This is a genomic window from Variovorax sp. OAS795, from assembly GCF_040546685.1.
In the GTDB taxonomy this organism is placed as follows: Bacteria; Pseudomonadota; Gammaproteobacteria; order Burkholderiales; family Burkholderiaceae_C; genus Variovorax.
This window is the reverse complement of sequence record NZ_JBEPOH010000001.1, coordinates 777,392-888,288: the sequence shown is the minus strand read 5'-3', so window position 1 is coordinate 888,288 and position 110,897 is coordinate 777,392. Positions and strand designations below refer to the sequence as shown.

Below are 110,897 nucleotides of genomic sequence, written 5' to 3'. Positions count from 1 at the left end.
CGTGCTCGGTGTGTTCAGCGGCGCGGTATGGCTCGGCGAGGTGGTGCACTGGCAGGACTGGGTGGCGGTGGCGCTGATGATGGTCGCCATCGCCTCGGTGCTCTGGCCCTCGCGCAGCGCCGCGAAGGCCTGAAAGCGGCCAGGCCGCCCTCTGCGGCGGTAGGCTTGATCGCGCCAGCCATGACCTCCCACGTCATGGACCGCATGCACCCGCTCTGGGAAAGTACCTCCATCGATTGACAACCACCAGGAGAAAACACCATGACCGGCTTCAACATCCTTCCCCTCGCAGTCGCCCTGCTGATCGGCGTGGCCGCGCTCGGCTCCTGCCTCGGCATCGGGCTGGTCGGCCAGAAGTTCCTCGAGAGCACCGCGCGCCAGCCCGAACTCGTCGACACGCTGCAGACCAAGTTCTTCCTGGTGGCGGGCGTGACCGACGGCGCATTCATCATCGCGACCGGCATCGGCCTCTGGTTCGCCACCGCGAATCCCTTCGGCTGAGGCGAAGAAAGCCCGCGCAAGCGGGCCCCCCGCGCACCAGGAAGCGACACGGCGATTGGCACCATTCGTGCTAGTACCGTTGACACCGAATTGTTTATGGTTAAAGTATTTAGCTATCAACGGTTTGTTGTCCCGGGTGCTGCATGGCGCGGCGCCCGGGCCTCGTTCCACCCTTCCCTCTGCCCGGAGAATCCATGAGCCACCCGTCCCCGAAGTCGCCCGCGCTGCCGCGCACCCTGCTTTCGCTGCTGCTCTGCGGCGCGGCCCTCGGCGGTGCGGCGTCGGCCCTGGCCGCTCCCGTGAAGGTGGGGTTGGCGCTCGACATCTCGGGCCCGTTCGCGGCACTGGGCGCCGAGGCGCGCGACGGCTTTGCGCTCGGCATCAAGCAGTTGGGCGGCAAGCTCGGCGGGCAGGACGTGGAGTTCGTGCAGGCCGACATGGCCGGCAGCCCCGACCAGGCCAAGCAGCTGGTCGACCGCATGATCCAGCGCGACAAGATCGACATCTTCAGCGGCCCCATCGGCTCCAACGTGGCGCTCGCCGTGGGCCCGACGCTGTTCAACGCCAAGGTGCCGTACCTGTCGGCCAATGCCGGGCCGAGCCAGTTCGCCGGTGCCCAGTGCAATGCGTTCTTCTTCGGCACCGCCTACCAGAACGACCAGTTCCACGAGGCGGCCGGCAAGTTCGCGCAGGACCGCGGCTTCAAGAAGACCGTGCTGATCGCGCCGAACTATCCCGCCGGCAAGGACGCGCTGGGCGGCTTCAAGCGCCAGTTCAAGGGCCAGGTGGCGGACGAGCTCTACACCAAGCTCGGCCAGATCGACTACGCGGCCGAACTCGCGCAGCTGCGCGCGGCCAAGCCCGACTCGATCTACTTCTTCCTGCCCGGCGCCATGGGCATCAACTTCATCAAGCAGTTCGTGGGCGCGGGCCTGTCCAAGGACATCACGCTCGTGACCAGCGGCTTCTCGGCCGACGAGGACGTGATCGGCGCCGTGGGCGAGCCGATGCTCGGCCTGTTCAACACCTCGCATTGGGCGCACGACCTGGACAACGCGGCCAACAAGGCGTTCGTGGCCGCGTTCCGCAAGGAATACAACGGCCGCTATCCGTCGGTCTATGCGGCGCAGGCCTATGACGCGATCCTTGCGATGGACGCGGCGGTGAAGCAGGCCGGCGGCAATGCGCAGAACCGCGAAGCCGTGGTGGCCGCGCTGAAGAAGGCCAACTACGCCTCGACGCGAGGCAGCTTCAAGTATGCGAACAACCATTATCCCATCGAGAACTTCTACCTGCGCGTGATCGGCAAGGATGCGCAGGGCAAGGTCACCAACAAGCTGATCAACACGGTGCTGACCAGCTACGGCGATTCGTACGCCGACAAGTGTCCACTCAAGTGAGCGGCATCCTCGTTCTCGAGCAGCTGCTCAACGGCCTCGGCTACGGCCTGATGCTGTTCCTGCTGGCTGCGGGGCTCACGCTGGTGTTCGGCATCATGGACGTGTTGAACCTCGCGCATGGCTCGCTCTTCATGTCGGGCGCCTACGTGGCGGCCGAGGCGCACACGCGCACCGGCTCGTTCACCGCGGCCATCGTGATCGCGGTGGCCGTCACCGTGGTGGTCGCGCTGCTGCTCGAAGTGCTGCTGATGCGCCGCCTCTACACCCGCGACCATCTGGCGCAGGTGCTCGCCACCTTCGGCGTGATCCTGGTGGCGGACGACATCGTGACGATGGCCTGGGGCCCTTCGCCGGTCATGGCCCCGACGCCCGCGGCGCTCTCGGGCCCGGTGAACCTGATGGACGGCCTGCCTTACCCGGCCTACCGGCTGGTCATCCTGGTGGGCGGGCTGCTGGTGGCGCTCGCGCTGTACCTGCTGGTCAACCACACGCGCATCGGCATGCGGGTGCGTGCGGGCGCCTCCGACCGCCCCATGGCCGAGCTGATGGGCGTGCGCGTCGGCCGCATCTTCAACGGCGTGTTCCTGCTCGGCGCGGCGCTGGCCGCGCTGGCCGGCGCGCTCATGGGGCCCATCGTCGCGGTGCAGGTGGGCATGGGCGAAGCCATCCTGATCCCGGCGCTGGTGGTGCTGGTGATCGGCGGCATCGGTTCGGTGCGCGGCGCCTTCGTGGCCGCACTGCTGGTGGGCGTGGTCGACACCATCGGGCGCGCGTTCGTGCCGATGCTGCTGCGCGCCACGCTGCCGCCCGCCAACGCCGCCGACCTGGGGCCGCTGTTCGCCGAAGTCGCGATGTACGCGCTGATGGTGATCGTCCTGATCTTCCGGCCCTCCGGGCTGTTCTCGGCACGCGCATGAACTCTTCTTCCCCACGCTACATCGGCCTCGGGCTGCTCCTCCTGGTGCTTGCGGCGTTCCCGCTGGTCGCGCCGCTGTTCGGGCTCGAGTTCTACATCGGCTTCGTACGGCGCGTGCTCGTGGTGGCGCTGGCCGCGGCCAGCCTCAACTTCATCCTCGGCTTCGGCGGCATGGTGGCGCTCGGGCATGCGGGCTTCATCGGCATGGGCGCCTACACGGTGGTGGCGCTCAGCGACGCGGGCGTGACGTCGGCGTGGGTGCTGTGGCCGGCGGCCGTGCTGGTTGCCAGCGTGGTCGCGGCGCTGATCGGCATGGTGGCGCTGCGCACGCGCGGCGTGTACTTCATCATGACCACGCTGGCTTTCGCGCAGATGCTGTACTTCGTGGTGGTGTCGCTGCGGCGCTACGGCGGCGACGACGGCTACACGCTGACGGGCCGGCCCGTGTTGCTGCCCGGGCTCGACCTCGGCAACGAGTCGAACTTCTACTGGGTGGTGCTGGCGCTGGTGGCGCTCGCGCTCTGGTGGCTGCACCGCGCGACGCGATCGCGCTTCGGCCATGCGCTGATGGGCATCCGCGACAACGAGACGCGCATGCGCGCGCTCGGCTATCCGGTGTTCAAGCTGCAGCTCGTGGCCTTTGCCCTCGCGGGCGCCATCGCGGGGCTGGCCGGTGCGCTGCTCGCGGGCGGCAACGGTTTCGTGAGCCCTGCGACGATGCACTGGACGCAGTCGGCCACGCTGCTGGTGATGGTGGTCATCGGTGGGCTGGGGCGCAGCTGGGGCGGGCCTGTGGGCGCCGTCGTGTGGCTGGTGCTGGAAGAGACCTTGAAGCAGCACACCGAGCATTGGCACATGCCGCTGGGGTTGCTGCTGATTGCTGTTGCGTTGTGGGCGCCCAAGGGGCTCGCCGCCTTGTACAAGCGCCGCTTGCCTCTCACCCCGATCCTCTCCCCAGAGGGGCGAGGGAGTAAAGCATGAGCCTCTTCAGAATCGAAGGGTTGGTCAAGCGCTTCGGCGGCCTGCTCGCAACCGACCATGTGAACCTCACCGTGGAGCGCGGCGAAGTGCATGCGCTCATCGGACCGAACGGTGCGGGCAAGACCACGCTGGTGAACCTGATCACCGGGCTCCTCAAGGCCGATGCCGGGCGCATCCTGCTGGACGAGAAGGACATCACTGCCTTCAAGGACCACCAGCGCGTGGCGGCGGGCATGTCGCGCTGCTTCCAGGTGACGCGCGTATTCGCCAGGGAGACCGTGCACGACAACCTCATGCTCGCAGCGCAGGCCCATGCGGGCAGCAGCCTGCGCTTCATCTCGCCGCGCGCCGGGGAACACGGCCTGGTGGAGCGCGCCACCGCGCTGGCCGACCGCGTCGGCCTCGGCAGCGAACGCCACCGCATCGCGGGCACGCTGCCGCACGGCGCACAGCGCGCACTCGACGTGGCGCTGGCGCTCGCCGCCGAGCCCAAGCTGCTGCTGCTGGACGAGCCGATGGCCGGCATGGGGCCGGACGAATCGGCGCGCATGGTCGAGCTGATCGAATCGCTGCGCGAATCGATGGCCATCCTGCTGATCGAGCACGACATGGACGCGGTGTTCCGCCTGGCCGACCGGCTGACGGTGCTGGTGCAGGGCCGCGTGCTGATGAGCGGCACGGCGGACGAGGTGCGCGGCCACCCGGACGTGCAGGCGGTGTACCTCGGTACCGAAGCAGAAGGACACGCATGAGCACGACGACCACCATGAACTTGCTCGAAGCGGCATCCATCGAGGCCGGCTACGGCGCGAGCCAGGTGCTGTTCGGCATCGACCTTCGCATCGGCGCAGGTGAAGTGCTCGCGCTGCTCGGACGCAACGGCATGGGCAAGAGCACGCTGCTGAAGGTGCTCACCGGCACGCTGGCGCCGATGCGCGGCAGCGTGCATTTCGGCGGCGTTGCCATCGGCGGACACAAGCCCGACGCCATCGCGCGGCGCGGCGTGGCCATCGTGCCCGAGGGGCGGCACGTGTTCCCGAATCTCAGCGTCGACGAGCACCTGCGCGCCTTCGCACGCCCTCGCCCCGGCAGCGCGCCGCGCTGGACGGTCGAGGCGCTCTACGGCCTCTTCCCGCGCCTCGCGGAACGCAAGGCCAATGCAGGCAACCAGCTCTCGGGCGGCGAGCAGCAGATGCTGGCCATTGCGCGCGCGCTCTCGACGCATCCGCGCCTCCTGATCCTCGACGAGGCCACCGAGGGCCTGGCCCCGGTGATCCGCGAGGAGATCTGGCATTGCATCGCCACGCTCAAGTCGGAAGGCGAGGCGATCCTGGTGGTCGACAAGTACGTGCAGCGCCTGCTGCCGCTGGCCGACCGCCATGTGATCCTCGAACGCGGACGCGCCGTGTGGCAGGGCGACTCGGCCGCGCTCGATGCGGATCGCTCGCTATGGACGCGCTACCTGGGCGTGTGAACGGCCGCCCACTCAGACCGAGCGCGTGATGCCGCCGTCCACGCGCAGGTTCTGGCCCGTGATGTAGCCCGCGCCTTCCGAGGCGAGAAAGCCGATCACCGCCGCGATCTCGCTGCTCTTGCCGTAGCGCCCCATGGGAATGCGCGAACGGAACTCGGGCTTCTCGGGCAGGCTGTCGATGAAGCCCGGCAGCACGTTGTTCATGCGCACGTTCTCGGCGGCGTACTTGTCGGCAAAGAGCTTGGTGAAGGCCGCCAGGCCGGCGCGGAACACGCCCGAGGTCGGAAACACCGGGTCGGGCTCGAAGGCCGCGAAAGTCGAGATGTTGATGATGGTGCCACCACCCTGCTTCACCATCAGCGGTGCCACCAGGCGGCTCGGACGCACGGCGCTCAGCAGGTACACGTCCATGCCGCGGTGCCAGTCTTCGTCAGTGATGTCGAGAATGGGCGCGCGGGGCCCGTGGCCCGCGCTGTTGACCAGCACGTCGACGCGGCCCCATTCGGCCACGACCTTGTCGACCAGCCGCTGCAGGTCGTCGTTCGACTGGTTGGAGCCGGTCACGCCAATGCCGCCGAGTTCAGAGGCCAGTGCCTCGCCTTTGCCCGACGAGGAAAGGATGGCGACGCGAAAGCCGTCGTCCGCAAGCTTGCGGGCCGCAGCGGCGCCCATGCCGCTGCCACCGGCGGTGACGATGGCTACTTTTTTTTGTGCTTCGGAGGGCATGCTGGGTCCTTGGTTCGTTTGATGCGAGAGCCACATTTAGCCAAGGATTCGGGGCGTGTGCACAGGCCACCGGGTACTCCCCTCCGCGAATGTCCCCCGTCGGCGGGAGCGCGCCCTGAATAGACAGGCCAACCTCAAACCGCAGGCAAGGTAGCCTGCATCGAAGCCCGCTGGTTGAACCCTTCGAACCACTTCGCAGTATTCGGCGCCTCGCCGCGCCAGTCGACCGACGGAAAGCGGAAGTCCATGTACCCCAGCGCACAGCCGAAGGCGATGGTGCCGATGTCGACACGGCTGCCGAACGAAGTCGACGCCGTTTCGAGCCATTCGAGCCCGCTACGCACCTTGGCGAGTTGCCCCTCGGTCCACTCGCTCCAGCGCAGCGCCTCCGGGCGCAGCATCGTTTCATAGCGCGCGAGCAGCGCGGCGGCCGTCATGCCGTCGGCCAATGAGAGTTCCGTCAGCCGCGCCCAGCGCTCGGTGCCTCCGGCCGGGAACAGCGCGCCCGACTGCATGGCATTGAGGTATTCGCAGATCACGCGGCTGTCGAACAACACCTGCCCGTCGTCGCACACGAAGGTCGGCACCTGGCCGAGCGGGTTCTCCGCAAGGATGGTGGCGTCGCGCTTCACCGGGCTCGCGGCGCTCGGCAGTTTCTCGATGCGGTCGGCAATGCCGAGTTCGTGCGCCACGACCATGCATTTGCGCACGAAGGGGGACGCCGGTGAATGGAAGATCTTCATGACGATGCAGGTCCTTGAATAGGTTTTTTTTCAGCGCTTCACGCGCAGCATGCCCTCTTGCGCCGTCGAGGCCACCAGGCGTCCGTCGCGCGTGAACAGGCTGCCGCGGCACAGGCCGCGCGCGCCGCTGGCGCTCGGCGAGTCGAGCACGTAGAGCAGCCAGTCGTCCATGCGGAAATCGCGGTGGAACCACATCGCGTGGTCGAGGCTCGCGGGGCGCACCTGGCCGCTCATGAAGCTCAGCCCGTGCGGCAGCATCGCGGCGCGCAGCAGGCCGTGGTCGGAAGCGTAGGCCAGCAGTGCCCGATGCACCACCGGGTCGTCGGGCAGCGGCGCGATCGCGCGCATCCAGATCGCGCTTTCGGACGGGCGCACCTCCGGCGTCAGCAGGTCGTCGGCTTCGACGCGGCGGTATTCGATGCCGTGCGGCTCCAGGCCCTTGATGCGCCAGCGCTCGGGCAGGCGTTCACCGAGCGCCAGGCGCTGGTCGAGTTCGCTCGCGAGGCCCTCGGGACCATCGACGGTAGGCATGGCGGACTGGTGCTCGACGCCGTCGTCCACGGTCTGGAACGAGGCCGACATCTCGAAGATGATGCGCTCCTGCTGGCGCGCCACCACGTGCCGCGTGGTGAAGCTGCGCCCGTCGCGCACGCGGTCCACGCTGTATTCGATCGGTGCGTGCTCGCCCGGCAGCAGGAAGTAGGCGTGCATCGAATGCACCGGCCGGTCGGCGCCGACCGTGAGGCTCGCGGCCGCGAGCGACTGGCCGAGCACCTGGCCGCCGAACACGGCGGGCGTGCCGATGTCCTCGCTCTGGGCCAGGAACCTGTCGCCCCCGAGCGGCTCGAGCTGCATGAGTGCGACGAGTTCGTCGACGAGGCGGGCGGCGGTGGCGGGATCGGTGGTCATCGGAAATGGCGGTCGGGTGTCGGCAGGAAGAATCAACCCTCCACCATAGCAAAGCCCGGGCCCAGGGGCTGTCGCGGGCCGGTCAACCGCCGCCCCCGGAAGGCTCAGCGATCGAGATCGGCGCCGTCGGCGGCCAGCTTCTCTTGCAGCGCCGGCACATCGACGTCCGCGAACCGCGACCCATCGCCCAGCGAAGCCGCCGCCGTGCCTGCGGCCTGCCCCATGACAAAGCAGCCGCCGCTCGCGCGCGCGGCCGACTGGCCTTCGTGCGTCATGGCGGCGCAGCGCCCGGCCACCAGCAGGTTGTCGATCGTGCGCGGCACCAGCATGCGCCAGGGCAGCTGGTTGTAGGTGCGCTCGTCGTCACGCGGAAAAGCCCATTCGATACGGCCGTCGGCATGCATTTCCATCGGCCAGGCGTTGATGCCGATGCTGTCGTCGAAGCTCGCCGACGAGAGGATGTCCTCGCCCGTGAGCGCATAGAGGCCCTCGATGCGGCGGGTTTCGCGGATGCCCACCTGCGGCGCGATCTCGACGATGGCCGAGTGCGCGAAGCCCGGCACCTCGGCCTTCATGAACCTGAAGTATTCGGCGATCTGGCGCCGGCCTTCGAGCTCGCCTTCGGTGAGTTCGCGCGCATCGATGCCGTTCATCGCGCGGCCCGCGGCATTACGGATCTGTGTGACGTTGGCGCGCCATTCGCGCGGATCGATGTTGGGCCGCAGGATCGCGCCTTCGCGCGGAAACGCGTAGGTGCCGGGCTTTTGCGCCTGGACACGCTCCATCAGGTCGTTGATGGCCTTGAACTCGCCCACGGCCGCGAGCGCCGCCGGTGCATCGACCTGTCCGACGCGGAACATGGTGGTCGGGAACAGGCCGCTGCCATGGCCGTCGCCCACCTCGAAGGGCACGCCCGCAAAGGCGGCCACGTCGGCATCGCCGCTGGCATCGACGAAGGCGTTGGCGCGGATCGCCTGCCGGCCCGACTTGGTCTCGACCACCAGCGCCGCGATGCGCTCGCCATCGCGGATCACCGCGGCGGCCCAGGCATGGAACAACAGGTGCACGCCGGCATCGAGCAGCAAGCGGTCGGCCGCGATCTTGTAGGCCGAGGTGTCGTAGGAGCGCACGCGGATGCGGCCCTGCATGCCGTCCTGCGGCTTGTTGAGGCCGCCCAGGGCGTCGATGCGCGCAAGCAGGTCGTCGGCCACGCCGCGCACCAGCAGCGTCATCTCGCCGTTGCGCTTGCCGTACAGGCCTGCGAAGTTGGTCACGCCGCCCGCCGTGCCCATGCCGCCGAGGAAGCCGTAGCGCTCCACCAGCAGCGTGCGCGCGCCGTGGCGCGCGGCGCTCACGGCGGCGGCAATGCCCGCCGGGCCGCCGCCGACCACCACGACGTCGTATTCGCCGAACACCGGCAGCTCGCGCGCCGGCTCGGAGAGGGTCTCGTTGTGCTGACGGGTGGTGGCCATCACTGGATCTTGATGCCGCGGGCCGAGATGATGCGGGTCATGATCGCGGCTTCTTCCTTGACGCGCAGGCGCATGCCGTCGGGCGAGGTGCCCACCGCCTGCCAGCCCTGCTCGAACAGCTTCTGGCGCACTTCGGGCTGCTTCATGATGACTTCGAGCTCGCGGCTGATGCGCGCCTGCGCGGTCTTCGAGAGGTTGGCCGGGCCGAGCAGCGCCACCCACACTTCGAGCGAGAAATCGCGCACGCCGGCATCGGCCAGCGGCGGCAGCTCGGGCACCAGCGCGCTGCGGCCACCCGTGAGCCCGATGGCCTTGAGCTTGCCGGCACGCACCTGCGGCATCGCCACGCCGGGGGGGATCAATGCCATCTGCACCTGGTCGCCCAGCATCGCGGTCACGACCTGCGGATTGCCCTGGTAGGGCACGTGCTCGGGACTGAAGCCGGTCACGCGGCTCTTGAGAAGCTCCATGCCCAGGTGGCCGACCGATCCGACGCCGACCGAGCCGTAGTTCCACTTGTCGCCGCCCTTGCGCGCCGCATCGAAGAAGCCGGCGCCCGAAGGCAGGTTGTTCTGCGCCACAAGCACCAGCGGAGCGGTGGCAATCAGCGAGAGGTAGGTGAAGTCCTTTGCCGGGTCATAGGGCAGGCGCGGATACAGCATCTTCGACGAGGTGAGATTGCCGTTGATCACGATGCCCAACGTATGGTCGTCGGTGGCCTTGGCGACCATATCGGCCGCGATGTTGCCCGAGGCGCCGGGCTTGTTGTCGACCACCACCGGCTGGCCGAGCGCCTTGGACAGCGGCTCGGCGAGGGTGCGGGCCGCGATGTCGGGCGTGGAGCCGCCCGGAAAACCCACGAGCAGGCGGATCGGCCTGGTCGGCCAGGCGTCGGTCTGCGCCTGGGCCGCGAGCGGAAGCGCGGCGGCGGCTGCCAGGCCGCAGGCGATCAGGAGGGCTCTCTTGGTTGCGTGCATGGAGATGAAAAACGAAATGTGAAAAAACGTAATGGTACCGACCGCAGCTGCTATTCGAGGCTGATGTTGCCGCGGCGCACCAGTTCGCCGTACACCTTGGACTTGGCCTCGGCATTGCGCTCGATCTCCTCGGGCGACCAGGCCAGCGGCTCGAACGCGAAGGTGTCGAAGCGGGCGCGGATCTCGGGATCGGCAATGACCTTGGCCACGTCGGCGTTGATCTTGGCCTTGACCGCCGCCGGCACGCCCTTGGGCGCGAGCAGCGAGACGAAGGAGTTCACCTCGAGGGACGCCGGGCCGCCGGCTTCGGCCATGGTCGGCACGTCGGGCAGCTGCGGAATGCGCTTGGGCGCGGCAATGGCCAGGTAGCGCAGCTTGCCGGCCTTGTAGATGCCCTGGCTCGACGGGATGCTGGCAAAGCTCCAGGGCACGTCGCCCGTGCCCACGTTGGAGAACAGCTGCGACACCTCGCGGTACGGCGCATGCCGCATGCGGATGCCCGTGAGCGCCTCGAGCTGCTGCGCGCCCAGGTGGCCCGGGCTGCCCACGCCCCAGGAGCCGTAGACGATGGCTTCGGGGTTCGCCTTGGCGTCGGCGATCAGGTCGCCCATGGTCTTCCACTTCGACTCGCTCGACACGGCCACGAAGAACGGCGTGCGGAACAGCGAGGCCACGGGGTCGAAGTGCTGCAGCGTCACGAAGTTGCGCGACTTGTACAGGTGCGGCAGCGCGGCGATGTGCTCGCTGTCGAGTTGCAGCAGCGTGTAGCCGTCGGGTGCGGCGCGGCGCGCCTGGTCGATGGCGATGAAGCCGCCGCCGCCGGGCTTGTTGTCGATCACCACGCGCTGGTTCCACAGGCGAGAGAGCTTGTCGGACACCAGCCGCAGCACCGCGTCGGGCCCGCTGCCGGCGGCAAAAGGCGTGACCAGCGTCACGGGCTTGCTGGGAAAGTCGCTGGCCTGCGCCAGCGCGCCGGTGCTGGCCGACAAGGCGACGAGCCCCGTCCACAGTGCGCGCGAGATGTTGTTGTACATGGTGCCTTGTCTCCTGAGCCTGCGGCCTCGAATGGTGATGATGGAAGAAATCGTTCAGCGTTCGGTTCAGTGCGCCGGCATCGCGGCGACCGGGCCGCCCCGCCGCGCATCGTCCAGGCAATGCTCGGGCCGCCAGGCGTAGAGCCATTCGACCGCATCGTAGAACCGTTCGGGCGTGCGGCCCACCCAGAGGCTGTTGCGCACCAGCCGCTCCACGCCCTTGGTGTGATAGAGCCGCCCCATTTCGCGCACCGACAGCACCACGCGGGCGGTGCGCGGAATGCGCGCGGCCTCGTAGAGCTTGAACGCGGCCGGCATGTCGAAGTCGCAGGCCCGCACCGCGGCGCCCAGCGTCACTGCATCCTCGAGCGCCATGCAGGCGCCCTGCGCAAGGTACTGCATCATGGGATGCGCGGCGTCGCCCAGGAGCGTGGCCGGCCCGTCGCTCCAGCGCTCCACCGGATCGCGGTCGGCCGTGCTCCAGCGGCGCCACGACGTCGGGCGCTCGAGCAACTGGCGCGGGCGCGCATGCACGCCCTCGAAGTACGACATCACTTCTTCCTTGCTGCCTTCGGACACGCCCCACTCTTCCTTGCCGCGGCTGTGGAAGGTGACGACGAGGTTGTATTGCTCGCCATGGCGCAGCGGATAGTGCACCAGGTGGCAGTTTGGGCCGGCCCACACCACGGGCGCGTTCCAGCGCAGGTCGGCCGGCATGTCGGCCACCGGCACCACGGCGCGGTACACCACGTGGCCCGAGACACGCGCCTCGTCGCCGACGAGCCGCGCGCGCACCACCGACTTGACGCCGTCGCAGCCCACGATGGCGTCGGCCTCGAAGCGCCGGCCGTCGCGCGTGATGGCGACCACGCCGCGTGCGCCGCCCGCGCCGGTGTCGATGGACTCGACCTGCGCCGAGGTGTGGAAGCGGATCAGCGGATGCTGTTTCACCGCGTCGTGGATGGCGCCGTGCAGGTCGGCGCGGTGGCTCACCGCGTAGGGGTTCTCGAAGCGTGCGCGAAAGGCCTCGCCCACGGGCACCGAAGCCACCTCGCCGCAGTCGACTGCGTCCATCATCACGAGCCGGTCGGTGAAGACCGCATTGCGGCGCACCGCTTCGCCCACGCCGAGCGCGTCCAGAGCCGCGAAGGCGTTGGGACCGAGCTGCAGGCCGGCGCCGATCTCGCCGATGGTGGCGCTCTGCTCGAGCAGGTCGATGGAGACGCCGAGGCGCGCGAGCGCCAGCGCAGCGGCCATGCCGCCGATGCCGCCGCCCACGAGCAGCACGGTGGGAGGATTCTTCGGGGACGATGTGCTCATTGCGGGACCTCGGCGCGGCGGCTCATCCGTCGATTCGAACGGAAAGCGAAGGAAGCTTGTCGATGCTCACCTTGATCGTCTGTCCGGGCTTCACCGCGCCCACGCCTTCGGGCGTGCCGGTGAAGATCAGGTCGCCCGGCTGCAGCGTGAAGAGCGTCGAGAGATTGGCGATCACTTCGTTGACGGACCAGATCAGGTGCGTGATGTCGCTGTTCTGGCGCACCTGGCCGTCGACCTCGAGCGTGATGGCGCCCGCATTGATCTCGCCCACGTCGGCCAGCGTGCGCAGCGGCGCGATGGGCGCCGAGAAGTCGAAGGCCTTGCCGATTTCCCAGGGGCGGCCGGCTTCGCGCATCTTCATCTGCAGGTCGCGGCGGGTCATGTCCAGCCCCACGCCGTAGCTGTGGATGTGGCCCGCCGCCTGGTCCACCGCGATGTCCTTGCCGCCCTTGCCGATGGCCACCACGAGCTCGGCTTCGTAGTGGTAGTTGCTGGTGAGCGGCGGGTACGGGATCGCGCCGGTTCCGCCTTCGGCCACGGGCACCACCGAGGCATCGTCGTTCGGCTTGCAGAAGAAGAACGGCGGCTCGCGGTCGGGATCGAACCCCATCTCACGCGCATGCGCCGCGTAGTTGCGCCCCACGCAGTAGACGCGGCGCACCGGGAACAGGTCGCCCGAACCCACGATGGGCAGGCCGACGATGGAAGGAGGCGTGAAGGCAAAGGACATGAGGGCTCCTGCCGCGCGCGGCGGCTCAGGGTCAGGACAGAAAAGAGAACGAGAAAATGAAGCGGCGGCGCTCAGGCGTCTTCGAGGAAGGATTCGCGCAGGATGCCCATGGCCTGCTGCACGGGACGGTCGGAGAAGCTGAAGAGAACCACGTCTTCACCGGGCGCCGACAGGCAGAGCGGCGCCCACGAAGGCACGACGAAGGTGTCGCGCGGCCCGAACTCGAATCGCTGGCCCGCGATGTCCGCGGTGCCGCGGCCTTCGACCACGCTGTAGACGGTGCCGTCGGTGGCGCGGTGCGTCTTGCCCGCGAACCCCTTGGGCAGCAGCTGCAGCTGGGTGCCGATGGTGGGCATCGGGGCGCCGCCGGTCAGCGGGTTGATGTAGCGCAGCTTGTGGCCGAGCCAGGCATCGGGCGCCTCCTGCTTCTGCAGCAGGGCCAGCGCTTCGCGGCTGCGGGCGTAGGGGTAGTTGAAGATCGGCGAGGTGGGCGACACGTGGTCGTGGCGCACCGGCACCATGTTGTGGCCGAAGCGCGCCAGGCTGTTGCCTTCGGGGCGCGCCACGTGCTGCACCTTGGCGTCGTCGTTCTCGGCAAAGCCGGCATCGAAGAAGCGCAGCATCGGAATGTCGAGCCCGTCGAGCCAGACCACCGGCTCGCTCACGCCGCCGATGCCTTCGTTGCCGTGGTCGTGCCAGGCCCATGATGGCGTGATGATGAAGTCGCCGGGGTACATGGTGGTGCGCTCGCCGCCCACGGTGGTGTAGGCGCCCTTGCCATCGACGATGAAGCGCAGCGCCGACTGCACGTGGCGGTGCGAGGGCGCGACCTCGCCCGGCATGATGAGTTGCAGGCCGGCGTAGATCGACTGCGTGATCGACGAGTTGCCAGGCAGCGCGGGGTTCTCGAGCACGAGCACGCGGCGCACCGCTTCCTCGGCCGTGATGAGGTGTGCCGACTCCATCAGCAGCGGGCGGATCTCGTCGTAGCGCCAGAGCGCCGGCACGCAGGGCGTGGCGGGTTCGCGCGGCACCAGCGCATGCAGCGACTCCCACAGGGGCGTGAGGTGGAGCGGACGAATGCGCTCGTAATAGCCGCGGCGCTCCGCAGCATTGGCGGGGGCGGCAGGCTTCTGGGCGGTGGGATTCATGGGGCAGCGGCTCCGGCCGTCGTGCGGCGGTTGTCTCCGGAAAACGGCGATCATCCTTCCGTACTACTATTGGCGCAATGGGTCCGCTTCAATAGAGGCAATCTCGTTTCTCGATAATGGTGGCGGCACAAGGAGTCGATTCATGGCCCAGCTCGATCTGGAATGGCTGCTGGTCTTCGATGAGGTCTACAAGACATCCAACGTGTCGAGTGCGGCCGAGCGGCTCGGCGTCTCGCAGTCGGCGGCCAGCACCGCGCTGGCGCGGCTGCGCACGCATTTCGGCGACAAGCTGTTCGTGCGCACCTCGCGCGGCATGGAGCCCACGCCCTATGCGCGGCAGATCCAGCCGCTGGTGCTGGACATACTCGACCGGCTGAACCGCGCCAAGGGCGGGCGCGCGAGCTTCGACCCCGCCACCGCGGCGCGCAGCTTTCGCATCTGCATGACCGACATCAGCGAGGTGGTGCTGCTGCCCGCGCTGCTCGACCACCTGCGGCACGCGGCGCCGGGCGTGCGCATCGAGACCGAGATCATCTCGACCGAGAGCGGGCGCCGACTCGAGGACGGCGCGGTCGACCTGGCCGTGGGGTTCATGCCGCAGCTGGACGCGGGCTTCTACCAGCAGACGCTCTTCATGCAGAACTTCGTCTGCCTCGCGGCGCGCAACCATCCGCGCATCGGCGAACGGCTCACGCGCAAGCGCTTCGAGGCCGAGGCGCATGCGGTGGTGGCGTCTTCGGGCACGGGCCATGCCATCGTCGACAAGACCATCGCCCGGCTCGGGCTGAGGCGCGATGTGGTGGCCAGCCTGTCGAGCTTCCTCAGCGTGGCGCGCATCGTGGCGCACACGGAACTGATCGTGATCGTGCCCGGCATCCTCGGCAAGGTGCTGGCCACGCAGGAGCCCGTCAAGATGCTGGAGCCGCCCTTCGAGCTGCCGGCCTATGCCGTCAAGCAGCATTGGCACGAGCGCTTTCATGCCGACGCCGGCAATGCCTGGCTCCGGCGCACGCTGGCGGAGCTGTTCGGCGGGAGCTGAGCGTGCGTGCCGCACCGACCGGCGGCGCGCGGGCTGGGCGCCGGGCGCTCGCATAATCGGGGTTTTCACCCATCAGCCCACGAAAAAGGCGGCGCATGTCCTCCATCACCCTCCGTTTCCTGGCAGAGCCCAGCACCGTCAACTTCGGCGGAAAGGTCCATGGCGGCACCGTCATGAAGTGGATCGACGAGGCCGGCTACGCCTGCGCGACCAGTTGGGCCAAGCGCTATTGCGTGACGGCGTTCATCGGCAGCATCCGCTTTCACCACCCGATCATGATCGGCGACCTGGTCGAGGTGGAGGCCCGCCTGGCCTATACCGGCACCACCAGCATGAACATCTCGGTCGAGGTGCGCAGCGGCGACATGAAGGGCGGCACGATGGACAAGACCACCGAATGCCTGATCGTCTTCGTCTCGGTCGATTCGCATGGCCGCCCGCTGCCGGTGCAGCCCTTCGTGCCCGGCACGCCGGGCGAAATGGCGCTGGCCGAGCGGGCGAAAACGCATCTCGAAGCCAGCCGGGCCGCGGGCAAATAGCCTCGCCCCCGGTGCCGCGAAACAGCCGTCCGTAGACGCCAAGCTCTAACTGGGAAGCGGCCGAGCGGCTAGAGTAGCCCGATTGTTTTTTCAGGAACACGGCATGGCTACCCAGGACGACGAACAAGGCAACAAGGGCGCGGACCGCATCAAGGATTCCGCGCAGCAGATCTGGCTGGCGGGGCTCGGCGCCTTTGCCAAGATGCAGCAGGAAGGCAGCAAGGCCTTCGAGGCGCTGGTGAAGGACGGCGCCGGCATGCAGAAGAAGACCCAGGCCGCCGCCGAAGAAACGCTGGCCCAGGCACAAACGCGCATGGCCGGCTTCGCGAGCGAATTCGGCACCAAGGCCGCGGGCCAATGGGGCAAGCTCGAGAACATCTTCGAGGAACGCGTGGCGCGCGCGCTCGAGAAGCTCGGCATGCCTTCGGCCGCCGACCACGCCGCGCTGCAGGCGCGCGTGTCGGCGCTCGAGGCCGAACTGCAGCGCATGCAGGGCAAGCCCGCCGCCGCGCCCGCACGCAGCGCGAGCCGCAAGACAGCCGGACGCAGCGCAACGCCGGCCGCGGCAGCCGCCAAGAAAACCGTTCGGCGCGGCCCCAAGTCGGCCTGACCCCGCCGCAGCCTGCTTTTTGCGGCAGTGCACAACACGTGCCGCCGCAAAAGTTGGCCCTGCCCGGTATGTGGTGCAGTGCACATACGCTAGAGTGTCCCCAAGAAGATAAAGAACGGGGACTGACATGGCCAAGAAGGCGCCACGCCGAACAGCGCAACGCATCCTCGAAGCCGCACTGGAGCTGTTCAACCGCTTCGGGGAGCCGAACGTCTCCACCACGCTGGTGGCAGGCGAGCTCAACATCAGTCCCGGCAACCTCTACTACCACTACCCCGCCAAGGAAGAGCTGATCAACAAGCTCTACGAAGGCTACGAGGCCGAGCTCAACGAGCTCCTGCATGCCAGCGAGGGCGTGCACGACGTGGAAGACGCGTGGTTCTTCATGCACAGCCTGTTCGAGCTGATCTGGCGCTACCGCTTTCTCTACCGCGACCTGAACGACCTGCTGAGCAAGAACCGGCACCTGGAGACGCAGTTCCAGCTCGTGCTCAAGAACAAGGCGCGCGCCATCCGCGTGCTCATCGCGGGGCTGAGCCGGGCCGGGCATCTCGAGATCGATGCCCACGAGGTCGACACGCTGGCCCAGAGCATGGTGGTGGTGCTGACCTACTGGCTCAGCTATGAATACGTGCGCAACCCGCGCGAGGCGCTGGAACCCGCCCACGCCCAGGGCGCGCTGCTGCGCGGCGGCCAGCACACGCTGCACCTGCTCGCGCCCTACCTCGGACCTGCGCAGCGGCGGCATTTGCTGACACTCAGCCACGCCTACAGCGGCGATGATTCTGCAAGTGCGCCGTCATCGGCTGCGCCCGTCGACCTGGCAGCCCAGTCCTAGACCATGCCCCATCCAGACTTCAAGCCGCTCTCGCTGATGTCCGCCAGCCCGGTCGCCGCCGCAGGGGATCCCTGGACGCCGCTGCCCTATGCCGACGTGCCGCGCTACGACGCGCGCAGCGTGCTGCCTCATTGGCCCCGGCTGCACGCCGGCCACCCGGTGACGCCGCCGGACGAGGGCCACCCGCTGGCCGAGGGCTGGGCGCGCTATCACAACGGCGAATTCGAGCGTGCGGCCACCATCGGGCTCCTGCACGGCGCGCAGGGCCTGGTGCTGGCCAACCAGGCCACCGCCATCTATGCCAACTACCTGGAGCCGCGCGAATCGATGCGGCTTTCGATGTTCCGCCAGGTCATCGAGCGTGCCGGGGCCCAGGCCGCCGCCGAGCCCGACAACTGCCATGCGCTGTACTGGCAGGCCTACGCGCTGGGCCGCTACAGCCAGGGCATCAGCGTGGCGCGCGCACTGGCGCAGGGCCTCGGCAGCAAGCTCAAGGGCGCGCTCGAACGCGTGATCGAACTGCAGCCCAACCATGCCGACGCGCACATCGCGCTGGCCGCCTTCCATGCCGAGGTGATCGACAAGGTGGGCGCGCTGGTCGGCCGCATGACCTACGGTGTGCGCGCCGAAACCTCGGTCGAGCTGTTCGAGCGCGGGCTCGAGCTGCACCCCCACGCGCCCGGCGCGCTGATGGAATACGGCCGCGCGCTGCTCATGCTGCACGGCGACGCGCGCATGGGCGAGGCCACGCGGCTGTATGAAAAAGCCGCCTCGATGCAGCCGGCGGACGCGAAGGAACGGCTCGACGTGGAACTGGCGCGCGCAGGGTTGTCGGACTGATTCGGGTGGCGTCACAACGCCCTGAAGGTCGCGTACAGGAGTGCGATGGCGGCGACGATGGAACTCACGGCGCCCACCATGTTGCCGGCGTACACCCACTTTCCGAGGCCGGAGCCGCTGGCGTCGAGCCCGCGCTGTCCGGTGATGGCGGCCAATGGCGTGGCAACGCAGAAACCGTAGGCCGAGACGATCAGCGCCACCGCGATGACCCACTGCACCAGCAGGGAGGTGGCCAGGGCGGGAAGCAGCGCTGCCACCGAGAGCATCAGCACGGCACCGATCGGCAGGCTCAGATGCGCCACGCGCCATGAATTGACGACATGGGCGGCATCGCCGCGCTTGATGGCCCGCGCGTACGGGGCGCCAAGCAGCAGGCCGAACAGCAGGACGATGGCGCCGTGAAAGGCGAGGTGGCGAGACGAAGGGTCCATGCGGATGCGATCGGAGGTGAAAAGCCGGCCATGGTACGTGCGCCCGCCCGACGTCCTGTCTTCAGGCCCGGCATAAGCCATAAGATCGACGGCTTTTCTTCCTCTTGCCGCCATGTCCGACCTCAATGCCCGATTCGAAACCGCCCAGGCCAACTCCAAGCTGCTGGCCGAGCGCCCCGACAACCCGACGCTTCTGAAGATCTATGGCCTCTTCAAGCAGGCGACCGAAGGCGACAACACCGCCAAGAAGCCGAGCTTCAGCGACATCGTCGCGCGCGCCAAGTGGGACGCCTGGACCGCGCAGAAGGGCCTCGGCGCCGACGAGGCCAAGCAGAAGTACATCGACCTGATCGAATCGCTGCGCGCCTGACCCCGCCCATCCGGTCTGTCAGCCGACGATGCCGCGCTCACGCAGCGCGGCGATCTGCCCGGCGTCGAGGCCGATCTCCTTCAACACGGCATCGGTGTCCGCCCCGAGCGCCGGCGCGTTGCGCCGGTGGCTGGCCGGCGTGAGCGACAGCTTGGGCACGAAGCCGGGCACCGCGAGCGCGCTGCCGTCGGCCATGCGCACCTGCTGCAGCATGCCGCGCGCCGCGTAGTGCGGGTCGGCGGCAATGTCGGCGACGGTGTAGATGCGGCCGGCCGGTACCTGGGCGGCGTCGAGGGCGGCGAGCACCTCGTCCACCGTAAGCCGGGCGGTCCAGTCGCCGATCGCCGCATCGAGCATCCCGACCTGCGCCACCCTGCCCGTGTTGCCGGCCAGCGCCGGGTCAGCGGCCAGGTCGGGCCGGCCGATGCATGCCATGAGCCGGCGAAAGATGCTGTCGCCATTGCCCGCCACGATGGCATAGCCGCCGTCGGCGCAGCGGTAGGCGTTGGTGGGCGCGATGCCGGGCAGCGCGCTGCCCGCGGCCTCGCGCACCGCGCCGAACGCGCTGTACTCGGGCAGCAGGCTTTCCATGCAGTTGAAGACGGCCTCGTAGAGCGCCACGTCCACGACTTGCCCCCTGCCCTTCGGACAGCCGGGCCCCACTGTTGCGTGGCGGTGCTGCATCGCCATCAGCACGCCGATCACGCCGTGCAGCGACGCCAGCGTGTCGCCGATGGACACGCCCACCCGCACCGGCACGCGGCCGGGCTCGCCCGTGAGGTGGCGCAGGCCGCCCATGGCCTCGGCCACCACGCCGAATCCCGGGCGGTCGCGGTAGGGCCCGGTCTGGCCATAGCCGCTGATGCGCAGCATCACGAGCGAGGGGTTGGCGGCCAGCAGTTCGTCGGGACCGAGGCCCCATCCCTCCATGGCGCCGGGGCGGAAGTTCTCGACCAGCACGTCGGCCTCGGCCGCCAGCTGCCGCACGATGGCCTGCGCATCGGGCTGGCGCAGGTCGAGCGCGAGCGAGCGCTTGTTGCGCGACTGCACCTGCCACCAGACCGAGGTGCCGTCCTTGAGCAGGCGCCAGGTGCGCAGCGGATCGCCCGCGCCGGGCGGCTCGATCTTGATCACCTCGGCGCCGAAGTCGGCCAGCGTGCGCGCCGCAAACGGCCCCGCGATCAGTTGCCCGAGCTCCACGACCTTGAGGCCTGCGAGCGGGCCCGCGGCAGGCGGCGCGGCGGGCAAGGAAGAGGTGTTCGTCATGGCGCGAGAGTGTGCCGCACGGCGGCCCCGCGCATCGCCCGGCGACGGCGCTCAGGCGAAGCGCGTGCCGCCCTTGGGCGACTGGAGCAGCGCATCGAGGTTGCGCGAGATCTTCTGCTCGATCTGCTCGCTGAAGCTGCTGAACAGGAAGCCCAGCGTGGCCTCGAGCTTGAAGCTGTGCGCCGTGACCTCGAAGGTGCCGTCGATGCCGGCGCGGCTGAACTGCGCGAGGTCGCGGTCCTTGCCTTCGGTGTAGGTGCATTCCAGGCCGTAGTCCTGCTCCACCTGCTGGATCCACTGGCGTGCGACCTCCCGGGCGCTGGCAATGCCCAGGGCGTGGTTTCGTTCGATGAGGATGTCAGGCACCGTGTTCTCCCTTGTGGCCTTGGCTGGAATTGGTCTGCTGGATGCCGGTGGCGGCCTGCAATGCGTGGCGCCGCTCGTCCGTCGTCGGCAAGGCGGCAATGCGGCGGACTTCCTTGTAGAAGCGCGGCCAGTTGCTGCTCTCGCGTTCGAACAGCGCCTCGAAGGCCGGGACCAGGTCGTCGTAGGCCCCCTGGGCGCCGAAGGCCGCATTGTTCGCGCGGGCCACCCAGCCGTCGTAGGCGCCCTGGCGCGGTCCCTGCCATTCTGCGCGAAGCCTGGCGTACCGCGCGCGGAAATCGTCCATGGCGGCTTTCTTCATGGCGTCCACGGCGGCCCACTCGCCCGCCTTGGCCTCGCCGGATTCGTAGGCCCGATTGAGCGCGCGCCGCGTGTCCAGCGCCAGCGCGCGAAACTGGCGGCGCTGTGCGTCGAAGCGCACGTACTCGTTGCGCGCAGCCTCGCTGGCCTCGTTCTGCAGCCACATCGCACCGCCGATGCGCTCCACCGCGGTGGCATACGACTCGTTGAAGACCGTGTCGCCCGGCACGTAGAGCACCTGGTGCGCGAGCTCGTGGAACACGATGCGCGCCAGCTCGCCCTCGGGGTAGCCGATGAAAGTGGACAGCAGCGGATCGCCGCCGGCCCAGTTCATCCAGCCCAGCGTGGAGTACGCGGGCACCGGGTACACGGCGGTTTCCATGCCCTTGCCGCGCTCTGCCTCGGCTTCGGACCGGGCCGCGGCCTCGTCGTAGTAGCCGCGGTAGCCCACGCAGCCCGCCACCGGGAAGCACCAGTTCTTGAGCGTGAGCGAATACGGCGGCGCAGCCACCACGTTCCACACCGCCGCGGGGCGATGCAGGTCGGCGTACGACTTGTAGCTGGGGTTGTCGGGCAGGGCCAGCTCGGTCACTGCGAAGCGGCGGATGCGCTGCGCGAGTTCGAGCTTGGCCTTGAGCGGTTCGGCCACCGCCGGGTCCGCCAGCCATTCGGGCACCGGCTTGGCGGCCCGCATGATGCCCAGGTGGCCGCTGGCCGATTGCCAGTAGTAGCCCAGGTCCGCGCAGCCGGCGAGCAACACCGCACCGGCCACGGCGAAAGCGGGGGCAGCCCTCACCCCAACCCTTTCCCGGCGGGAAGGGGGCGCAATGCGCTCCACTTCGACCAGGCAATCGTAGAAAGTGGGCCCGCGGCCGATGTCGGTCAGGCGCTGGCTCGTGAGCTGGTTGACGTTGGTGCCGTCCATGCCGAGCTTGCGCCACCAGATGCCCATGCCATGCACCACGCCGGGCCGCGCACGGCGCGACACCTCGGCGCGGCAGCGGTGCTCGCCGCGGCCGTTGAAGACGCGCACGGTGGCGCCGTTCTCGATGCCGCGCGCGGCCGCGTCGGCCTCGTGGATCTCGAGCAGCGGCTCGCCTTCGATCGCGCGCAGGCTGGTCACGTTCACGAAGGTCGAGTTGAGGAAGTTGCGCGCCGGCGGCGAGATCATGGCCAGCGGAAACTCGGCGGAACTGCCCGCCGCTTCGTAGTTGGGCACATGGTCGGGCAGCCCGTCCATGCCTTGGGCCTGCAGCCGTTCGCTGAAGAATTCGCAGCGGCCCGAGGGGGTGGGAAAGCGTCCCTCGGCAAAGGGGGCTTCCGGCAGCTTCAGGCTGGTGAAGCCCTGCGCCAGCAGCTGTTCGTAGTCGATGGCGCCGGCCGCGAAGGCGGTGCGGCACAGCGTCTCGTCGTCGTCCGAGAAGCAGGGCTCGTCGAAGCCCATGCGGTGCGCGAGTTCGCGAAACACCCAGGCATTGCTGCGGGCCTCGCCGCGCGGCGCCACCGCGGGGCGGTTCAGCAGCACATCGGTATGGCCGTAGCTGCAGTGGATGTCCCAATGCTCCAGCTGGGTGGTGGCGGGCAGCAGGTAGTCGGCGTAGTCGGCCGTGTCGGTGCGGAACTGCTCCAGCACCACGGTGAAGAGGTCTTCGCGCGCGAAGCCCGCCACCACCTTGCCGGATTCGGGCGCCACCGCGACCGGGTTGCTGTTGTAGACCACGATGGCCTTCACCGGCCGGGCCTCGTCCAGCAGCGCATCGCCGATGGTGCTCATGTTGACGGTGCGCGGCGTTCGGCCCGCGAGCAGGTCGGGCCGCTGCAGCGCGGCGCGGTCGGCCGGAAAGTGGCCCGAGCTGCTCAACAGGAGCCCGCCCGCGCGGTCGCGCCAGGCGCCCACCAGCGCGGGCAGGCAGGCAATGGCGCGCGCCGCGTTGCCGCCGCCGCGCACGCGCTGCATGCCGTAGTTCAGGCGGATCGCGGCCGGTTGGGCGGTGCCGTAGGCTTGGGCCAGCGCCACGATCTGCGCTTCGGGCACGCCGCACACGGCCGCGGCGCGCGCGGGAGGCCATTGCAGGGCGCGCTCGCGCAACTGCTCCCAGCCCAGCGTGTGGTCGGCGATGTAGCCGTGGTCGAGCCAGTCGTGCACGATCAGCTCGTGCATCAGCGCCAGCGCCAGCGCGGCGTCGGTGCCGGGCAGCAGGGCGATGTGCTCGTCGCACTTGTCGGCGGTTTCGGTCTTGCGGGGATCGATGCACACGAGCCGCGCACCGGCGCGCCGGGCGGCCTGCGCATGGCGCCAGAAGTGCAGGTTGCTGGCGATGGAGTTGCTGCCCCAGATCAGGATCAGCTTCGCCTCGGCGAAAAACTCGATCCGCATGCCGACCTTGGCGCCCAGCGTGTGGACCATGGCCTCGCCGCCCGCCATCGAGCAGATCGTGCGATCCAGCAACGAAGCGCCGAGCTTGTGAAAAAAACGACGGTCCATCGACTCGCCTTGGACCAAACCCATCGTGCCAGCGTAACTATAAGGCACAATTGTGTCAGGATTTATCTGCAAAGCGCGAAGTTGCGCGGCGATGTCGTCAAGCGCGGCCTCCCAGCTCACCGGCTCGAACTGGCCGCTGCCCTTGGGACCGGTCCGCTTCAGTGGCTGGACCAGCCGCTCGGCGTGATCGTTGCGCTCGATGTAGCGCGAGACCTTGGTGCAGAGAACGCCTGCCGTGTGCGAATGGGCCGGATTGCCCTGCAGCTTCACGGCCACGCCGTCCCGGACGGTGGTGACAAGGGCGCAGGTGTCGGGACAGTCGTGCGGACACGCGCCGAGGACGGTGGACATGGGGGTGGGGAGAACAGTTGTTGCAGGGACCGGGGCATCGACCATCCGGCAAGTCTAAAGTTTTCCAGGTTTGGCGCGCCAGCGCGCAAGAAGAGGTTTTCACCATGATGAATCGCAGACATTTTTCGGTTGCCGCAGGCGCAGCGGCCCTGGGCGGCTTCCAGTTGGCACGGGCGCAGGGCGAAGCACCGCTCGTGCTGGGCCAGTCGGCACCTTTCACGGGTCCGGCCGCGCAGCTGGGCATCCAGTTCCACCAGGGCGCCAAGCTGTTCCTGGACCAGTACAACGCGCAGTCCGGCCGGCGCGCCGTGGTGATCAAGAACCTGGACGACGGCTATGAGCCCGACCGCTGCGCCGCCAACACGCAGAAGCTGATCGAAGAGGACGTGTTCGCGCTCTTCGGCTACATCGGCACGCCCACCAGCCTCGCGGCGTTGCCGCTCGCGGTGAAGGACAAGGTGCCCTTCATTGCACCGTTCACCGGCGCGATGTCGCTGCGCGAACCGTTCCACAAGAACGTGTTCCACCTGCGCGCCTCGTACAACGACGAGACTGCGCTCATCGTGAAGCAGCTCACCCACCTGCACCTCAAGAAGATCGCGGTCTTCTACCAGAACGACGCCTACGGCAAGGCCGGGCTCGACGGCGTGACGCTGGCGCTCTCGCAACAGGACCTGAAGCCGTTGGCGCTGGCCACGGTGGAGCGCAATTCGGTCGACGTGGCGGCGGCGGTGAAGACCATCGTGGCGGCCAAGCCCGACGCGGTGGTCCAGGTGGGCGCCTACAAGGCGTGCGCGGCCTTCATTCGCCAGGCGCGCAAGGCAGGCTACGGCGGCACGTTCTTCAACGTGTCGTTCGTGGGCACCCAGGCACTGGCCGACGAGCTCGGCAAGGACGGCGCGGGCGTCATGGTGACGCAGGTGGTGCCCTCGCCCTACAACCCGGCCAACGCGATCACGCGCGAGTTCAGCGACGCGGTCAAAAAGGCCGGTGCCGCCTCGAGCGCCAATTTCTCGAGCCTGGAAGGCTACCTGGCCGCCAAGGTCCTGACCGAGGGCCTGCGCCGCGCGCCGGGCAAGCTCTCGCGCGACAGCCTGATCGCCGGCCTCGAAAGCATCGACCGGCAGCAGTTCGGCGGCTTCGAGGTGTCGTTCTCGCCCAAGAACCACGTGGCGTCGAAGTTCGTCGAACTGTCGATGATCACGGCCGACGGCCGGGTCCGGACCTGACCGGCCCGCGGCGCATCAGCCGCTGAGCCCGTCCACCGCCTGGAACATCGCCTGGCGGGCCTGGCTCACGACCTGGCCGCGCCAGGCATCGGTGTCGGTGTAGAAAGCTTCGCGCATGCGCGCGCGGATGCCGTCGGCCAGGTCGGCCGGCGCCTCGGGGTGCTTGTGCAGCCAGTGGTCGGCGCGCAGCGCGTTCATCACATCCAGCATGGGCAGCGTGCCGTACTCGAGCGCAATGCCGGTGTACTCGGCCTGCGGGCACTCCTGGTACACCGCCTCGCACATCAGGCCGCCCAACCGGGCCGAGGTGGAGGAACCGTCGTACATCGACGTGACCGGCGCCGCGGGCGTGCCCCACCAGTCGTTGGCACGCGCCCAGGCCGCCTTGTCGTCCCTGCCGGCGAAGATGCGCTCCCCGATGCCGTTCGGGCCGAGCCCCGTGTGAAGGTCGATCCAGCCCAGCCGGCGCGCGCCGCCGGCGTGGCGGCGCAGCACGTTGCGAAGCGTCTTGTTGCTCCAGGTCTCGGCCTTGCCGCCAAAGAAGATGCCGTCGGCGAACTGGTATTGCCCGCCGCTCACGGCGGCCTGGAACGCCGCGGCGCCATGCTTGCCGATCCACTTGTCCAGCGCGGCCTGGTTCTCGGGCGTGGGCGGCCAGGTGTCGGGCAGGAGCAGCGGGTGCAACTTGGCGTAGGCCTCGTTGACCGGCGGCGGCTTCGAGAAATCGAGGAAATTGCGGTTCAGGTCGACGTTCTCGTGCGTGACGCGCCGGCCGTATGAAAAGCCGTGCGGGTTGAGCGCGTGCACGTACAGCACCGCGACACCCTGCGCCCTGGCCTTCTCGCGCCATTCGGCATCGTGCAGCGCAAACACCTGCACGCCGCTGCCGCAATGGCCTTCCACGCCGTGGCAGGCGCTGGTGACGATCAGCAGGCGCTCGGCGTTGGCGGCGCCGTCGAGCGCCACGTCCATCGAGAGCTCCTCGCCGCCCTGCCCCTTGCCCGGATGCGCATGCGGCTCGACCGTGAGGCCCGCGCCCACGCAGCCCTGCAGGAACTTCTGGCGCGCCTGCGCGTAGCGGGGCGAAAACGCCTCGCCGATTCCGATCAAGGCGCGCCTCCCCCGGGCTTCAGGAATTCCTCGGCCAGCTGCACCCAGCAGGTGGCGCCCAGGGGAATCAGGTCGTCGTTGAAGTCGTAGCTCGCGTTGTGCAGCGTGCACGGCCCTTCGCCGTGGTGCACGTCGCGGTGCGAGCCGTCGCCGTTGCCGATGAAGGCGTAGGCGCCGGGCTTGGCCTGCAGCATGAAGGCGAAGTCTTCCGAGGTCATGGCGGCTTCCTGCCGCAGCACGTTCTCCGGCCCGACGATGCCGCCCATCACGCGCCGCGCGAAGTTGGCTTCCGCCTCGGTGTTGATGGTCGGCGGGTAGTAGCGCTCGAAGCGGAAGTCGCAGGTCGCGTCATGCGCGGCGCAGATGTGCTCGGCGATCTTCTTCATGCGCGATTCGATCAGGTCGAGCACTTCGATGGAGAAGGTGCGCACCGTGCCCGTCAGCTCGCAGTTGTCGGGGATCACGTTGTTGGCCTCCCCCGCGTGGATGGTGGTGACCGAGATCACGGCCGAGTCGGTCGGCTTCATCTTGCGCGTGACGATGGTCTGGAACGCCTGCACGATCTCGCAGGCGATCGGCACCGGGTCGATGCCGGTCTGCGGCAGCGCGGCATGGCCGCCCTTGCCGATGATGTTGATGTTGAACTTGTTGCCCGAGGCCATCACCGGACCCGGGCTCACGGCGAACTGGCCGGCCTTCATGCCGGGCCAGTTGTGCATGCCGAACACGGCGTCCATGGGGAACTGCTCGAACAGCCCTTCCTTGATCATCTCGCGCGCGCCGCCACCGCCTTCTTCGGCCGGCTGGAAGATCAGGTACACGGTGCCGTCGAAATTGCGGTGCTTCGCCAGGTGCTGCGCAGCGGCCAGCAGCATGGCGGTGTGGCCGTCGTGGCCGCAGGCGTGCATCTTGCCCTGGTGCTTGCTGGCATGGGCGAAGGTGTTGAGCTCGGTGACCGGCAGCGCGTCCATGTCGGCGCGCAGGCCGACCGCGCGGCTGCTGGTTCCGTTCTTGACGATGCCCACCACGCCGGTGGTGCCCAGGCCGCGGTGGATGGGAATGCCCCACTCGGTGAGCTTGCCTGCCACCACGTCGGCGGTGCGGACTTCCTGGAAGCAGAGTTCGGGATGGGCATGGAGGTCACGCCGGACGGCGGCGATGCCGGCCGCCTGCGTGACGAGCGAATCGATGAGTTTCATGGGGCACAGTCTAGGCTTTGCAGAATCCTCCGCAAAGACCGTGCCGGGCAAACCCTCAGGCTGCGTTCGGGAACCCGGTCAGCGGCCGATGCGCTTCAGGTAGTCCGTCCGCGCGGCCAGCGCCGTGTCGGTGAAGTCGGTGAACACGCCGTCCACGCCCAGCTGGTAATACATCGCGTACTCGTTCCTGCCCTGGCCGCCGTAGTCGGCCGCGAGGCGGCGCGACTCGTTGCGGAAGGTGAACGGGTGCACGAAGAGCCCCGCCTTGTGCGCATCGGCCACAAGGGTGGTGGGCGCGGTCGAGGTCGCGTCGGCGTCGTTGATCTTGCCGTCCTTGTTGACGTCCACCGGCTTGCCGTCAGCGCCGATCGTGCCCTTGATGCTCACGATGTAGCGTTTCCACGGGCCGATGCCGTCGGCGTAGGTCTTGATCTCGGCAAGGCCGCGCGGGCGTGACCATGGCGTCGAAGTTGCGCTTGTCGCCGGCCCTGGTCCAGTCGTAGGGGCGGTCGCTCGGCACGGCGAAGGTCACGGCGCCGGTCTTCAGGTCGACGCTGTCGCCGTCGATCAGCTGGATGAGCCGGGTATTGAGGCCCTTGCTCTTCATGTACTTGAGGCTGCCGGGCTCGAAGGACTGCACGTAGATGGGCGCGGTCTTGCTGTTCCAGCCCGCGGCGGTGACGGCCGCGATCACCTTGTCTTCCATCGGCAGGCCGAGCTCGCGGAAGTAGGTCGGGTTCTTGGTCTCGGGATAGATCGCGATGGTGCGGCCGGTCTCCTTCGACCTGGCCTTGGCGAAATCGATGATCTCCTGGAAGGTCACGACCTTGAACCTGCCGTTGAATTCCTGCGGACGCTCGGCATCGGTCGAGATGCCGCCGAGCGTCTTGATCTCGGCCAGCGTGAAATCGTTGCTGAACCAGCCGGTCTGGGTCTCGCCGTCCACCTGGATGGTCTTCTTGCGCGAAGCAAAAGCGGGGTGCCTGGCCACGTCGGTGCTGATGGCCAGGTTGGGGTCGTGGCGGGCGATGAGCACGCCGTCCTTGGTGGAGACCAGGTCCATCTCGATCACGTCGGCGCCCAGTTCGACGGCGCGCGCATAGGCTTCGAGCGTCTGCTCGGGCAGGTAGCCCGAAGCGCCGCGATGCGCGATGACCAGCGGCGGCCGGCCGTCCAGTGTCAGCAGCTTCCCGGGCAATCCGGGGCCGGTGCTGCCGCAGGCCGCAAGGCAGAGGACGGCGGTGGCGGCAAGGGCGTAATGTGAGGTGCGCATCGTCTTTTTCTCCATCCAAAAGAGGCGCAGGGTACCCGCTTCGCATGACAGCCAGGGCGCCCGTTCGGCGCGGGGCGCCGACTTCTTGGACAATCTGTTGCATGCCCCACACGCTTTCCCCCCGAAGCCTCGAACTCGCCCAGGCCCTGGTGCGCATGAACACCGTCAGCGCCAACAGCAACCTCCAGCTCATCGACCTTGCGCAAAGCCACCTGGCGGCGCTGGGCGTGAAGAGCCGCATCACCTACAACGCCGAACGCACCAAGGCCAACCTGTTTGCCACGCTCGGCGAAGGCAAGCCGGCCGGCGTCATCATCTCGGGCCACACCGACACGGTGCCCTGGGACGGGCAGGCATGGAGCGTCGATCCGCTGTCCGCCACGGTGAAGGACGGTCGCCTGTACGGCCGCGGCTCGGCCGACATGAAGAGCTTCATCGCGATCGCGCTGTCCAATGCGGGCCGCTTTCTCGAAAGCGACTCGCCGTTCGCGGTGCATTTCGCGTTCAGCTACGAGGAAGAGATCGGCTGCTTCGGCGTGAAGGAACTCATTGCCGACATGCGCGACGCCGGCATCCGGCCCGTGGCCTGCATCGTGGGCGAGCCCACCAGCATGGTGCCGGCCATTGCGCACAAGGGCGTGTACCGCTACCGCTGCTGCGTGCGCGGCAAGGAGGCGCATTCGTCGCTCACGCCGCATTCGGTCAACGCCATCGAGATGGCCGCGCGCGTGGTCGGCAAGGTGCGCGACATGGCCGAGGGCTTCGAGCGCAGCGAGCCGCGCTACGAGGGCTTCGACGTGCCCTTCAGCACCGCGAGCGTGGGCCAGTTCCACGGCGGCATTGCCGATAACGTGGTGCCGCGCGACGCCGAGTTCCGCTACGAGTTCCGCGACCTGCCGACCGCCGATGCCCGCAAGATGCAGGACGAAGTCGTCGCCTATGCCGGCAGCCTCGAGGCGTCGATGAAGAAGGTGGCGCCCGATGCGGGCTTCCGCTTCGAGACCATCTGCGAGATTCCGAGCTTCCTGGGCGCGGCGGGCGATGCGGTCACGCAGCTGGCGCAGCGGCTGTCGGGCGAGGAGCGCACCACGCAGGTGGCCTTCGGCACCGAAGCGGGCCTTTTCAAGAACGCCGGCATCTCCACCGTGGTGTGTGGGCCGGGCAGCATCAACCAGGCGCACCAGCCCGACGAGTTCGTGAGCCTCGAGCAGCTGGCGCGCTGCGAGCTGTTCATGGAGCGCCTTGCCTCCACCCCCAAGATCGGCTGATGCCGGCGCCGACGGGCTCGCCTTGGACCGCATGAAGCGCGTGGCGCTGGGCCTGCTGTGCGGCGCCGCGCTGCTGTATGCGCTGGCCAGCACGCTGCATGGGCAGCATCCGGCCTGGGGCTACGTGGCCGCGTTCGCGGAAGCCGCGATGGTCGGGGCCATTGCCGACTGGTTTGCGGTGGTGGCGCTGTTCCGCCATCCGCTGGGCCTGCCGATTCCGCACACCGCGATCATCCCGAGCAACAAGGACCGCATCGGTGCCAAGCTGGCCGGCTTCATCTGCAACAACTTCCTGAGCACCGCGCAGGTGCTGGCCAAGCTGCGGCAGTTCGATGCGGCCGGACGGCTGGCCGACTGGCTCGCGCGCCCGGCCAGCGGCGAGAAGCTCGGCGAATGGGGCGTGGCCGCGGCGCGCTACGGGCTCTCGGCATTCGACGACGAGCGCGTGCGCGCCTTCATGGGGCGCGCTGCCGCCCGCGGCCTCGAGAAGATCGATCTCGCGCGGCTGATGGGGCAGGCGCTGGACGCCCTCACCGCGGGCGGGCGCCACCAGGCGCTGCTCGACGACGTGTTGCAGCAGGTGGCGGGGCTGCTCGACGGCGAGGAGGTGCAGGCGCACATCACCGAGGCGATTGCGCGCGAGATCAAGACGCTGCGCTACGTGGGGCTGGACCAGGTCGCGGCCAAGCTCGCGACGCGCAAGATCGTGGCGGCCGTGGCACGCACCATTGCCGAACTGGCGGCCGAGCCCGCGCACCCCATGCGCAGGCGCTTCGATCATTTCGTCGACGACTTCGTGGTGCGGCTCAAGCTCGATCCCGAGTTCCAGCAGCGCGGCGAACAGATCCGCGGCGAGCTCATGGCGCACCCTGCCCTGGGCGACTACCTGCACGGCATCTGGGGCGAGCTGCTGGCCTGGCTGCATGACGACCTGGGCCGCGGCGACTCGACGATCCGCCGCCGCATCGCCTCGATGGCCGGCGCCCTGGGCCAGCGCCTGCAGGCCGACGAGGCGATCCGCCACTGGATCAACGAGCAGATCGAAGCCGCCGCGCCGCTGGCCATCGAGCGCTACCGCGAAGACATCCGCCGCTACATCGAGGAGCGCGTCGGCGAATGGAACGCCAGCGAGATGACCGACGAGCTGGAACGCCACATCGGTCGCGACCTCCAGTTCATCCGGATCAATGGCACGCTGGTGGGCGGCCTCGTGGGGCTCGCGATCCACACGGTGACGCAGCTGCTGCGCGGCTGAGCCGCCCGCGCCCCGCGGGTAATCCTGGGCGCACGAAAGTGCGCATGTCGCGAGCGGGATTGCGCCAGCTCCCCCTGCTGCTTCTAGACTGGCGGACGCAACCACGAGAAGGAGAGAAGACATGCCCCGTCGCCCGTTCTTTCACGCCGCCGCACTCGCCGCCATGCTGGCCCTGCTGGGCGCTTGCGCCAGCCTCGCACCGCCGCCCGCGCGGCCCCCCGTCCGGCCCGCCGCCTGGTCCGAACCCGAGGTGCTGGTGCCGCCGTCATCGTTCTCGGGCGTCCACGGCCTGGCCATCGACGCGAAGGGCCGGCTGCTCGCGGGCTCGGTGCTGGGCAATACGCTGTGGGAGGTCGACCGCACCACGGGCGCGGCCAAGGTCCTGGTCGATGCGCCCGAGGGCCAGGCCGACGACATCGCGGTCGGCCCCAAGGGCGAGCTGGCGTGGACCAACTACCTGATGGGCATGCTGCGCTACCGCGAGGGCGAGGGCGCGCCGATGCGCGTGCTCGCGAAGGACCTGCCCGGCCTGAACTCGCTCGACTTCGACCGCCGCAATAACAAGCTCTACGCCTCGCAGGTGTTCCTGGGCGATGCGCTGTGGGAGATCGACCGCGCGGGCCAGAAACTGCCCCGGCTCATCAAGAAGGACATGGGCGGCTTCAACGGTTTCGAGGTCGGGCCCGACGGCATGCTCTACGGGCCGCTGTGGTTCAAGGGGCAGGTGGTGAAGATCGACCCGGCCAACGGCAACATGACCGTCATCGCCGACGGCTTCAAGATTCCCGCCGCCGCCAACCTCGACGGCAAGGGCAACCTCTGGGTGGTCGATGCGCGCAGCGGCGAGCTGGTGCGGGTCGACCTGGCCACCGGCCGCAAGACCGTGGCCAGGCAGCTGCGCCCATCGCTGGACAACCTCGCCATTGCGCCGGACGGGACGATCTACGTCTCGAACATGGCGAACAACGAGATCCAGGCCTTCGACCCCGCGACCGGCACGCTGCGCACGCTCACCAGCGGCAAGCTGGCGGCCCCGGCCGGGCTCAAGATCGACGGCCAGACCCTCTGGGTGGCCGACGTGTTCGGCTTCCGCCAGGTGAATGTGCGCACGGGGGAAGTGCGCGATGTGTTCCGCATGCAGCGCGATCCCGATCTCGACTATCCGTTCGCGGTCGGTGTCTCGGGCACGCTGTTCGCGCTGACCTCGTGGTTCACCGGCACGGTGCAGCTGGTGGACCGCCAGACGCTGCGGACCGTCGAGACCATTCACGGATTGAAGGCGCCGTTCGACGCCATTCCCATGCCCGACGGCAGCGTGATCTACGCCGAGATCGCGACCGGCAGCATCACCCGCGCGCGGGGGGCTCATTTTGCAGAGAAGCAAGTGCTCGCCAGCGGCCTGGGCGGGCCGGTGCAGATGATCGTCGGACAGGACGGCGCGCTCTACGTCACCGAGGCGGCCGGCAAGCTGACCCGCATTCCGCTCGATGCGAGCGCCCCGCTGCGCGCCGTTGCAGAGGGCCTGGCCTTGCCCGAAGGCGTGGCGCAGACGCCGTGGGGCAGCTTCATCGTGGCCGAGAGCGCGGCGCGCCGTCTGGTGGAGATCGCTCCCGATGGGTCACGCCGCACGGTGGCCGAAAACCTGCCGATCGGCCTGGCCCCCGGCCCGGGCCTGCCGCCGCCCTACGTGGTCACGGGGGTCGCGGTGGGCAGCGATGGAACCATCTACATGTCGGCCGACCGGAACAACGCGATCTACAAAATCAGCCCAAAAAACTGAACGATGGCAAGGCATGAACCAGTGATTTACCTTTAAAAACAATTATTACAAGCTGCGCGAGGGCGTCCGTTACACCTTCGGCCAGCCAGGCCATCGGCGGCGCGTCTCAAGGAGAACAAGACAATGAATCCCCTCGTCGTAGGCCAGCTGCTGTCGCCCGAGTATTCGCTCGGGCTGGTGGCGCTCTCGTTTCTCATCTCGTTCGCAGGTTCCCTGGTGGCGCTGATCTGTGCGGGGCGCATGGTCGGCGGGGACGGCAAACCGAACCTCGCGGTGGTGGCATGCGCTGCCGTGGCGCTCGGGGGCATCGGCATCTGGTCGATGCATTTCATCGGCATGCTGGCCTACCGCCTGCCGGTGGGAATTTCGTACAACGTGCCGCTCACCGTGGTGTCTCTGGTGGCAGCCATCCTGATCTCGGGCATTGCGCTGTACCTGGCCGGCGGCCGCCGCAGGTTCAGCAAGCCCGGCTGGCTGGCCGGCAGCCTGCTGGCGGGCGTGGGCGTCTGCGTGATGCACTACATGGGCATGTTCGCGATGAACATGCGCGCCTCGATGACCTTCGACCCGGCGATCGTCGCGCTGTCGGTGGGCATCGCGATCACCGCGGCCGGCGCGGCGCTGTGGCTGGCCTTCAACCTGCGCCGGCTGAGCCACCAGATCGCCGCCGCCGCGGTGATGGGCGTCGCGGTCTGCACCATGCACTACGTGGGCATGACCGCCGCCAGCATGATCTGCACCGCCGCCGCCCCCACGGACGCGCTCGCCATCGGCGGCAGCTACATGGGCCTCTCGGTGTTCGGCACGGCCGGCGCGGTGCTGATCTTCATCTACTGGGTGATCACGGGCAGCAGCCTGGACGCCCCTGTCGCGCAACGGCGCGCGCGCACCAGCTAATTGGCGCAAGCCGGGCGCCCGCCGGCGCCCTAGAGTCGTGCAGAGCGAAAGCGTTCTGCACTGACTCTTCCATGCCCGTCATCGAATCCCGGCTGCACGCGGCCAGCGAAACCTTCCAGGCCCACCGCGCCGGCATGCTGGCGCTGCTCGGGCAGGTGCGCTCGCACGAAGCCCGCTCGGCCGCGGCATCGAATGCCTCGGCCGAGCGCTTCGCCCGCCGCGGCCAGCTGCTGCCGCGAGAGCGGCTCGCGCTGCTGCTCGACACCGGTGCGCCCTTTCTGCCGCTGGCCTCGCTCGCGGGCCTGGGCCACGACAACGAAGACCTGGGCAAGAGCGTGCCGGGCGGCGGCGTGATTTCAGGCATCGGCCGGGTCTCGGGCGTGCGCTGCATGGTCAGCGCATCCGACTCGGGCATCGATGCGGGCGCGCTGCAGCCCATGGGGCTGGACAAGCAGCTGCGCGTGCAGGAGATCGCGCTCGAGAACAGGCTGCCCTATGTCCAGCTGGTGGAAAGCGCGGGCGCCAATCTCATGCAATACCGCGTGCAGGATTTCGTGCGCGGCGGTGGCATCTTCCGCAACCTGGCGCGGCTTTCCGCCGCGGGGCTGCCGGTGGTGACGGTGACGCACGGATCCTCGACCGCGGGCGGCGCCTACCAGACCGGGCTTTCCGACTACATCGTGATGGTGCGCGACCGCACCCGCGCGTTCCTCGCGGGCCCGCCGCTGCTCAAGGCGGCCACGGGCGAGATCGCGACCGAGGAAGAGCTGGGCGGTGCGGTGATGCACACGCACATTTCGGGGCTTGGAGACTACCTGGCGGAAGACGACCGCGACGCCATCCGCATCGCGCGATCGATCCTCGGCGGCATCGACTGGGCCCGGGACGAGGCGCCCCGCACGTTCGCTCCACCGCTGTACGACGCCGAGGAGCTGCTCGGCATCATGCCCACCGACGGCCGGCGCCCGGTCGACATGCGGGAGGTGATCGCGCGCATCGCGGACGGCTCGGCGTTTCTCGAATTCAGCGCGCACTACGGCAGCGCCACGGTGTGCGGGCACATGCGGCTCGAAGGCCACGCGGTCGGCATCGTCACCAACAACGGGCCGATCGATTCCGACGGCGCGACCAAGGCGACGCACTTCATCCAGGCCTGCTGCCAGTCGCGCACGCCCATCGTCTACCTGCAGAACATCACCGGCTACATGGTGGGCCGCGCGCATGAAGAGGCCGGCATCATCAAGCACGGCGCCAAGATGATCCAGGCCGTGACCAGCGCCACCGTGCCGCAGATCACGCTGCATTGCGGCGCCTCCTATGGTGCGGGCAACTACGGCATGTGCGGGCGCGGCTTTGCGCCGCGCTTCTGCTTCTCGTGGCCCAACGCGCGCACCGCCGTCATGGGCGGCGAGCAGGCGGCGCAGACCATGGCCACCGTGATGGAGGCGGGCATGTCCCGCAAGGGCGCGGTCGACCACGCGAAGATCGATGCCATGCAGCGCCAGCTCATCGAGCGTTTCGAACGCCAGACGAGTGTGTTCACCACCAGCGCGCTGCTGCTCGACGATGGCGTGATCGATCCGCGCGACACGCGCGCCGTGCTGGCCGAAGTGCTGTCTGTCTGCCGCGACGCCGATGCGCGCACGCCGCAGTCCATGCAGTTTTCGGTGGCGCGGCCATGAGCTTCGACAAGATCCTCGTGGCCAACCGCGGCGAAATCGCCGTGCGCGTGATGCGCACCGCGCGCGCCATGGGCTACCGCACCGTGGCCGTGTATTCGAGCGCCGACGCACAAGCCGAGCATGTGCGCCAGGCCGACCAGGCCGTGTGGATCGGCGAACCGCTGCCCGCGCAAAGCTACCTGAACATCGCCGCCATCATCGAGGCCGCACGCACCAGCGGCGCCGACGCGGTGCATCCGGGCTACGGCTTCCTGGCCGAGAACGCGGCGTTTGCACAGGCCTGCCTCGGTGCGGGGCTGGTCTTCATCGGCCCCTCCCCCGACGCCATCCGGGCCATGGGCGACAAGGCCGGCGCCAAGCGCCTCATGCAGGCGGCCGGCGTGCCATGCATTCCGGGCTATGAGGGCGAGGACCAGCGCGCGGCCACGCTCGCCGCAGAGGCGGAACGCATTGGCTGGCCCGTGATGATCAAGGCCACCGCGGGCGGCGGCGGGCGCGGCATGCGGCTCGCGCATTCGGCCGCGGCCTTTGCCGAACTGCTGCAAAGCGCGCAGTCCGAGGCACTGCATGCCTTCGGCGACGCGACCGTGATCCTGGAGCGCGCCATCGCCGGGCCTCGGCACATCGAGATCCAGGTGTTCGCCGACCGGCATGGCCATGCGATTCACCTCGGCGAGCGCGACTGCTCGGTGCAGCGGCGGCACCAGAAGGTGATCGAGGAATCGCCCTCGCCCGCCGTGGGCGCTGCCTTGCGCGAACGCATGGGTGCCACGGCCGTGGCCGCGGCGAAGGCCATCGGCTACGAGGGCGCGGGCACGCTCGAATTCCTGCTCGATGCCGAAGGCCAGTACTGGTTCATGGAAATGAACACGCGGCTGCAAGTGGAGCATCCGGTCACTGAGGCCGTGACCGGTCTCGACCTGGTGGAGCTGCAGCTGCGCATTGCGGCCGGCGAGCCGCTGCCGCTCGAACAGCAGGACGTGCGCATGGACGGCCACGCGATCGAGGTCCGGCTCTGCGCCGAAGACCCGCAACAGGGCTTCATGCCGCAAAGCGGCAGGCTCGCCGCGTGGCGGCCTTCGCCCGGCTTGCGCACCGAGCATGCGCTTTGCGACGGCGCCGACGTGCCGCCCTTCTACGATTCGATGATCGCCAAGCTCGTGGCGCACGGGCGCACGCGCGGCGAAGCGAGGCAGCGCCTCATCGCAGGGCTGCGCGACACGGTGGCACTGGGTGTCGCAACCAACCAGCAGCTCTTGCAGCGCGCCCTCTCGCACCCCGTGTTTGCCGAAGGACACGCGACCACCGCCTTCATCGCCGAGCACGCCGGCGCATTGCTCGCACCCGATGCCGCCACGCAGGAGCGCGCCGTGTGGCTGGCCGCACTGCTGCTCCAGACCGGCGAGCGCGGATGGCCCTCGCCGCTGGCGCACACGCTGCCCAACGCCTTGCGCTTTGCGCTCGACGGCACGGTGCACGCGGCGCGGGTGACGCCGCAAGGCGCGGGCCGCTTCGATGTTGCGGCCGATGGATCGGCGGCAGTCCGGATCGAACTGCTCTCGCTGCCCCCCGATGGCCACCTGCGCTTTTCCTGCGGCGGCGTCTCGGAGCGAGCGATGGTCGTGCGCGCATCCGAAGGTCGCGCATGGTTCCATTTTCGCGGGCAGGCGTTCGAACTGCAGGATCTCACGCATGTCGCAGTCCCCCGTGCCGATGCCGCGGGCGGCGACGGCTTGCTGCGCGCGTCGATGAACGGCCGCGTCATCGCGCTGCTGGTGGCGGTGGGCGATGCCGTGGCCGCCGGCCAGCCGCTCGTGACGCTCGAGGCGATGAAGATGGAGCACGTGCACTGCGCGCCGCGTGCCGGGCGTGTGGCCGCACTGCACGTCGCGGTTGGCGCGCAGGTGGCGGCGCGGCATGTGATGGCAGAGATTGCGGACGCATGACGGTGCACACTGCGCGCTGCCAGTCTTCTCGAAAGCCCCTCGAATGAACGCATCTTCCCGCTATCGCTCCGTGTTCTCGCCCGGCCTCTTCGCCGGTCAGGTCGTCGTCGTTACCGGCGGCGGCTCGGGCATCGGCCGCTGCACGGCGCACGAGCTCGCATCGCTGGGCGCCCAGGTGGTGCTGGTCGGGCGCCAAGCCGACAAGCTGCAGCAGGTGCAGGCCGAGATCGCCGACGCAGGCGGCAAGGCGGGCATCCAGGCCTTCGACATCCGGCAGGAAGAAGCGGTGCGTGCGGCGGTGGCGGAGATCGTCACCACGCACGGCCGCATCGATGGCCTCGTCAACAACGCGGGCGGCCAGTACATCACGCCGCTCGCGGCCATCACCGCCAAGGGCTGGGAGGCGGTGATCCACACCAACCTCACGGGCGGCTTCCTGGTCGCGCGCGAGTGCTTCGTGCAAAGCATGCAGGCGCACGGCGGTGCCATCGTGAACATCGTGGCCGACATGTGGGGCTCCATGCCCCACATGGGCCACAGCGGCGCCGCGCGCGCAGGCATGGTCAGCTTCACCGAAACGGCCGCGCTCGAATGGGCCCCGAGCGGCGTGCGCGTCAACGCCGTGGCACCGGGCTACATCGCGTCGAGCGGCATGGACCACTACCCGCCCGAAGCCGGCGACATGCTGCGCGCGATGCGCAACACCGTGCCCGCCGGGCGCTTCGGCAACGAGGCCGAGACCTCCGCCGCCATCGCCTTCCTGCTGAGCCCCGCGGCCAGCTTCATCAGCGGCACCGTGCTGCGCGTGGACGGCGCGCGCCCGCAGGTGCGCATGGGCTGGCCGATGGCGCTGCCCGATGCGAAGGTACGGCGGCGTGCGGCGGTGCGGCCGTTCGAGGGCTTTCACCTGGCGAAGACGCCGCGCGTGTTCCAGGACGACAGCGATTCACCGAACGACTGATTGGAGACCACCGCATGCAGTACACCCACGAACACCTCGAGATCCAGAAGACGCTGCGCCGCTTCATCGACGACGAGATCAATCCGCATGTGGACGAATGGGAAGAGGCCGAGATCTTTCCCGCGCACGAGGTCTTCGCCAAGCTCGGCAAGCTGGGCATGCTGGGCCTCAACAAGCCCGAGGAGTTCGGCGGCGCGGGGCTGGACTATTCGTATGCGATGGCCATGGCCGAGGCGCTGGGCCATGTGAGCTGCGGCGGCGTGCCGATGGCGATCGGCGTGCAGACCGACATGTGCACGCCCGCGCTCGCGCGTTTCGGCAGCGACGAACTTCGGCGGGAGTTCCTGGCACCGGCCATCGCGGGCGAGACGGTCGGCTGCATCGGCGTGAGCGAGCCGGGCGCGGGCAGCGATGTGGCGGGCCTCAAGAGCCACGCGCGCAAGGATGGCGGCGACTACCTCATCAGCGGCCAGAAGATGTGGATCACCAACAGCCTGCAGGCCGACTGGATGTGCATGCTGGTCAACACCAGCGAGGGTCCGGTGCATCGCAACAAGTCGCTCGTGATGGTGCCGATGGACAGCCCGGGCATCGAGAAGGCGAAGAAGATCCGCAAGATCGGCATGCATTCGAGCGACACCGGGCTCATCCATTTCGACAACGTGCGCGTGCCGCAGCGCTACCGCATCGGCGAGGAGGGCCAGGGCTTCGTCTACCAGATGCAGCAGTTCCAGGAAGAACGGCTGTGGGCCGCGGCGAGTTCGCTCGAACCGATGGAAGACTGCATCGCGCAGACCATCGAGTGGGCGCAGCAGCGCCACATGTTCGGCGCCACGCTGGCCGACCAGCAGTGGGTGCAGTTCAAGCTGGCCGAGCTCAAGACCGAGGTGGAAGCGCTGCGCGCGCTCGCCTACCGCGCCTGCGAGCTGCATGTGGAGGGCAAGGACGTGCTCGAGCTCGCATCGATGGCCAAGCTCAAGACCGGCCGGCTCACGCGCCAGGTGGCCGACACCTGCCTGCAGTTCTGGGGCGGCATGGGCTTCACGCTCGAGAACCGCGTCTCGCGCCTGTACCGCGACGGCCGGCTGGGCTCCATCGGCGGCGGCGCGGACGAGGTGATGCTCGGCATCCTCGCGAAGACCATGGGCATCGCCAAGCGCGCGCCGCGCGGCTGAACGCGATGGATCCCGAGCTGCAAGCCGACCGCGCGGCGCTGGCCGACACGGTGCGGCGCTTTGCCGGGAACGAGATCGCGCCGAACGTCCAGGCCTGGGACGACGCGGGCGAATTTCCGCGTGCGCTCTATGCGCGTGCCGCGGCGCTGGGGCTGCTGGGCCTTGGCTACCCCGAGGCGCTGGGCGGCACGCCGGCTTCGTATGCGCTCAAGCTCCCCGCGTGGATTGCGCTCGCGCGCCATGGCCAGAGCGGCGGCGTGCTCGCGAGCCTGTTCTCGCACAACATCGGCCTGCCGCCAGTGGTGCTGCATGCAGGCGATGCGGTGCGCGCCGAGGTCGTGCCGCCGGTGCTGCGCGGCGAGAAGATCGCGGCGCTCGCGATCACCGAACCCGGCGGCGGCTCCGACGTGGCGGCGCTGCGCACCACGGCGCGGCGCGACGGCGACCACTATGTGGTGAACGGCGAGAAGACCTTCATCACCTCGGGCATGCGCGCCGACTGGATCACGGTGGCAGTGCGCACCGGCGAAGGAAGCGGCGCAGGCGGGATCTCGATGCTGCTCGTGCCAGGCGATTCACCCGGGCTCACGCGAACCCGCCTCATGAAGATGGGCTGGCTGTGCTCCGACACCGCGCAGCTGCACTTCGACAATGTGCGCGTGCCCGCGCGCTACCTGCTGGGCGAAGAAGGCGCGGGCTTCCGCATGGTGATGGGCAACTTCAACGGCGAGCGCATCGGCCTGGCCGCCGGCGCGCTCGGCTTCGCACAGGCCTGCCTCGACGAGGCGCTGGCCTGGTCGCGCGAACGCAAGACCTTCGGCGCGGCGCTCATCGAGCACCAGGCGGTGCGCCACAAGCTGGTCGACATGCAGATGCGCATCGCCTCCACGCAAGCGTGGCTCGAAGCCGTGTCGGCCCAAGGCGATGCGAACGAGGCGGCGGGCCGCGTCAATGCGCCCGAGTGGGTTGCCGAGGTCTGCATGCTCAAGAACCACGCGACGCAGGCGATGCAGTTCTGCGCCGACCAGTCGGTGCAGATCCTCGGCGGCATGGGCTTCATGCGCGGCACGGTGAGCGAGCGCATCTACCGCGAAGTGAAGGTGATGATGATCGGCGGCGGGGCCGAGGACATCATGAAGGAGCTGGCCGCGCGCCAGCTCGGCTGGCTCTAGCGCGCGGGCTCAATCGTTCGGCTCGCCTTCGTCCTTGCCTTGCGCGGCGGCAGCGAGCGCGTTCGCGGCCCGCAGCTTGTCCTTCTTGCTCGGCCGCTTGCCCTTGATGCCGCCATTGCCGGAGGCATCGACCATTGGCACTGCCGTCTCCGTCGGCTCGAAGCCTTCGATGCGCTCGCGCGGAAGACTCAGGCCCTGGCGCTTCTCGATCAGGCGGAAGTGCGCCTCGGTCGCCGCGCTCACGAAGCTGATGGCCAGCCCGCTCTCACCTGCGCGGCCCGTGCGCCCGATGCGGTGGATGTAGTCGGTGGGCGAGCGCGGCAGGTCGTAGTTGATCACCACGGGCAACTGCGCAATGTCGATGCCGCGCGCCGCGAGGTCGGTGGCGATCACCACGTCCCAGCGGCTCTCCTTGAACTGCGCCAGGATGCCGGTGCGCGTGCCCTGCGCGATGTCGCCGTGGAAGGGAACGGCATACACGCCGTTCTTGTAGAGCTTCTCGGCCACGGTCTGGGCCGCATGCTGCGTGGCGACGAAGACCAGCACGCGGTCCCATGCGTTTTCCTTCAGCAGGTGGCGCAGCAGCTGGGTGCGCCGGTTGGCATCGACCTCGATCACGCGCTGCACGATGGCGGGCTCGGTGCCGGGCTCGCCCTGCACGTCGATCACCGCGGGGTCCTGCAGCGTGCCATCGGCCAGTGCCTGGATGGCGGGCGGGAAAGTGGCGGAGAACAACAGGTTCTGGCGCCGCGCCGGCAGCAGCGCGAGGATGCGGCCCAGCTCCTCCGCAAAGCCGAGGTCGAACAGGCGGTCGGCCTCGTCGAGCACGAGCATGGCGACCCCGTCGAGCTTGAGCGCGTTGTGGTCCACCAGGTCGAGCAGGCGGCCTGGCGTGGCCACCACGATGTCGGCGCCGCCGCGCAGGCCCATCATCTGCGGGTTGATCGACACGCCGCCGAAGGCAATGGCGATCTTGAGCCGTTCGGGCAGGTGCTGCGCGAGGCTGCGCATCGTTTCGCCCACCTGCGCCGCCAGTTCGCGCGTGGGCACGAGCACCAGCGCGCGCACGCGCCGTGGCGAGTGCGGCGCTTCGGCCGCCAGCCGCTGCAGCAGCGGGAGGGAAAATGCGGCCGTCTTGCCGGAGCCAGTCTGCGCCGAGCCCCGGACGTCGCGGCCTTGCAGAATGGCGGGGATGGCCGCGGCCTGGATGGCGGTCGGCGCGGCATAGCCGCTGTCGGCGGCAGCCTGCACGAGCGCGGGGGCCAAGCCCAGTGAGTCGAATGGCATGTGGAGAGACGGTGAGAGATGGAACCGGAAGCAGTGAAGAAGAGACCGACCGAATGGCAACGATGAAAAGCAATCAGGCCAGCGCCCTGGTGTACTCCACCGAGGCGGGCGGGCGCATGTGCCCCGAATGCCGCGCACCGATGGCACAGTGCCGCTGCAAGGAGAACAAGGCGCGCCTTCCGGCCACCGACGGCATTGTGCGTGTATCGCACGAGACCAAGGGCCGCAAGGGCAAGGGGGTGACTGTCGTCAAGGGCCTCGCGCTCGATGCCGCGGCGCTCGCGGCCGTGGGCAAGCAGCTCAAGACGGCCTGCGGCTCCGGCGGCACGGTGAAGGACGGCACCATCGAGATCCAGGGCGACCATCGCGAACTGGTGATTGCCGCGCTGGCCAGGCAGGGTCACACGGTCAAGCGTGCGGGAGGCTGAAGCGCATGAAACCCGAAGACCTGCAGCGCCTCGTCACGCTCCAAATGCCTTTCGGCAAACACAAGGGCACGCTGATTGCCGATCTGCCCGGAAATTACCTGACCTGGTTCGCACGCGAGGGTTTTCCCTCAGGCGAGATCGGCCGGCTGCTGCATTTGATGCATGAAATAGACCACAACGGGCTGTCCGGGCTGCTCCAACCGTTGCGAAACCGCCCGTCGGGACGTGATGTTTCGTAATAAGAGAGAAATCCAGCGCGCTTTTCCCGGTTCCGCTTGATAATCCGGCCTACGTGTCTGTGAGCTTGCTCCCGTGCACGTAATTCGGTGATCGGTCAGTTTCGCGCCACAGCGCCATTTTGTTTGTTGTGATTCTGGGACTCCATCGCTTTGTATTGTTGGTTTGAATTAGGAGTCCCTCAATGGGCAAGAAACTCTACGTAGGCAACCTCGCCTACTCCGTGCGTGATAACGACCTGGAACAGGCTTTCGGCGAGTTCGGCTCGATCGTCAGCGCCAAGGTCATGATGGAACGCGACACCGGCCGCTCCAAGGGCTTCGGTTTCGTCGAAATGGGCACCGACGCTGAAGCGCTGGCTGCCGTTGAAGCCATGAACGGCCATTCGCTCCAGGGCCGCGCCCTGACCGTGAACGAAGCCCGTCCGATGGAAGCTCGTCCCCCCCGTACCGGTGGTGGCGGCGGCTACGGCGGCGGCGGCGGTGGTGGTGGTTACGGCGGTGGTGGCGGCGGCGGCTACGGTGGTGGCGGCGGCGGCGGTGGCCGTAGCGGCGGCGGCGGTGGTTACGGCGGCGGCGGTGGCCGCGGCGGCTACTAAGCCCTCGCAAGCACTCATCACGGGAGCCCCGGCTCCCGCATGAAAAAAAGCTCCTTCGGGAGCTTTTTTCATTTCTGCGCTGTCCCGGCTGGCAAGGGGAGAACCCTTGTACGCATTTGTCCTTACCGTGCTGGTCAGCCAACGGTCAGCCGCGCCCGACGACCCTCACCGGTCCAAACAAGAGGGGCGAGACAATGCGGATCAAGAGTCAGGCTGACTTCTTTTCAGGGGTCATGTTCACAGCCGTGGGCGGCGCTTTCGCCATCGGCGCCACCACCTACACCATCGGGGACGGCGCACGCATGGGGCCCGGGTACTTCCCGCTCATGCTGGGCATCCTGCTCGCGATCCTCGGGGCATTCATCATGTTCCAGGCCATGGTGGTCGAAACCGCCGGCGGCGACCCGATCGGCAAATGGGCCTGGCGGCCGCTGGCCTTCGTGCTCGGCGCCAACCTCGCATTCGGCATCCTGCTGGGCGGCCTGCCGAGCATCGGCCTGCCCGCCATGGGCATGATCGTCGCGATCTACGCCCTCACCATCATCTCGAGCCTGGCCGGCCAGCAATTCAAGCTGCGCGACGTGCTGGTGCTCTCCACCATCCTGGCGGCCGGCAGCTATGTGGCCTTCATCTGGGCGCTGAAGCTCCAGATCCAGGTCTGGCCTACTTTCATTTCGGGTTGAGGAGCACACCGCCATGGAACTGTTCCACAACCTCGCGACCGGCTTCGGCGTCGCCTTCACTTTCACCAACCTGCTGTACTGCCTGGTCGGCTGCATCCTGGGCACCTTGATCGGCGTGCTGCCGGGCATCGGCCCGGTCGCGACCATCGCGATGCTGCTGCCCGCCACCTATGCGCTGCCGCCCGTGTCGGCGCTGATCATGCTGGCCGGCATCTACTACGGCGCGCAGTACGGCGGCTCGACCACTGCGATCCTGGTCAACCTGCCGGGGGAGTCGTCCTCGGTGGTCACCTGCATCGACGGCTACCAGATGGCAAGGCAGGGCCGCGCAGGCCCCGCACTCGCCGCGGCAGGCCTGGGCTCGTTCTTCGCGGGCTGCGTGGGCACGCTGATCCTGGCCGCCTTCGCGCCGCCGCTGACCGAGCTGGCCTTCAAGTTCGGCCCGGCCGAATACTTCTCGCTGATGGTGCTCGGCCTGATCGGCGCCGTGGTGCTGGCCTCGGGCTCGCTGCTCAAGGCCGTGGCCATGATCGTGCTGGGCCTTCTGCTCGGCATCGTCGGCACCGACGTCAATTCGGGCGTCGCGCGTTTCAGCTTCGACATTCCCGAGCTCACCGACGGCATCGGCTTCGTGGTGATTGCGATGGGCGTGTTCGGCTACGGCGAAATCATCGGCAACCTTTCGCAGCCCGACGACGAGCGCGAGGTGTTCACGCACAAGGTCAAGGGCCTGTGGCCCACCAAGGAAGACTTCAAGCGCATGACGCCCGCGGTGCTGCGCGGCACGGCGCTGGGCTCGGCGCTGGGCATCCTCCCCGGCGGCGGCGCGCTGCTGGCGGCCTTTGCGGCCTACGCGCTCGAGAAGAAAATCAAGATGCGTCCCGGCGAAGTGCCTTTCGGCAAGGGCAACATCCGCGGCGTGGCCTCGCCCGAGTCGGCCAACAACGCCGGCGCGCAGACCTCCTTCATCCCGCTGCTGACACTGGGGATTCCGCCCAATGCCGTGATGGCGCTGATGGTGGGCGCGATGACCATCCACAACATCCAGCCGGGCCCGCAGGTGATGACCAGCAACCCCGAGCTGTTCTGGGGCCTGATCGCCTCGATGTGGATCGGCAATGCGATGCTGATCATCCTGAACCTGCCGCTCATCGGCATGTGGATCAAGCTGCTGACGGTGCCTTACAAGTTCCTGTTCCCTGCCATCGTGCTGTTCTGCGCCATCGGCGTGTACTCGACCAACAACAACACCTTCGACGTGTGGATGGTGGCGATCTTCGGCTTCATCGGCTACCTGTTCCTGAAGCTCAAGACCGAGCCGGCGCCACTGCTGCTGGGCTTCATCCTCGGGCCGATGATGGAAGAGAACCTGCGCCGCGCACTGCTGCTGTCGCGCGGCGCCTGGAGCGTGTTCGTCACACGGCCGCTGTCGGCCGGCCTGCTGGTCGCGGCGGCGCTGCTGCTCGGCATCGTGCTGCTTCCCTCCATCAAGGCCAAGCGCGAAGAGGCTTTTGTGGAGGAATAAGCGCCGCTAGCGAAGGAACAACTGCCAGGCCATGCCGGCCAAGGCCGACGCGAGCACCACGGGGATCACGCCGGCCTTGAAGCGGAACAGCGCGATGGCCGCGAGCACGCCGATGACGGCGGAGGGAAACTCGAAGGGGCCGGACAGGCCCTGTGGCCAGAGCACGTGGTAGGCGAAGAAGACCGCGAGGTTGACGATCACGCCGACCACGGCCGCGGTGATGGCGGTCAGCGGGGCGGTGAACCTGAGGTTGCCGTGGGTCGACTCGATGAAGGGTCCGCCCAGCAGGATGAACAGGAACGACGGCAGGAAGGTGAAGAAGGTCACCACCGCCGCCGCTGCCGCGCCCGCCGCGAACAGCGCATGCGGGCCGAACAGCGCCTGCCCCCAGCCGCCGACGAACCCCACGAACGACACCACCATGATCAGCGGGCCGGGCGTGGTTTCCCCGAGCGCGAGTCCGTCGATCATCTGTGTGGCGGTGAGCCACTGGTAGTGGTCGACCGCGCCCTGGAACACATAGGGCAGCACCGCATAGGCGCCGCCGAATGTCAGCAGCGCGGCCTTGGTGAAGAACCAGGCCATCTGCGTGAGCGCGCCGTGCCAGCCGTACAGCGCCGTGAGCGCTCCCAGCGCACCGAGCCACAGCAGCAGGAACACCGACAGCACGCGCATAAAACGGCCCCAGCCGAACAGGGCGTGCGCGGGCGTCGGCGTGTCGTCGTCGATCAGCGCCGGGCCAGCCGACGCTGCCGCGGCGCCGTGCGCGCCGCCCGCCGCAAACGAAGCCGGCGCGAACCGGTTGCCCAGATAACCGATCGCGCCCGCACCGAGCACGATCAATGGGAAGGGCATGCGCAACGCGAAGATCGCCACGAAGGCGGCCACCGCAATGGCCCAGAGCCAGGCGTTCTTGAGCACCCGCGAGCCGATGCGCCAGGCCGCGAACAGCACGATGGCCGTCACCGCGGGCTTCACGCCGTAGAGCAGGCCCGCCACGGCCGGCACATGGCCGTACGCCAGGTAGGCCCATGACAGCGCAATCAGGATGAAGAGCGACGGCAGCACGAAGAGCACGCCCGCCGCGATGCCGCCCCAGGTGCGGTGCATGAGCCAGCCGATGTAGGTGGCCAGCTGCTGGGCCTCGGGGCCGGGCAGCAGCATGCAGTAGTTGAGCGCATGCAAGAAGCGCTTCTCCGAGATCCAGCGCCGGCGCTCGACCAGTTCCTGGTGCATGAGCGCGATCTGTCCGGCCGGGCCACCGAAGCTGATGAAGCCGAGCTTGAACCAATAGAGAAAAGCCTGCCAGAAGCTCACGGGTGCGGGGCGTTCGACAGGCTCGGGCGATGCCATGGAATCGGACTTTCTTGATTTGTTATTTCAGGAATGCGTCATAGGCGGTCTTCAGGATCAGCGCGCTCACCACGACGATGAACACCACCCGCACGAAGCCGGCCCCATGCTTCAATGCAACACGCGTACCCAGCAGGCTGCCGGCCACGTTGGCCACCGCCATCACCAGCCCATAGTGCCACCAGACATGGCCCTTGAGCGCGAGCAGCAGCAGGGCCGCGGCGTTGGTGAGCGTGTTGATGATCTTGGCCGAGGCCGAGGCGTTGAGAAAGTCGTAGCCCATCCAGCGCACGAACAGGAAGATTAGGAAGCTGCCCGCGCCCGGGCCGAAGAAGCCGTCGTAGAAGCCGATCGACAGGCCGATGGCGCAGGCCGCGAGCGTCTCGGCGCGGCCGCTGAAGCGCGGCACGTGGTGGCGCCCCAGGTCCTTGCGCGCGAGCGTGTAGAGCAGCACGCCCAGCAGCACGATGGGCAGTGCACGGCGCAGGAAGTCGCCCGGAAACAGTGTCACGCCCCAGGCGCCCAGCATCGATCCCGCGAAGCCGACCAGCGCAGCCGGCCACAGCGCGCCCCAGCGCATCTGCACCCGCTGGCTGAATTGGGCCGCCGCAGCGGCCGTGCCCCAAATGGAAGCACTTTTGTTAGTACCGAGCAACGTGGCGGGCGGCGCTCCGGGAAAGACCGCGAAAAGCGCCGGCACCAGGATCAATCCGCCGCCGCCCACGATCGAATCGACAAAGCCCGCAAGCAGCGAGGCGCCTGTTACCACCAGCATTTCCATCGCGGGATTGTCGCACCGGAGGCGCTATCGAAAAGGGAGCTTCAACGGTAGGAAGAGCGGGGGCGTGAGCCCTCTTGGGTCCGCGTGATCGTGGCACCGGAACAGCCAATAAAAAAGGCGCCGACCAGCGGCGCCTTTCAAGTTCAAGCACGGCTTCTCGAACGGAAGCCTTGAAGAATTTTTGTTGTAGACCGAATTTGTCTCCTCGGACCCTCGGCAGCACGAGCTTGGCCCGTTCGCGAGTGGGCAGACTTTAGGGGGTGCACCGGCCCAGTGCATTGGGAGTAACCCGCTTAACTGTCCCTCCAAAGGCCTCTTCTCTGGCAAAAGTGTTTCGACGCGTTAATGAACATTACTCCACGATGTGGCACGACTTGTGCACGGGAGCGGACGAGCCATTCCCGGAGGATCGCCCATGTCCATGTCCGAAAGCGACCGCATCGCCCTCGCGGCGCGCCTTCACGTCGCGCTGCGGCGAAAGCATGGGCGCGTGACCGACACGGAGTGGATGGCGACCAACGCCGAGTACGCCACCGAAATCATCCGCATGACGCGCGAGCATGCGGCGGAAACCAAGGACGAGGATCTGTACCTGCTCGCCACCCGGCTGGAGCAAGCCATGGAGCCGCTGGCCCGGGCCGCACGGCTGGCCGCGCGAGCCCCCGGCGGCAATCTTCACAGATTGCTGCCGCGCCTGGGCGCCGGCCCAGGCTGATTCCTGCCGCCCGCTTTCAGCCTGCAGCCAGCGCGGCCTTGCGGATCGACTGCAGCGTGCTGCCCGGCGTGATGGCCTCCGGATCGAGCAGGCAATGCAGGATCGCGGGCTTGCCGCTGGCACGCGCACGCGCCAGCGCGGGGCCGAATTCGTCGGTGCGGGTGACGCGTTCGCCATGGCCGCCGAACACCTCGGCATAGCCGCGGAAGTCGGGGTTCTTGAGCTCGGTTGCGCTGATGCGGCCGGGATAGTGCTTTTCCTGGTGCATGCGGATGGTGCCGTACATGGCGTTGTCCAGCAGCACCACGAGGATCGGAAGGCCGTACTGCACGGCCGTGGCGAACTCCTGGCCATGCATCATGAAGTCGCCGTCGCCCGCGAACACCACCACCTCGCGCTGCGGCCACAGGCGCTTGGCGCCCACGCCCGCGGGCAGGCCGTAGCCCATCGACCCGCTGGTGGGTGCCAGCTGGCTCGCGAACGCGCGGAACGGCCAGAAGCGGTGCACCCAGGTTGCGAAGTTGCCTGCGCCGTTGCAGAAGATGGTGTCGGCCGGCAGCACCTCGCGCAGGTGCTGCATCACCTCGCCCATCTGCAAGGGGCCCGGAATGCGGATCGGCGCCGGATCGCTCCAGCGCAGGAAGTCTTCGCGCGCGGTCCTGGTCTCGGCGGCCCAGGCGGGCGCCGAAACAGGGCGCAACGCTGACACCGCCTCGGCGAATGCCTGCGGCGTGGCGTGGATGGCCAGCGCCGGCCGATACAGCTTGCCGAGCTCGTCGGCATCGGCGTGCACATGCACCAGCGCCTGCTTCGGCTGCGGAATGGCGAGCAGCTCATAGCCTTGCGAGGGCACTTCGGACAGGCGCCCGCCCGCCAGCAGCACCAGGTCGGCATTGCGGATGCGCTCGAGCAGGCGCGGATTGGCGCCCAGCCCCAGGTCGCCGGCATACGAGGGATGCTCGGCCGACAGCAGCATCTGGCGGCGGAACGAGCAGTAGACCGGCAGCGAGAACGCCTCGGCAAACGCCGCGAACTGCCGCGTCGCGGCTTCGGACCAGCGGCTGCCGCCCAGGATGACCACCGGCCGCTCGGCCTCGGACAGGCGCCGCTGCAGCTCGGCGATCTGCGCCGCGCCGGGGTAGGTTTCGGTGACGGCATAGGGCTGCGCATCGGCCACCGCGGCGGCTTCGGTCAGCATGTCTTCCGGCAGTGCGATCACCACAGGACCGGGCCGGCCCGAGGTCGCGACGTGGAAGGCGCGCGAGACGAGCTCGGGCACGCGCGCCGGATCGTCGATCTGCACCACCCACTTGGCCATGGTGCCGAACACCGCGCCGTAGTCCAGCTCCTGGAAGGCTTCGCGGCCCAGCGCCTCTCGCGCCACCTGGCCGACGAAGAGCAGCAGCGGCGTCGAATCCTGGTGCGCGATGTGCACGCCGGCTGCCGCGTTGGTGGCGCCCGGCCCGCGCGTGACGAAGCACACGCCGGGCTTGCCCGTGAGCTTGCCCTGCGCCTCGGCCATCATCGTGGCGCCGCCTTCCTGGCGGCATACCGTCACCTCGATCGATGCGTCGTGCAGCGCGTCGAGCACCGCGAGAAAGCTTTCGCCGGGCACGCAGAAGAGCTGCTCGACGCCATGGGTGATGAGCTGGTCGACCAGGATCTGGCCGCCGGTGCGGGAAGAAGTCATGCCGTGTCCAATGCAATGAAGGTCTTGTTCATTCGAGAGCTTCGCATGCCGCTGCAATGCGCGCACACGCCTCCTCGAGCTGCGCCATCGACGTGGCGTACGAGATGCGGAAATATGGCGCCAGCCCGAACACGCTGCCCGGCACCACCGCGACTTCGAAATCCTGCAGCAGGTGGTTGCAGAAGTCGCTGTCCGTCTGCAGCAGCATGCCGCCGCGCGTGCGGCGGCCGAGCACGCCGGCGCAACTCGCAAAGGTATAGAAGGCGCCTTCGGGCACGCGGCAATGCAGCCCCGGTGCGCGATTCAACGCAGCCACCACGAAGTCGCGCCGCGCCTGGAAATCGGCGCACCGCTCGGCCACGATGTCCTGCGGCCCGGTCAGCGCCTCGATCGCGGCAGCCTGGCTCACCGACGACGGGCACGAGGTCGACTGGCTCTGCACCACCGCCATGGCCGCGATCAATGCGCGCGGCCCCGCGCCGTAGCCCACGCGCCAGCCGGTCATCGCGTAGGCCTTCGACACGCCGTTGACGGTGAGCGTGCGTTCGCGCAGCCGCGGCTCCACGGCCGCCGGCGTGGCAAAGGCCAGGCCGTCGTAGAGGATGTGTTCGTAGATGTCGTCGGCCAGCACCCACACCTGCGGGTGCCGCAGCAGCACCTCGCACAGCGGCGCGAGCTGGGCCGCGCTGTAGGCCGCGCCGCTCGGGTTGGACGGCGAGTTCAGGAAGAGCCAGCGCGTGCGCGGCGTGATGGCCGCCTCGAGCTGCGCGGCTTCGAGCCGGAAGCCCTGCGCCTCGCTGCAGGGCACGCTCACCGGCACGCCGCCGCAGATCTGCACGATGTCGGCGTAGGAGGTCCAGTAGGGCGCGGGCAGGATCACCTCGTCGCCCGGATTCAGGCTGGCCATCAGCGCATTGAAGATCACCTGCTTGGCGCCCGCGCCCACGCTGATCTCGTCCAGCGCAAAGTCCAGCGCGTTGTCGCGCTTGAACTTCAACTGCACCGCGGCCTTCATGGCCGGGCTGCCGTCGAGCACGGTGTAGCGCGTGTCGCCGCGCGCAATGGCGCGCGAGGCGGCGGCCCGGATGTGCTCGGGCGTGTCGAAGTCCGGCTCGCCCGCGCCCAGCACGATCACCGGCCGGCCGGCGCGCTTGAGTGCATTGGCGTGGTCGGTGATGCGCAGGATTTCCGACACGCCGATGGCGCGCACGCGCTGCGCGGGCTCGAACGCCGGGGACGTGGAAAGCGTGGATTCGGGATCGGCGGAGGTCACTTCGCGTACGCCTCCAGCGGCTTGTCGTTGGGTTCGGCAATGAGCTGCTTCAGCGCGGCGCTCATCGGCAGGTTGAGGCTGGTGTTCTTCGGCGGGATCGGCGCGACGAACCACTTGGTGTAGATCTTCTCGAGCTCGCCGCTCTTCATGAGGCGGCGCAGCGCGTCGTCCACGGCCGTCTTGAAGGCGGGGTCGTCCTTGCGGAACAGCAGCGCGATGGGCTCGGAACCCAGCGCATCGCCGACGATGCGATAGGCCGCCGGGTTCTTCGAATTCGCGATGATGCCGGCGAGCAGGTTGTCGTCGAGCACGAAGGCATCGGCGCGGCCCGACTCCATCAGCAGGAAGCTCTCGAGGTGGTCCTTGCCGAGCATCGTGGTGATGGTGGTGTTCTGCGCGCGCTCGCGCTTGCGCAGCAGCTGCACGGCGGTGGTGCCGGTGGACGCCGACACGGTGCGGCCCGCCAGCTGGTCGAGCGAGCCGATGCCCGAATCGACGCGCGTGGCCATGCGCACCTCGCTCACGTAGGTGGTGAGCGCGAACGCCACCTGCTGTTGGCGCGCGGTGTTGTTGGTGGTGGGGCCGCAGCCGATGTCGAGCGTGCCGTTCTGCACCAGCGGGATGGTGTTCTGCGCGGTGACGGCCATGTATTCGAGCTTGGCCGAGGGCACGATGTCCTTCAGCACGCGCTCGCACAGTTCGACGTGGTAGCCCACGTACTTGTCGTTCGCGCCCAGCATGTAGGCCATGGGCGGCGAGGCTTCGCGCACGCCGAGCACGGCCTTGCCGCTGGTCTTGATCTTGTCGAGCGTGCCGCCGGTGGGGGCCTGCTGCGCGGTGGCGGCGAATGCCGTTGCGAGCAGTGCAGCGGCGGTGAGGTTCTTCAATTGCATCTTCATGTTCTCTGTCTCCTGGTTGTTTTTCTGGGGTCCGCACGGCCGCCGTCCTGCCGCCGCAGCGAAGTGCCGCGCGGTCGGATTGCCAAGCCGGAGCCGGTCAGTCGTTGATCTCGAAGGTCACGCCCTGGGCGAGCGGCAGCGCAGTCGAGTAATTGATGGTGTTGGTGGCACGGCGCATGTAGGCTTTCCAGCTGTCGGAGCCGGCTTCGCGTCCGCCGCCGGTTTCCTTCTCGCCGCCGAAGGCACCGCCGATCTCGGCACCGCTCGGGCCGATGTTGACGTTGGCAATGCCGCAGTCGGAACCCGCGCTCGAGAGGAAGCGCTCGGCCTCGCGCACGTTGAGCGTGAAGATCGACGACGACAGGCCGGCGCCCACCGCGTTGTGCCATTCGATGGCGTCGTCCAGCGCGCCGTAGCGCACCACGTAAAGAATGGGCGCAAAGGTCTCGCGCAGCACCGGGCCTTCATGCGACTTCAGTTCGACCAGCGCCGGGCGCGCATAGTAGGCGTCCTTCGTGCCGATGCCCTCGACGCGCTGGCCGCCATGCACCGTGGCGCCGATCTCGCGGCATTCGCCCAGGGCCTTCTGCATGCCGTCGAACGCGGCGCGGTCGATCAGCGGGCCGACCAGCGTGCCGGCCTCGCGCGGGTCGCCCACCTGCACGTTGCCGTACGCCCTGGCGAGCTTGGGCACCAGCGCGTCGTACACGCTGTCGTGCACGAACAGGCGGCGCAGTGTGGTGCAGCGCTGGCCGGCCGTGCCCATGGCCGAGAACGCGATGGCGCGCAGCGTGAGGTCGAGGTCGGCCGACGGCGTGACGATGGCCGCGTTGTTGCCGCCGAGTTCGAGAATCGCGCGGGCGAAGCGTGCTGCCAGCTTCGGGCCCACCTGCCGGCCCATTGCCGTGGAGCCGGTGGCCGAGAGAATGGGCACGCGGTGGTCGTCGACCAGCACTTCGCCGATGTCGCGCTGGCCCAGCAGCAGGCCGAGCAGGCCGTCGGGCGCATCGCCGAAGCGCGCCAGCGCGCGCTTCGCGATGGCATGCGTGGCCAGCGCAGTCAGGGGGGTTTTCTCGGACGGCTTCCATACCACCGAATCGCCGCACACCAGCGCGAGCGCCGCATTCCACGACCACACGGCCACCGGAAAGTTGAAGGCCGAGATCACGCCGCACACGCCCAGCGGGTGCCATGTTTCCATCATGCGGTGCTCGGCGCGCTCGGTGGCGAGCGTGAGGCCGTAGAGCTGGCGCGAGAGGCCGACCGCGAAATCGCAGATGTCGATCATCTCCTGCACTTCACCGGCGCCTTCGGTCGGGATCTTGCCGGCCTCGAGCGTCACGAGGCGTCCGAGGTCGGCCTTGGCGGCGCGCAGTTCTTCACCCAGCAGGCGCACCAGTTCGCCGCGGCGCGGCGCGGGCACGTTGCGCCAGGCCTTGAAAGCTTCATGGGCCTGGCCGATGGCCTCGGTTGCTTCGGCCGGCTTGGTCTGCCGCACCTGCGCCATCACCTCGCCGGTCACCGGGGAACGCACCGTCAGCTCGCCGCCGGTATAGGCGGTGCGCGGAACGCCCAGGCGTTGCAGCAGCTGTTCGACTTCGGCGGTCAGGGAGGAAGAGGCTTGGGCTTCAGGCATGGCGCACTCCGGGAAGGAGGAGGAGAAAAATGGGAAACGGCGGGACAGGGACGGGGCAATATCTTCCAATCCCGCACGGTTGCCTAGTGAAAAAATGGAAGGACCTGATGCGTTTGCCGAATGAACTCGGCACGCGCCCCCGCAGTGACGGGCTGCGCGCCTACGCGCAAAACGCCGGCCTGCATCGAAGATGCCGCACCCCCGGGCGGTCCCGTGCGTTGCCGCGGGGCCGGCCCCCCGACGCACTCCAATCCTTGCCGTACCGCCATGAAAGCGATCCTCACCCTGTATGCCGCGATCCATGCGTTGATGGCGGCCGCGTTCGCCGCCGCTTCGCTGGTGCTGATCGCGATTGCCGCGCGCGCCGGCTGGGGCGCGGTGTCGCAAGGCCTCGATCTTCCGGCGGCCGAGGCGATCATCGAAGCGGTGGGCCTTTTGGCGGCGGGGGTCGTGGCGTTGCAGATCTCGCAGACCGTGCTCGAAGAGGAAGTGGTGCGCGACGCGCACATCGGCGCGCCGACACGGGTGCGGCGCTTTCTCTCGCGCTTCATGGTGGTGATCGTCGTCGCGGTGGCGGTCGAAGGGCTGGTCGCGATCTTCAAGGCGCGCGAGGCACCCGAGCTCATGCTGCACGCTGCCGCGATGCTGGGCGCGGTCGGCCTGCTGATGGCGGGCTGGGGCATTTTCATCCGCCTCAACCGCTACGCCGAGGAGCTGGAACCCGAGGCGATGGAAGACGCCAAGCGCGAGGACAGCAAGCTGAAATGAACGCGACGGCTAGCGCGGGCCGGGCGCGTCCGGCAGCGGGATCTTCTGCCCTGCCGGCGATCCCGCCAGGCTCTGCGCCGGCCGCCGCAAGGTGGCGTCGAAGGGGTTGATCTTCGGACCGATGGCCGCGGCCTCGCGCTTGAGCAGCTCGACCACCGTGGGCATGCGGTCGGCGTTGAGCCGGTCGGCGATCGTGCCCACGCTCAATGCAGCCACGGCGCGGCCCTCGCGGTCGAGAATGGGCACCGCCACGCCGGCCATGCCTTCGAGCAGGCCAGTGTTGCGGCCCGCGTAGCCCGCCTGGCGCACGCGCTCGATCTCGGTGCGCAGGTAGACCTCGTCGTACACGCCGTACTCGCGCACGCGCGAAAGGTTGAAGCGGATCACCTCCTCGCGCTCGGCCTCCGGCAAAAAGGCCAGGATCGCGAGTGCGCCCTGCCCCACGCCCAGCGCAATGCGCCCGCCGATGTCGCCGGTGAACGAGCGGATCGGGAACGGTCCTTCGCTGCGGTCCAGGCACACCGCGTCGAAGCCGCTGCGCGCCAAAAGAAAGATGCTGTCGCCCAGGCTCGCGCACAGGCGCAGCAGCACCGGGCGGCAGAGGGAGCGCAGGTCGCCCGGGTTGCCGGCGCTGGCCGCGAGCGCGAAGAAATCGATGCTCACGCCGGTAGAGCTTGCTGCGCTCGTCCTGCTCGACCATGCCCTCGGCCATGAGCGACTGCAGCAGGCGGTGCGTGGTGGCCTGCGTGAGGCCCACCGAACGTGCAATCTGCGTCACGCGCCCGCCTTCGGCCTGCACCGCGCCGAGCGCGCGGATCACCGAAAAGACGCGCGGGACGCCGCCGCTGGCGGCCGAAGGGGTTTCCATGCCTTGCTCCTGTGGAATTCCAAAGATCGTTCGCCTGCATCATATTCCATTGAACGGAATAAATTAGATAAAGATTCTGTTTAATGGAATACCCGAGGCGAACTGGCGTGATCGTTGCAATAGAGTGAATTGAAAGTTCTCTCTTTGTCCACGGCGTGCACCAAGGTGTGGCGCGCCTTCATGACCGCGCAGAAAGGCCCTTCCATGTCATTCCTACGGCTCACCGACGTGACCAAGTTCTACGGCGCCACGCGCGCCGTGTCGGCCATGAACCTCACGGTGGAGAAGGGCGAGTTCGTTTCGCTGCTGGGGCCTTCGGGCTGCGGCAAGACGACGACGCTGCAGATGATCGCGGGCTTCGAGGCGGTTTCCGGCGGGCGCATCGAGCTCGCGGGCAAGGACATCACGCATGCCAAGGCGAACACGCGGGGCCTCGGGATCGTGTTCCAGACCTACGCCCTCTTTCCGCACATGACGGTGGCCGACAACGTGAGCTTCGGCCTGGAGATGCGCAAGATGCCGAAGGCCGAGCGCAAGGAGCGCGTGAAGCAGGCGCTGGCGCTGGTTCACCTCGAAGCGCATGCGGCGCGCTACCCGCGCGAGCTCTCGGGCGGGCAGCGCCAGCGCGTGGCGCTGGCCCGCGCGCTGGTGATCGAGCCGCCGGTGCTGCTGCTGGACGAGCCGCTGTCCAACCTGGACGCCAAGCTGCGCGAAGAGATGCAGTTCGAGCTGCGCCAGATCCAGCGCAAGGTCGGCACCACCACGGTGATGGTCACGCACGACCAGAGCGAGGCCATGTCCATCAGCGACCGCGTGGTGGTGATGGAAGGCGGCTGCGCCACGCAGATCGACCATCCGCACCGCGTGTACGAGCATCCGAGCACGCGCTTCATTTCCACCTTCGTGGGCAAGGCCAACCTGCTGGACGCCCGGGTCACCGTGTGCGGCGCGCGCAGCTGCCATGTCGAAGTGGGTCCGCTCACGGTCGAGGTGGACGACACCGGCCATGCCTCGGGTGCAGCGGTGCTGATGAGCGTGCGGCCCGAGAAGCTGCAGCTGGTGGAGGCCGGCCGCGGCCGCCTCGACGGCACGGTGCAGGAGCGCTTCTTCCTCGGCAGCCAGTGGCTCTATCGCCTGCGCACGCCCGCCGGGGAACTGACCGTGCTGAGCCCCAACGACGGCCGCGACGCGCTCGACGAAGGCAGCGCCACAGGGATCGACTGGCCCGCGCACTGCACGCGCCTGTTGCCGGCTGAATCGGCTGAATCGGCTGAAGCGGCGGTGGCGGCATGAGCGCCGCGCCGGGCCGCCCCAAGCAAGCACGCTCCCGCTTGGCGGGAAGGCGCGCAGCGCCAAGGGTGCACCAATGAGCGCATCGACCAAAGCGGCCACGCCGTGGTGGCTGTCCGGCCCCGCGCTGCTGCTGTTCGCGGCCCTGCTGCTGGTGCCGCTCGCGCTCACCGCGGTGCTGTCCTTCAACGTCTACGACCCGGCGACCGGGCCCAAGGCCGGCGAGTTCACGCTCGAGCACTACACGCACGTGTTCACCGACTCGTACTACCACGGGATCTTCTGGCGCACCTTCTGGATCTCGGGCGTCGTCACACTGGTCTGCGTGCTGGTCGGCGCGCCTGAAGCGTACGTGCTGAGCCGCATGCGCAACCCGTGGCGCTCGATCCTGCTGCTCGTCGTGCTGGCGCCGCTGCTGGTGTCGGTGGTGGTGCGCGCCTTCGGCTGGAGCATGCTGCTCGGGCCCGAGGGCGCGGTGAACGGACTGCTGCGGCTGGTGGGCATCGGGCCGGTGAAGATGCTCTACACCGAGATCGCGGTGATCGTGGCGCTGGTGCACGTGATGCTGCCCTTCATGGTGATCCCGGTATGGACCTCGCTGCAGAAGCTCGACGCCGGCGTGGAGAACGCGGCGCTCTCGCTCAAGGCCTCGCCCTTCACCACGCTGCGCCGCATCGTGCTGCCGCAGGTGATGCCGGGCATTCTCTCGGGCAGCCTGATCGTGTTCGGGCTGGCCGCGAGCTCGTTCGCGATCCCGGGGCTGCTCGGCGGACGCCGGCTCAAGATGGTCGCGACGGTGGTCTACGACGAATACCTGCACGAACTGAACTGGCCGCTCGGCGCAGCCGTGGCGCTCACTTTGCTGGTGGCCAACCTCATCGTGATGCTGAGCTACAACCGCCTCGTCGAAGGCCGCTACAAGAAAGCGCTCGGGTGAAGAACATGACCCCCACGCTCCATCACTCCGTGTATTCGCTGCCCCCCGAGGGGGCGCAGGCCTCCCTTGGGGCGGCCCGGCGGGAGGCCTCATGAGCAAGAACGGCCCCCTCGCCCTCGCGTTCAACGCGCTCGTCATCACCTTCATGCTGGCGCCGCTGGTGGTGGTGTGCATCGTCGCGTTCACGCCCGAGAACACGCTGACGATCCCGACCACGCACTTCTCGCTGCGCTGGTTCGAGGCGGTGTTCGCACACCCCGACTTCATGCAGTCGTTCTGGAACAGCCTGTGGCTCGCGCTGGCTTCGGCCACCATCGCCACGCTGATCGCCGTGCCGGCCGGCATGGCGATCACGCGCTACGCCTTTCCGGGGCGCGACTTCCTCAACGGCCTGTTTCTCTCGCCGCTGATCATTCCGCACCTGGTGCTGGGCGTGGCCTTGCTGCGGCTCTTTGCACTGGTCGGCGGCACGGGCAGCTTCGGCTGGCTGGTGATGGCGCACGCGCTGATCGTCACGCCCTACACGCTGCGCCTGGTGGTGGCCGCGCTGGTGGGCTTCGACCGCAGCGCCGAGCAGGCCGCGCTCTCGCTGGGCGCGAGCCAGGCCACCATGTTCCGGCGCATCACGCTGCCGATGATCCTGCCGGGCGTCACCGGCGGCTGGCTGCTGGCCTTCATCAACAGTTTCGACGAAGTGACCATGTCGATCTTCGTCACCTCGCCCAGCACGGTGACGCTGCCGGTGCGCATGTACATGTATGCCACCGAGTCGATCGATCCGCTGATGGCGGCGGTGTCGGCGCTGATGGTGGCGGTGACGGCCATTGCGATGGTGGTGCTCGACCGCGTCTACGGCCTGGACCGCGTGCTGGTGGGACGCCGATAGATGAGCCTGCCGACCCTACAACCGCTGCTGCACCGCGTGGCCGAGACCGGCCGCGCCGCGGTGCCGTTCACGCTCGACGGCGAACCCGCGTCCGCGCTCGCGGGCGACACGGTGCTCACCGCCGTGCTCACGCAGGCCGCGCAGCTGCGCCGGAACGAATTCAGCGGTGCGCCGCGCGCGGGCTTCTGCATGATGGGCGCCTGCCAGGATTGCTGGATTTCCACCGAGCAAGGCGAGCGCCTGCGTGCCTGCTCCACCTTCATCGCGCCGGGCATGGCGCTGGTCACGGGAAGGAGCGGCGCATGACGGCTTCTTCTGCCTTGCAGCCGGTGATCGTCGGCGCAGGTCCGGCCGGCGTACGAGCCGCCGAGGCGCTGGTGGCGCACGGCCTGCGGCCCCTCGTGATCGACGAAGCATCCCGCGCCGGCGGCCAGGTCTACCGGCGGCCGCCCGCGACCCTGGCCGAGCGCAGCGCAGAGGCGCTCTACGGCTTCGAGGCCCGCCGTGCCGATGCGGTGCATGCCGCCTTCGACGCGATGCAGGGCCGCATCGACTACCGCCCCGACAGCCTGGTGTGGAACGCGCAAGGCGGACGGCTCGACGTGCTGCACGGTCCCACGCGCAGCACCGCCAGCGTGCCCTACGGCCAACTGATCGTCGCCACCGGCGCCACCGACCGCGTGCTGCCGGTGCCGGGCTGGACATTGCCCGGCGTCTACACGCTGGGCGGCGCGCAGGTGGCGCTCAAGTTCCAGGGCTGCGCCATCGGCGAGCGCGTGGTGTTCATGGGCACCGGCCCCCTGCTCTACCTGGTGGCCTACCAGTACGCCAAGGCCGGCGCAAAGGTCGCCGCGGTGCTCGACACGGCGCGGCTCGCGGACCAGCTGGCCGCCACGCCCGCGATGCTGCGGGAGCCCGCGGTGTTCGCGAAGGGCGTGTACTACGTGGCCTGGCTGCGCGCGCACGGCGTGGCGCTGCACAGCGGCGTGCGGCCGCTGCGCGTGCTCGGCGATGCACAAGAGCGCCGCGTGGCCGGCGTGGCCTGGCATGACGGCCGCGAAGCGCGCACGCTGGCCTGCGATGCCGTCGGCTTCGGCTATGCCCTGCGCTCCGAAACGCAGCTGGCCGACCTGCTCGGCTGCCGCTTCGAGTTCGCGCCGCTGCACCGCGCGCACCTGCCGGTGCGCGATGCGGCCGGCCGCTCCAGCGTCGAGGGCGTGTACCTCGCGGGCGACGGCGCCGGCATCATGGGCGCCGATGCGGCCGAGTGGGCCGGCGAGCGCGCCGCGCTCGCGCTGCTCGCGGACCATGGCGTCGCCGTCGATGCATCGCGCGCAGCAATGCTCGAGCGCAAGCTGCACAAGCTCTCGGCTTTTCGCCAAGGCCTGGAGCGCGCCTTCCCGGTGCCGCACGACTGGGCGGCGCATGCGCCCGACGAACTCGTGGTCTGCCGCTGCGAGAACATCACCGCAGGCACGCTGCGCCAGAGCGTTGCGGACGCCGGCACCGACGAAATGAACCGCCTGAAAGCGCTCTCGCGCGTGGGCATGGGCCGCTGCCAGGGCCGCATGTGCGGCATGGCCGCGGCCGAGATCCTGGCGCACGCCACCGGCCTTCCGTTGCAGCAGGTGGGCCGGCTGCGCGGCCAGGCGCCGATCAAGCCGATTCCGATCCACCTGGCCGCTGCGCCGTCGCCGCTGCGCGAAGGAGCCGGCGAATGACGCAGCGCAAGACATTGCACACCGATGTTGCGATCGTCGGCGGCGGCATCGTCGGCGCATCGGCCGCGCTGGCCCTGCGCGGAATGGGCATCGGCGTCGTGCTGCTGGAGCGCGACCTGTGCGGCTCGCGTTCGAGCGGCGTGAACTACGGCGGCGTGCGGCGCCAGGGCCGCCCGATCCACCAGTTGCCCCTGGCGCAACGCGCGCACCGCATCTGGGGCCGCCTGCGCGAAACCATCGGCACCGACGGCGAGTACCTGCGCTCGGGCCATTTCAAGATCGCGCGCAGCGAAGCCGACATGGCTTCGCTGGAGCGCTACCGCGCGCTGAGCCGCGACTTCGATCTCGGGCTCGAGCTGATCTCGGATGCCCGCCTGCGCGAGCGCTGCCCCTGGCTTGGCGCGCGCGCGGTCGGCGGCTCGCTGTGCGCGGAAGACGGCCAGGCCAATCCGCGGCTGGTGTCGCCGGCCTTCGCGCTGGCGGCACAGCGCGCGGGCGCGCAGATCTTCGAGCGCTGCAAGGTCGACGAGGTGGCGCACGACGGCACCCGCTTCATGCTGCGCTCGGGCAATGCGCTCGAAGTGCATGCGCCGGCGCTACTCAACTGCGCGGGCGCATGGGCCGGGTCGATTGCCACGGCGTTCGGCGAAGCGGTGCCGCTGCACTCGGGCCATCCGGCAATGGCCGTGACCGAGCCGCTGCCCTTCTTCATGGACTGGAGCCTGGGCGTGGAAGGCGGCGGCATCTACTGCCGCCAGGTGGCGCGCGGCAACCTCGTGCTGGGCGGCGGCGGCGCGGGCGTCGCGCTCGACGACGACCGCGCGCGCTCCGACCGCGACGCGATCGCATCGCTCTCGGCGCAGGCCGTGGAGCTTCTGCCCGCGCTGCGCCATGCGCATTTCATCCGGACCTGGAGCGGCACCGAAGGCTACCTGCCCGACCGCCAGCCGGTGCTCGGGCCGAGCCGCACCACGCCCGGCCTCTTCCATGGCTTCGGCTTTTCGGGTGCGGGCTTCCAGGTCGGCCCCGCCGCCGGCGAAGTGCTGGCCGAACTCGTGCGCGACGGCCGCAGCACCACGCCCATCGACAACTTCTCGATCGAACGCTTCACCCCCACCCCACCCTGAAAGGAAGACACCATGTCCCGTTTCCAGAAGACCTTTTTCTTCTCTCTTCGCCGGACCGTGCTCGGTGCGGCGGCGGTGGCCGCGCTCGCGGCCGGCGGCGCGGCGAGCGCGCAGACCAAGACGCTCTACATCGGCATGAACGGCGGCACCATGGAGAAGGCGTACTCGCAGTACGTGTTCCCGGCCTTCGAGAAGCTGTACGGCGCCAAGGTGGTGGTGGTGCCGGGCACCTCGTCCGACATCCTCGCGAAGGCGCAGGCCAACAAGGACCGTCCGCAGATGCACGTCATGTTCCTGGACGACGGCATCATGGTTCGCGCCATCGGCATGGGCCTGTGCCAGAAGCAGCGGCCCAATCCGTCGCTGGCCGAGATCTATCCGGCCGCGCGCTTCAAGGACGACATGGCCAGCGGCGTGAGCCTGGGCATGACGGGCCTGGCCTACAACGCCAAGATGTTCAAGGAAAAGGGCTGGGCCCCGCCCACGTCGTGGATGGACCTGGCCGACCCCAAGTACAAGGGCAAGGTGGTGTTCCAGTCGATGTCTTCATCGTCGTTTGGGCTGCACGGCTTCCTGATGTTCAACCGCATCCAGGGCGGCAACGACAAGAACGTGGAACCGGGCTTCAAGGCCTGGCCCACCACCGTCGGTCCGAACGTGCTCGAGTACATCCCGAGCTCGGCCAAGCTGTCGGAAATGGTGCAGACCGGCGAAGCCGCGCTCTTCCCGCTGACGCCCACGGCCGTGGCCGCGCTCAAGACCAAGGGCATCCCGGTGGAATACGCGCCGCCGAAGGAAGGCGCGGTGGTGCTGATGGTGGGCCAGTGCGTGATTGCGAACAACAGCGAGCCCGAGCTGTCGCAAAAGCTCGCCGAGTTCCTGCTGAGCCCGCTGGCCCAGGCGAATGTGCTTCAGTACGGCGCGCAGATCCCCACCAACCCCAAGGCCCCCGCCGTGGGTGACGGTGTGCAGCAGGTGGCCGACATCAACAAGTGGATGAAGACTGCGGTCACCATCGACTGGGACAGCATCAATGCGAACCGTCCTGCTTGGAATGCCCGCTGGAACAAGACGATCGAAAAATAGGCTCGCCCCCAGTCTGCGCGCACTTCGTGTCGCTTCGCCAACCCCCTACCGGGGGCGATGCCAGCGGCCCGGCAGAGCCGGTTCCGCGGCATCCCACGAAAAGGCAGGAGGCTCCACCTCAGCGGTTCTCTTCCAGAATCCACCCCGCAGCCTTCTCGGCCATCATCAACGTCGGGCTGTTCGTGTTGCCGCTCGTGATCGTGGGCATCGCACCCGCGTCGACCACGCGCAATCCCTGCACACCGCGCACCCGCAGCTTCGAATCGAGCACCGCCATCGGGTCGCCATCGGCACCCATCTTCGTCGTGCCGACCGGATGGAAGATGGTGGTCGCGATGTCGCCGGCCAGGCGCGCGAGGTCTTCATCGCTCTGGTACTGCACGCCCGGCTTCCATTCCTCGGGCTTGTACTTGGCGAGCGCGGGCTGCGAGGCGATGCGTCGCGTCACGCGCAGCGAATCGGCCGCGACCTTCCGGTCTTCATCGGTGCTCAGGTAGTTGGGCGCAATCGCGGGCGCATCCTGGAAGCGCGGGCTCCTGATGCGCACGGTGCCGCGGCTTGTGGGATTGAGGTTGCATACGCTCGCGGTAAAGGCAGGGAAACTGTGCAGCGGCTCGCCGAAGGCATCGAGCGACAGCGGCTGCACGTGGTACTCGAGGTTGGGCCATTCGTGCTCGGGCGAGCTGCGCGTGAACGCGCCGAGCTGCGACGGCGCCATGCTCATCGGCCCGCTGCGCTTCATCAGGTATTCGAGTCCGATCTTCGCCTTGCCGTACATCGACGAAGCCAGCACGTTGAGCGTGGGCGCGCCATTGATCTTGTAGACCGCGCGGATCTGCAGGTGGTCCTGCAGGTTGGCGCCGACGCCGGGCGCGTCGAGCACCACCTCGATGCCGTGCTGGCGCAACAGCTCCGCCGGGCCAATACCCGACAGCTGCAGGATCTGCGGCGAGCCGATGCTGCCGGCGCACAGCACCACCTCGCGCGTGGCGTGCGCGGTCACCATCTGCTGGCCGTCCCACACCTGCACGCCGGTGCAGCGCCGGCTGCCGTCGGGCTGCGTCTCGACAATCAGCTTCGTGACGTGCGCGTTGACCCACATCTCGAAATTGGGCCGGCCGTAGCAGACCGGCCGAAGGAACGCCTTGGCGGTGTTCCAGCGCCAGCCGTTCTTCTGGTTGACCTGGAAATAGCCGACGCCTTCGTTGCTGCCGCGGTTGAAGTCGGTGCTGTGCGGCACGCCGGCCTCGACGGCGGCCTCGGCGAAGGCATCGAGGATGTCCCAGCGCAGGCGCTGCTTCTCGACCCGCCATTCGCCGCCGGAACCGTGCAGCTCGTCGGCGCCGAGGTAGTAGTCCTCGTGCTTCTTGAAGTCGGGCAGCACCTTGTCCCAGCGCCAGTCGTCGTCCCCCGTGAGCCGGGCCCACTGGTCGTAGTCGCGCGACTGGCCGCGCATGTAGATCATGCCGTTGATGCTGGAGCAGCCGCCCAGCGTCTTGCCGCGGGGGTAGCGCAAGGTGCGCCCGTTGAGCCCGGCGTCGGGCTCGGTGCTGTAGAGCCAGTCGGTGCGCGGATTGCCGATGCAGTAGAGATAACCGACCGGGATGTGGATCCAGTGGTAGTCGTCCTTGCGGCCGGCCTCGATCAGCAGCGTGCGCTGCTGCGATTTGCGGGTCAGCCGGTTGCACATCAGCGCGCCGGCCGTGCCGCCGCCGATGACGATGTAGTCGAATGTGTTGTCGTCGCTCATGGCGCCTGCTTGTCTCCGGATGGGTGAACGATATTTTCGATGCTCATGGGCCTTGCCCGGCCTCTGCAGGCAGTTTCGCCCAGGCCCCGGGCAAAAAGCCAATGATTTCGGCGCCGCTGGCGTATAAACCGCACTTATATGACTGCCGCTGCCCCGGACCTCCAGATCCTCCGCGCCTTCGTGCTCGCGGCGCGCGAAGGCAGCGTCTCGCGTGCGGCCGAGCGGCTGCACCTGACCCAGCCGGCCGTGAGCCTCCAGCTCAAGCGCCTGGCCGAGGAAACCGGGCTCCAGCTCTTCACCCGCACGCCGCACGGGCTGGCCCTCACGGCCGATGGCGCCGCGCTGCTGCCGCAGGCCGAGCGCGTGCTCTCTGCGGTGGGCGACCTGCAGCAGGCCGCACGCAACCTGCAGGGCACCGTGCGCGGGGCGCTGCGCATCGGCACCATCCTCGACCCGGCGTTCACCCGCCTGGGCGTGTTCCTGCGCGAACTGGTGGAGTCGGCCCCGCAGATCGAGACCGAACTGCGCCACGGCATGAGCGGCACGGTGCTGGCGCAGGTGCTGCGGGGCGAGCTCGACGTCGGCTTTCACCTTGATGCCGATGCCGATGCCGATGCCGACGGCAGCCGCGATGCCGCCGCCCCGACGCCGCTCGCGGCACGCACGCTCACGCGCTTCACCTACCGGGTGGTCGCGCCGGCGGGCTGGGGGCCCCAGGTGCTGGGCCGCGACTGGAAGGCGCTGGCCGCGTTGCCGTGGCTGGCCACGCCGCCAGAGTCGGCGCACCACCGGCTGCTGGACAAGGTGTTCGGCCCGCTCGGGCTCTCGCCGCGCCGGGTGGCGCTGGTGGACCAGGAAGCCTCGATGCTCGACCTGCTGAAATCCGGTGTGGGCCTGAGCCTCCTGCGCGATTCGATCGCCATCCGCGAGAGCCAGTCGCACGGCCTCGTGATGGCCGACCGCGTGCAGCTCGATTGCGCGCTGCGTTTCGTCTCGCTGGCGGCGCGGCGCAACGAGCCGGTCATCGCCAGCGCATGGAACGCGCTGGCGCGGGCCTGGCACTGACCGCGGGACGGCCGGATATGTGCCACCGGACGGCGTTCCGCCCTACGCAAAGCGGCGCCGCAACGCACGAGGCAAGCCGAATCACCCGGTTACGATGCGCCCTTCGAGACCGCCTCTTTTTTCTTACCTCGCCCTGCCTCGCCACATCATGTCCCTAGCAACTTCGACTGCCGCCGCACCCGCCGCCGGCAGCGTGTTGCCGCGCGTCGAAGAGCGCGATCAGGACGGCCGCCGCTGGACCGTGGCAAGCGGCCGATGGACCACGCTGGCCATGTCCTCGCGCGCCTCGTGGCAGTCGCTCGCCAAGGACCTGGCCGCGGCGCCGCCGGCCGACGACCGCGCCTGGGACCTGCGCCCCATCGAGCAGCTCGACCACATCGGCGCACAGCTGCTGTGGGAGCACTGGCGCCACGACTGGCCGGCCACGCTGGAGATGTCGCCGCAGCACAAGGCGGTGCTCGACCAGGTCGCGCTGTACACCGTGGGAACACCCGACGAGCCGCCGCCCACGCTGGCCGAGCGGGTGAAGCATTTCTCGCACACCGGATCGCGCGCGCTGGAGGTGATGCGCGATTTTGTCGGTTTGATCGGCCAACTCGCGCTCGATGCCTGCACGCTCGTGCGGGCGCCGCACCGCGCGCCCTGGCGCGATTTCTCGGGGCACCTCTACCAGTTCGGCGCCACGGCGCTGCACATCACGGCGCTGGTCGGCCTGCTGATCGGCGTGGTGCTGGCCTACCTGATCTCGCAGCAGCTGCGCCAGTACGGCGCCGAGGCCTTCGTGGTCAACATCCTGGGGCTGTCGCTGATCCGCGAGCTCGGGCCGGTGCTGGCCGCGGTGCTGATCGCGGGACGCTCGGGCTCGGCCATCACGGCGCAGATCGGCGTCATGCGCGTGACCGAAGAGCTCGACGCCATGCGCGTGATGGGCATTCCGCACGGCTTCAGGCTCGTGATGCCGCGCGTGATGGCGCTGGCCATCGCCATGCCGCTGATCAGCCTCTGGACCTCGATGGCGGCGCTGGTGGGCGGCATGCTGGCGGCCGATGCCGCGCTCGACATTTCGCCGGCCTATTTCCTGTCGGCGCTGCCGCGCGCCGTCCCGATCGCGAACCTCTGGCTCGCGCTGGCGAAGTCGGCGGTGTTCGGCATCCTGATCGCGCTGATCGGCTGCTACTTCGGCATGAAGGTGAAGCCCAACACCGAGAGCCTGGGCCGCGGCACCACCTCGTCGGTCGTGACCTCCATCACCGCGGTGATCCTGGTCGATGCGCTGTTCGCAGTGCTGTTCAAGGGCGTGGGGTTCCGGGCATGACCACCCCCGTCGTCGACATCAGCAGGCTCTGGACGGTGTTCAAGAACGCCGATGGCGAGCACGTGGTGCACCGCGAGCTCGACCTGCGCATCGAGCGCGGCGAGGTGCTGTCGCTGGTCGGCGGCTCGGGCACCGGCAAGACGGTGCTGCTGCGCCAGATCCTCGGCCTGGAGAAGCCTTCGAAGGGCACGGTCGAGGTGCTGGGCCAGGCGCCCGGCGAGCTCAGCGCCCAGGGCGCGGCCAACGTGGGCATGCTGTTCCAGCACGGCGCGCTGTTCTCGGCCTTCAGCGTGCTCGAGAACATCGCCTTCCCGCTGCGCGAGCTCAAGCTGCTGCCCGACGAGCTGATCCGCAACGCCGCCCTGGTCAAGCTGCAGATGGTGGGCCTGGAGCCGCGGCACGCCAACATGAGCCCGGCGGACCTGTCGGGCGGCATGATCAAGCGCGTGGCGCTGGCACGCGCGCTCATCATGGACCCGCCGCTCTTGCTGCTGGACGAACCCACCGCGGGCCTGGACCCCGAGGCCTCCGACAGTTTCTGCGACCTGCTGCGCGGCCTGCACCGCGAACTGGGACTGACGGTGGTGATGGTCACGCACGACCTGGACACCCTGTTCGACCTGAGCACCCGCATCGCGGTGCTGGCCGACCACAAGGTCATCACCAGCGGCTCGGCGCGCGAGGTCATCGCGTATCCGCATCCGTTCATCCACGAATACTTTCTGGGAGGGCGCGGCCAGCGTGCCCTGGAGGCCCTGCATGACAAACCCGCCGAAGCCCCGCCGCCGTCCGTCGGCGCGGCCCACTGAAAGGTAGCCACACCATGGAAAACAAAGCCCATGCCATCGCCGCCGGCGCCTTCGTGCTCGGCCTCATCGCCGCACTCGTGGGCCTGGTGATCTGGTTCACGCGCGACAACACCGTGCGCAACATCTACGAGCTCTCCACCCGCGACGCGGTCAGCGGCCTGCAGCCGCAGGCCATGGTGCGCTACCGCGGCATCGCGGTCGGCAAGGTGGCCTCGATCGACTTCGATCCCAAGGTGAAAGGCAATGTGCGCGTGCGCATCACGGTCGACGAGCGCGTGCCGCTCACCACCTCGAGCTTTGCCACGCTGAGCTACCAGGGCGTGACCGGGCTGGCCTTCATCGCGCTGGACGACAAGGGCGAATCGAACGTCGCGCTCAAGCCCAACAACGACGATCCGCCGCGGATTCCGCTCAAGCCCTCGATGCTGGCGCAATTGCAGGACCGCGGCGAAGCCATCATCAACCAGGTGGAAGAAGTGACCCGGCGCGCCAACACCCTGCTGGGCGACGCCAACCAGAAACGCGCGGCCGACGCGCTCGAGAACATCGCGGCCGCCTCGGCCAGTGCCAACGTCCTCATCAAGCAGCTCGACAACACCGTGAAGACCGGCGTGAACCCCGCGCTGGCGGCGCTGCCCGGCACGATGACGTCGGTGAAGAAGGCGGCCGGCGACGTCTCGCGCGTGGCCAACAACTTCAACACCACCGTGAACCGGCTGAATGCGCCGGACGGACCGGTCCAGCGGCTCAGCGACGGCACCAAGTCGCTGGCGCAGGCGGTCGATTCGTTCAACTCGGCCACGCTGCCGCGTGTGAACCGCGTGGCCGACGACACCTCGCGCGCGGTGCGCCGCCTCGGCCGCGCCGCCGACGGCATCAACGACAACCCGCAATCGCTGCTGTTCGGCAACGGCGGCACCGCCGCCGGCCCCGGCGAGCCCGGCTTCTCCGCGCCGCCGGCCGCCGATTCCCTGGCACGCCCCTGAAGGTGATGACGACCATGAAGAACAACGCCACCCCCACCCTCGCGCGGGCCGCCGCCTGCCTGGGCATCGGCCTTGCGCTGCTGCTCGCCGGCTGCGGCGCGCTGCCCGACAAGCCGGCGCGCGCCACGCTGTACGACTTCGGTCCCGGAATCGCCGCCTCGGCCGCCGCCGGCCAGCCGCCCGCGGCGGCATTGCCCACGCTCGCGCTGGCCGAGATCGAGAGCAACACGCGGCTGGATGGCACGCAGATCCTCTACCGCCTCGGCTATGCCGATGCCAACGAACTGCGTCCCTACGGGCAGTCGCGCTGGAGCCTGCCGCCGGCGCAGCTGCTGCGCCAGCGGCTGCGCGACGCGCTGGCCGAGCGGCGCACCGTGCTGGCCCCGGAAGAGAGCGCGACCATCGCGCGCACCGAAGGGCGGGTGCCCGACACCCTGCGCATCTCGCTCGACGAGTTCAGCCACTACTTCGAATCGGCCGGCAGCAGCGTCGGCCTGGTCCGCCTGCGCGCCACGCTGATCCGCGGCGGCGCCGGCGGCGACCGCGTGCTGGGCCAGCGCACCTTCACCGTGCGCCGTCCGGCGCCGAGCGCCGACGCGCCCGGCGGCGTCAAGGCACTGGCCGCCGCCACCGATGCGGCCGTGTCCGACGTCGTGCAATGGGTGGACCAGCAGGCGCGGCCGTAGCCCGGCCTGGCACCAACAACCAGATTTTCATCACCGGAGGAGACCCCACCATGAACGCAACACGCATCATCGGCATCCTGCTCGTCGTCGGAGGCATTGCGGGGCTCGGGCTCGGCGGCTTCAGCTTCACCAAGGAAACGCACCAGGCCAAGCTCGGCCCGCTGGAGTTCTCGGTGAAGGAGAAGCAACAGGTCAACTTCCCCGCCTGGGCCAGCGTGGCCGCCATCGTGGTGGGCGGTGCGCTGGTGCTGCTGGGCGGCAAGAAGGGCTGAAGACGAAGGCGACTCAGCCGCCATCCGGTTCGACGGCGCCCAGCTTCTGCCGCACCGACTGCAGCATTCGTTCACCGAGCGCGAGCTGGCCTTGCGTGGAGATGTGGGTGTCGTTGGGATAGTAGAAGTCGCGCAAGCGGGCCTTCTGCGCCTGGGCGAAGGCAAAGAGGTCCGGGCCCAGGTCCCTGCGCACGAACTCCGTCACGAAGGCCTGCGAGTGCGCGGGCGCCAGGTAGGCGGTCCATTTGTTCGGCACCACCATCCACAGGATCGGCAAAGGGCTCTGCGCGCGATTGAAGGCGTGCATCTGCGCCGCATGCCCGGGCGTCATCTCGCCGAGATCGAGGTCGCCGGCCAGGAACAGCGCGCTGTTGCAATGGCGGTGGGAGAAGCGCTTGCAGCCGTCCTCTACAGGCCGGGCGACCGCCTGCGAATCGCATTCGCTGTCGACGCGCCCTGCAACGGCCGCACGGGTGCAGCGCGCGGTGAGCCAGCCGGAGATCAACTGCGCATCCCAATTGAGGGCGAAGGCGGGAACCTGCTCGGACGGCCGTGCCCGCTGCGCCGCCGGGGCGCTCAGCGGCTTGTCCATGCGCTCGCACGCCTGCATGTGGCCCATTCGGATCGCCACGAAACGCTCGACCGATTCCACGATGACCAGCTTGCCGCGAAATCCCGGGCCGACCAGCCAGCGGCCGAAATCGCCGCACAGGCGCTCGTCGAGGCTGTCCCAGAACACCGTGGCCACGCCGTAACCCGCCCTCTGGAGGCGGGACTGCCAGACATGGGTGGCCGAGAAGCTGTCGCCGATCACGAGGATGTCGGCCTCCGCCACGGGCACGCCTTCGAGCTCCGCAGGCGCCACGTGGGGCTGGGCGTCGCGCCAGCCGAAGTCGTGGTCCGAGATGCGGCCGATGCGGGCGAGGTCTCCGTAGGGAATGGGCGTGAGCAAAGTCTGGAGCAGCAGGCCGGCGATGACGACGAATCCCGCGAGGAAGATCGACAACCAGAGACTTGCGGGCGTCACCTGCCCTCGCTCGGAGGGGCGTGCGCAAGGCACGCCGCCGGGTGCGGACATGATGGTTCTCCCTGAAGATGGCCCCTGGTGCCGGGGCTTTCCGGCCGATTGTGGAAAGGCCCACCAGGAAAACAACCGCAGGAATCAATCTCGCAACCATTGCGCTGCGCACAGCGTGACGGAGTGCGCTCAGTCGGGGTTTGGCTTCGGCCGCGGTCTTCGGAACGCGGCGGCCAGGGTCACGGACCCGGTGCTGCCGAAGCGCTTCTGCCGCCCGGCGTGGCGCCCAGCCGCCCCGACACCGTGCCCGCGCAGGCCTTGAGCGCGCGCGCGATGTCGCCGTCCCAGGCGGTGTCGAAGATGGCCGCCGGGCCGATGGCCGTGACCGACAGCACGATCGCGCCCGTGTGGTCGAACACCGGCGCGGCCATGGCGCTCACGCCTTCGATCACCTCGCCTTCGGAGCGGCTGATGCCGTGCACCCGCACTTCCTGCAGCTGGCGCTCGAACTCGCTCCACGACGGCAGCGGCGGTTGCGGGGGCATGCCGGCCTCGGGCACCGCTTCGCCGGCCTTGCGCTGCTTCTCTCGCAGGCGCTCGGCGTCCAGCAGTTGCCTGACCGTGTCGGGAGCAAGGTAGGCCGCGAAGATGCGGCCCGAGGCCGTGTTGGTGAGCGAGAACACCGTGCCGTGCCGCATGTTCACGTGCACCGGCGAGGGCGATTCGGCCGTGCGCACGATGGTGGCGCCCCGCGCGCCCCAGACCGCCAGCGCCACCGTGTGGCCGAGGCTCTGCGCCACTTCGGCGATGAGCGGCGTGGCGATGTGCACCGGGTCGGCCTGCTGCAGGCTGATGAGCCCCAGTTGCAAGGCCAGCGGCCCGAGCAGATAGTGGCCGCTGGCGCGGTCCTGTTCGATCAGGCCGAGCCGCCCGAAGCTCACCATGTAGGGATGGGCCTTGGCGGCGGTCATGTCGGCTTCGCGCGCCAGGTCCTTCAGCGCCATCGGCCGGCCGTGGTGCACCAGCGCGCGCAGCAGCTGGCCGCCCACCTCGATGCTCTGGATGCCGCGCTGGGCGGCGCGGTCGTTGTCACTGGCTGCGGTGCCCGGCCGGATGTCTGGTTGTTCGTTCATGGAGAAGGGATTAGACATTAACTGATCCGAGGTTTACACTCCACGCATTCGTTAACTGCGAATTCGTTCGCTTTAGACGAATCCAAATTCCCACTCACCCCGACGGAGACACACCCAATGAGCCAAGCCAAGAAGTTCGCAAGCCAGGCCGACCTGGAAGAAAAGAAGATCACCTTCAGCCAGATTTCGGAGCACGCATGGGCCTATACGGCCGAGGGCGACCCCAACACCGGCATCGTGATCGGCGACGACTGCGTGCTGGTGGCCGACACCCAGGCCACGCCGGCCATGGCGGCCGACGTGGTGCGCCGCATCCGCGAAGTGACCGACAAGCCCATCAAGTACGTGGTGCTCACGCACTACCACGCGGTGCGCGTGCTGGGCGCGGCCGGCTATGGAGCCGAGCACATCCTGGCCAGCCAGGACACCCGCGACCTGATCGTGGAGCGCGGCGAGCAGGACAAGGCGAGCGAAATCGGCCGCTTTCCGCGCCTGTTCCAGAACGTGGAAACGGTGCCGCCGGGCCTGACCTGGCCCACCATGACCTTCAGCGGCAAGATGACGCTGTGGCTCGGCAAGCTCGAAGTGCAGCTCCTCCAGCTGGGCCGCGGCCACACCAAGGGCGACACGGTCGTTTGGCTGCCCCAGGAGCGCACGCTGCTGTCGGGCGACCTGGTCGAGTTCGGCGCCACGCCGTATGCCGGCGACGCCTATTTCCAGGACTGGCCGCAGACGCTGGACAACATCGCGGCGCTCAAGCCCGCGGCGCTGGTGCCGGGCCGCGGCGCCGCGCTCACCACGCCGGCCGAAGTGGCCGAGGGCCTGACCGGCACGCGCAACTTCATCTCCGACGTGTACGCCAGCGTGCAAGAGGGCGTGAAGGCCGGCCGTGACCTGAACACGGTCTACAAGGACACCTACGAAAAGCTCAAGCCCAAGTACAGCCAGTGGGTGATCTTCGACCACTGCATGCCCTTCGACGTGAGCCGCGCGTACGACGAAGCCTCAGGCCACGCCGATCCGCGCGTGTGGACGGCGGAGCGCGACGTGGAGATGTGGAAGGCCCTCGAAGGCTGATTTTCTTGCTCCCTCCCTCTCCCGGGGGAGAGGCAAGACAAGACACGGAGACAACACGTGATCGACTACCAAAGCCTGCGCTTCGACTACAAGCGCCACGCCGACCAGGATGCGGCCACGCCTGCGCGCCACCCGGTGGTGATCGTCGGCGCCGGCCCCGTCGGGCTCACGCTCGCCATCGACCTTGCGCTGCGCGGCATCCGCGTGGTGCTGCTGGACAACGACAACACGCTTTCGAGCGGCTCGCGCGCGATCTGCTTCGCCAAGCGCACGCTCGAGGTGTTCGACCGCCTGGGCTGCGGCGACCGCATGGTCGACAAGGGCGTGTCTTGGCACGTGGGCAAGGTGTTCTTCCACGACGAACAGGTCTACCGCTTCGACCTGCTGCCCGAGCCCGGGCACGAGCGCCCGGCCTTCATCAACCTGCAGCAGTACTACGTCGAGGGCTACCTCGTCGAACGCGCCGCGGCCCTGCCGCTGATCGACTTGCGCTGGAACAACAAGGTCACCGGCATCGCGAACAACGATGACGCGGCGGTGCTCACCATCGAGACGCCCGAGGGCAGCTACCAGCTGGCTGCCGACTACGTGGGCGCCTGCGACGGCTCGCGCTCCAACCTGCGGCAGCTGATGGGCCTCGAAGCCAAGGGCCGCGTGTTCCGCGACCGCTTCCTGATCGCCGACATCACGATGGATGCGGATTTGCCGACCGAGCGCCGCTTCTGGTTCGACCCGCCGTTCCATCCCGGCCAGAGCGTGCTGCTGCACAAGCAGGCCGATGGCATGTGGCGCGTCGACTTCCAGCTCGGCTGGGACGCCGACCCGGTGGAAGAACGCAAGCCCGAGAACATCACGCCGCGCGTGCGTGCGCTGCTCGACAGCATCGGCTTCGAGGGCGTGCAGTTCCAGATCGGCTGGGCCAGCGTCTACACCTTTGCGTGCCAGCGCATGGCGCAGTTCCGCCATGGCCGCGTGCTGTTCGCGGGCGACTCGGCGCATGGCGTTTCGCCCTTCGGCGCGCGCGGTGCCAACTCGGGCGTGCAGGACGCCGACAACCTCGCATGGAAGCTCGCCGCCGTGCTCCAGGGCGACGCACCCGATACGCTGCTCGACAGCTACGCGAGCGAACGCGAATACGCCGCCGACGAGAACATCCGCAATTCGACCCGTGCCACCGACTTCATCACGCCCAAGAGCGAAGTGAGCCGCCTGTTCCGCGACGCGGTACTGGAGCTCACCAAGCGCCATGCCTTTGCGCGCACGCTGGTGAACAGCGGCCGGCTCTCGATCCCCGCGGTGCTGCACGACTCGCCGCTCAACACGCCCGATGCCGATGCATTCGCGGGGGCGATGGTGCCGGGCGCCGCGGCGGCCGATGCGCCGCTCGCGCGCGCCGACGGCAGCACCGGCTGGCTGCTGCGCGACTGCCATGCGGTGCATTTCACCGCGCTGGTGTTCGGCACCGGAGAGGCGGCCGAGCGCAGCGTGCAAGTCTTGCGCGCCTGCGACTTTCCGCTGCACGTCGTGCGCGTGCAGGGCACGGGCGCCGATGGCGAACTCGCCACGCAGCGCTACGACGCGCAGCCCGGCACCGTGTACCTGCTGCGTCCCGACCAGCACGTGTGCGCGCGCTGGCGGCACCCCACGGCCGCGAACATCCGCGCCGCCATCGACCACGCACTGGCAAAGGCCTGAGCATCACCATGCCACAGCAGCAACACCTGAACACCGCGCCGAACCTCGAGGCGCCCGACGATTTCTACGAAGCGCTGATCGAGGCGCACCAGGGCCTTTCCACCGAGGAGAGCAACGCCTACAACGCGCGCCTCGTGCTGGTGCTGGCCAACCACATCGGCTCGCTGGCCGTGCTGCGCGAAGCGCTGGAAGCGGCGAAGTAGGACCATTCACAGCCATTGCATGAGGACACCATGAACCCCTCGACTTCCGGCGCCGAGCGCCTCTACCAGAGCGGCTTCGGCAACGAGTACGCCAGCGAGGCCGTCGCGGGCGCCCTGCCCCAGGGCCGCAACAACCCGCAGCGCGCGCCGTTCGACCTGTACACCGAGTTGCTCTCGGGCACGGCGTTCACCGCGCCGCGGCGGGAGAACCGCCGCACCTGGCTCTACCGGCGCCAGCCCTCGGTGGTGTCGGGCCGCTACCAGCCCTACGCGCAGGCGCGCTGGACCACCGGCGCCGACCGCGAGATCGCGCTGCCGCCCGAGCCGCTGCGCTGGCACCCGCTGCCGCTCGACGGCGCGGCCGAGGCCGACTTCATCGATGGCATGCACACGATCGCGGCCAACGGCGACGCCGAGGCGCAGGTGGGCATCGGCTCGCTCATGTACCTGGCGGGCCGCTCGATGGAGCGCCGCGCCTTCGTCAACGCCGACGGCGAGATGCTCGTCGTGCCGCAGCAGGGCCGCCTCGTGATCACGACCGAACTCGGCGTGCTCGACGTGAAACCCGGCGAGATCGCGCTGCTGCCGCGCGGCATGGCGTTCAAGGTGGCGCTGCCGGATTCGGACGCTGGCGCGGGGCCTTCCCGCGGCTATGTCTGCGAGAACTACGGGGCGCATTTCCGCCTGCCCGAACTCGGGCCCATCGGCTCCAACGGCCTGGCCAACGCGCGCGACTTCCAGGCGCCCGTGGCAGCATTCGAGGACGGCGGCGGCGACTATGAACTCGTCAAGAAGTTCGGCGGCCGCTTCTGGAAGGCGCCCGCGAAGCAGTCGCCATTCAACGTGGTCGCATGGCACGGCAACCTGGCGCCGGTGAAGTACGACACGGCCAATTTCATGGTCATCGGTTCGATCAGCTTCGACCATCCCGATCCATCGATCTTCACCGTGCTGACCTCGCCCACCGACACGCCCGGCACCGCCAACTGCGACTTCGTGATCTTCCCGCCGCGCTGGATGGTGATGGAGAACACCTTCCGTCCGCCCTGGTTCCATCGCAACCTCATGAGCGAATTCATGGGCCTGGTGCTGGGCGAGTACGACGCCAAGCCGGGCGGCTTCAAGCCCGGTGGCGCCAGCCTGCACAACTGCATGGTGCCGCACGGGCCCGACGAGGAAGCCTTCGACAAGGCCGCGCATTCCGACCTGAAGCCGCACAAGCTGGACAACACGCTGGCCTTCATGTTCGAGAGCCGCTTCCGCTTCATTCCAACGAACTTCGCGCTCCAGAGCCCCGCGCTGGACACCGGCTACGCGGACTGCTGGGCCGGGCTCCAGGACCAGTTCAAGCCGTGACCCGACGGACACCTACAGAAAGACATTCATGACCACTGCATTGAACGCCACCCACGACCCGAAGCTACGCAGCTGGGTCGCTTCGGCCAACGAGGCCGGCTGCGACTTCCCGATCCAAAACCTGCCCTTCGGCCGCTTCCGCACCGCGGGCACGCAGGAGGACTTCCGCATCGGCGTGGCCATCGGCGACCAGGTGCTGGACCTTCGGGCTTGCGGCCTGGCCGACACCGACGACATGAATGCGCTGATGAGCGCGAGCGCGAAGGACCGCCAGGCCTTGCGCGCCGCACTCTCCGCAGGCCTTGCCCAAGGCAGCGGCAAGGAGGCCGCATGGTCGAAGGCGCTGCTTGCGCAGGCCAAGGCCGAGATGACCGTGCCCTGCCGCATCGGCGACTACACCGACTTCTACACCGGCATCCATCACGCGACCACCATTGGCAAGCTGTTTCGTCCCGACCAGCCGCTGATGCCCAACTACAAGTGGGTGCCCATCGGCTACCACGGCCGCGCCTCGTCGATCGGCGTGAGCGGCCAGGTGTTCAAGCGCCCGCAGGGACAGACCCGGGCCCCGGACGCGGCCGAGCCGAGCTTCGGTCCGTCGAAGCGGCTCGACTACGAACTGGAGCTGGGCTTTCTTGTCGGCCGCGGCAACGCGCTCGGCGAGCCGATCGCGATCGGCGACGCCGAAGCGCATCTGTTCGGCGTGACCCTGCTCAACGACTGGTCGGCGCGCGACCTGCAAGCCTGGGAATACCAGCCGCTCGGCCCGTTCCTCGCGAAGAACTTCGCGAGCACGCTCTCGCCGTGGATCGTGACGATGGAAGCGCTGGCGCCGTTCCGCGCCCGCTTCGAGCGGCCCGCGGGCGACCCGCAACCGCTGCCCTACCTCGATGCGCCGTCCAACCGCGAAGGCGGCGCGCTCGACATCACGCTCGAGGTGCTGCTGCAGACCGCCAGGATGCGCACCGCGGGCGAAGCCCCCGTGCGCCTCACGCGCGGCAACACGACCGAGGCCGCCTACTGGACCGCGGCGCAGCTGGTCGCGCACCACACGGTGAACGGCTGCAACCTGCAGCCCGGCGACCTGCTGGGCTCGGGCACGCTCTCGGGCCCCAAGCCCGACGAGGCCGGCTCGCTGATGGAACTCACGCTCGGCGGCAAGCAGCCGATCACCTTGCCCAATGGCGAGAAGCGCACCTTTCTCGAGGACGGCGACACGCTGGTCATGCGCGGCCATTGCGAGCGCGCGGGCGCGGTGCGCATCGGGTTGGGGGAAGTCAGCGGCACGGTGGCCTGAGGGTTCCCGCGTTGTCCCCTCTCCCTCTGGGAGAGGGCTAGGGTGAGGGCTGTGGGCCTCACAACATTGCGCCTTCTTGATTGCCGCGCGCCCTCACCCCAACCCTCTCCCAAAGGGAGAGGGAGCAAGACAATCAGGGTGCGGTTGCAGCGGTGGCAGCCGCCGGCCACGCCACTTCGCTGGCCACGCGCGGCTTGCCCATCGGGGCGGCGGCCTTGCCGATCCTGACGGCGGCCATGTCGGCTTCGCTCGGGTACTGATTCATCAACCAGTAGTCGAACACGCGGCGCGCGATGGGTGCCGCGGCGCCGGCGCCCCAGCCGGCGTTCTCGACGATCACGGCCAGCGCGATCTTCGGGTCGTTGGCCGGCGCGAAGGCCATGAACAGCGCGTGGTCCCGCTGGTGCTCTTCGAGGGCACGCGCGTTGTACTTGGTGTTCTGTGCCTGCGTCACGGCCTGCGCGGTGCCGGTCTTGCCGGCGGCCTGGTAGCCGGCGCCGGCGAACACGCTGCGTGCCGTACCGCTGGTGACCACGCTGGTGAGGCCCTCCCGGACCACCGCGACGTTGGCCGCTGTGTAGCCGAGGTTCTCGGCCGGCGGCTGCGGCAACGGCGCCACCTGGCCGGTCACCGTGTTGCGCGTGGCCAGCACCAGATGCGGCTTGTGCTTCATTCCGCCGTCGGCCACGATGGCCGTGGCCTGCGCGAGCTGCAACATGGTGAACGCGTTGTAGCCCTGGCCGATGCCCAGCGAGATGGTCTCGCCCGCATACCACTTCTTCTGTTCGGGGCGCTTGTAGGCGTTGCGCTTCCACTCGGTGCTCGGCAGCACGCCGCGCACCTCGCCACCCATGTCGATGCCGGTGATCTGGCCGAAGCCCATCGGCTTCATGAAGTCGTGGATCAGGTCCACGCCCATCTCGTTGGCCAGCGAGTAGTAGTAGATGTTGCTCGACAGCTGGATCGAGCGCCGCATGTCGACACCGCCGATGTTGCCCTCGGGGCTGCCGAAGCGGTGGCCGGCGAAGTTGAAGTACCCGGGGTCGTTCACCACCACGTTGGGGCCGCGCTTGCCGGTTTGCAGCGCCGCCAGCGCCATGAAGGGCTTGTAGGTGGAGCCGGGCGGGTAGGTGCCGCGCAGCGCTCGGTTGAGCAGCGGCTTGTCGAGCGACTCGCTGAGCTCCTTCCAGCTTTCGGTGTCGATGCCTTCGACGAACAGGTTGGGATCGAAGGTGGGCTTGCTCACGAAGGCCAGCACCTCGCCGGTCTTGGGATCGATGGCCACCAGCGCGCCGCGGCGGTCGCCGAACATGTCTTCCACCAGCTTCTGCAGCTTGATGTCCATCGACAGCATCACGGTGTTGCCGGGCGTGGCGGGATGGCTCGCGAGCCGGCGCACCGCGCGGCCGCCGGCCGAGGTTTCCATCTGCTCGACGCCGGTCTGGCCGTGCAGCGTCTTCTCGTAGCTCTGCTCGATGCCCAGTTTGCCGATGTAGTCGGTGCCCTTGTAGTTGGCCTGGTCTTCCTCGGCCCAGTCTTCCATCGCGGTCTTCTCGCGCTGGTTGATGCGGCCGATGTAGCCGAGCACGTGCGAGGCGATCTCGCCGTGCGGGTAGTTGCGGAACAGCCGCGCCTTGATCTCCACGCCCGGGAATCGGTAGCGCTGCGCCGCGAAGCGCGCCACCTCCTCGTCGCTCAGGCGGGTGCGGATCGGAATGGAGTCGAAGCTGCGCGAGTCTTCGCGCAGGCGCTTGAAGCGGCGGCGGTCGCGCGGCGAGACCTCGAGCACCTGCGTCAGGCTCTCGATGGTTTCTTCGACGTCGCCCACCTTGGAGGGCGTGATCTCCAGCGTGTAGGCCGAATAGTTGGAAGCCAGCACGATGCCGTTGCGGTCCAGGATCAACCCGCGGTTGGGCACCACCGGAACGATGGCCGTGCGGTTGCTCTCGGCCTGCTCGGCCAGGTCTTCGTGCCGCACCACCTGCAGGTAGACCAGCCGTGCGCCCAGCAGGCTGAATGCGAAGAGCACCACCATGCCGATCACGATCACGCGGCGCTTGAAGCGCGCGAGGTCGGCGGCGACGTTGCGGATCTCGGTCATGGCGGCGTGAGCTTAGGCGCGTGCAAGTGCAATGGCAAATGCAGGGGCGAATGCGTGCTTTGGCGTTATAGGGGGCGGTTCTCGTCGGGTTCCGGCGTGCGGCGCTGCGGTGCGAGCAGCAGCGCCGTCGCCAGCGGCCACAGCGCAGCTTCGATCGCCGGGGAGATCAACACCGTCCAGCCCGGGAACACGCCGCCGCCCACCAGCCGCGTGACGACCTCGACCAGCTGCGACACCGCGAAGAGCGGCAGCACCTGCAGCGCCTGCGACGCCACCGGGTACCACAGCAGGCGGCGGTGGATCGTGATCGCGAAGAAGCCCAGCGTGGTGTAGGACAGCGCATGCTGGCCCAGCATGGACGACTGGTGCACGTCCATGCACAGCCCGAACACGAAGGCCGCGCCGATGCCCACCCGCATCGGCTGGTGCACGCCCCAGAACACGATGGCCAGCGCGAGCAGGTCGGGCATCCATGCGGCGCGGCCGATCGGGATCATGTTGATGAGCAGCGCCACCACGAGGCTCGCCCACATGAAGAGCGGGCTCACGGGCAGCAGGAGCTGCTGTTGTCCGGGACGCTTGATCATCGGGCGCGCTCCGCGGGTTTCTTGTCGGCCTTGTCGGCCTTCGCTGGCTTGGCCTCCGGCTTCTTGCGCACCGCGGCGGCGGGCGCGGCGGGCGGTGCCGAGGGCGCGCCCGTGGGTGCCAGCACCAGCACGTAGCGCGCGGCCGTCACGCGGGCCAGCGGCACGCAGTAGATGCGCGCGAAGGCCGAGTCGGCACGCCGCTCGATGCGCTCGATCTTTGCCACCGGCAGGCCCGGCGGATAGACGCCGTCGACGCCGCTGGTGGAGAGCAGGTCGCCCTCCTGCAGGTCGGCATTGGCGGCCATGAAGCGCAGTTCGAGCCCGCCGCCGTGCGCCGACGCATCGCCGAAGGCCACGCTGCGCACGCCGGTGCGGGTGTTCTGCACGGGAATGGAAAGGTCGCGGTCGATCACCAGCGTGATTTCGCTCGTGAAGGGCAGCACCTGCGTCACCTGGCCGAGCACGCCGTGCGCATCGATCACCGGCGAGCCGGGCGCCACGCCCTGGGTGAGCCCCTGGTCGATGACGATCTTGCGCGTGTACGGGTCGGCCGCGTCATAGAGCACCTCGGCCGCGCGGCCCGGCGCCTGCGTCGTCTGGCGCAGTTCGAGCAGCGCGCGCAGCCGCGCGTTGTCCTGCGCCAGCGTGTCGGCCTGGCTCGCGCGTTCGGCCTGCAGCATCAGCGCCTTGCGGGCCTCGTCCTCGTTGCGCTGCGCGGTCTGCAGGTCTTCGAGATAGCGGCCGCCGCCGAGCGCCAGCTGCACCGGCTTGAGCGCCAGCCACTGCACCGGGTAGAGCACCGCGCCCACGGCCGCGCGCAGGGGCTGCACCAGATGGAAGCGCGCATCGGCCACCATCAGGAACAGCGCCAGCGCGCCGAAGAAGATCAGCTTGCTGAGTGCCGACTGCCCCTGGTTGAACAGGGGCGGGGCTGTGCGATCGAGCGTGCCCAAGGGCATGGTTTCAGGCCTGGCCGTGCAACGTCAGATGGCAAAAAGGCCGGCCTGCGCAAGCAGGGCCGGCCGATGATGGCAGTAGCGCATTCACTCGCTCGTGAAGATGCTTCCCAAGCGGTCCATGCGCTCGAGGGCGATGCCGCAGCCGCGCACCACGCAGGTCAGCGGATCTTCGGCCACCAGCACCGGCAGGCCGGTTTCCTCGGCCAGCAGGCGGTCGAGGTCGCGCAGCAGCGCGCCGCCGCCGGTCAGCATCATGCCGCGCTCCGCGATGTCGGCGCCGAGTTCGGGCGGCGTCTGCTCCAGCGCGTTCTTCACGGCCGAGACGATGTTGTTGAGCGGATCGGTCAGGGCTTCGAGCACTTCGTTGCTGCTGATGGTGAAGCTGCGCGGCACGCCCTCGGACAGGTTGCGGCCCTTGACTTCCATCTCCTTGACCTCGGAGCCCGGGAAGGCCGAGCCGATGTTCTTCTTGATGACCTCGGCCGTGGGCTCGCCGATCAGCATGCCGTAATTGCGGCGGATGTAGTTGATGATGGCCTCGTCGAAGCGGTCGCCGCCGACGCGCACCGAGCCCTTGTAGACCATGCCGCCCAGGCTGATGACGCCCACCTCGGTGGTGCCGCCGCCGATGTCGACCACCATCGAGCCCGACGCCTCGCTCACCGGCAGGCCCGCGCCGATGGCCGCGGCCATGGGTTCCTCGATGAGGTAGACGGAGGTGGCACCGGCGGCTTCGGCCGCGTCCTTGATGGCGCGGCGCTCGACCTGGGTCGAGCCGCAGGGCACGCAGATGATGATGCGCGGGCTCGGCGTGAGCAGCGTGCGCGGGTGCACCATCTTGATGAACTGCTTGATCATCTGCTCGGTGATGACGAAGTCGGCAATCACGCCGTCCTTCATCGGCCGGATGGCCTCGATGTTGCCGGGCACCTTGCCCAGCATGGCCTTCGCCTCGCGGCCGACGGCCTGGATCACCTTCTTGCCGTGGGGGCCGCCTTCGTGGCGGATGGCGACCACCGAGGGCTCGTCCAGCACGATGCCCTTGTTGCGGGCGAATATCAGTGTGTTGGCGGTGCCGAGGTCGATCGCAAGGTCGGTGGAAAAGTACCGACGGAAAGCTCCAAACATGTGCGGAATCCTCTGGAGCACGGCCTGCGCACCGGCAGATCGTCGCTCTGTTTTTGGTCGTGTGACGGGGTGAATTGATCGTTTTTGGCGCAAAAGCCGGCGCGTTCGCGGGGGTTGCGGCAAAGGCGGGATAATACCCGAATCCCCTCTGGAATCCCGTGTCGGCACCCCTTCCGGCGTGCATTACCTCCGGTTTTTTTGGCCGGTTTCACCCATGTCCCTTTCCGCTTCAGATATTGCACGCATTGCCTCGCTGGCCCGGCTGCAGCTTGCCCCCGACGAGAGCGAGCGCATGCTCAGCCAGATCAACGGCTTCTTCGACCTGGTCGAGCGCATGCGCTCGGTCGACACCGCCGGCGTCGAGCCGCTGGCCCACCCCGTGGCGGCCGTCCAGGACGTAACGCTGCGCCTGCGCGACGACGTGGTGAGCGAGGCCAACAACCGCGAAGCCAACCAGAAGAGCGCCCCGGCCGTCGAAGCCGGCCTGTTCCTCGTACCGAAGGTGATCGAATGAGCGGCGAGCTGCATCAGATGGGCGTGGTCGCCCTCGCCAAGGCCTTGGCCGAGCGCAAGGTTTCCGCCGTCGAGACCGCGCAGGTTTTCCTCGGCCGCATGAAGGCGCACGAATCATTGGGTACTTTCGTAGACGTGAACGAGGAAGTCACGCTGGCCCAGGCCCGTGCAGCCGATGCGCAGATCGCCAAGCGCAATGCGCCCGCGCTGGCCGGCGTGCCGATCGCGCACAAGGACATCTTCGTCACCACCGGTTTCGCCACCACCGCGGGCTCGAAGATGCTCGCGGGCTACCGCTCGCCGTTCGACGCCACCGTGGTGCGCCGGCTGGCCGAGGCCGGTGCGGTCACGCTCGGCAAGCTGAGCTGCGACGAGTTCGCCATGGGTTCGGCCAACGAGAACGTCGCCGTCCCCGCGGTGGGCCACGACAAGCCCGTGCCGGTGCAGAACCCGTGGAACCGCGAACGCATTCCCGGCGGCTCCTCGGGCGCGAGCGCGGCGGCCGTCGCCGCACGCCTCGCCCCGGCGGCCACCGGCACCGACACCGGCGGCTCGATCCGCCAGCCGGCCTCGTTCTGCGGCGTCACAGGCATCAAGCCGACCTACGGCCGCGCCTCGCGCTACGGCATGGTGGCCTTTGCATCGAGCCTCGACCAGGCCGGCCCGATGGCGCGTTCGGCCGAGGACTGCGCGCTGCTGCTGTCGGCCTTCTGCGGCCCCGACCTGGACCGCGACTCCACGTCGCTGGACAAGCCCGCGGAGAACTTCAGCCGCTCGCTGAACGACTCGCTCGAAGGCCTGCGCATCGGCGTGCCGAAGGAGTTCTTCGGCGAAGGCGTGGCGCCCGGCGTGCGCGCGGCCATCGATGCGGCGCTGGGCGCCTGCGAGAAGCTCGGCGCCAGGCGCGTGGAGGTTTCGCTGCCGCGCACCGAGCTGTCGATTCCCGTGTACTACATCCTCGCCGCGGCCGAAGCCTCGAGCAACCTGAGCCGCTTCGACGGCGTCAAGTTCGGCCACCGCGCGAAGCAGTACAAGGACCTGGCCGAGATGTACGAGCGCACGCGCGCCGAAGGCTTCGGCGACGAGGTGAAGCGCCGCATCATGATCGGCACCTACGTGCTCTCGCATGGCTACTACGACGCGTACTACCTGCAGGCGCAGAAGGTGCGCCGCATGATCGCCGACGATTTCCAGCAGGCCTTCGCCCAATGCGACGTAATTGCCGGCCCGGCCGCGCCGACCACCGCATGGAAGATCGGCGAGCACGGCGGCGACCCGGTGGCCGACTACCTGGCCGACATCTTCACGCTGCCCGCCTCGCTGGCCGGCCTGCCCGGCATGAGCGTGCCCGCGGGCTTCGACAGCGGCATGCCGGTGGGCCTGCAGCTGATCGGCAACTACTTCGGCGAAGCGAAGCTGCTGAACGCGGCGCACCGCTTCCAGCAAGCCACCGACTGGCACACCCTCACGCCGGAGGGCTTTTGAGATGAGCGAACCCGTGAATACTTTCGAAGCACAGCAACAAGGCCGCCCGACCGGCCCGCTGGTGCGCGGCTATGAGGTCATCATCGGCTTCGAGACGCACGCGCAGCTGTCGACCGCGAGCAAGATCTTCAGCCGCGCCTCCACGGCTTTCGGTGCCGAGCCCAACACGCAAGCCAGCGCGGTGGACCTCGCGCTGCCCGGCACGCTGCCGGTGATGAACAAGGGCGCCGTCGAGCGCGCCATCAAGCTGGGCCTGGCGCTGGGCTCGCACATTGCGCCGCGCAGCGTGTTCGCGCGCAAGAATTATTTCTACCCCGACCTGCCCAAGGGCTACCAGATCAGCCAGTACGAGATCCCGGTCGTGCAGGGCGGCTCGGTCTCGTTCTTCCTCGGTGAAGAAAAGAAGACCGTGCGCCTGGTGCGCGCCCACCTCGAGGAAGACGCGGGCAAGTCGCTGCACGAAGACTTCATCGGCCAGAGCGGCATCGACCTGAACCGCGCCGGCACGCCGCTCCTGGAGATCGTCACCGAGCCCGACATGCGCTCCACCGCCGAGGCCGTGGCCTATGCGCGCGAGCTGCACAAGATCGTCACCTGGATCGGCATCTGCGACGGCAACATGCAGGAAGGCAGTTTCCGCTGCGACGCCAACGTGTCGGTGCGCAAGCCCGGCGACAAGCTCGGCACACGGCGCGAGATCAAGAACCTGAACAGCTTCAAGTTCATGCAGCAGGCCATCGACTACGAGATCAACTCGCAGATCAACGAGCTCGAAGACGGCCGCAAGATCGAGCAGGCCACCGTGCTGTTCGACCCCGACACCGGCGAGACGCGCACGATGCGCACCAAGGAAGACGCGGCCGACTACCGTTACTTTCCCGATCCCGACCTGCCGCCGCTCGCCATCGAGCCCGAATGGATCGAGCGCGTGCGCTCCACCATGCCCGAGCTGCCACGCGCGATGGCCGAGCGCTATGTGCGCGACCACGGCATGTCCGAATACGACGCCGCGCAGCTCACGCAAGGCCCCGCGCTCGCGCGCTACTTCGACGACGCGGTGAAGGCCGGCGCCACACCCAAGCTCGCGAGCAACTGGATCACCGGCGAGATGGCGCGCCGCCTGAACGCTCAGGAAATCGGCATTGAGGCCGCGCCGGTTGCGCCGCAGCAACTGGCCCAGCTGGTGAAGCGCATTGCAGAGGGCACGCTGCCCAACAACGCCGCGCGCCAGGTGTTCGACGCTCTCTGGACCGGCGAAGGCAGCGACGTGGACGCCATCATCGAGGCCAAGGACCTGAAGCCCATGAGCGACACCGGCGCGCTCGACAAGATCCTGGACGAGGTCATCGCCAGGAACCAGAAGAACGTCGACGAATACCGCGCCGGCAAGGAAAAGGCCCTCAACGCGCTCGTGGGCCAGGTCATGAAGGCCAGCGGCGGCAAGGCCAACCCCGCGCAAGTCACCGAACTGCTCAAGACCAAACTGGCCTGACCCGAGTTATTCGCGGGATACCGCGGAACCGGCTTTGCCGGGCCGCTGGTATCGCCCCCGGTAGGGGGTTGGCGAAGCGACACGAAGTGCGCGAAGACTGGGGGCGAGCCTATCTTCCGCCGTTGTGCGGCAACCAGAGCTGCCGGAGGCGCGCACGCTCTTCGTCGAAGCGCGCATTCACGCGCTTCTTCTCGTCTTCCTGCTCGCCGATGAAGCGGTTCTGCACCGCCACGCTCTGCATGTTGTCCTCGAGCTTGCGGCGCACCGCCCCCGGCGCCTTGCTGACGTCGTGCTTGTAGAACTCGAGTTCCTCGTCGATCCGCTTGCGGTCTTCGGCGAGTTCCTCCAGGCGCTTGCGCGCCGCCTGGATCACCGCATCGATCTGCACCAGCGCCTCGGCACGCTCGCGGTCATGCACCGTGGCGTTGGGATAGCGCACCAGCAATGCACGCTCGCGCCGGCGCTCGTCGAGCACCCGCGCGGCCTGCAGCGCCGCCTCGCGTGCGCGGTCCTCGCGCTCGGCCAGTTCGCGGGCCGTGTAGGTCGGCTCGACGCGGCGGCGCGTGGTGCCGCTCGGGTTCAGTTCACGCTGTTCGCGGTCGGTGCATTCGGCAATCGGGCGGTCGGCCGTGAGCGTGCGTCCCCGGGCGTCGGTGCAGGTGTAGATGCTCGCAGGTGCCTGTGCGGCGGGCTGCGCCGGCACTTCGGCGGGCAGCAGCAACAGCACCGCCATCGTCGTCAGCAGCAGCGCCGCGGCGGCGAGTGGCCGCACGGTCTGGTTCTCGAGCTTGCGCACGGGCATCGGGTGTCCTCAGCGGGCGCCGTAGCGCGCGCGGTAGGCCAGCACGCGCTCGCGGTGCGCACCCAGTCCGGTGGCCGCATCGCCCGACAGGTAGTTGAGGAGGTCGTCGAGCGTGGCGATGGCCACGACCGCCAGCCCCAGCTGGTTGCGCACGTACTGCACGGCGCTGTGGTCCACGTCGGCGCCGTTCTCTGTGGCTTTTTCCTGCCGGTCGAGCGCAATGGCCACGGCATGCGGCGTGGCGCCCGCGGCCTCGATGGCGGCGATGGATTCGCGCACCGCGGTGCCGGCCGACATCACGTCGTCGACGATCAGCACGCGGCCCTTGAGCGGCGCGCCGACCAGGTTGCCGCCCTCGCCGTGCGCCTTGGCTTCCTTGCGGTTGTAGGCAAAGGGATAGTTGCGGCCGCGCCGCGCGAGTTCGGCGGCCACCGTGGCACCCAGCGGTATGCCTTTGTATGCAGGACCGAAGATCATGTCGAACTCGACGCCGCTCTCGATCAGCCGGTCTGCATAGAATCCCGCGAGCCGCGCGATCTTGGCGCCGTCGTCGAAGAGGCCCGAATTGAAGAAGTAGGGGCTCAGGCGGCCGGCCTTGGTCTTGAACTCACCGAAGCGCAGCACGCCCGCGTCGAGCGCGAACTGGACGAAGTCCTGCGCCACCGCACTGCTTTCCACACCATCTACAGCCATCGGAATTTCCTTGTGTTCAAACTGACCAGCCTCAATCTCAATGGCCTGCGTTCGGCCGCCACGAAAGGGGTGGCGGACTGGGTGGCCGAACTTGCGCCGGATTGTATTTGCATGCAGGAGATCCGGGTCCAGGCGAGCGACGTCGAAGGCCGCTTCGAGGAAATGGCGGGCCTCAAGGGCTACTTTCACTTCGCCGAGAAAAAAGGCTACGCCGGCACCGCGATCTACACCCGGCACGCGCCCAGCGACGTTATGGTGGGCTGGGGCGACAAGGAGTTCGACGCCGAGGGCCGCTACCTCGAACTGCGCTTCGACACGCCCGCGCGCAAGCTGTCGATGATCAGCTGCTATTTTCCGAGCGGCAGCTCGGGCGAGGAGCGGCAGCAAGCCAAATTTCGTTTCCTGAAGGGATTTTTTCCGCACTTGGTCGCGCTGAAGAAGGAGCGCGAATTCGTCCTCTGCGGCGACATCAACATCGCGCACAAGGAAATCGACCTCAAGAACTGGCGCGGCAACCAGAAGAACAGCGGCTTCCTGCCCGAGGAGCGCGCCTGGATGACGCGGCTGCTCGACGCCGGCACCGAGGGTGCGGGCCTGGTCGACGTGTACCGCATGCTCAAGCCCGAGACCACGGGCGAGGCCTACACCTGGTGGAGCAACCGCGGCCAGGCCTACGCCAACAACGTGGGATGGCGGCTCGACTACCACCTGGCGACGCCGGCGCTCGGCGCCCTGGCGCGCAGCGAGCAGATCTACAAGACCGTGAAGTTCAGCGACCACGCGCCGATCACGGTCGAGTACGACTTCACGCTCTGACCTTGGTCAGCGCGGCGCGGCCTTGCCGGCGTGCCGCGCCAGGTGCACCTGGTGCAGCGTGATCTTGCGCACCTCGGCCTGGCTGGTCTCGATGTGCGCGCGCAGCAGCATCGCGGCCTGGTCGCCCCTGTTGGCGCGGATGGCCTTGAGGATCTTGGCGTGCTCGTCGTAGGTGGCGTCGATGCGCGGCTGCTGGGTGAAGTCGAGCCGGCGGATGATGCGGATGCGCTCGGTCACGTCGCCGTGCACGCGCGCGATCTCGGCATTGCCCGCGGCGGCCACCAGCGAGCAGTGAAAAGCCTCGTCCCATTGCGCCACCTGCGCGGTGTCGTCGCTGCGCTGGGCCACGGGCACGAGCCAGATGTCGGCCAGCGTGTCGAGCAGGCTGCGGTCGACGCGGCGGTCGGCCTCGCAGAGCCGGTGCGCGGCGGTGGTCTCCAGCACCATGCGCAGGTCGTAGAGCTGCTCGAACTGGTCGAAGTCGAACGGCAGCACGCGCCAGCCGCTGCGAAACAGCACCTCGACGAAACCCTCCTGCTGGAGCCGGAACAGCGCCTGCCGCACGGGCGTGCGCGAGACGCCGAGCCGCTCGCTGATCTCGCTTTCGGTGAAGCGGTCGCCGGGCACGAGGATGAAATCGGCCACGTCGCGCTTGAGCTGCGCGTAGACCTCGTCGGCGCGGGTACGAAAAATGGCTGCGTCGGCGGCAGGAACGTCGGAAGCGGGTGGCGCGGGGCGGGAACGGGCGGTAGGCACGTGTGGAATGGTAGTCGCTGTCACAGCCCGCGGCGCAGCGCCGCCAGGAGCGCGGTGCTCGGCGCGGTCCATCCGACGATGCCGCCCTGGGCGCGGACCATGTCGAGCGTGGCGGCCTTGAACGCGGGAAAGTAGCTCTCGGTGCAGTCCTCGAGCAGCAGGCAGTCGTAGCCGCGGTCGTTGGCTTCGCGCATCGAGGTCTGCACGCACACTTCGGTGGTCACGCCGCCGAACAGCAGGTGCGTGATGCCGCGCTCCTTCAGCAGCGCGTGCAGGCCGGTGGCATGGAAGGCGCCCTTGCCGGGTTTGTCGATGACGATCTCGCCGCCCACGGGCGCCAGGGCCTCGATGATCTGGTTGCCGGGCTCGCCGGCCACGAGGATGCGGCCCATGGGGCCGTCGTCGCCGATGCGCAGTGCCGGGTTGCCGCGGTTGCGCTTGGCGGGCGGGCAATCGGAGAGGTCGGGCCGGTGCGCCTCGCGGGTGTGCACCACCAGCCCGCCGGCTTCCCGCCAGGCCTTTAGCGCCGCCTGGGTGGCCGGGACGATCGCTTCGAGCAACGACACATCGTTGCCCAGGCTTTCGCCGAAGCCGCCGGGCTCGATGAAGTCGCGCTGCATGTCGATGAGGACGAGCGCGGTGCTCCCGGTCTCGAACCCGTAGGGGAAAGGGAGGGCTTCCTCGATGCGCATGGTGTTGCTCGCTGGTTCGACGGAATGTGCCGCGCTCATGCCGCAGCCTTCAGCGGCGCATGATGCCCGCCACCCATGTGCGCGCCGATCACGTGCCTTTCGGCATCCGCGGCGGAGGTCTCGAACACGATGCGGCCTTCGCTCATCACGACGATGCGGTCGGCCAGCTCCAGCAGTTCGTCGAGGTCTTCGCTGATCAGCAGCACCGCCCCGCCCTTCTCGCGCACCTGCACGATGCGCGCGTGGATCTCGGCCACGGCCGCAAAGTCCAGGCCGAACACGGGGTTGGCGGCGATCAGCACGTTGATGTCGCCGGCGAGCTCGCGCGCCAGCACCGCGCGCTGCACGTTGCCGCCCGAGAGACTGCGGATCGCGGCGCCCTCGCCCTGCGTCTTGACGCCGTATTCGGCAATCCATTCGCGCGCCCGGCTGCGCCAGAAAGAAAACGCGAGCACGCCGCCGCGCGACAACGGCGGCCGGTCGAAATCGCGCAGCGCCATGTTCTCCGCCACGCTCAGGTCGCCCACGCAGGCATTGCGCAGCGGCTCCTCGGGCAGGCTGCGCACCTTGAGGCGGCGGTTCTCGCTGCGCCGTGCGGCGTAGGGCTGGCCCATGACGCTCACCTTGCCGGCGAGCCGCGGCCGCTGGCCGACGAGCGCCTCGACCAGCTCGCGCTGGCCATTCCCCGAGACTCCCGCCACGCCGAGGATCTCGCCCGCCTGCACGTGGAGCGCGAGGTCGTGCAGCGCCAGCGTGCCGCGGTCGCCTTGCGCCTTCAGGCCTTCGACGCTCAACGCGACCGGCGCCGAATGCGGCACGGGCTTCCTGGCCGCAGGCGATGCGGCCGGCGCGGACAGCGCGGCCTCTTCGCCGCCCATCATGGCCGCTGCCAGCAGCGCCGGGCGGGTGTCCGCCACGCGGCAGTGGTGCACCGCCTTGCCGCGGCGCAACACCGTCACGCCGTCGGCATAGGCCATCACTTCGCGGAACTTGTGCGTGATGATGAGCACGGTGCACAGGCCGCTCCGCGCGAACTCGCGCACGTGGCCCAGCACCTCGTCGGCCTCCTGTGGCGTGAGCACCGAGGTCGGTTCGTCGAGGATCAGGAGGCGCGGCTTCAGGTAGAGCTGCTTGAGCAGTTCGAGCTTCTGCTTCTCGCCCGCCGCAAGCTCCGACGGCCGCACGTCGAGGTCGAGGCTGAAAGGCGTGGTCGCGAGAAACTCCTTGAGTTCGGCGCGTTTGGTTTTCCAGTCGATCAGCGCCGGCGTCTTGCCGCCCGCGAGCAGCAGGTTCTCGGCCACCGTCATGCCCGGCGCGAGGGTGAAGTGCTGGTACACCATGCCGATGCCCAGCGCACGCGCCACGATCGGGTTGGCGATGTCCTGCTCGCGCCCGTCGATCAAGATGCTGCCTTCTTCCGCCCGCTGGTAGCCGGCCACGCATTTCACCAGCGTGCTCTTGCCCGCGCCGTTTTCGCCGAGCAGCGCATGCACGGTGCCAGGCTCGACGCGCATCGTCACGCGGTCCATCGCGGTGAAGGCACCGAAGCGCTTGGTCAGCTCATAGGTGTCGAGCGCGAGTGCGCCGCTGCTCGCAGGCAGCGCACCGATGGCGTGGGGCGTGTTGCTCATGCCGCGATCAGTCCAGCGCGGCCAGCAGCTGCTGCGAGGTGGCGTGCGCGCCGAACACGCCGCCCTGCATCGTGATCATCTTCAGCGCCGCCAGGTGGTTGCCGTGGTCGGTGGCGGCGGTGCAGTCGGACAGCAGCAGGCATTCGAAGCCGCGGTCGTTGGCGTCGCGCATCGTGGTGTGCACGCACACGTCGGTGGTGATGCCCGCGAGGACCAGGTTCTCGATGCCGCGCGTGCGCAGGATCAGCTCCAGATCCGTCGCATAGAACGATCCCTTGCCGGGCTTGTCGATCACCACCTCGCCGGGCAACGGCGCGAGTTCGGGAATGATCTCCCAGCCGGGCTCGCCGCGCACCAGGATGCGCCCGCACGGCCCGTCGTCGCCGATGCCGATGCCCCCCGCGCCGATCTGCCGCGAACGCCAGCGCTTGTTGGCGGGCAGGTCGGCCAGGTCGGGCCGGTGGCCTTCGCGCGTGTGGATGATGTGATAGCCCAGCGGCCGCAGCGCCGCGAGCGTGCGCGCAATGGGCTGGATCGGCGCCTGCACCAGCGACAGGTCGTAGCCCATCACGTCGACGTAGCCGCCCTTGCCGCAGAAGTCGGTCTGCATGTCGATCACGATGAGCGCGGTGTTGCCGGGCCGCAGCGCGCCGTTGTAGGGCCAGGCATAGGGCTCGGCGGCGATGTGGCGGGTCGGTGCGGTGTTCATTTGGGGGTGCTTCCTTCGTAGGTGCGCTCGGGCGGCGCGAAGCCGCAGCCGGTGCCGTCGGTCACCTTCACGCCGGCGCTCCACGGCAGCTTGTAGGTGCCGGCGGCCATGTCGTGCATGTAGGTGTAGGGGCAGTCCTGCGCCCCGCCCTTCACCGCCACGTAGCCGCGGTGGTAGAGCTGGTAGATGTTGTTCTCCACGCCCCAGCCGGTGCGCGCCTCGCGCACGAGGTCGGGCCGCAGCTCGGCGGTGATGATCTCGTCGGCGCGGCCACCGCCCTCGGCGAGCACGGTGCCGTCGAAGTTGCAGAACATGCCCTCGCCCATCGAGTCGAAGCTGCCGTCGCTGCCGCACAGGCACACGCTCGCGGTGTACGCCAGGTTGCAGAAGGCGTTGGCCTGGTTGGTGATCTTCCAGGCGTGGCGGATGGGCGCCGTGTAGCCGGCGGTGCGCAGGATGATCTCGGCCCCCTTGTACGCGGCCTCGCGCGCCATCTCGGGAAACATGCCGTCGTGGCAGATGATGAGCGACAGCTTGCTGCCGTTGGGTCCGTCGCACACCGGCACGCCCAGGTTGCCGGGCTCCCACGGCTCCACCGGCACCCACGGATGCAGCTTGCGGTAGTAGAGCCTGATCTCGCCCTCGGCATCGATGATGAGGCCGCTGTTGTAGGGATTGCCGCCGGGGTTGGCTTCCATGATCGAGAAGCAGCCCCAGATGCGGTTGGCGACGCACGCTGCCTTGAACGCGGCCACTTCGGGCCCGTCGAGCGTGCACATGATCCCGGGGTTCATGTCCATCGAGAGGCCGTGCAGCGCGTATTCGGGGAACACCACCAGGTCCATGGTCGACTGGTTGCGGCGCGCCTTCGCCACCATGGCGCAGATGCGCTCCGTTTGCGCAGCCAGGTCGGCCGGCGTCTTCACGTTCGGCAGCTGCAGCTGCACCAGGCCGACGACCACGCCGTGCGCCGATTTGTTGAGGCCTCCGAGACCGCTCATGGCGTTCAGCTCCTTGTCGATGAAAGTTCGCCGGGGCTTCCGGCCGCTGCCGTGCCCGGCTTGCAGGTGAACACCAGGATCACCAGCGTGAGCACGTAGGGCACGGTGTTGAACAGGTGGTAGCCCCAGCCGACGCCGATGGACTGCAGCGCGGGCCCGATGGCGCCGGCGCCGCCGAAGAGCAGCGCCGCGCCCACGCAGCGCAGCGGGCTCCAGCGGGCGAAGATCACCAGCGCCACCGCGATCAGGCCCTGGCCGCTCGAGATGCCTTCGTTCCAGCTGCCCGGATAGAACAGCGTGAGCGACGCACCGCCCAGCCCCGCGATGAAGCCGCCCGCCGTCGTCGCCGCGATGCGCAGGCCCGCCACCGAATAGCCCAGCGCCCGCGTCGCCTGCGCCGAATCGCCCGCCATGCGCACCAGCAGGCCGGCGCGCGTGCGCGCAAAGCCCCACCAGAGCAGCACGGCCAGCAGCACGCCCAATGGCACCAGCGCGTTGAGCTGCAGGGCCGATCGCACCACCGGGTTGTCGCTCCAGAAACCGAGCGGGATCGCGGGAATCTGCGGCGCCTGCGGCTGGATGAGCGGCTTGCCGAGGTAGAAGGCCAGGCCGGTGCCGAGCAGCATCAGCGCGATGCCGGTGGCCACGTCGTTCACGCGGTCGAGCGAGCACAGGAGGCCGTGCAGCAGCGCGAGCAGCGCGCCCGCCACCGCGCCGACAAGCACGCCGAGCCAGGCCGAATCGGTGAGATACGCGCCGCCGAAGGCCGCCATGGCCGAGAGCACCAGCACGCCTTCGAGCCCCAGGTTGATGCGGCCCGACTTCTCGGTGAGGCACTCGCCCAGGCTCACGAACAGGAAGGGCGCGCCGACACGCAGCGCCCCGCCGACGATGCCGGCGACCAGGGCGATCCACTGGTCGGCCGTCATGCCGGGCTCCCCGCCGCGCGGAACACGCGGGTGCGCAGCGCCTTCCAGTCGATCATGCGCAGCCCCTCGCTCGCAAGAATGAGCACGAAGGCGATGCCCTGCAGCACCAGCACCGAGGCATCGGGCAACCCAAGACGGCGCTGCAGCAGGCTGCCCGCCGCGCCGAAGCCGCCGAAGAGAATGGCGACCGGCACGATGGCCACCGGGTTGTGCCGCGCAATGAAGGACACGAGGATGCCCGCATAGCCGTAGCCCGCGATCAGCGAGGCATTGGCGTTGGTGTGCACCGCCGCCACCTCGACCGCGCCCGCGAGCCCCGCGCAGGCGCCGCCGAGCCCACAGGCGCCGAGGATGAGCCGCGTGGCCGGCAGGCCCACGAGCTGCGCGGTGCGCGGATTGCCGCCCACCACGCGCACGCTGAATCCGGAGGCCGTGGCGCGCAGCCACCAGCCGAGCGCGAGGCACGCCACCACGCCGATGACGAATCCCCAGTGCACGTCGGAACCGCCGATGCCGCCGATCAGCAAGCCGGCGTCGAGCGCATAGGTCGAGGGTTTGTTGAGGCTGGCCGGGTCGCGCAGCGGCCCCTCGACCAGGTGCTTGAAGATGCCGATCGCGATGTAGGCGAGGAGCAGGCTGCTGATGGTCTCGTTGATGCCGCGGTACTGGCGCAGCCAGCCCGCAAGAACGATCCACAGCGCGCCGGCCGATGCGCCGGCCAGGCAGACCGCGATGGTGCCCGCCATGTTGCCGGGCAGCGGCACCGCATGCGCCAGCGCAGCCGCAGCCAGCCCCCCCAGCACCAGCGCACCTTCGCCGCCGATGACGATCAGCCCCGCGCGCGCGGGCAGCGCCACGCACAGCGCCGTGAGCATCAGCGGCGCGGCGCGCTGCAAGGTGTTCTGCCACGAGAACCAGTCGCCGAACGCGCCCTTGAAGAGCGTCGCCCAGACCTCCACCGGATCGACCCCGGCAAAGGCCACCAGCACGCCGAACAACAGCAGCGCCGCCGCAATGGCGAACACCGGCAGGGCGAATTCCTTGAGCGCGTGGCGCATGGCGTCGGGGCGGCGCGGATCAGGCCGAACCGATGACGCCTTCGACGAGGTAGTTCATCTTTTCGAGCTCCAGGTCGGTCTGCTTGAGCACCTTGCCGACCGGCACCACGACCGCGCCCTTGTTGTCCTTGATGCCGTCCTTGAAGATGTCGAAGGTGCCCGCGATCATCCTGGCCTTGATCTCGTCGGCCTGCTTCTTTGCGGCGTCGGTCACCATGGGGCCGTAGGCCGACATCTTCACGTAGCCTTCCTTCAGGCCGCCGCGCAGGAAGTTGGGATGCGGCTTGCCGCTTTGCGCGGCTTCGATGGCGGTCTTGTAGGCGGTGAGCCAGTTCCACTCGGCCCCCGTCAGATACGCGTTCGGCGCCAGCTTGGCCTGGCTCGCGTGGTAGCCGCAGACCATCTTGCCGCGCTTGGCCGCCGTCTCCACCACCACCTTGGGGCCGTCCACGTGCATGGTGAACACGTCGCAGCCCTGGTCGGCCAGGCTGTTGGTGGCTTCCGCTTCCTTCACGGCCATCGACCAGTCCCCGGTGAAGATCACGCTGCAGGTGATGCCGGGCTTGACCGAGCGCGCACCGAGCGTGAACGCGTTGATGTTGCGCAGCACCTGCGGGATCGGCTTGGCCGCGACGAAGGCGATCTTGTTGCTCTTGGTCATGTGGGCCGCGATCACGCCGTTCAGGAACTGGCATTCGTCGATGTAGCCGAAGAAGCTGCCGGCGTTCTTGGGGTGCTTGCCTTCGGTCCAGAGGCCGCCGCAATGCGAGAAGCGCACGTCGGGGTACTTGGGCGCCACCGCGAGGATGTGCGGATCGAAATAGCCGAACGACGTGGGGAACAGCAGCTTGGCGCCGTCCTGCGAGATCATGCCGGCCATGGTCTTCTGCACGGCCGCGGTCTCGGGCACGTTCTCTTCCTCGACCACTTTCACGCCGGGCAGCTTCTTGACTTCGGCCGCGGCCATGGCGTGCGCCTGGTTGTAGCCGTAGTCGTCGCGTGCACCGACGTAGATCACGCCGACGGTCAGCGGCTTGGCCTGTGCACCGGCAAGGGCGCTCCAGCCCCCCAGGGTGCCGGCGGCGCCGAGCGCGGCCAGGGATTTGAGGGACTCGCGGCGATTGAGGGGGCTGGTCATGACGTTCTCCGATCTTGGATACAAGGTGGGGTGCAAAAAATGTGCCTGCGTGCTCAGTCCATCAGGCTCACGTGCGCGGCGACCACGCGCCAGCCTTCGGCGGTGCGCAGCCAGGTCTGGCTCTGGCGGCCGGTCTGGCGGCTGCCTTCGCGGCGGAACTCGACGTTGGCCGTTGCGAAGTCGCGGCCGTAAGTGGTGATGACGGTGCGCAGCAGCTCGCGCGGCGGACTCTGCACCGCGAGCGAAGCGCGAAAGGCGCGGATGCCGGCGTGGCCGTAGTGGTTCTCCGAGAAGCCGTAGCGCAGCGTGTGCGGGCTGTCCCAGAACAGCTCGTCCAGTACCTCGGGCCGGTTGGTGACCAGTGCCTCTTCGTAGCGCGCGAACACGGCCTCCACTTCGGCGAGCACCTCGGGGATGTTGATCTCGGGGGTCATCGGCGAACCTCGCGCTGGAAGATGTCGAGGCTGAGCTTCTTCATCGCGACGAAGCTGTCGCTGCTCAGCGTCTCCAGCGTGCGCGGCCGCGCATCGCCGTAGCGCAGGATCTCGGCCACCTTGGTCGGCCGCTTGGTCAGGAGCAGCACCTCGTCGGCCAGGTACACGGCCTCCTCGAGATCGTGCGACACCAGCAGCATGGTGGTGCCGGTCTGCATGAACACCTCCTGCAGCTTCTCGCGGATGAAGAGCGTCATCTCGAAGTCGAGCGCCGAGAAAGGCTCGTCGAGAAACAGCACCTCGGGGTTGGGCGCGAGCGCCCGCATGATCGATGCGGTCTGCTGCTGGCCGCCCGAGAGCTCGTAGGGAAAGCGCTTGAGATCGAACTTGACGTCGAACGACGCCACCAGCTCTTCCATGCGGCGGTCGACCTCGGCCTTGCTGCGGCCTTCGAGCTTCAGCGGGTAGGCGATGTTGTCGATGGTGCGCATCCACGGGAACATCGCCTCGCGGTAGTTCTGGAACACGTAGCCGATCTTGGTGTCCTTGCGCTGTTTGCCGTCGAACAGGATCTCGCCCGAATCGATGGGAACGAGCCCCGCGATCATGTTGATGAGCGTGGACTTGCCGCAGCCGTTGGGCCCGAACACCGAGACGATGCGGTGCTTGGGGATGTCCAGGTCGAAGTCCTCGTACAGCGGCCAGCCCGCAAAGTACTTGGTCAGGCCGCGAATGGTGATGTGCGTGCCGGCGGGGCCGGGCTTGAACACGGGCCTGGGCACGTCGGCGTACACCGGCCCGTTGACGACGATGTCGGGCGTCGCTTTCATCGGCCGCTCCAATGCACGATGCGGCGCTCGGCCACCAGGAAGAGGATGTTGAGCGCGTAACCCAATGCGCCCGCTGCAAGAATCGCCGCATACATGCTCTTCACGTTGAGCACCTGCTGCGCGTCGATGATGCGGTGGCCGAGGCCGGTGTCGGAGCCGATGAACATCTCGGCCACGATGACGATCACCAACGCCATCGACACCGCCGAACGCAGGCCCACGAAGCTGGGCTGCAGGCTCTCCCACACCAGCACGTCCTTGAAGATCTGCCAGCGCGAGGCGCCCATGACGCGCGCCGCCATCACGCGCTGCTTGCGCGCGTTGATGACGCCGTAGGCGCTGTTGAACACCACGATCAGCAGCGCTCCGAAGGCCGCGATGGCCACCTTGTTGACGTCGGACACGCCGAAGATCAACAGGAACAGCGGGATCAGCGCGGACGACGGCGTGGAGCGGAAGAAGTCGATCAGGAACTCGACGCTGCGGTACGCCTTCTCGTTGCTGCCGAGCAGCACGCCGAGTGGCACGCCGACCACCGCCGCGATCGCGAAGGCCTGCAGCGTGCGCCACACGGTCATCGCGAAGTCGGTGAGCAGCGGCCCGCCCGCGAGCCCCGTGATCAGCGCCGCGACGGTGTCGGCCGGGGTGGGCAGCAGGATCGGCTTGATGAAGCCGAGCCGCACCGCCAGGTCCCAGACGATGAACAGCACCACGGGCCCGATGAGGGGCAGCAGCCGGTCGCGCAGCGGCGGCCTGGGCACTGCCGCCGTCGCGCCGGCGGCCGGCGGTGTCCACGGCGCGGCCGTGGTCGTGCTTGCGTCGGCCATGCTCAGGCCTTGTAGAGCAGGCCGTCCACCAGCACCTTCTTCTCGAAGATGCCTTTCTCGGTGAACAGGTCGTAGAACTTCTGGAAGTACGCCACGTCGCTCGGCTTGAACTCGTTGTAGAGCATGTACGAGGCGAGCGGCACCTCGGCCGTGAGGCTGCCTTCGATGGCGGTGTAGCCCTTCATGTGCTGGCGCGCGTCGTCGGGCTTGGTGCGCACCAGCTCCACGCCGCGCGCATAGGCGGCGATGTACTTCTTCGCCACTTCGGGGTTCTTCTTGATGAACTCGCTGGTGAGGCTGGCGGCGCCGCCATGCCAGGGCGCCATCGGGTCGCCCAGGATGTATCTGGCCACCACGCCGGCCTCGATGACGCGCGTGGTGCCGTTCATGCGGCCGACGGTGCCGGTGGGTTCGAGCGTGTAGCAGGCGTCGACCTGGCCCGCGACGAGCGCGGCCACGTGCTGGCCGATGGGAAGCTCGCTGACCGTGGCGCCCTTGGCGCCCGCGCGCTCCAGCATGGTCTTGCAGAGCGTGACGTTCTGGATGCCGGGGCCCGAGGCGATCTTCTTGCCGGCCAGCTCGGCCATGGTCTTGACCGGGCTGTCCTTGGCGACGATGAATTCGTCGAGCACGTACTTGGCGTTGCTCGGGTTGGTGCAGAAGATCTTGAAGAGCCCGGGCTGCGCGATCTCGCCGATGGCGAGGTTGGCCGAGCCCGTACCGTTGGCGCTGCCGTCGCAGCGCCCCGCGAGCATGCCTTCCATGACCTGCTGCGCGCCCGCGAACTTGAGCGGCTCCACGTCCAGCCCCGCCTCCTTGAAGTAGCCGCGGTCCACGGCGGCGAAGAACGGCAGGCCGGCGGCCACGGGCCAGAAGCCGATGCGGATCTTCGGTGCGGCCTGGGCGCGCACGATGGCCGGCGCGGCCAGCACGGCCAGCCCCGCGGCGCCGGCCTGCAGCAGCTGGCGGCGCGACGCGGCGGCGGGCGATTTCTCAGGAATGCGCATGAAGACTCCTCGTTCGGTCAGGTTGGATTGGCTTGGGAAGAAGCGGCGGCGGCCGCCGTGCGGCTCGCGATGTAGGCGCGCCAGCCGCCGTGGCGGCTGACGTCTTCGGCGCCGGCCAGTGCATGGCCTTCGCAGATGAAGCCGTGCACCCAGCGGCCGTCGGCCAGCTCGACGCTGCCCAGGCCGAGCGGCGACGGAATCAGCGCCAGGAAGCTGCCGACCTGCGCGAGCGGAACGCTCCACACCTCGAGCGCGATGGCCGTCCCGCCACTGGCGCAGCGCTGCAGCCCGGGCTTGGGCGGCACGGTGTCCGGCAGCGCATGCAGGCTGTAGCGCGGCGAGGTGGTGGTGGCGCACAGCAGCGTGGCGCCGCGCTCGGTGAGCTGCCCGTTGAGCGGCATGCCCGAGAGATGCGCGCCGACCACGGCGAGGGGCATCGTCTGCACCACCGGCGCTTCCAGCCCCGGCAACGGCCGTGGCTCGGGCAGCGGCAGCCCCCGTGGCGCCCTGCGGCAGTCCGCTGGCGTGGTGGTAGCGCTGGCCCAGTTCGGCCAACGCGAGATCGCTGCCGCAGCGGCCGATCAGCGTGATGCCGAAGGGCAGGCCATCGGCGCGGATCGCGCTGGGCACCGAGATGGCGGCGTAGTCGAGCAGGTTGACGAAGTTGGTGTACGCGCCGAGGTTGCGGTTGAGCACGACGGGGTCGGCGCGCATCTGTTCGCGCGTGTAGTGCGTGGGCGCCGTCGGCACCAGCAGCACATCGATGCCGCGCCACATCGGCTCGGCTTGCTGCGCGAGCGCGCGCAACCGGGTCTGGGCCTCGAACACGTCGGCGGCGCCGTAGCCGCGGCCGCTCTCGAGGATGCCGCGCACCGGCTCGATCACCTGGGAGCCGTGCGCATCGAAGAACTCGCGCACCGCGGCATAGCGTTCGGCCACCAGCGCACTCTCATAGAGCAGCGCGGCGGCTTCGGCCAGCGGGGCATAGGGAACGGCCACGGCGGTCCCGCCCAGCGCGACGAGCCGCGCCTGTGCATCGCGAAAGGCTTCTTCGGCCATGCCGTCGCCGAAGAAGCGCAGCGTGTCGGGCACTCCGAACCGGAAAGCCGATGGAAACGGCTCGCTGCACAGCGCAAGCGCGCGCGAATAGGGGTCGCGCGCGTCCGGCCCGGCGGCCGCCCGAAGCACGTCGACCGCCAGCGCCACGGTGCGCGCGAAGATCGACACGCAGTCCGCGCTCTGGGCCGCGGGCACGACGCCGAAGGCGCTCAGGAGGCCGCGCGAGGGCTTGATGCCGACGATGTTGTTGAGCCCGGCGGGCACGCGGCCGGAGCCCGCGGTGTCGGTGCCCAGCGCGAAGTCGACTTCGCCGGTGGCCACCACGTAGGCCGAGCCCGAACTGGAACCGCCCGAGACGTAGCGCGGATCGAAGGCGTTGGGCACTTCGCCATAAGGCGAGCGGGTGCCGTTCAGGCCGCAGGCGAACTGGTCGAGGTTGGTCTTGCCGAGCAGCGATGCACCGGCATCGAGCAGTTTCTGCACCACCGCCGAGTGCTCGGCGGGCTGGCGATCGAAGGTCGGACAGGCGGCCGTGGTGGGGATGCCGGCCACGTCGATGTTGTCCTTGACGGCAAAGCGCAGCCCGGCGAGCGGGCTGCTTGCGCCGGGCGCGCCGGGCAGGGGTGCATCGAAGCGTGCGATCCACGCCGCCTCAGCCGATCCGTTTTCTTCATGCACCATCTTCAGGCATCCAAACTTGTGTACAAGTCGAGATGCAAGCAATGTGCCAGGGGGATCGGCCGTCCTTTGGTAGCTTGGGAGTTGGTTTTGCCCCCTCTCCCTCCGGGAGAGGGAGTCAGGCAATCAGCTCCGCCCCTTAAAAGTGAGCGCGCGCCTCAGCCGCGCCTGGCGTCCCGGTAAAGCTTTTCCACCTTCGGCAGATTGGCTTCCAGCTTCTGGATCCGGTCCGGTCCACTCGGGTGGGTGGACAAAAAGCTCAGGCCGCCCTGCGTCCGCGATGCCGCGGCCATCTTCTTCCAGAGCGACACCGAAGCCTGGGGGTCGTAGCCGGCGCGGGCCGCGAGCTCCAGGCCGACGAGGTCGGCCTCGGTTTCGTCGCCGCGGCTGAACTTGAGGGTGAGCAGCTGCGTGCCGGCGCGGGCCGCGAGGTCGCCCACCTGGCCGAGCCCCAGCAGCTGGGCGCCGATGGAGAGCGCGGCGCCGGTGCCGGCGCTCTTGGCCAGCCGGGCGCGCGCATGCTCGCGCAGTGCATGGGCCATTTCGTGGCCCATCACCATCGCGACCTCGTCGTCGCTGAGCTTGAGCTGTTCGAGGATGCCGGTGAAGAAGGCGATCTTGCCGCCGGGCATGCAGAAGGCGTTGACCTGCTTGCTGCCGATCAGGTTGACCTCCCATTTCCACTGGCGCGCCCGCGTGTTCCACGGCGTGGCGAAGGGAATCAGGCGGTTCGCGATGGTGCGCAGCCGCTGCAGCTGCGCATTGCCGTCGCCCGCGAGCGCGCCCTTGGCACGCGCCCTTTCGAGCAGTTGCCCGTACTGCTGCACGCCGGCGGCCTCGATCCGATCGGCCGGCACCAGGTTGCGCGCCACCGATGCATTGCCCACATTGACCTGCGCCAGCGCCGGGCCGCCGAGCGCCGCGCCGGCCGCAGCCAGCAGGAAGGCCCGGCGCGGCTGCCAGGCCGAGGCGCCGGAAGCGGCAGCCGCGGAAGAGACAAGAGGCTCGCAACGTGTGCACATGCGCGGATCATAGGAACAAACGCCAGAAAAGACCGCGCGGCCCGCGGCACGCCCTCATGGACAATCCGGGGTTCATGTCTGCCCAGCCCGCCGAAACCCCCACCGCCTCCTCCCTGCCCTGGCGCGACGCGCTGAAGGTCTATCTCGAGCCCGCCACCCTGCGCATGCTGGCGCTCGGCTTTTCCGCCGGCCTGCCGCTGCTGCTGGTGCTGGGGACGCTGAGCTTCCGCCTGCGCGAGGCGGGCATCGACCGCACCACCATCGGCTACCTGAGCTGGGTCGGCCTGGCCTATGGCTTCAAGTGGGTCTGGGCACCGCTGGTCGACCGGCTTCCGCTGCCCCCGCTCACCACGCTGCTGGGTCGCCGGCGCGGCTGGCTGCTGCTGGCGCAGGCGCTGGTGATCGCGGGGCTGGTCGGCATGGCGCTGAACGATCCGCGACAGGGCCTGGTGCCGCTGATCTGGTGCGCGCTGCTGGTGGCCTTCGGCTCGGCCACGCAAGACATTGCGCTGGACGCCTTCCGCATCGAATCGGCCGAGACGCGCAAGCAGGCCGCGCTGGCCGCCGCCTACCAGACCGGCTACCGGCTCGCGATGATCTGGGCCGGCGCCGGCGTGCTGTGGGTCGCGGCCTGGGCCGAGGTGGCGCCCGCGGCCGGCGCCACGGGCGCGGCGGCCTACCAGAACGGCGCCTGGAAAACGGCCTACCTGGTGATGGCGGCCTCGATGGCGGTCGGCGTGCTGACGGTGCTGCTCTCGCCCGAACCCGTGCGGCGCGTGCTGCCCAAGGCCAGGAACGCCGCCGAATGGCTGCAAAGCGTGCTGATCGAGCCCTTTGCCGATTTCATCCGCCGCTACCGGTGGCAGGCCGCGCTGATCCTCTCGCTGATCGCCATCTACCGCATCAGCGACGTGGTGATGGGCATCATGGCCAACCCCTTCTACGTGGACATGGGCTTCACCAAGGACGAGGTGGCCACGGTCAGCAAGATCTACGGCGTGGTCATGACGCTGGCCGGCGCCTTCGTGGGCGGCGTGCTGTCGATGCGGCTGGGCGTGATGCGGGTACTGATGCTGGGCGCGGTGCTCAGCGCCGCGAGCAACCTGCTCTTTGCCTGGCTGGCCTCGCGCGGGCATGACCTGACGGCGCTGATCGCGGTGGTGTCGGCCGACAACCTGGCGGGCGGCATCGCTTCGGCGGCCTTCATCGCCTACCTGTCCAGCCTGACCAACATCAGCTACTCGGCCACCCAATACGCGCTGTTCAGCTCGCTGATGCTGCTGCTGCCGAAGTTCATTGCGGGCTACTCGGGCGTGTTCGTCGATGCCTACGGCTATGCCCCGTTCTTCACCGCCACCGCCCTCCTGGGCCTGCCGGTGCTGGTGCTGGTGGCGCTCGCCGCCCGGCTCACCACGACCACAGGCCCCACGGAGCGTCAATAGAGCACGGGCCTGATGGGAAAACAGCTGACGCTGCACGGCCCGCCCAACTGTTAGGCTTTCGGTTTAGGGTACCTTCCGCTTCGCTTTCCCCAAAAAGCGTCCTCTTTCCGCCTGCAACCCCACAAGACACGTGCCGCAACGCATTTCTCCCCTTCAGATCAGCGCCTACACGGCCACCTCGGCCGTCGGCGTGGGCAAGGAGCCGCTCGCCGAGGCGCTCGCGCAATCGCGCAGCGGCTTGCGCGCCAACGATTTCGGCGATGCGCCGCTGCCCACCTGGATCGGCCGGGTCGACGGGCTCGAGGACATTCGCCTGCCCGAAGCGCTGGCGTCCTGGGACTGCCGCAACAACCGGCTGGCGTGGCTCGGCCTGCATGCCGACGGCTTCCCCGAAGCAGTGGCCGCGGCACGGGCGAAGTACGGCCCCTCGCGCATCGCGCTCATCCTGGGCACCTCGACCTCCAGCATCGGCGAAACCGAGCTGGCCTACACGCAGCTCGATGCCGACGGCCTCTTTCCGCAGAACCAGCGCCGCGCGGCCGTGCACACACCGCACTCGCTGGCCATGTTCGTGCAGCAGGCGCTCGGGCTCACCGGGCCCAGCGAGACGATCTCCACGGCCTGCTCGTCGAGCGCCAAGGTGTTCGCCTCGGCCGAGCGGCTGATCCGCCTCGGCCTGGCCGACGCCGCCGTCGTGGGCGGGGTCGACACACTGTGCGGCAGCGTGCTGTTCGGCTTCAACTCGCTCGAACTGGTGTCCAACGAACCGTGCAGGCCCTTCGATGCCGGCCGCAAGGGCATCAGCCTGGGCGAAGCGGCAGGCTTTGCGCTGGTCGAGCGCGTGCAGGACGATGCCGGCGCGCCGCTGCGGCTCTATGGCTACGGCGAAGCCAGCGATGCGCACCACATGTCGACGCCGCACCCCGAAGGGCTGGGCGCCGAACGCGCACTGGACGAGGCGCTGGCGCGCGCGGGCCTCGCGCCCGACGCCATCGACTACATCAACATGCACGGCACCGCGAGCCAGAAGAACGACGAGGTCGAAGGCGCGCTGGTGGCGCGGCGCTTTCCGGCCACCACCCATGCCAGCTCGACCAAGGGCTTCATGGGGCACACGCTGGGCGCGGCGGGTGTGGTGGAGTCGGTGATCAGCCTGCTGGCGATCGAGCGCGGCCTGATGCCCGGGACCGTGAACACGAGTGAAATCGACACCGGCTTCGGCCCGCAGATCAGGCTGGCGCCCGCGCATGGCGAGGTCCGTTATGCGCTGACCAACTCCTTCGGTTTCGGCGGCAACAACTGCTCGCTGGTGTTCGGCAAGGCGACCGCATGAGCGCGCCGAACCAGGCGCCGAAGCCGCCCACCCTCTACATCGAAGGCCCGGCCTTCTGGACACCGACGCTGCCGGGCTGGGACGCGGCGCGCGCCGCCTTCCGCGGCGAAGGCGCGCTGGCCGACCCGCCCGCCAGGCGGCCATCGCCCCAGGTGCTGGCCCCGGCCGAGCGCCGCCGCGCACCCGACACCGTGGCGCTGGCGCTCGAGGTGGCGGCCGCATCCATGGCCGGCGCGGGCCGCAATGCGGCCGACGTGCCCTGCGTCTTCGTCTCGGCGCACGGCGACCTGTCGATCAACGACTACATGTGCACCACGCTGGCGACCGATCCCACGGTGCTGTCGCCCACGCGCTTTCACAACTCGGTACACAACGCCGCTGTGGGCTACTGGACCATCGGCACCGGCTGCATGGCCGCCAGCAACTCGGTCTCGGCCTACGAGAACAGCTTTGCCGCCGGCCTGCTCGAAGCCGCGGTGCAGTGCGCGGCCGACCAGTCGCCGGTGCTGCTGGTGGGCTACGACACCCCCACCGTGGGCGCGCTGACCTCGGTGACCGACAGCCAGGGCCTGCTGGCCGTGGCGCTGGTGATCGCGCCCGAACGCACGGCGCGCACGGTGGCCTCGCTCGCGTGGTCGCTGGAAGAAAACGGCGGCAACACCGCGGCGGCACCGCTGGCTTCGGAAGCCGCGAAATCGCTGGCGCACATCAACCCGATGGCCCATGCGCTCGGCCTGTTCGAAGCGCTGGCGCGGCTGGACGGCCACCCGCCGGCGCTCGACCTGCCGCTTTCGTCTTCCACCCTTTCGCTGCGGCTCCAGCTGCAGCCGTTGCAGGACTAGGCTCATGAACGGCACTGCGCAACGATTCGACGCAGTGATCATGGGCGGCGGGCTCGCGGGCCTCACGCTGGCGCTGCAACTGAAACAGCGCTTTGCCGACCTCGACGTGCTGGTGCTCGAACGGCGCAGCCATCCAGTGCCGCACGCGGCCCACAAGGTCGGCGAATCGTCGGTGGAGATCGGCGCGCACTACTTCGACACGGTGCTCGGCCTGAAGCTCCACATGGACGGCGCGCAGTTGCGCAAGTTCGGCTTCCGCTTCTTCTTCAGCGAAGGCCGGCGCGACATCGACCAGGTCACCGAGATCGGCGCCAGCCGCTACCTGTCGGTGCCCAGCTACCAGATCGATCGCGGCATCTTCGAGAACTACCTGGCCGAGGAAGCGGTGCGCCGCGGCGTGCGATTCGACGATGCCGCGCTGGTGCGCCGAGTCGACCTCGCGCCCGACACCACGCACGATGCGCCGCACCGCCTGGAGTGGTCGCGCGGCGGCGAGACCCACATCGCCGAAACGCGCTGGCTCATCGATGCCTGCGGGCGCGCAAGCCTGCTCAAGCGCAAGCTCGGGCTCGCGGAAGCCAACGCGCACGACGTGAACGCCGTGTGGTTTCGCATCGGGGAGCGCATTTCCATCGACGAATGGAGCGGCGACACGGCCTGGCGCGAGCGCTGCGATCCCCAGGCGCGCTGGCTCTCGACCAACCACCTGGTGGGCGCGGGCTACTGGGCGTGGCTGATTCCGCTGGCCTCCGGCTCGCACTCGGTGGGCATCGTGGCCGACCCGAAGCTGCATCCGCTCGACACCATCGACACCTTCGACAAGGCCATGCAGTGGTTCGCCACCTACCAGCCGCGGCTTTTCGACGCGCTGGACGGCAAGCGGCACCTGCTGCAGGACTTCGCGTTCCTCAAGCACTTCTCGCACGGCTGCAAGCAGGTGTTCTCGGGCCGGCGCTGGGCGCTGACCGGCGAGGCCGGGCTCTTTCTCGATCCCTTCTATTCGCCCGGCAGCGACTTCATCGCGATCGGCAACACCTACATCACCGACCTGGTGGCGCAAGACCGCGCGGGCCGCCCTCTCGAAGCGCGCGCGCAGCTGTACGACCAGATCTACCACTCGTTCTACGAAAGCACGCTGGCGCTCTACCAGGACCAGTACCCCCTCTTCGGCGACCCCGAGGTGCTGCCGGTGAAGGTGATCTGGGACTACGCCTACTACTGGGGCGTGCTCTCGCAGATCTTCTTCCAGCAGCGGCTCACCGACCTGATGCTGCTGGGCAGCGTGAAGGAAGAGCTGCAGCACTGCCAGCGCCTGAACCTTGCGGTGCAGCAGCTGCTGCGCGCCTGGTCCGCCGCCTGCCCCCGGCGCAACGCCGCGGTCATGCTCGACCAGGCGGCCATGCCGTGGTTCGCCGAGCTCAACCGCAGCCTGAAGGATCCGCGCATGGACGATGCCGCGTTCAAGGCGCGCCTGCGGGCCTCGACCTTCCAACTGCGCCAGCTGGCGGCTGAAATCCTCGCGCGGGCACGGGCGGACAATGCGGTGCTGGATGGCTGCACGCTGCCCGCCTTGCTCGAGCAGCAAATGGCCACGCCCGCGGTGGATGCGCCGGCCGGCCCCCTGCTTTTTGCACCGCCGCCGGGTTGACATCCGGACGCCGGGTTTACCCAACTTTACGGGGCGTTCAAGCCCCGTTGCCCCCCTTGGAGGACCATGAAGCGCATGAGCACCCCCCAACTCCTGATGATCGAAGACGACGCCCGCCTGGCACACATGGTGGGCGAATACCTGACGCAGTCAGGCTTCGCGTTCTCGCATGCCGGCGATGGCGCCAGCGGCCTGGAGCTGCTGCAGCAGCACGCGCCCGACCTGGTGATCCTGGACCTGATGCTGCCCGACACCGACGGCCTGGAGATCTGCCGCCGCATCCGGTCGCTGCCCGCGCCCGCCTCGAAGGTGTCGGTGCTGATGCTCACCGCCAAGGGCGATCCGATGGACCGCATCATCGGGCTGGAGATCGGCGCCGACGACTACCTGCCCAAGCCCTTCGAGCCGCGCGAGCTGCTTGCGCGCATCCGCGCGGTGCTGCGCCGGCGCAGCGAGAACAGCGCCGACACCGAAGCCAGCACGGTGATGCGCTTCGGCACGCTCGAGATCGACCGCAATGCGCGCACCGTGTCGGTGGGCGGCGCGCTGGCCGACCTCACCTCCTACCAGTTCGACCTGCTGGTGGCCATGGCCGAGCGTGCGGGCCGCGTGCTCACGCGCGACCAGATCATGGAAGCCGTGCGCGGCCGAGAGCTCGAAGCCTTCGACCGCTCGATCGACGTGCACATGGGCCGCATCCGCGCCGCCATCGAGGTCGATGCCAAGAACCCCAAGCGCATCCTCACCGTGCGCGGCGTGGGCTACGTGTTCGCCAAGCAGCAGGACTGAAGAGATGTCCGCCCCCCGGCTTATCACTCGCTTCGCTCCGTGTAATTCGCCACCCCCCGAGGGGGAGGCGCGGCTCGCCTTGGGGCGGCCCGGCGGCGGCCGCATCGCATGCTGAATCTCTATTCCCGCCACCTCTACTTCCGCATCTGGCTCGCGGTGGTGGGCGGCGTGGTCATCCTCACGCTGATGGCCAACTGGATCGTGCGCGAAGCGGCGCAGGCCGAGCGCGAGCGCCTGGCGCCGGTGCCGCGCAACGTGGTGGTGCTCGACGCGCAAGACCGGACCATCGGCACCGGGCAGGCGCTGCGGGTGCCGGGCCAGGGGCTGGAGTTCGACGTGACGCTGAGCGACGGCAAGGCCATCACGCTGCGCGTGGCACCGCGCGACCGGCCCTCGGGCACCGGCGGGTTCGCGCCCTGGCGCACGCCCTTCGGCCTGGGCTGGATGATCGCGCTGGTGGGCATTGCCGTGGGCCTGGGCGTGTACCCCATCGTGCGGCGGCTCACCCAGCGGCTGGAAACACTGCAGCGCGGCGTGCAACGCTGGGGCGAAGGCGACCTCTCGGTGCGCGTGATCGAAGAAGGGCAGGACGAAGTGGCTGATCTCTCCAAACGTTTCAATGCCTCGGCCGAACGCATCGAAAAGCTGGTGCGCTCGCACAAATCCCTGCTGGCCAACGCATCGCACGAGCTGCGCTCGCCGCTCACCCGCATCCGCATGGGCCTGGAGCTGATGGGCGAGCGCCCGAGCCCCGCGGCGCGCGACGAGATCTCGCGCAACATCGGCGAGCTCGACCAGCTCATCGACGAGATCCTGCTGGCGAGCCGGCTCGATGCGAGCGAGGCCGACATGGGCACCATCGAGGCGGTCGACCTCACCGGGCTGGCGGCCGAGGAGTGCTCGCAGGTCAATGCCGATCTCGACCTGGAAGAAGGCACGGACAACGCCAAGCTCACGGTGCCGGGCGTCTCGCGCCTGCTGCGCCGCGCGATCCGCAACCTGCTCGAGAACGCCCGCCGCTACGGCGCCGGCGAGATCTCGGTGGAGCTGGGCAGCGCCAACGGCTTTGCCACCGTGCGCGTGAACGACCGCGGACCCGGCGTGCCCGCGGCCCTGCGCGATCGCATCTTCGAACCCTTCTACCGGTTGCCCGGCGCCAGCGAGCGCAACGGCGGCGTGGGCCTGGGGCTGGCGCTGGTGAAGTCGATCGCCGAGCGGCATGGCGGCAGCGTGCGCTGCGAAGAGCGCCCGGGCGGCGGCGCGAGCTTCGTCATCCGGCTGCCGGTGGCAGGCCGCGCCAGCTGACCGGCCGGCCGGCCCGAAGTCAGGTGGGCACCGCGGGCCCCACCTAAAATCCCGCCCCTATGCAGAGATCGCACATCGTCAGGCCCGCGGCCATGTTCTGGGGGCTGGTGGTGTTCATGCCCGTCGGCGTCACCTACCTTTCAGCCCTGCTGCTGCTCGCCACGCTGGGGCTGGCCGGCCGATACCGCGAGCGCTTCGCGCGGCTGCGCGCCAACCCGCTGTGGTGGCCGATGGTGGCGTACCTGGGCTGGACCTTCATCGTGCTGGCCATCGGGCCGCATTACCCCGAGACCGGCTCCAACCTGTTCCACGGCCTGCGCATCGGGCTCACGATCCTGATGGCGATGGCACTCACGCGCGAGGAAGCGATCTGGGCGCTGCGCGGCTTCCTGCTGATTGCGGCGCTGAACGTGCTGCTGATCCTGGCCTATCACGCCTTCGGCTTTCCGATCTGGGCGCCGCTGCGCGCAGTGGTCATGGAAGTGGGCAACAAGTCGATCAGCAACGCACTGCTTTTCAGCGTGGTGGCGTCCACGGCCGCCGTGTGGGGCATCGCGCAGATCGCCGCGCACCGGCCGCTGCGCGCCCTTCCCGCCTTCGTGCTGGTGCTCGGCCTGGGCCTGGTGGTGGCGCTGCCGCTGACGTCCCGCACCTCGGTGCTGGCGCTGATGCTGGTGATCCCGGTGGTGTGCATTCACCAATGGCGCAGCCACCTGAAGATGCTGGTGAGCGCCCTGGTGCTGGGTGCCGTGGTGCTGGCGGCGGCGCTATACCAGCTGCCGCAGCTGCAGCACAAGGTCGAGACCGGGGTGGAGGAGATCGAGAAGGCGCAGGCCGGCGAGATCTTCAAGGGCAGCTGGGTCATTCGCTACTACATGTACCGCGACACGGGCCTCATGATTGCCGACCGGCCGCTCACCGGCTGGGGCATCGGCGGGTGGACCGACCAGTGGCACAAGCGCGGCCCGGCGCTGTTCGCCGAATCGAACATGCCGCACAACGACTTTCTCTGGGTCGGCGCGCAGGGCGGGCTGCCGGCCCTGCTGAGCCTCTTGGCCATCATGGCCGGCGCGGTCTGGCAGGCGTGGAAGCGGCCCGACATCGCGGGCCGCTATGCGCTCGCCGCCACGCTGATCGCGCTGATCGCGTCGAGCGTGAACTCGGCGGTGCGCGACGCGCAGATCGGGCTGGCGCTGCTGTGGATCGCGATGGTGTACCTGCGGCTCGCGCAGGAGCCCCGCAGCGCCCAGCCCTGGAATGACCTGTGGCCGGGAAGCCGCATCGCAGCGGTGCCAGAGGCCCCCGCTTCCAGCTAGAGAGCGGGCAGCTGGCGGAAGCTACCCGACAGCGGCCCTGCTCAGTGCCGCGACGACACCGTCTCGCCCGCCTTCAGGCGGTAGACCGTGCCGCAGTACGGGCACTTGGCTTCGCCGGTGCGCGCCACGTCCAGGTAGACCTTGGGATGGGTGTTCCAGAGCTTCATGTCGGCCTTGGGGCTCGGGCAGAACACGCCGCCCTGGTGGTTGAGCTCCTTGGCCAGGAGTTCGACGACTGCGTTGGTGGACATGGGTTTCTCAGACTTTCGTGAGCCAGTGGGCGTACTTGGGATTCTTGCCGTTCACGATGTCGAAGAAGGCCGCCTGGATCTTCTCGGTGATCGGGCCGCGCGAGCCGCCGTCGCCGCGGTTGCCGATCTCGATGCGGTCGAGCTCGCGGATGGGCGTCACTTCGGCGGCGGTGCCGGTGAAGAAGGCCTCGTCGGCAATGTAGACCTCGTCGCGCGTGATGCGCTTCTGCACGAGTTCGATGCCGAGGTCCTTGCACACGTGCAGGATGGTGTTGCGCGTGATGCCGTTGAGCGCGCCCGCGGACAGGTCGGGCGTGTAGACCACGCCGCCCTTGACCACGAAGATGTTCTCGCCTGCGCCCTCGGAGACGAAGCCGCTCGCGTCGAGCAGCAGCGCCTCGTCGTAGCCGTCGTCCAGCGCTTCCATGTTGGCGAGGATG

Annotated in this window: 104 protein-coding genes and 5 pseudogenes (2 of these 109 running past the window's edge); 59 read left to right on the top strand and 50 right to left on the bottom strand. The window is 68.7% G+C overall.

Annotation, left to right across the window (positions count from 1 at the left end):
• From ABID97_RS04330 to ABID97_RS04300, 7 genes are all read left to right on the top strand, one after another.
• Positions 1–133: the 3' portion of a DMT family transporter gene (locus ABID97_RS04330; protein ID WP_354397321.1), read on the top strand. Its footprint begins 758 nt before the window's first position; the window shows 133 of its 891 coding nt (coding positions 759–891); the start codon falls outside the window, past its left edge; it ends in the stop codon at positions 131–133.
• A gap of 128 nt (positions 134–261) precedes the next feature.
• Positions 262–501: a F0F1 ATP synthase subunit C gene (atpE, locus tag ABID97_RS04325; RefSeq protein ID WP_012745530.1), complete on the top strand. Its 240-nt coding sequence runs from the start codon at positions 262–264 to the stop codon at positions 499–501.
• Between the two features lie 194 nt (positions 502–695).
• The gene (locus ABID97_RS04320; RefSeq protein ID WP_354397320.1) at positions 696–1,901 is read left to right on the top strand and encodes an ABC transporter substrate-binding protein; all 1,206 of its coding nucleotides are present in this window, start codon (positions 696–698) and stop codon (positions 1,899–1,901) included.
• On the top strand, positions 1,898–2,818 hold the full coding sequence (locus tag ABID97_RS04315) for a branched-chain amino acid ABC transporter permease (RefSeq protein WP_354397319.1): 921 nt from the start codon (positions 1,898–1,900) through the stop codon (positions 2,816–2,818). Before ABID97_RS04320 ends, ABID97_RS04315 begins: the two co-directional genes overlap by 4 nt.
• On the top strand, positions 2,815–3,798 hold the full coding sequence (locus tag ABID97_RS04310) for a branched-chain amino acid ABC transporter permease (RefSeq protein WP_354397318.1): 984 nt from the start codon (positions 2,815–2,817) through the stop codon (positions 3,796–3,798). The genes ABID97_RS04315 and ABID97_RS04310 overlap by 4 nt, the downstream gene beginning before the upstream one ends.
• Complete coding sequence (locus ABID97_RS04305) at positions 3,795–4,550, top strand: ABC transporter ATP-binding protein (protein ID WP_354397317.1); 756 nt, start codon at positions 3,795–3,797, stop codon at positions 4,548–4,550. Before ABID97_RS04310 ends, ABID97_RS04305 begins: the two co-directional genes overlap by 4 nt.
• Positions 4,547–5,272: an ABC transporter ATP-binding protein gene (locus tag ABID97_RS04300; RefSeq protein WP_354397316.1), complete on the top strand. Its 726-nt coding sequence runs from the start codon at positions 4,547–4,549 to the stop codon at positions 5,270–5,272. Before ABID97_RS04305 ends, ABID97_RS04300 begins: the two co-directional genes overlap by 4 nt.
• 12 nt (positions 5,273–5,284) lie before the next feature.
• On the opposite strand, the gene ABID97_RS04295 is transcribed toward ABID97_RS04300, so the two are convergent.
• The 9 genes from ABID97_RS04295 to gtdA all read right to left on the bottom strand — a co-directional run bounded on the left by ABID97_RS04295 (position 5,285) and on the right by gtdA (position 14,334).
• Positions 5,285–5,998: an SDR family oxidoreductase gene (locus tag ABID97_RS04295; RefSeq protein ID WP_354397315.1), complete on the bottom strand. Its 714-nt coding sequence runs from the start codon at positions 5,996–5,998 to the stop codon at positions 5,285–5,287.
• A 134-nt stretch (positions 5,999–6,132) separates the two neighbouring features.
• Positions 6,133–6,741, bottom strand: coding sequence for a glutathione S-transferase (locus tag ABID97_RS04290; RefSeq protein ID WP_354397314.1), 609 nt, complete (start codon positions 6,739–6,741; stop codon positions 6,133–6,135).
• Between the two features lie 30 nt (positions 6,742–6,771).
• Positions 6,772–7,650 (bottom strand): acyl-CoA thioesterase, encoded by an 879-nt coding sequence (locus ABID97_RS04285; RefSeq protein ID WP_354397313.1) that lies wholly within the window; start codon positions 7,648–7,650, stop codon positions 6,772–6,774.
• A 104-nt stretch (positions 7,651–7,754) separates the two neighbouring features.
• On the bottom strand, positions 7,755–9,122 hold the full coding sequence (locus tag ABID97_RS04280) for an FAD-dependent oxidoreductase (protein ID WP_354397312.1): 1,368 nt from the start codon (positions 9,120–9,122) through the stop codon (positions 7,755–7,757).
• Positions 9,122–10,099, bottom strand: coding sequence for a Bug family tripartite tricarboxylate transporter substrate binding protein (locus tag ABID97_RS04275; protein WP_354397311.1), 978 nt, complete (start codon positions 10,097–10,099; stop codon positions 9,122–9,124). The genes ABID97_RS04280 and ABID97_RS04275 overlap by 1 nt, the downstream gene beginning before the upstream one ends.
• 50 nt (positions 10,100–10,149) lie before the next feature.
• Positions 10,150–11,133: a Bug family tripartite tricarboxylate transporter substrate binding protein gene (locus ABID97_RS04270; protein WP_354397310.1), complete on the bottom strand. Its 984-nt coding sequence runs from the start codon at positions 11,131–11,133 to the stop codon at positions 10,150–10,152.
• 66 nt (positions 11,134–11,199) lie between these two features.
• Positions 11,200–12,453, bottom strand: coding sequence for a 3-hydroxybenzoate 6-monooxygenase (locus ABID97_RS04265; protein WP_354397309.1), 1,254 nt, complete (start codon positions 12,451–12,453; stop codon positions 11,200–11,202).
• Positions 12,454–12,475: 22 nt separating this feature from the next.
• A complete protein-coding gene (locus ABID97_RS04260) occupies positions 12,476–13,183 on the bottom strand; it encodes a fumarylacetoacetate hydrolase family protein (RefSeq protein WP_354397308.1) in 708 nt (235 codons plus the stop codon).
• Between the two features lie 71 nt (positions 13,184–13,254).
• Positions 13,255–14,334: a gentisate 1,2-dioxygenase gene (gtdA, locus tag ABID97_RS04255; RefSeq protein WP_354397307.1), complete on the bottom strand. Its 1,080-nt coding sequence runs from the start codon at positions 14,332–14,334 to the stop codon at positions 13,255–13,257.
• A gap of 142 nt (positions 14,335–14,476) precedes the next feature.
• On the opposite strand from gtdA, the gene ABID97_RS04250 reads away from it, so the two are divergent.
• The 5 genes from ABID97_RS04250 (at position 14,477) to ABID97_RS04230 (ending at position 18,200) form a co-directional block, all read left to right on the top strand.
• A complete protein-coding gene (locus tag ABID97_RS04250) occupies positions 14,477–15,373 on the top strand; it encodes a LysR family transcriptional regulator (RefSeq protein ID WP_354397306.1) in 897 nt (298 codons plus the stop codon).
• 95 nt (positions 15,374–15,468) lie between these two features.
• Positions 15,469–15,912 (top strand): acyl-CoA thioesterase, encoded by a 444-nt coding sequence (locus ABID97_RS04245; protein ID WP_354397305.1) that lies wholly within the window; start codon positions 15,469–15,471, stop codon positions 15,910–15,912.
• Positions 15,913–16,015: 103 nt separating this feature from the next.
• On the top strand, positions 16,016–16,522 hold the full coding sequence (locus ABID97_RS04240) for a phasin family protein (protein ID WP_354397304.1): 507 nt from the start codon (positions 16,016–16,018) through the stop codon (positions 16,520–16,522).
• Positions 16,523–16,649: 127 nt separating this feature from the next.
• Entirely contained in the window at positions 16,650–17,360 is a 711-nt protein-coding gene (locus tag ABID97_RS04235) for a TetR/AcrR family transcriptional regulator (RefSeq protein ID WP_354397303.1), read from the top strand.
• Positions 17,361–17,363: 3 nt separating this feature from the next.
• Positions 17,364–18,200, top strand: a complete 837-nt coding sequence (locus ABID97_RS04230) for a tetratricopeptide repeat protein (protein ID WP_354397302.1) — start codon at positions 17,364–17,366, stop codon at positions 18,198–18,200.
• 11 nt (positions 18,201–18,211) lie between these two features.
• Here ABID97_RS04230 and ABID97_RS04225 read toward each other — a convergent pair whose 3' ends face one another.
• Positions 18,212–18,631 (bottom strand): styrene oxide isomerase, encoded by a 420-nt coding sequence (locus tag ABID97_RS04225; RefSeq protein ID WP_354397301.1) that lies wholly within the window; start codon positions 18,629–18,631, stop codon positions 18,212–18,214.
• 112 nt (positions 18,632–18,743) lie between these two features.
• Between ABID97_RS04225 and ABID97_RS04220 the strand changes: the two genes are divergently transcribed.
• Positions 18,744–19,001 carry an acyl-CoA-binding protein gene (locus ABID97_RS04220; protein ID WP_354397300.1) on the top strand — a complete coding sequence of 86 codons (258 nt, stop codon included), beginning with the start codon at positions 18,744–18,746 and terminating at the stop codon, positions 18,999–19,001.
• A gap of 18 nt (positions 19,002–19,019) precedes the next feature.
• Here ABID97_RS04220 and ABID97_RS04215 read toward each other — a convergent pair whose 3' ends face one another.
• The 4 genes and pseudogenes from ABID97_RS04215 to ABID97_RS04200 all read right to left on the bottom strand — a co-directional run.
• Positions 19,020–20,267, bottom strand: coding sequence for a CaiB/BaiF CoA transferase family protein (locus tag ABID97_RS04215; protein ID WP_354397299.1), 1,248 nt, complete (start codon positions 20,265–20,267; stop codon positions 19,020–19,022).
• 51 nt (positions 20,268–20,318) lie between these two features.
• On the bottom strand, positions 20,319–20,633 hold the full coding sequence (locus ABID97_RS04210) for a polyhydroxyalkanoic acid system family protein (protein WP_354397298.1): 315 nt from the start codon (positions 20,631–20,633) through the stop codon (positions 20,319–20,321).
• Positions 20,626–21,672: pseudogene (locus ABID97_RS04205) on the bottom strand (aminopeptidase); the annotation flags it as partial. The pseudogene ABID97_RS04205 and the gene ABID97_RS04210, both read right to left, overlap by 8 nt.
• A gap of 105 nt (positions 21,673–21,777) precedes the next feature.
• Positions 21,778–23,832: pseudogene (locus ABID97_RS04200) on the bottom strand (molybdopterin-containing oxidoreductase family protein); the annotation flags it as partial.
• A gap of 59 nt (positions 23,833–23,891) precedes the next feature.
• Here ABID97_RS04200 and ABID97_RS04195 point away from each other — a divergent pair.
• Positions 23,892–25,016: an ABC transporter substrate-binding protein gene (locus ABID97_RS04195; RefSeq protein WP_354397297.1), complete on the top strand. Its 1,125-nt coding sequence runs from the start codon at positions 23,892–23,894 to the stop codon at positions 25,014–25,016.
• Between the two features lie 15 nt (positions 25,017–25,031).
• On the opposite strand, the gene ABID97_RS04190 is transcribed toward ABID97_RS04195, so the two are convergent.
• The 3 genes and pseudogenes from ABID97_RS04190 to ABID97_RS04180 all read right to left on the bottom strand — a co-directional run bounded on the left by ABID97_RS04190 (position 25,032) and on the right by ABID97_RS04180 (position 28,598).
• Positions 25,032–26,126: a M14 family metallopeptidase gene (locus tag ABID97_RS04190; protein ID WP_354397296.1), complete on the bottom strand. Its 1,095-nt coding sequence runs from the start codon at positions 26,124–26,126 to the stop codon at positions 25,032–25,034.
• Positions 26,123–27,325, bottom strand: coding sequence for a M20 aminoacylase family protein (locus ABID97_RS04185; protein WP_354397295.1), 1,203 nt, complete (start codon positions 27,323–27,325; stop codon positions 26,123–26,125). Before ABID97_RS04185 ends, ABID97_RS04190 begins: the two co-directional genes overlap by 4 nt.
• Before the next feature lie 78 nt (positions 27,326–27,403).
• Positions 27,404–28,598, bottom strand: a pseudogene (locus ABID97_RS04180) (glycerophosphodiester phosphodiesterase).
• Positions 28,599–28,699: 101 nt separating this feature from the next.
• On the opposite strand from ABID97_RS04180, the gene argE reads away from it, so the two are divergent.
• The 9 genes from argE to ABID97_RS04135 all read left to right on the top strand — a co-directional run bounded on the left by argE (position 28,700) and on the right by ABID97_RS04135 (position 40,734).
• Positions 28,700–29,866, top strand: a complete 1,167-nt coding sequence (gene argE / locus ABID97_RS04175) for an acetylornithine deacetylase (RefSeq protein ID WP_354397294.1) — start codon at positions 28,700–28,702, stop codon at positions 29,864–29,866.
• A 31-nt stretch (positions 29,867–29,897) separates the two neighbouring features.
• A complete protein-coding gene (locus ABID97_RS04170; RefSeq protein ID WP_354401666.1) occupies positions 29,898–31,121 on the top strand; it encodes a DUF445 domain-containing protein in 1,224 nt (407 codons plus the stop codon).
• 121 nt (positions 31,122–31,242) lie between these two features.
• Entirely contained in the window at positions 31,243–32,901 is a 1,659-nt protein-coding gene (locus ABID97_RS04165; protein ID WP_354397293.1) for a hypothetical protein, read from the top strand.
• 123 nt (positions 32,902–33,024) lie between these two features.
• Positions 33,025–33,798, top strand: coding sequence for an MHYT domain-containing protein (locus ABID97_RS04160; protein ID WP_354397292.1), 774 nt, complete (start codon positions 33,025–33,027; stop codon positions 33,796–33,798).
• A gap of 71 nt (positions 33,799–33,869) precedes the next feature.
• Positions 33,870–35,480, top strand: coding sequence for an acyl-CoA carboxylase subunit beta (locus tag ABID97_RS04155; RefSeq protein ID WP_354397291.1), 1,611 nt, complete (start codon positions 33,870–33,872; stop codon positions 35,478–35,480).
• A complete protein-coding gene (locus ABID97_RS04150; protein WP_354397290.1) occupies positions 35,477–37,426 on the top strand; it encodes an acetyl-CoA carboxylase biotin carboxylase subunit in 1,950 nt (649 codons plus the stop codon). The genes ABID97_RS04155 and ABID97_RS04150 overlap by 4 nt, the downstream gene beginning before the upstream one ends.
• A gap of 43 nt (positions 37,427–37,469) precedes the next feature.
• Positions 37,470–38,387, top strand: coding sequence for an SDR family oxidoreductase (locus ABID97_RS04145; protein WP_354397289.1), 918 nt, complete (start codon positions 37,470–37,472; stop codon positions 38,385–38,387).
• A gap of 14 nt (positions 38,388–38,401) precedes the next feature.
• The gene (locus ABID97_RS04140) at positions 38,402–39,562 is read left to right on the top strand and encodes an acyl-CoA dehydrogenase family protein (protein WP_354397288.1); all 1,161 of its coding nucleotides are present in this window, start codon (positions 38,402–38,404) and stop codon (positions 39,560–39,562) included.
• Between the two features lie 5 nt (positions 39,563–39,567).
• Positions 39,568–40,734: an acyl-CoA dehydrogenase family protein gene (locus tag ABID97_RS04135; protein ID WP_354397287.1), complete on the top strand. Its 1,167-nt coding sequence runs from the start codon at positions 39,568–39,570 to the stop codon at positions 40,732–40,734.
• Between the two features lie 9 nt (positions 40,735–40,743).
• On the opposite strand, the gene ABID97_RS04130 is transcribed toward ABID97_RS04135, so the two are convergent.
• Positions 40,744–42,021: a DEAD/DEAH box helicase gene (locus ABID97_RS04130; RefSeq protein ID WP_354397286.1), complete on the bottom strand. Its 1,278-nt coding sequence runs from the start codon at positions 42,019–42,021 to the stop codon at positions 40,744–40,746.
• A gap of 53 nt (positions 42,022–42,074) precedes the next feature.
• On the opposite strand from ABID97_RS04130, the gene ABID97_RS04125 reads away from it, so the two are divergent.
• From ABID97_RS04125 to ABID97_RS04105, 5 genes are all read left to right on the top strand, one after another.
• Complete coding sequence (locus tag ABID97_RS04125; protein ID WP_354397285.1) at positions 42,075–42,449, top strand: translation initiation factor Sui1; 375 nt, start codon at positions 42,075–42,077, stop codon at positions 42,447–42,449.
• Between the two features lie 5 nt (positions 42,450–42,454).
• A complete protein-coding gene (locus ABID97_RS04120) occupies positions 42,455–42,688 on the top strand; it encodes a DUF3820 family protein (RefSeq protein ID WP_354397284.1) in 234 nt (77 codons plus the stop codon).
• 182 nt (positions 42,689–42,870) lie between these two features.
• Complete coding sequence (gene rbp / locus ABID97_RS04115; protein ID WP_354397283.1) at positions 42,871–43,284, top strand: RNA-binding regulator; 414 nt, start codon at positions 42,871–42,873, stop codon at positions 43,282–43,284.
• A gap of 194 nt (positions 43,285–43,478) precedes the next feature.
• Complete coding sequence (locus ABID97_RS04110) at positions 43,479–43,967, top strand: tripartite tricarboxylate transporter TctB family protein (protein ID WP_093021365.1); 489 nt, start codon at positions 43,479–43,481, stop codon at positions 43,965–43,967.
• A 13-nt stretch (positions 43,968–43,980) separates the two neighbouring features.
• Entirely contained in the window at positions 43,981–45,492 is a 1,512-nt protein-coding gene (locus ABID97_RS04105) for a tripartite tricarboxylate transporter permease (RefSeq protein ID WP_093021360.1), read from the top strand.
• Positions 45,493–45,498: 6 nt separating this feature from the next.
• Here ABID97_RS04105 and chrA read toward each other — a convergent pair whose 3' ends face one another.
• Complete coding sequence (gene chrA / locus ABID97_RS04100; protein ID WP_354397282.1) at positions 45,499–46,845, bottom strand: chromate efflux transporter; 1,347 nt, start codon at positions 46,843–46,845, stop codon at positions 45,499–45,501.
• A 22-nt stretch (positions 46,846–46,867) separates the two neighbouring features.
• Entirely contained in the window at positions 46,868–47,626 is a 759-nt protein-coding gene (locus ABID97_RS04095) for a TSUP family transporter (RefSeq protein ID WP_354397281.1), read from the bottom strand.
• 415 nt (positions 47,627–48,041) lie between these two features.
• On the opposite strand from ABID97_RS04095, the gene ABID97_RS04090 reads away from it, so the two are divergent.
• On the top strand, positions 48,042–48,341 hold the full coding sequence (locus ABID97_RS04090; protein WP_354397280.1) for a hypothetical protein: 300 nt from the start codon (positions 48,042–48,044) through the stop codon (positions 48,339–48,341).
• Positions 48,342–48,357: 16 nt separating this feature from the next.
• Here the strand turns inward: ABID97_RS04090 and ABID97_RS04085 are convergent, their stop codons facing one another.
• The 4 genes from ABID97_RS04085 to amaB all read right to left on the bottom strand — a co-directional run bounded on the left by ABID97_RS04085 (position 48,358) and on the right by amaB (position 53,839).
• Entirely contained in the window at positions 48,358–50,031 is a 1,674-nt protein-coding gene (locus ABID97_RS04085) for a thiamine pyrophosphate-binding protein (RefSeq protein ID WP_354397279.1), read from the bottom strand.
• Positions 50,032–50,059: 28 nt separating this feature from the next.
• Positions 50,060–51,304, bottom strand: a complete 1,245-nt coding sequence (locus ABID97_RS04080; protein ID WP_354397278.1) for a pyridoxal phosphate-dependent aminotransferase — start codon at positions 51,302–51,304, stop codon at positions 50,060–50,062.
• Entirely contained in the window at positions 51,301–52,203 is a 903-nt protein-coding gene (locus ABID97_RS04075) for an amino acid ABC transporter substrate-binding protein (RefSeq protein WP_354397277.1), read from the bottom strand. The genes ABID97_RS04080 and ABID97_RS04075 overlap by 4 nt, the downstream gene beginning before the upstream one ends.
• 97 nt (positions 52,204–52,300) lie before the next feature.
• Entirely contained in the window at positions 52,301–53,839 is a 1,539-nt protein-coding gene (gene amaB, locus ABID97_RS04070) for an L-piperidine-6-carboxylate dehydrogenase (RefSeq protein ID WP_354397276.1), read from the bottom strand.
• A gap of 267 nt (positions 53,840–54,106) precedes the next feature.
• On the opposite strand from amaB, the gene ABID97_RS04065 reads away from it, so the two are divergent.
• Complete coding sequence (locus ABID97_RS04065) at positions 54,107–54,607, top strand: hypothetical protein (RefSeq protein ID WP_354397275.1); 501 nt, start codon at positions 54,107–54,109, stop codon at positions 54,605–54,607.
• A gap of 9 nt (positions 54,608–54,616) precedes the next feature.
• On the opposite strand, the pseudogene ABID97_RS04060 reads toward ABID97_RS04065, so the two are convergent.
• Positions 54,617–55,475, bottom strand: a pseudogene (locus ABID97_RS04060) (IclR family transcriptional regulator).
• 204 nt (positions 55,476–55,679) lie between these two features.
• On the opposite strand from ABID97_RS04060, the gene ABID97_RS04055 reads away from it, so the two are divergent.
• The 7 genes from ABID97_RS04055 (at position 55,680) to ABID97_RS04025 (ending at position 62,522) form a co-directional block, all read left to right on the top strand.
• Positions 55,680–56,768 carry an ABC transporter ATP-binding protein gene (locus ABID97_RS04055; protein WP_354397274.1) on the top strand — a complete coding sequence of 363 codons (1,089 nt, stop codon included), beginning with the start codon at positions 55,680–55,682 and terminating at the stop codon, positions 56,766–56,768.
• A 73-nt stretch (positions 56,769–56,841) separates the two neighbouring features.
• The gene (locus ABID97_RS04050) at positions 56,842–57,702 is read left to right on the top strand and encodes an ABC transporter permease (RefSeq protein ID WP_354397273.1); all 861 of its coding nucleotides are present in this window, start codon (positions 56,842–56,844) and stop codon (positions 57,700–57,702) included.
• Positions 57,703–57,793: 91 nt separating this feature from the next.
• Complete coding sequence (locus ABID97_RS04045) at positions 57,794–58,588, top strand: ABC transporter permease (protein ID WP_354397272.1); 795 nt, start codon at positions 57,794–57,796, stop codon at positions 58,586–58,588.
• Positions 58,589–58,894: a (2Fe-2S)-binding protein gene (locus ABID97_RS04040; protein WP_354397271.1), complete on the top strand. Its 306-nt coding sequence runs from the start codon at positions 58,589–58,591 to the stop codon at positions 58,892–58,894. It begins immediately after the preceding gene.
• Positions 58,891–60,309, top strand: a complete 1,419-nt coding sequence (locus tag ABID97_RS04035) for an FAD/NAD(P)-dependent oxidoreductase (RefSeq protein ID WP_354397270.1) — start codon at positions 58,891–58,893, stop codon at positions 60,307–60,309. Before ABID97_RS04040 ends, ABID97_RS04035 begins: the two co-directional genes overlap by 4 nt.
• Positions 60,306–61,436, top strand: a complete 1,131-nt coding sequence (locus tag ABID97_RS04030; RefSeq protein ID WP_354397269.1) for an NAD(P)/FAD-dependent oxidoreductase — start codon at positions 60,306–60,308, stop codon at positions 61,434–61,436. Before ABID97_RS04035 ends, ABID97_RS04030 begins: the two co-directional genes overlap by 4 nt.
• Positions 61,437–61,448: 12 nt before the next feature.
• The gene (locus tag ABID97_RS04025; RefSeq protein WP_354397268.1) at positions 61,449–62,522 is read left to right on the top strand and encodes an ABC transporter substrate-binding protein; all 1,074 of its coding nucleotides are present in this window, start codon (positions 61,449–61,451) and stop codon (positions 62,520–62,522) included.
• A gap of 118 nt (positions 62,523–62,640) precedes the next feature.
• Here ABID97_RS04025 and ABID97_RS04020 read toward each other — a convergent pair whose 3' ends face one another.
• Positions 62,641–64,272: a GMC family oxidoreductase gene (locus tag ABID97_RS04020; RefSeq protein WP_354397267.1), complete on the bottom strand. Its 1,632-nt coding sequence runs from the start codon at positions 64,270–64,272 to the stop codon at positions 62,641–62,643.
• Between the two features lie 138 nt (positions 64,273–64,410).
• Here ABID97_RS04020 and ABID97_RS04015 point away from each other — a divergent pair, with 138 nt between their 5' ends.
• The 6 genes from ABID97_RS04015 to ABID97_RS03990 all read left to right on the top strand — a co-directional run bounded on the left by ABID97_RS04015 (position 64,411) and on the right by ABID97_RS03990 (position 69,405).
• Positions 64,411–65,337: a LysR family transcriptional regulator gene (locus ABID97_RS04015; protein ID WP_354397266.1), complete on the top strand. Its 927-nt coding sequence runs from the start codon at positions 64,411–64,413 to the stop codon at positions 65,335–65,337.
• A gap of 148 nt (positions 65,338–65,485) precedes the next feature.
• Complete coding sequence (locus ABID97_RS04010) at positions 65,486–66,652, top strand: MlaE family ABC transporter permease (RefSeq protein ID WP_354397265.1); 1,167 nt, start codon at positions 65,486–65,488, stop codon at positions 66,650–66,652.
• Positions 66,649–67,461, top strand: a complete 813-nt coding sequence (locus ABID97_RS04005; protein WP_354397264.1) for an ABC transporter ATP-binding protein — start codon at positions 66,649–66,651, stop codon at positions 67,459–67,461. The genes ABID97_RS04010 and ABID97_RS04005 overlap by 4 nt, the downstream gene beginning before the upstream one ends.
• A gap of 14 nt (positions 67,462–67,475) precedes the next feature.
• Positions 67,476–68,447 carry an MlaD family protein gene (locus tag ABID97_RS04000; protein ID WP_354397263.1) on the top strand — a complete coding sequence of 324 codons (972 nt, stop codon included), beginning with the start codon at positions 67,476–67,478 and terminating at the stop codon, positions 68,445–68,447.
• A gap of 14 nt (positions 68,448–68,461) precedes the next feature.
• Positions 68,462–69,133 carry an ABC-type transport auxiliary lipoprotein family protein gene (locus tag ABID97_RS03995; RefSeq protein ID WP_354397262.1) on the top strand — a complete coding sequence of 224 codons (672 nt, stop codon included), beginning with the start codon at positions 68,462–68,464 and terminating at the stop codon, positions 69,131–69,133.
• A 50-nt stretch (positions 69,134–69,183) separates the two neighbouring features.
• Positions 69,184–69,405 carry a hypothetical protein gene (locus ABID97_RS03990; protein ID WP_354397261.1) on the top strand — a complete coding sequence of 74 codons (222 nt, stop codon included), beginning with the start codon at positions 69,184–69,186 and terminating at the stop codon, positions 69,403–69,405.
• Positions 69,406–69,418: 13 nt separating this feature from the next.
• On the opposite strand, the gene ABID97_RS03985 is transcribed toward ABID97_RS03990, so the two are convergent.
• Both ABID97_RS03985 and ABID97_RS03980 read right to left on the bottom strand, forming a co-directional pair.
• Positions 69,419–70,483: a hypothetical protein gene (locus tag ABID97_RS03985; RefSeq protein WP_354397260.1), complete on the bottom strand. Its 1,065-nt coding sequence runs from the start codon at positions 70,481–70,483 to the stop codon at positions 69,419–69,421.
• A gap of 179 nt (positions 70,484–70,662) precedes the next feature.
• The gene (locus tag ABID97_RS03980) at positions 70,663–71,556 is read right to left on the bottom strand and encodes an IclR family transcriptional regulator (RefSeq protein WP_354397259.1); all 894 of its coding nucleotides are present in this window, start codon (positions 71,554–71,556) and stop codon (positions 70,663–70,665) included.
• Between the two features lie 117 nt (positions 71,557–71,673).
• On the opposite strand from ABID97_RS03980, the gene ABID97_RS03975 reads away from it, so the two are divergent.
• The 5 genes from ABID97_RS03975 to fahA are packed head-to-tail and all read left to right on the top strand — an operon-like array spanning position 71,674 to position 77,184.
• Positions 71,674–72,633, top strand: a complete 960-nt coding sequence (locus tag ABID97_RS03975) for an MBL fold metallo-hydrolase (protein ID WP_354397258.1) — start codon at positions 71,674–71,676, stop codon at positions 72,631–72,633.
• A gap of 57 nt (positions 72,634–72,690) precedes the next feature.
• Positions 72,691–74,328: an FAD-dependent oxidoreductase gene (locus ABID97_RS03970; protein ID WP_354397257.1), complete on the top strand. Its 1,638-nt coding sequence runs from the start codon at positions 72,691–72,693 to the stop codon at positions 74,326–74,328.
• Between the two features lie 8 nt (positions 74,329–74,336).
• Positions 74,337–74,531 carry a DUF2783 domain-containing protein gene (locus ABID97_RS03965; protein ID WP_354397256.1) on the top strand — a complete coding sequence of 65 codons (195 nt, stop codon included), beginning with the start codon at positions 74,337–74,339 and terminating at the stop codon, positions 74,529–74,531.
• A gap of 30 nt (positions 74,532–74,561) precedes the next feature.
• Entirely contained in the window at positions 74,562–75,887 is a 1,326-nt protein-coding gene (gene hmgA / locus ABID97_RS03960) for a homogentisate 1,2-dioxygenase (protein WP_354397255.1), read from the top strand.
• 28 nt (positions 75,888–75,915) lie between these two features.
• Positions 75,916–77,184 carry a fumarylacetoacetase gene (fahA, locus tag ABID97_RS03955; protein ID WP_354397254.1) on the top strand — a complete coding sequence of 423 codons (1,269 nt, stop codon included), beginning with the start codon at positions 75,916–75,918 and terminating at the stop codon, positions 77,182–77,184.
• A 133-nt stretch (positions 77,185–77,317) separates the two neighbouring features.
• Here the strand turns inward: fahA and mrdA are convergent, their stop codons facing one another.
• From mrdA to ABID97_RS03935, 4 genes are all read right to left on the bottom strand, one after another.
• Positions 77,318–79,285: a penicillin-binding protein 2 gene (gene mrdA / locus ABID97_RS03950; RefSeq protein ID WP_354397253.1), complete on the bottom strand. Its 1,968-nt coding sequence runs from the start codon at positions 79,283–79,285 to the stop codon at positions 77,318–77,320.
• Between the two features lie 65 nt (positions 79,286–79,350).
• A complete protein-coding gene (mreD, locus tag ABID97_RS03945) occupies positions 79,351–79,872 on the bottom strand; it encodes a rod shape-determining protein MreD (protein WP_354397252.1) in 522 nt (173 codons plus the stop codon).
• Positions 79,869–80,831, bottom strand: coding sequence for a rod shape-determining protein MreC (gene mreC, locus ABID97_RS03940; protein WP_354397251.1), 963 nt, complete (start codon positions 80,829–80,831; stop codon positions 79,869–79,871). Before mreC ends, mreD begins: the two co-directional genes overlap by 4 nt.
• Before the next feature lie 84 nt (positions 80,832–80,915).
• Positions 80,916–81,959: a rod shape-determining protein gene (locus ABID97_RS03935; RefSeq protein WP_007833435.1), complete on the bottom strand. Its 1,044-nt coding sequence runs from the start codon at positions 81,957–81,959 to the stop codon at positions 80,916–80,918.
• A 214-nt stretch (positions 81,960–82,173) separates the two neighbouring features.
• Between ABID97_RS03935 and gatC the strand changes: the two genes are divergently transcribed.
• The 3 genes from gatC to gatB are packed head-to-tail and all read left to right on the top strand — an operon-like array spanning position 82,174 to position 85,449.
• Positions 82,174–82,473 carry an Asp-tRNA(Asn)/Glu-tRNA(Gln) amidotransferase subunit GatC gene (gene gatC, locus ABID97_RS03930; protein ID WP_354397250.1) on the top strand — a complete coding sequence of 100 codons (300 nt, stop codon included), beginning with the start codon at positions 82,174–82,176 and terminating at the stop codon, positions 82,471–82,473.
• Positions 82,470–83,957, top strand: coding sequence for an Asp-tRNA(Asn)/Glu-tRNA(Gln) amidotransferase subunit GatA (gene gatA, locus ABID97_RS03925; protein ID WP_354397249.1), 1,488 nt, complete (start codon positions 82,470–82,472; stop codon positions 83,955–83,957). The genes gatC and gatA overlap by 4 nt, the downstream gene beginning before the upstream one ends.
• A 1-nt stretch (position 83,958) precedes the next feature.
• On the top strand, positions 83,959–85,449 hold the full coding sequence (gene gatB / locus ABID97_RS03920; RefSeq protein WP_354397248.1) for an Asp-tRNA(Asn)/Glu-tRNA(Gln) amidotransferase subunit GatB: 1,491 nt from the start codon (positions 83,959–83,961) through the stop codon (positions 85,447–85,449).
• A 109-nt stretch (positions 85,450–85,558) separates the two neighbouring features.
• Here gatB and ABID97_RS03915 read toward each other — a convergent pair whose 3' ends face one another.
• On the bottom strand, positions 85,559–86,182 hold the full coding sequence (locus ABID97_RS03915; RefSeq protein WP_503012802.1) for a DUF4124 domain-containing protein: 624 nt from the start codon (positions 86,180–86,182) through the stop codon (positions 85,559–85,561).
• A gap of 78 nt (positions 86,183–86,260) precedes the next feature.
• The gene (pyrE, locus tag ABID97_RS03910; protein ID WP_354397246.1) at positions 86,261–86,944 is read right to left on the bottom strand and encodes an orotate phosphoribosyltransferase; all 684 of its coding nucleotides are present in this window, start codon (positions 86,942–86,944) and stop codon (positions 86,261–86,263) included.
• Positions 86,945–86,956: 12 nt separating this feature from the next.
• Here pyrE and ABID97_RS03905 point away from each other — a divergent pair, with 12 nt between their 5' ends.
• A complete protein-coding gene (locus tag ABID97_RS03905) occupies positions 86,957–87,760 on the top strand; it encodes an exodeoxyribonuclease III (RefSeq protein WP_354397245.1) in 804 nt (267 codons plus the stop codon).
• A gap of 6 nt (positions 87,761–87,766) precedes the next feature.
• On the opposite strand, the gene ABID97_RS03900 is transcribed toward ABID97_RS03905, so the two are convergent.
• From ABID97_RS03900 to ABID97_RS03835, 14 genes and pseudogenes are all read right to left on the bottom strand, one after another.
• Complete coding sequence (locus tag ABID97_RS03900; protein WP_503012746.1) at positions 87,767–88,516, bottom strand: GntR family transcriptional regulator; 750 nt, start codon at positions 88,514–88,516, stop codon at positions 87,767–87,769.
• Positions 88,517–88,536: 20 nt separating this feature from the next.
• The gene (locus ABID97_RS03895; RefSeq protein WP_354401665.1) at positions 88,537–89,208 is read right to left on the bottom strand and encodes a cysteine hydrolase family protein; all 672 of its coding nucleotides are present in this window, start codon (positions 89,206–89,208) and stop codon (positions 88,537–88,539) included.
• Positions 89,209–89,243: 35 nt separating this feature from the next.
• Positions 89,244–90,839: an ABC transporter ATP-binding protein gene (locus ABID97_RS03890; RefSeq protein WP_354397243.1), complete on the bottom strand. Its 1,596-nt coding sequence runs from the start codon at positions 90,837–90,839 to the stop codon at positions 89,244–89,246.
• A 7-nt stretch (positions 90,840–90,846) separates the two neighbouring features.
• Positions 90,847–91,548: a biuret amidohydrolase gene (gene biuH, locus ABID97_RS03885; RefSeq protein WP_354397242.1), complete on the bottom strand. Its 702-nt coding sequence runs from the start codon at positions 91,546–91,548 to the stop codon at positions 90,847–90,849.
• Entirely contained in the window at positions 91,545–92,549 is a 1,005-nt protein-coding gene (locus ABID97_RS03880) for a formamidase (protein WP_354397241.1), read from the bottom strand. The genes biuH and ABID97_RS03880 overlap by 4 nt, the downstream gene beginning before the upstream one ends.
• Before the next feature lie 5 nt (positions 92,550–92,554).
• Positions 92,555–93,478 (bottom strand): ABC transporter permease, encoded by a 924-nt coding sequence (locus tag ABID97_RS03875; RefSeq protein ID WP_354397240.1) that lies wholly within the window; start codon positions 93,476–93,478, stop codon positions 92,555–92,557.
• Positions 93,475–94,536: an ABC transporter permease gene (locus ABID97_RS03870; protein ID WP_354397239.1), complete on the bottom strand. Its 1,062-nt coding sequence runs from the start codon at positions 94,534–94,536 to the stop codon at positions 93,475–93,477. Before ABID97_RS03870 ends, ABID97_RS03875 begins: the two co-directional genes overlap by 4 nt.
• Positions 94,537–94,555: 19 nt before the next feature.
• The gene (locus ABID97_RS03865) at positions 94,556–95,674 is read right to left on the bottom strand and encodes a BMP family ABC transporter substrate-binding protein (protein WP_354397238.1); all 1,119 of its coding nucleotides are present in this window, start codon (positions 95,672–95,674) and stop codon (positions 94,556–94,558) included.
• A gap of 53 nt (positions 95,675–95,727) precedes the next feature.
• Complete coding sequence (hpxZ, locus tag ABID97_RS03860) at positions 95,728–96,108, bottom strand: oxalurate catabolism protein HpxZ (RefSeq protein ID WP_354397237.1); 381 nt, start codon at positions 96,106–96,108, stop codon at positions 95,728–95,730.
• Complete coding sequence (locus tag ABID97_RS03855; protein WP_354397236.1) at positions 96,105–96,938, bottom strand: ABC transporter ATP-binding protein; 834 nt, start codon at positions 96,936–96,938, stop codon at positions 96,105–96,107. Before ABID97_RS03855 ends, hpxZ begins: the two co-directional genes overlap by 4 nt.
• Entirely contained in the window at positions 96,935–97,765 is an 831-nt protein-coding gene (locus ABID97_RS03850; protein WP_354397235.1) for an ABC transporter permease, read from the bottom strand. Before ABID97_RS03850 ends, ABID97_RS03855 begins: the two co-directional genes overlap by 4 nt.
• Before the next feature lie 2 nt (positions 97,766–97,767).
• Positions 97,768–98,772: an ABC transporter substrate-binding protein gene (locus ABID97_RS03845; protein WP_354397234.1), complete on the bottom strand. Its 1,005-nt coding sequence runs from the start codon at positions 98,770–98,772 to the stop codon at positions 97,768–97,770.
• Positions 98,773–98,789: 17 nt separating this feature from the next.
• Positions 98,790–100,512, bottom strand: a pseudogene (gene atzF, locus ABID97_RS03840) (allophanate hydrolase).
• A 155-nt stretch (positions 100,513–100,667) separates the two neighbouring features.
• A complete protein-coding gene (locus ABID97_RS03835) occupies positions 100,668–101,531 on the bottom strand; it encodes a M48 family metallopeptidase (protein ID WP_354397233.1) in 864 nt (287 codons plus the stop codon).
• 56 nt (positions 101,532–101,587) lie between these two features.
• On the opposite strand from ABID97_RS03835, the gene ABID97_RS03830 reads away from it, so the two are divergent.
• From ABID97_RS03830 to ABID97_RS03800, 7 genes are all read left to right on the top strand, one after another.
• A complete protein-coding gene (locus ABID97_RS03830; RefSeq protein ID WP_503012745.1) occupies positions 101,588–102,973 on the top strand; it encodes an AmpG family muropeptide MFS transporter in 1,386 nt (461 codons plus the stop codon).
• A gap of 130 nt (positions 102,974–103,103) precedes the next feature.
• Positions 103,104–104,306, top strand: coding sequence for a beta-ketoacyl-[acyl-carrier-protein] synthase family protein (locus ABID97_RS03825; RefSeq protein ID WP_354397231.1), 1,203 nt, complete (start codon positions 103,104–103,106; stop codon positions 104,304–104,306).
• Positions 104,303–105,148 (top strand): beta-ketoacyl synthase chain length factor, encoded by an 846-nt coding sequence (locus ABID97_RS03820; RefSeq protein ID WP_354397230.1) that lies wholly within the window; start codon positions 104,303–104,305, stop codon positions 105,146–105,148. Before ABID97_RS03825 ends, ABID97_RS03820 begins: the two co-directional genes overlap by 4 nt.
• A 4-nt stretch (positions 105,149–105,152) precedes the next feature.
• Positions 105,153–106,796, top strand: coding sequence for an NAD(P)/FAD-dependent oxidoreductase (locus tag ABID97_RS03815; RefSeq protein ID WP_354397229.1), 1,644 nt, complete (start codon positions 105,153–105,155; stop codon positions 106,794–106,796).
• 66 nt (positions 106,797–106,862) lie between these two features.
• A complete protein-coding gene (locus ABID97_RS03810; RefSeq protein ID WP_354397228.1) occupies positions 106,863–107,585 on the top strand; it encodes a response regulator in 723 nt (240 codons plus the stop codon).
• Between the two features lie 108 nt (positions 107,586–107,693).
• Complete coding sequence (locus tag ABID97_RS03805) at positions 107,694–108,890, top strand: ATP-binding protein (protein ID WP_354397227.1); 1,197 nt, start codon at positions 107,694–107,696, stop codon at positions 108,888–108,890.
• A gap of 59 nt (positions 108,891–108,949) precedes the next feature.
• Entirely contained in the window at positions 108,950–110,206 is a 1,257-nt protein-coding gene (locus ABID97_RS03800; protein ID WP_354397226.1) for an O-antigen ligase family protein, read from the top strand.
• Between the two features lie 41 nt (positions 110,207–110,247).
• On the opposite strand, the gene ABID97_RS03795 is transcribed toward ABID97_RS03800, so the two are convergent.
• Both ABID97_RS03795 and ABID97_RS03790 read right to left on the bottom strand, forming a co-directional pair.
• Positions 110,248–110,457 carry a zinc-finger domain-containing protein gene (locus tag ABID97_RS03795; RefSeq protein ID WP_126747864.1) on the bottom strand — a complete coding sequence of 70 codons (210 nt, stop codon included), beginning with the start codon at positions 110,455–110,457 and terminating at the stop codon, positions 110,248–110,250.
• Between the two features lie 7 nt (positions 110,458–110,464).
• On the bottom strand, positions 110,465–110,897 hold the end of the coding sequence (locus ABID97_RS03790; RefSeq protein ID WP_354397225.1) for a branched-chain amino acid transaminase. 521 nt of this gene lie beyond the right edge of the window; 433 of the gene's 954 nt are visible here — the last part of the coding sequence; its start codon lies off the right edge, out of view; its stop codon occupies positions 110,465–110,467.

What these genes read in the sequence shown, in the direction of transcription:
- atpE (WP_012745530.1), top strand. Translation starts at nt 262, where the DNA reads ATGACCGGCTTCAACATCCTTCCCCTCGCAGTCGCCCTGCTGATCGGC.
- ABID97_RS04320 (WP_354397320.1), top strand. Translation starts at nt 696, where the DNA reads ATGAGCCACCCGTCCCCGAAGTCGCCCGCGCTGCCGCGCACCCTGCTT.
- ABID97_RS04310 (WP_354397318.1), top strand. Translation starts at nt 2,815, where the DNA reads ATGAACTCTTCTTCCCCACGCTACATCGGCCTCGGGCTGCTCCTCCTG.
- ABID97_RS04305 (WP_354397317.1), top strand. Translation starts at nt 3,795, where the DNA reads ATGAGCCTCTTCAGAATCGAAGGGTTGGTCAAGCGCTTCGGCGGCCTG.
- ABID97_RS04300 (WP_354397316.1), top strand. Translation starts at nt 4,547, where the DNA reads ATGAGCACGACGACCACCATGAACTTGCTCGAAGCGGCATCCATCGAG.
- ABID97_RS04295 (WP_354397315.1), bottom strand. Translation starts at nt 5,998, where the DNA reads ATGCCCTCCGAAGCACAAAAAAAAGTAGCCATCGTCACCGCCGGTGGC.
- ABID97_RS04290 (WP_354397314.1), bottom strand. Translation starts at nt 6,741, where the DNA reads ATGAAGATCTTCCATTCACCGGCGTCCCCCTTCGTGCGCAAATGCATG.
- ABID97_RS04285 (WP_354397313.1), bottom strand. Translation starts at nt 7,650, where the DNA reads ATGACCACCGATCCCGCCACCGCCGCCCGCCTCGTCGACGAACTCGTC.
- ABID97_RS04280 (WP_354397312.1), bottom strand. Translation starts at nt 9,122, where the DNA reads ATGGCCACCACCCGTCAGCACAACGAGACCCTCTCCGAGCCGGCGCGC.
- ABID97_RS04275 (WP_354397311.1), bottom strand. Translation starts at nt 10,099, where the DNA reads ATGCACGCAACCAAGAGAGCCCTCCTGATCGCCTGCGGCCTGGCAGCC.
- ABID97_RS04270 (WP_354397310.1), bottom strand. Translation starts at nt 11,133, where the DNA reads ATGTACAACAACATCTCGCGCGCACTGTGGACGGGGCTCGTCGCCTTG.
- ABID97_RS04265 (WP_354397309.1), bottom strand. Translation starts at nt 12,453, where the DNA reads ATGAGCACATCGTCCCCGAAGAATCCTCCCACCGTGCTGCTCGTGGGC.
- ABID97_RS04260 (WP_354397308.1), bottom strand. Translation starts at nt 13,183, where the DNA reads ATGTCCTTTGCCTTCACGCCTCCTTCCATCGTCGGCCTGCCCATCGTG.
- gtdA (WP_354397307.1), bottom strand. Translation starts at nt 14,334, where the DNA reads ATGAATCCCACCGCCCAGAAGCCTGCCGCCCCCGCCAATGCTGCGGAG.
- ABID97_RS04250 (WP_354397306.1), top strand. Translation starts at nt 14,477, where the DNA reads ATGGCCCAGCTCGATCTGGAATGGCTGCTGGTCTTCGATGAGGTCTAC.
- ABID97_RS04245 (WP_354397305.1), top strand. Translation starts at nt 15,469, where the DNA reads ATGTCCTCCATCACCCTCCGTTTCCTGGCAGAGCCCAGCACCGTCAAC.
- ABID97_RS04240 (WP_354397304.1), top strand. Translation starts at nt 16,016, where the DNA reads ATGGCTACCCAGGACGACGAACAAGGCAACAAGGGCGCGGACCGCATC.
- ABID97_RS04235 (WP_354397303.1), top strand. Translation starts at nt 16,650, where the DNA reads ATGGCCAAGAAGGCGCCACGCCGAACAGCGCAACGCATCCTCGAAGCC.
- ABID97_RS04230 (WP_354397302.1), top strand. Translation starts at nt 17,364, where the DNA reads ATGCCCCATCCAGACTTCAAGCCGCTCTCGCTGATGTCCGCCAGCCCG.
- ABID97_RS04225 (WP_354397301.1), bottom strand. Translation starts at nt 18,631, where the DNA reads ATGGACCCTTCGTCTCGCCACCTCGCCTTTCACGGCGCCATCGTCCTG.
- ABID97_RS04220 (WP_354397300.1), top strand. Translation starts at nt 18,744, where the DNA reads ATGTCCGACCTCAATGCCCGATTCGAAACCGCCCAGGCCAACTCCAAG.
- ABID97_RS04215 (WP_354397299.1), bottom strand. Translation starts at nt 20,267, where the DNA reads ATGACGAACACCTCTTCCTTGCCCGCCGCGCCGCCTGCCGCGGGCCCG.
- ABID97_RS04195 (WP_354397297.1), top strand. Translation starts at nt 23,892, where the DNA reads ATGATGAATCGCAGACATTTTTCGGTTGCCGCAGGCGCAGCGGCCCTG.
- ABID97_RS04185 (WP_354397295.1), bottom strand. Translation starts at nt 27,325, where the DNA reads ATGAAACTCATCGATTCGCTCGTCACGCAGGCGGCCGGCATCGCCGCC.
- argE (WP_354397294.1), top strand. Translation starts at nt 28,700, where the DNA reads ATGCCCCACACGCTTTCCCCCCGAAGCCTCGAACTCGCCCAGGCCCTG.
- ABID97_RS04170 (WP_354401666.1), top strand. Translation starts at nt 29,898, where the DNA reads ATGAAGCGCGTGGCGCTGGGCCTGCTGTGCGGCGCCGCGCTGCTGTAT.
- ABID97_RS04165 (WP_354397293.1), top strand. Translation starts at nt 31,243, where the DNA reads ATGCCCCGTCGCCCGTTCTTTCACGCCGCCGCACTCGCCGCCATGCTG.
- ABID97_RS04160 (WP_354397292.1), top strand. Translation starts at nt 33,025, where the DNA reads ATGAATCCCCTCGTCGTAGGCCAGCTGCTGTCGCCCGAGTATTCGCTC.
- ABID97_RS04155 (WP_354397291.1), top strand. Translation starts at nt 33,870, where the DNA reads ATGCCCGTCATCGAATCCCGGCTGCACGCGGCCAGCGAAACCTTCCAG.
- ABID97_RS04150 (WP_354397290.1), top strand. Translation starts at nt 35,477, where the DNA reads ATGAGCTTCGACAAGATCCTCGTGGCCAACCGCGGCGAAATCGCCGTG.
- ABID97_RS04145 (WP_354397289.1), top strand. Translation starts at nt 37,470, where the DNA reads ATGAACGCATCTTCCCGCTATCGCTCCGTGTTCTCGCCCGGCCTCTTC.
- ABID97_RS04140 (WP_354397288.1), top strand. Translation starts at nt 38,402, where the DNA reads ATGCAGTACACCCACGAACACCTCGAGATCCAGAAGACGCTGCGCCGC.
- ABID97_RS04135 (WP_354397287.1), top strand. Translation starts at nt 39,568, where the DNA reads ATGGATCCCGAGCTGCAAGCCGACCGCGCGGCGCTGGCCGACACGGTG.
- ABID97_RS04130 (WP_354397286.1), bottom strand. Translation starts at nt 42,021, where the DNA reads ATGCCATTCGACTCACTGGGCTTGGCCCCCGCGCTCGTGCAGGCTGCC.
- ABID97_RS04125 (WP_354397285.1), top strand. Translation starts at nt 42,075, where the DNA reads ATGGCAACGATGAAAAGCAATCAGGCCAGCGCCCTGGTGTACTCCACC.
- ABID97_RS04120 (WP_354397284.1), top strand. Translation starts at nt 42,455, where the DNA reads ATGAAACCCGAAGACCTGCAGCGCCTCGTCACGCTCCAAATGCCTTTC.
- rbp (WP_354397283.1), top strand. Translation starts at nt 42,871, where the DNA reads ATGGGCAAGAAACTCTACGTAGGCAACCTCGCCTACTCCGTGCGTGAT.
- ABID97_RS04110 (WP_093021365.1), top strand. Translation starts at nt 43,479, where the DNA reads ATGCGGATCAAGAGTCAGGCTGACTTCTTTTCAGGGGTCATGTTCACA.
- ABID97_RS04105 (WP_093021360.1), top strand. Translation starts at nt 43,981, where the DNA reads ATGGAACTGTTCCACAACCTCGCGACCGGCTTCGGCGTCGCCTTCACT.
- chrA (WP_354397282.1), bottom strand. Translation starts at nt 46,845, where the DNA reads ATGGCATCGCCCGAGCCTGTCGAACGCCCCGCACCCGTGAGCTTCTGG.
- ABID97_RS04095 (WP_354397281.1), bottom strand. Translation starts at nt 47,626, where the DNA reads ATGGAAATGCTGGTGGTAACAGGCGCCTCGCTGCTTGCGGGCTTTGTC.
- ABID97_RS04090 (WP_354397280.1), top strand. Translation starts at nt 48,042, where the DNA reads ATGTCCATGTCCGAAAGCGACCGCATCGCCCTCGCGGCGCGCCTTCAC.
- ABID97_RS04085 (WP_354397279.1), bottom strand. Translation starts at nt 50,031, where the DNA reads ATGACTTCTTCCCGCACCGGCGGCCAGATCCTGGTCGACCAGCTCATC.
- ABID97_RS04075 (WP_354397277.1), bottom strand. Translation starts at nt 52,203, where the DNA reads ATGAAGATGCAATTGAAGAACCTCACCGCCGCTGCACTGCTCGCAACG.
- amaB (WP_354397276.1), bottom strand. Translation starts at nt 53,839, where the DNA reads ATGCCTGAAGCCCAAGCCTCTTCCTCCCTGACCGCCGAAGTCGAACAG.
- ABID97_RS04065 (WP_354397275.1), top strand. Translation starts at nt 54,107, where the DNA reads ATGAAAGCGATCCTCACCCTGTATGCCGCGATCCATGCGTTGATGGCG.
- ABID97_RS04055 (WP_354397274.1), top strand. Translation starts at nt 55,680, where the DNA reads ATGTCATTCCTACGGCTCACCGACGTGACCAAGTTCTACGGCGCCACG.
- ABID97_RS04050 (WP_354397273.1), top strand. Translation starts at nt 56,842, where the DNA reads ATGAGCGCATCGACCAAAGCGGCCACGCCGTGGTGGCTGTCCGGCCCC.
- ABID97_RS04045 (WP_354397272.1), top strand. Translation starts at nt 57,794, where the DNA reads ATGAGCAAGAACGGCCCCCTCGCCCTCGCGTTCAACGCGCTCGTCATC.
- ABID97_RS04040 (WP_354397271.1), top strand. Translation starts at nt 58,589, where the DNA reads ATGAGCCTGCCGACCCTACAACCGCTGCTGCACCGCGTGGCCGAGACC.
- ABID97_RS04035 (WP_354397270.1), top strand. Translation starts at nt 58,891, where the DNA reads ATGACGGCTTCTTCTGCCTTGCAGCCGGTGATCGTCGGCGCAGGTCCG.
- ABID97_RS04030 (WP_354397269.1), top strand. Translation starts at nt 60,306, where the DNA reads ATGACGCAGCGCAAGACATTGCACACCGATGTTGCGATCGTCGGCGGC.
- ABID97_RS04025 (WP_354397268.1), top strand. Translation starts at nt 61,449, where the DNA reads ATGTCCCGTTTCCAGAAGACCTTTTTCTTCTCTCTTCGCCGGACCGTG.
- ABID97_RS04020 (WP_354397267.1), bottom strand. Translation starts at nt 64,272, where the DNA reads ATGAGCGACGACAACACATTCGACTACATCGTCATCGGCGGCGGCACG.
- ABID97_RS04015 (WP_354397266.1), top strand. Translation starts at nt 64,411, where the DNA reads ATGACTGCCGCTGCCCCGGACCTCCAGATCCTCCGCGCCTTCGTGCTC.
- ABID97_RS04010 (WP_354397265.1), top strand. Translation starts at nt 65,486, where the DNA reads ATGTCCCTAGCAACTTCGACTGCCGCCGCACCCGCCGCCGGCAGCGTG.
- ABID97_RS04005 (WP_354397264.1), top strand. Translation starts at nt 66,649, where the DNA reads ATGACCACCCCCGTCGTCGACATCAGCAGGCTCTGGACGGTGTTCAAG.
- ABID97_RS04000 (WP_354397263.1), top strand. Translation starts at nt 67,476, where the DNA reads ATGGAAAACAAAGCCCATGCCATCGCCGCCGGCGCCTTCGTGCTCGGC.
- ABID97_RS03995 (WP_354397262.1), top strand. Translation starts at nt 68,462, where the DNA reads ATGAAGAACAACGCCACCCCCACCCTCGCGCGGGCCGCCGCCTGCCTG.
- ABID97_RS03990 (WP_354397261.1), top strand. Translation starts at nt 69,184, where the DNA reads ATGAACGCAACACGCATCATCGGCATCCTGCTCGTCGTCGGAGGCATT.
- ABID97_RS03985 (WP_354397260.1), bottom strand. Translation starts at nt 70,483, where the DNA reads ATGTCCGCACCCGGCGGCGTGCCTTGCGCACGCCCCTCCGAGCGAGGG.
- ABID97_RS03980 (WP_354397259.1), bottom strand. Translation starts at nt 71,556, where the DNA reads ATGAACGAACAACCAGACATCCGGCCGGGCACCGCAGCCAGTGACAAC.
- ABID97_RS03975 (WP_354397258.1), top strand. Translation starts at nt 71,674, where the DNA reads ATGAGCCAAGCCAAGAAGTTCGCAAGCCAGGCCGACCTGGAAGAAAAG.
- ABID97_RS03965 (WP_354397256.1), top strand. Translation starts at nt 74,337, where the DNA reads ATGCCACAGCAGCAACACCTGAACACCGCGCCGAACCTCGAGGCGCCC.
- hmgA (WP_354397255.1), top strand. Translation starts at nt 74,562, where the DNA reads ATGAACCCCTCGACTTCCGGCGCCGAGCGCCTCTACCAGAGCGGCTTC.
- fahA (WP_354397254.1), top strand. Translation starts at nt 75,916, where the DNA reads ATGACCACTGCATTGAACGCCACCCACGACCCGAAGCTACGCAGCTGG.
- mrdA (WP_354397253.1), bottom strand. Translation starts at nt 79,285, where the DNA reads ATGACCGAGATCCGCAACGTCGCCGCCGACCTCGCGCGCTTCAAGCGC.
- mreD (WP_354397252.1), bottom strand. Translation starts at nt 79,872, where the DNA reads ATGATCAAGCGTCCCGGACAACAGCAGCTCCTGCTGCCCGTGAGCCCG.
- mreC (WP_354397251.1), bottom strand. Translation starts at nt 80,831, where the DNA reads ATGCCCTTGGGCACGCTCGATCGCACAGCCCCGCCCCTGTTCAACCAG.
- ABID97_RS03935 (WP_007833435.1), bottom strand. Translation starts at nt 81,959, where the DNA reads ATGTTTGGAGCTTTCCGTCGGTACTTTTCCACCGACCTTGCGATCGAC.
- gatC (WP_354397250.1), top strand. Translation starts at nt 82,174, where the DNA reads ATGTCCCTTTCCGCTTCAGATATTGCACGCATTGCCTCGCTGGCCCGG.
- gatA (WP_354397249.1), top strand. Translation starts at nt 82,470, where the DNA reads ATGAGCGGCGAGCTGCATCAGATGGGCGTGGTCGCCCTCGCCAAGGCC.
- gatB (WP_354397248.1), top strand. Translation starts at nt 83,959, where the DNA reads ATGAGCGAACCCGTGAATACTTTCGAAGCACAGCAACAAGGCCGCCCG.
- ABID97_RS03915 (WP_503012802.1), bottom strand. Translation starts at nt 86,182, where the DNA reads ATGGCGGTGCTGTTGCTGCTGCCCGCCGAAGTGCCGGCGCAGCCCGCC.
- pyrE (WP_354397246.1), bottom strand. Translation starts at nt 86,944, where the DNA reads ATGGCTGTAGATGGTGTGGAAAGCAGTGCGGTGGCGCAGGACTTCGTC.
- ABID97_RS03895 (WP_354401665.1), bottom strand. Translation starts at nt 89,208, where the DNA reads ATGCGCATCGAGGAAGCCCTCCCTTTCCCCTACGGGTTCGAGACCGGG.
- ABID97_RS03890 (WP_354397243.1), bottom strand. Translation starts at nt 90,839, where the DNA reads ATGAGCAACACGCCCCACGCCATCGGTGCGCTGCCTGCGAGCAGCGGC.
- biuH (WP_354397242.1), bottom strand. Translation starts at nt 91,548, where the DNA reads ATGAACACCGCACCGACCCGCCACATCGCCGCCGAGCCCTATGCCTGG.
- ABID97_RS03880 (WP_354397241.1), bottom strand. Translation starts at nt 92,549, where the DNA reads ATGAGCGGTCTCGGAGGCCTCAACAAATCGGCGCACGGCGTGGTCGTC.
- ABID97_RS03875 (WP_354397240.1), bottom strand. Translation starts at nt 93,478, where the DNA reads ATGACGGCCGACCAGTGGATCGCCCTGGTCGCCGGCATCGTCGGCGGG.
- ABID97_RS03870 (WP_354397239.1), bottom strand. Translation starts at nt 94,536, where the DNA reads ATGCGCCACGCGCTCAAGGAATTCGCCCTGCCGGTGTTCGCCATTGCG.
- ABID97_RS03865 (WP_354397238.1), bottom strand. Translation starts at nt 95,674, where the DNA reads ATGACCAGCCCCCTCAATCGCCGCGAGTCCCTCAAATCCCTGGCCGCG.
- hpxZ (WP_354397237.1), bottom strand. Translation starts at nt 96,108, where the DNA reads ATGACCCCCGAGATCAACATCCCCGAGGTGCTCGCCGAAGTGGAGGCC.
- ABID97_RS03855 (WP_354397236.1), bottom strand. Translation starts at nt 96,938, where the DNA reads ATGAAAGCGACGCCCGACATCGTCGTCAACGGGCCGGTGTACGCCGAC.
- ABID97_RS03850 (WP_354397235.1), bottom strand. Translation starts at nt 97,765, where the DNA reads ATGGCCGACGCAAGCACGACCACGGCCGCGCCGTGGACACCGCCGGCC.
- ABID97_RS03845 (WP_354397234.1), bottom strand. Translation starts at nt 98,772, where the DNA reads ATGCGCATTCCTGAGAAATCGCCCGCCGCCGCGTCGCGCCGCCAGCTG.
- ABID97_RS03835 (WP_354397233.1), bottom strand. Translation starts at nt 101,531, where the DNA reads ATGTGCACACGTTGCGAGCCTCTTGTCTCTTCCGCGGCTGCCGCTTCC.
- ABID97_RS03830 (WP_503012745.1), top strand. Translation starts at nt 101,588, where the DNA reads ATGGACAATCCGGGGTTCATGTCTGCCCAGCCCGCCGAAACCCCCACC.
- ABID97_RS03820 (WP_354397230.1), top strand. Translation starts at nt 104,303, where the DNA reads ATGAGCGCGCCGAACCAGGCGCCGAAGCCGCCCACCCTCTACATCGAA.
- ABID97_RS03815 (WP_354397229.1), top strand. Translation starts at nt 105,153, where the DNA reads ATGAACGGCACTGCGCAACGATTCGACGCAGTGATCATGGGCGGCGGG.
- ABID97_RS03810 (WP_354397228.1), top strand. Translation starts at nt 106,863, where the DNA reads ATGAAGCGCATGAGCACCCCCCAACTCCTGATGATCGAAGACGACGCC.
- ABID97_RS03805 (WP_354397227.1), top strand. Translation starts at nt 107,694, where the DNA reads ATGCTGAATCTCTATTCCCGCCACCTCTACTTCCGCATCTGGCTCGCG.
- ABID97_RS03800 (WP_354397226.1), top strand. Translation starts at nt 108,950, where the DNA reads ATGCAGAGATCGCACATCGTCAGGCCCGCGGCCATGTTCTGGGGGCTG.
- ABID97_RS03795 (WP_126747864.1), bottom strand. Translation starts at nt 110,457, where the DNA reads ATGTCCACCAACGCAGTCGTCGAACTCCTGGCCAAGGAGCTCAACCAC.